At 65.4% G+C, this 101,317-nt stretch carries 95 protein-coding genes and 3 pseudogenes; 33 read left to right on the top strand and 65 right to left on the bottom strand.

Features of this window, described 5'->3' with window-relative positions; genetic code table 11:
- Positions 1 to 305: 305 nt before the first annotated feature.
- The 3 genes from coxB to VFZ97_16270 are packed head-to-tail and all read left to right on the top strand — an operon-like array spanning position 306 to position 3,193.
- The gene (gene coxB, locus VFZ97_16280) at positions 306 to 1,034 is read left to right on the top strand and encodes a cytochrome c oxidase subunit II (GenBank protein HEX6394991.1); all 729 of its coding nucleotides are present in this window, start codon (positions 306 to 308) and stop codon (positions 1,032 to 1,034) included.
- A gap of 3 nt (positions 1,035 to 1,037) precedes the next feature.
- Positions 1,038 to 2,717: a cytochrome c oxidase subunit I gene (ctaD, locus tag VFZ97_16275; GenBank protein HEX6394990.1), complete on the top strand. Its 1,680-nt coding sequence runs from the start codon at positions 1,038 to 1,040 to the stop codon at positions 2,715 to 2,717.
- Entirely contained in the window at positions 2,717 to 3,193 is a 477-nt protein-coding gene (locus VFZ97_16270) for a cytochrome c oxidase subunit 4 (GenBank protein ID HEX6394989.1), read from the top strand. Before ctaD ends, VFZ97_16270 begins: the two co-directional genes overlap by 1 nt.
- Before the next feature lie 3 nt (positions 3,194 to 3,196).
- Here the strand turns inward: VFZ97_16270 and VFZ97_16265 are convergent, their stop codons facing one another.
- Entirely contained in the window at positions 3,197 to 3,523 is a 327-nt protein-coding gene (locus VFZ97_16265) for a hypothetical protein (GenBank protein HEX6394988.1), read from the bottom strand.
- 99 nt (positions 3,524 to 3,622) lie between these two features.
- On the opposite strand from VFZ97_16265, the gene VFZ97_16260 reads away from it, so the two are divergent.
- Positions 3,623 to 4,213, top strand: coding sequence for an RNA polymerase sigma factor (locus VFZ97_16260; protein ID HEX6394987.1), 591 nt, complete (start codon positions 3,623 to 3,625; stop codon positions 4,211 to 4,213).
- Positions 4,210 to 4,848, top strand: a complete 639-nt coding sequence (locus VFZ97_16255; protein ID HEX6394986.1) for a hypothetical protein — start codon at positions 4,210 to 4,212, stop codon at positions 4,846 to 4,848. Before VFZ97_16260 ends, VFZ97_16255 begins: the two co-directional genes overlap by 4 nt.
- Before the next feature lie 46 nt (positions 4,849 to 4,894).
- Here VFZ97_16255 and VFZ97_16250 read toward each other — a convergent pair whose 3' ends face one another.
- A complete protein-coding gene (locus VFZ97_16250; GenBank protein HEX6394985.1) occupies positions 4,895 to 5,791 on the bottom strand; it encodes an oxidoreductase in 897 nt (298 codons plus the stop codon).
- Between the two features lie 150 nt (positions 5,792 to 5,941).
- Here VFZ97_16250 and VFZ97_16245 point away from each other — a divergent pair, with 150 nt between their 5' ends.
- Positions 5,942 to 7,036: a YbhN family protein gene (locus VFZ97_16245; protein ID HEX6394984.1), complete on the top strand. Its 1,095-nt coding sequence runs from the start codon at positions 5,942 to 5,944 to the stop codon at positions 7,034 to 7,036.
- 50 nt (positions 7,037 to 7,086) lie between these two features.
- Positions 7,087 to 7,623, top strand: a complete 537-nt coding sequence (locus VFZ97_16240; protein ID HEX6394983.1) for a hypothetical protein — start codon at positions 7,087 to 7,089, stop codon at positions 7,621 to 7,623.
- Between the two features lie 44 nt (positions 7,624 to 7,667).
- Here the strand turns inward: VFZ97_16240 and VFZ97_16235 are convergent, their stop codons facing one another.
- Genes VFZ97_16235 through VFZ97_16220 form a run of 4 tightly spaced genes read right to left on the bottom strand, consistent with a single transcriptional unit; the run spans position 7,668 to position 11,636 of the window.
- On the bottom strand, positions 7,668 to 9,185 hold the full coding sequence (locus tag VFZ97_16235) for a cytochrome bc complex cytochrome b subunit (GenBank protein ID HEX6394982.1): 1,518 nt from the start codon (positions 9,183 to 9,185) through the stop codon (positions 7,668 to 7,670).
- Positions 9,185 to 10,186: a Rieske 2Fe-2S domain-containing protein gene (locus tag VFZ97_16230; protein HEX6394981.1), complete on the bottom strand. Its 1,002-nt coding sequence runs from the start codon at positions 10,184 to 10,186 to the stop codon at positions 9,185 to 9,187. Before VFZ97_16230 ends, VFZ97_16235 begins: the two co-directional genes overlap by 1 nt.
- Positions 10,183 to 11,013: a c-type cytochrome gene (locus VFZ97_16225; GenBank protein HEX6394980.1), complete on the bottom strand. Its 831-nt coding sequence runs from the start codon at positions 11,011 to 11,013 to the stop codon at positions 10,183 to 10,185. Before VFZ97_16225 ends, VFZ97_16230 begins: the two co-directional genes overlap by 4 nt.
- Positions 11,013 to 11,636 carry a heme-copper oxidase subunit III gene (locus VFZ97_16220; GenBank protein HEX6394979.1) on the bottom strand — a complete coding sequence of 208 codons (624 nt, stop codon included), beginning with the start codon at positions 11,634 to 11,636 and terminating at the stop codon, positions 11,013 to 11,015. Before VFZ97_16220 ends, VFZ97_16225 begins: the two co-directional genes overlap by 1 nt.
- A 67-nt stretch (positions 11,637 to 11,703) precedes the next feature.
- Between VFZ97_16220 and VFZ97_16215 the strand changes: the two genes are divergently transcribed.
- Positions 11,704 to 12,567: a cytochrome c oxidase assembly protein gene (locus VFZ97_16215; protein ID HEX6394978.1), complete on the top strand. Its 864-nt coding sequence runs from the start codon at positions 11,704 to 11,706 to the stop codon at positions 12,565 to 12,567.
- Positions 12,568 to 12,572: 5 nt separating this feature from the next.
- Positions 12,573 to 13,790, top strand: a complete 1,218-nt coding sequence (ilvA, locus tag VFZ97_16210) for a threonine ammonia-lyase (GenBank protein ID HEX6394977.1) — start codon at positions 12,573 to 12,575, stop codon at positions 13,788 to 13,790.
- Here the strand turns inward: ilvA and truA are convergent.
- From truA to rplC, 30 genes and pseudogenes are all read right to left on the bottom strand, one after another.
- Positions 13,763 to 14,539, bottom strand: a complete 777-nt coding sequence (gene truA, locus VFZ97_16205) for a tRNA pseudouridine(38-40) synthase TruA (protein ID HEX6394976.1) — start codon at positions 14,537 to 14,539, stop codon at positions 13,763 to 13,765. The two genes, ilvA and truA, sit on opposite strands and share 28 nt — an antisense overlap.
- A gap of 93 nt (positions 14,540 to 14,632) precedes the next feature.
- Complete coding sequence (rplQ, locus tag VFZ97_16200) at positions 14,633 to 15,016, bottom strand: 50S ribosomal protein L17 (GenBank protein ID HEX6394975.1); 384 nt, start codon at positions 15,014 to 15,016, stop codon at positions 14,633 to 14,635.
- A 1-nt stretch (position 15,017) separates the two neighbouring features.
- Entirely contained in the window at positions 15,018 to 15,959 is a 942-nt protein-coding gene (locus VFZ97_16195; GenBank protein ID HEX6394974.1) for a DNA-directed RNA polymerase subunit alpha, read from the bottom strand.
- 31 nt (positions 15,960 to 15,990) lie between these two features.
- Positions 15,991 to 16,617: a 30S ribosomal protein S4 gene (gene rpsD / locus VFZ97_16190; GenBank protein ID HEX6394973.1), complete on the bottom strand. Its 627-nt coding sequence runs from the start codon at positions 16,615 to 16,617 to the stop codon at positions 15,991 to 15,993.
- Positions 16,618 to 16,632: 15 nt separating this feature from the next.
- The gene (gene rpsK / locus VFZ97_16185) at positions 16,633 to 17,031 is read right to left on the bottom strand and encodes a 30S ribosomal protein S11 (GenBank protein ID HEX6394972.1); all 399 of its coding nucleotides are present in this window, start codon (positions 17,029 to 17,031) and stop codon (positions 16,633 to 16,635) included.
- Positions 17,032 to 17,121: 90 nt separating this feature from the next.
- A complete protein-coding gene (gene rpsM / locus VFZ97_16180) occupies positions 17,122 to 17,502 on the bottom strand; it encodes a 30S ribosomal protein S13 (protein ID HEX6394971.1) in 381 nt (126 codons plus the stop codon).
- Positions 17,503 to 17,516: 14 nt separating this feature from the next.
- A complete protein-coding gene (gene rpmJ, locus VFZ97_16175) occupies positions 17,517 to 17,630 on the bottom strand; it encodes a 50S ribosomal protein L36 (GenBank protein ID HEX6394970.1) in 114 nt (37 codons plus the stop codon).
- A gap of 281 nt (positions 17,631 to 17,911) precedes the next feature.
- A complete protein-coding gene (gene map / locus VFZ97_16170) occupies positions 17,912 to 18,655 on the bottom strand; it encodes a type I methionyl aminopeptidase (GenBank protein ID HEX6394969.1) in 744 nt (247 codons plus the stop codon).
- Positions 18,656 to 18,713: 58 nt separating this feature from the next.
- Positions 18,714 to 19,400, bottom strand: a complete 687-nt coding sequence (locus tag VFZ97_16165; GenBank protein ID HEX6394968.1) for an adenylate kinase — start codon at positions 19,398 to 19,400, stop codon at positions 18,714 to 18,716.
- 28 nt (positions 19,401 to 19,428) lie between these two features.
- Positions 19,429 to 20,748: a preprotein translocase subunit SecY gene (secY, locus tag VFZ97_16160; GenBank protein HEX6394967.1), complete on the bottom strand. Its 1,320-nt coding sequence runs from the start codon at positions 20,746 to 20,748 to the stop codon at positions 19,429 to 19,431.
- A gap of 118 nt (positions 20,749 to 20,866) precedes the next feature.
- The gene (gene rplO, locus VFZ97_16155) at positions 20,867 to 21,355 is read right to left on the bottom strand and encodes a 50S ribosomal protein L15 (GenBank protein ID HEX6394966.1); all 489 of its coding nucleotides are present in this window, start codon (positions 21,353 to 21,355) and stop codon (positions 20,867 to 20,869) included.
- A 134-nt stretch (positions 21,356 to 21,489) separates the two neighbouring features.
- Positions 21,490 to 21,696 (bottom strand): annotated as a pseudogene (gene rpmD / locus VFZ97_16150) (50S ribosomal protein L30).
- The gene (gene rpsE, locus VFZ97_16145) at positions 21,696 to 22,247 is read right to left on the bottom strand and encodes a 30S ribosomal protein S5 (GenBank protein HEX6394965.1); all 552 of its coding nucleotides are present in this window, start codon (positions 22,245 to 22,247) and stop codon (positions 21,696 to 21,698) included. Before rpsE ends, rpmD begins: the two are co-directional and overlap by 1 nt.
- A complete protein-coding gene (gene rplR, locus VFZ97_16140; GenBank protein HEX6394964.1) occupies positions 22,248 to 22,616 on the bottom strand; it encodes a 50S ribosomal protein L18 in 369 nt (122 codons plus the stop codon).
- Between the two features lie 103 nt (positions 22,617 to 22,719).
- Entirely contained in the window at positions 22,720 to 23,259 is a 540-nt protein-coding gene (gene rplF, locus VFZ97_16135) for a 50S ribosomal protein L6 (GenBank protein ID HEX6394963.1), read from the bottom strand.
- Between the two features lie 13 nt (positions 23,260 to 23,272).
- Positions 23,273 to 23,677 carry a 30S ribosomal protein S8 gene (gene rpsH / locus VFZ97_16130; GenBank protein HEX6394962.1) on the bottom strand — a complete coding sequence of 135 codons (405 nt, stop codon included), beginning with the start codon at positions 23,675 to 23,677 and terminating at the stop codon, positions 23,273 to 23,275.
- A 12-nt stretch (positions 23,678 to 23,689) separates the two neighbouring features.
- Positions 23,690 to 23,875, bottom strand: coding sequence for a type Z 30S ribosomal protein S14 (locus tag VFZ97_16125; GenBank protein ID HEX6394961.1), 186 nt, complete (start codon positions 23,873 to 23,875; stop codon positions 23,690 to 23,692).
- Positions 23,876 to 23,895: 20 nt separating this feature from the next.
- Positions 23,896 to 24,468, bottom strand: coding sequence for a 50S ribosomal protein L5 (rplE, locus tag VFZ97_16120; protein HEX6394960.1), 573 nt, complete (start codon positions 24,466 to 24,468; stop codon positions 23,896 to 23,898).
- On the bottom strand, positions 24,468 to 24,773 hold the full coding sequence (gene rplX / locus VFZ97_16115; GenBank protein ID HEX6394959.1) for a 50S ribosomal protein L24: 306 nt from the start codon (positions 24,771 to 24,773) through the stop codon (positions 24,468 to 24,470). The genes rplE and rplX overlap by 1 nt, the downstream gene beginning before the upstream one ends.
- Entirely contained in the window at positions 24,773 to 25,141 is a 369-nt protein-coding gene (rplN, locus tag VFZ97_16110; GenBank protein HEX6394958.1) for a 50S ribosomal protein L14, read from the bottom strand. Before rplN ends, rplX begins: the two co-directional genes overlap by 1 nt.
- Positions 25,138 to 25,452 carry a 30S ribosomal protein S17 gene (rpsQ, locus tag VFZ97_16105; protein HEX6394957.1) on the bottom strand — a complete coding sequence of 105 codons (315 nt, stop codon included), beginning with the start codon at positions 25,450 to 25,452 and terminating at the stop codon, positions 25,138 to 25,140. The genes rplN and rpsQ overlap by 4 nt, the downstream gene beginning before the upstream one ends.
- Positions 25,449 to 25,694 (bottom strand): 50S ribosomal protein L29, encoded by a 246-nt coding sequence (rpmC, locus tag VFZ97_16100; protein HEX6394956.1) that lies wholly within the window; start codon positions 25,692 to 25,694, stop codon positions 25,449 to 25,451. Before rpmC ends, rpsQ begins: the two co-directional genes overlap by 4 nt.
- The gene (rplP, locus tag VFZ97_16095; GenBank protein HEX6394955.1) at positions 25,691 to 26,122 is read right to left on the bottom strand and encodes a 50S ribosomal protein L16; all 432 of its coding nucleotides are present in this window, start codon (positions 26,120 to 26,122) and stop codon (positions 25,691 to 25,693) included. The genes rpmC and rplP overlap by 4 nt, the downstream gene beginning before the upstream one ends.
- A 300-nt stretch (positions 26,123 to 26,422) precedes the next feature.
- Positions 26,423 to 27,067: pseudogene (rpsC, locus tag VFZ97_16090) on the bottom strand (30S ribosomal protein S3).
- A gap of 450 nt (positions 27,068 to 27,517) precedes the next feature.
- Positions 27,518 to 27,868: pseudogene (gene rplV, locus VFZ97_16085) on the bottom strand (50S ribosomal protein L22).
- Positions 27,868 to 28,146: a 30S ribosomal protein S19 gene (rpsS, locus tag VFZ97_16080; GenBank protein ID HEX6394954.1), complete on the bottom strand. Its 279-nt coding sequence runs from the start codon at positions 28,144 to 28,146 to the stop codon at positions 27,868 to 27,870. The pseudogene rplV and the gene rpsS overlap by 1 nt, the downstream one beginning before the upstream one ends.
- Positions 28,147 to 28,152: 6 nt before the next feature.
- Positions 28,153 to 28,989, bottom strand: a complete 837-nt coding sequence (gene rplB, locus VFZ97_16075; GenBank protein ID HEX6394953.1) for a 50S ribosomal protein L2 — start codon at positions 28,987 to 28,989, stop codon at positions 28,153 to 28,155.
- Between the two features lie 2 nt (positions 28,990 to 28,991).
- Positions 28,992 to 29,285 carry a 50S ribosomal protein L23 gene (gene rplW, locus VFZ97_16070; protein HEX6394952.1) on the bottom strand — a complete coding sequence of 98 codons (294 nt, stop codon included), beginning with the start codon at positions 29,283 to 29,285 and terminating at the stop codon, positions 28,992 to 28,994.
- The gene (gene rplD / locus VFZ97_16065) at positions 29,278 to 30,063 is read right to left on the bottom strand and encodes a 50S ribosomal protein L4 (GenBank protein HEX6394951.1); all 786 of its coding nucleotides are present in this window, start codon (positions 30,061 to 30,063) and stop codon (positions 29,278 to 29,280) included. The genes rplW and rplD overlap by 8 nt, the downstream gene beginning before the upstream one ends.
- Positions 30,063 to 30,695 carry a 50S ribosomal protein L3 gene (gene rplC / locus VFZ97_16060; GenBank protein ID HEX6394950.1) on the bottom strand — a complete coding sequence of 211 codons (633 nt, stop codon included), beginning with the start codon at positions 30,693 to 30,695 and terminating at the stop codon, positions 30,063 to 30,065. The genes rplD and rplC overlap by 1 nt, the downstream gene beginning before the upstream one ends.
- A gap of 299 nt (positions 30,696 to 30,994) precedes the next feature.
- Here rplC and VFZ97_16055 point away from each other — a divergent pair, with 299 nt between their 5' ends.
- A complete protein-coding gene (locus tag VFZ97_16055) occupies positions 30,995 to 32,287 on the top strand; it encodes a hypothetical protein (protein ID HEX6394949.1) in 1,293 nt (430 codons plus the stop codon).
- 258 nt (positions 32,288 to 32,545) lie between these two features.
- Here the strand turns inward: VFZ97_16055 and rpsJ are convergent, their stop codons facing one another.
- The 6 genes from rpsJ to VFZ97_16025 form a co-directional block, all read right to left on the bottom strand.
- On the bottom strand, positions 32,546 to 32,872 hold the full coding sequence (gene rpsJ / locus VFZ97_16050; GenBank protein ID HEX6394948.1) for a 30S ribosomal protein S10: 327 nt from the start codon (positions 32,870 to 32,872) through the stop codon (positions 32,546 to 32,548).
- Positions 32,873 to 32,986: 114 nt separating this feature from the next.
- Positions 32,987 to 34,177 carry an elongation factor Tu gene (gene tuf, locus VFZ97_16045; protein HEX6394947.1) on the bottom strand — a complete coding sequence of 397 codons (1,191 nt, stop codon included), beginning with the start codon at positions 34,175 to 34,177 and terminating at the stop codon, positions 32,987 to 32,989.
- A gap of 97 nt (positions 34,178 to 34,274) precedes the next feature.
- Complete coding sequence (gene fusA / locus VFZ97_16040; GenBank protein HEX6394946.1) at positions 34,275 to 36,377, bottom strand: elongation factor G; 2,103 nt, start codon at positions 36,375 to 36,377, stop codon at positions 34,275 to 34,277.
- A 27-nt stretch (positions 36,378 to 36,404) separates the two neighbouring features.
- Positions 36,405 to 36,875: a 30S ribosomal protein S7 gene (rpsG, locus tag VFZ97_16035; protein ID HEX6394945.1), complete on the bottom strand. Its 471-nt coding sequence runs from the start codon at positions 36,873 to 36,875 to the stop codon at positions 36,405 to 36,407.
- A 5-nt stretch (positions 36,876 to 36,880) separates the two neighbouring features.
- Entirely contained in the window at positions 36,881 to 37,249 is a 369-nt protein-coding gene (rpsL, locus tag VFZ97_16030) for a 30S ribosomal protein S12 (GenBank protein ID HEX6394944.1), read from the bottom strand.
- Between the two features lie 167 nt (positions 37,250 to 37,416).
- On the bottom strand, positions 37,417 to 38,103 hold the full coding sequence (locus VFZ97_16025) for a YceI family protein (protein HEX6394943.1): 687 nt from the start codon (positions 38,101 to 38,103) through the stop codon (positions 37,417 to 37,419).
- A gap of 83 nt (positions 38,104 to 38,186) precedes the next feature.
- Between VFZ97_16025 and VFZ97_16020 the strand changes: the two genes are divergently transcribed.
- The gene (locus tag VFZ97_16020; protein ID HEX6394942.1) at positions 38,187 to 38,855 is read left to right on the top strand and encodes an O-methyltransferase; all 669 of its coding nucleotides are present in this window, start codon (positions 38,187 to 38,189) and stop codon (positions 38,853 to 38,855) included.
- Here VFZ97_16020 and VFZ97_16015 read toward each other — a convergent pair.
- A complete protein-coding gene (locus VFZ97_16015; GenBank protein HEX6394941.1) occupies positions 38,852 to 39,997 on the bottom strand; it encodes a ferritin-like domain-containing protein in 1,146 nt (381 codons plus the stop codon). The genes VFZ97_16020 and VFZ97_16015 overlap by 4 nt on opposite strands.
- A 156-nt stretch (positions 39,998 to 40,153) precedes the next feature.
- Here VFZ97_16015 and VFZ97_16010 point away from each other — a divergent pair, with 156 nt between their 5' ends.
- On the top strand, positions 40,154 to 40,762 hold the full coding sequence (locus tag VFZ97_16010; protein ID HEX6394940.1) for a TetR/AcrR family transcriptional regulator: 609 nt from the start codon (positions 40,154 to 40,156) through the stop codon (positions 40,760 to 40,762).
- 59 nt (positions 40,763 to 40,821) lie between these two features.
- Positions 40,822 to 42,237, top strand: a complete 1,416-nt coding sequence (locus VFZ97_16005; GenBank protein ID HEX6394939.1) for a DHA2 family efflux MFS transporter permease subunit — start codon at positions 40,822 to 40,824, stop codon at positions 42,235 to 42,237.
- 189 nt (positions 42,238 to 42,426) lie between these two features.
- On the opposite strand, the gene VFZ97_16000 is transcribed toward VFZ97_16005, so the two are convergent.
- A complete protein-coding gene (locus VFZ97_16000) occupies positions 42,427 to 44,037 on the bottom strand; it encodes a peptide chain release factor 3 (protein HEX6394938.1) in 1,611 nt (536 codons plus the stop codon).
- Positions 44,038 to 44,134: 97 nt separating this feature from the next.
- Between VFZ97_16000 and VFZ97_15995 the strand changes: the two genes are divergently transcribed.
- On the top strand, positions 44,135 to 44,809 hold the full coding sequence (locus tag VFZ97_15995) for a response regulator transcription factor (protein ID HEX6394937.1): 675 nt from the start codon (positions 44,135 to 44,137) through the stop codon (positions 44,807 to 44,809).
- Positions 44,806 to 46,197: a HAMP domain-containing sensor histidine kinase gene (locus tag VFZ97_15990; protein ID HEX6394936.1), complete on the top strand. Its 1,392-nt coding sequence runs from the start codon at positions 44,806 to 44,808 to the stop codon at positions 46,195 to 46,197. The genes VFZ97_15995 and VFZ97_15990 overlap by 4 nt, the downstream gene beginning before the upstream one ends.
- A 25-nt stretch (positions 46,198 to 46,222) precedes the next feature.
- Here VFZ97_15990 and VFZ97_15985 read toward each other — a convergent pair whose 3' ends face one another.
- Positions 46,223 to 47,401: a phosphodiester glycosidase family protein gene (locus tag VFZ97_15985; protein HEX6394935.1), complete on the bottom strand. Its 1,179-nt coding sequence runs from the start codon at positions 47,399 to 47,401 to the stop codon at positions 46,223 to 46,225.
- Between the two features lie 115 nt (positions 47,402 to 47,516).
- On the opposite strand from VFZ97_15985, the gene VFZ97_15980 reads away from it, so the two are divergent.
- On the top strand, positions 47,517 to 48,218 hold the full coding sequence (locus VFZ97_15980; GenBank protein ID HEX6394934.1) for a hypothetical protein: 702 nt from the start codon (positions 47,517 to 47,519) through the stop codon (positions 48,216 to 48,218).
- Positions 48,219 to 48,235: 17 nt separating this feature from the next.
- Here the strand turns inward: VFZ97_15980 and VFZ97_15975 are convergent, their stop codons facing one another.
- Positions 48,236 to 48,559: a hypothetical protein gene (locus tag VFZ97_15975; protein ID HEX6394933.1), complete on the bottom strand. Its 324-nt coding sequence runs from the start codon at positions 48,557 to 48,559 to the stop codon at positions 48,236 to 48,238.
- Between VFZ97_15975 and VFZ97_15970 the strand changes: the two genes are divergently transcribed.
- The 5 genes from VFZ97_15970 (at position 48,549) to VFZ97_15950 (ending at position 53,571) form a co-directional block, all read left to right on the top strand.
- The gene (locus VFZ97_15970) at positions 48,549 to 49,526 is read left to right on the top strand and encodes an FAD:protein FMN transferase (protein HEX6394932.1); all 978 of its coding nucleotides are present in this window, start codon (positions 48,549 to 48,551) and stop codon (positions 49,524 to 49,526) included. The genes VFZ97_15975 and VFZ97_15970 overlap by 11 nt on opposite strands.
- On the top strand, positions 49,520 to 50,623 hold the full coding sequence (locus VFZ97_15965; GenBank protein HEX6394931.1) for a ferric reductase-like transmembrane domain-containing protein: 1,104 nt from the start codon (positions 49,520 to 49,522) through the stop codon (positions 50,621 to 50,623). The genes VFZ97_15970 and VFZ97_15965 overlap by 7 nt, the downstream gene beginning before the upstream one ends.
- 68 nt (positions 50,624 to 50,691) lie before the next feature.
- A complete protein-coding gene (locus VFZ97_15960; protein HEX6394930.1) occupies positions 50,692 to 51,942 on the top strand; it encodes an NADH-ubiquinone oxidoreductase-F iron-sulfur binding region domain-containing protein in 1,251 nt (416 codons plus the stop codon).
- Positions 51,939 to 52,184 (top strand): ferredoxin, encoded by a 246-nt coding sequence (locus VFZ97_15955; protein ID HEX6394929.1) that lies wholly within the window; start codon positions 51,939 to 51,941, stop codon positions 52,182 to 52,184. Before VFZ97_15960 ends, VFZ97_15955 begins: the two co-directional genes overlap by 4 nt.
- A 115-nt stretch (positions 52,185 to 52,299) precedes the next feature.
- Complete coding sequence (locus VFZ97_15950) at positions 52,300 to 53,571, top strand: polysaccharide deacetylase family protein (GenBank protein ID HEX6394928.1); 1,272 nt, start codon at positions 52,300 to 52,302, stop codon at positions 53,569 to 53,571.
- A 96-nt stretch (positions 53,572 to 53,667) separates the two neighbouring features.
- Here the strand turns inward: VFZ97_15950 and VFZ97_15945 are convergent, their stop codons facing one another.
- The 3 genes from VFZ97_15945 to VFZ97_15935 form a co-directional block, all read right to left on the bottom strand.
- A complete protein-coding gene (locus VFZ97_15945; protein ID HEX6394927.1) occupies positions 53,668 to 57,699 on the bottom strand; it encodes a DNA-directed RNA polymerase subunit beta' in 4,032 nt (1,343 codons plus the stop codon).
- A complete protein-coding gene (locus VFZ97_15940) occupies positions 57,700 to 61,275 on the bottom strand; it encodes a DNA-directed RNA polymerase subunit beta (GenBank protein HEX6394926.1) in 3,576 nt (1,191 codons plus the stop codon). It lies immediately after the preceding gene.
- A gap of 271 nt (positions 61,276 to 61,546) precedes the next feature.
- Positions 61,547 to 63,277: an EAL domain-containing protein gene (locus tag VFZ97_15935; GenBank protein ID HEX6394925.1), complete on the bottom strand. Its 1,731-nt coding sequence runs from the start codon at positions 63,275 to 63,277 to the stop codon at positions 61,547 to 61,549.
- Between the two features lie 158 nt (positions 63,278 to 63,435).
- Between VFZ97_15935 and VFZ97_15930 the strand changes: the two genes are divergently transcribed.
- The 3 genes from VFZ97_15930 to VFZ97_15920 all read left to right on the top strand — a co-directional run bounded on the left by VFZ97_15930 (position 63,436) and on the right by VFZ97_15920 (position 67,362).
- Positions 63,436 to 63,993, top strand: coding sequence for a YceI family protein (locus VFZ97_15930; GenBank protein HEX6394924.1), 558 nt, complete (start codon positions 63,436 to 63,438; stop codon positions 63,991 to 63,993).
- A 136-nt stretch (positions 63,994 to 64,129) separates the two neighbouring features.
- Complete coding sequence (locus tag VFZ97_15925; protein ID HEX6394923.1) at positions 64,130 to 66,760, top strand: alpha/beta hydrolase fold domain-containing protein; 2,631 nt, start codon at positions 64,130 to 64,132, stop codon at positions 66,758 to 66,760.
- Between the two features lie 71 nt (positions 66,761 to 66,831).
- Positions 66,832 to 67,362 (top strand): hypothetical protein, encoded by a 531-nt coding sequence (locus VFZ97_15920; protein ID HEX6394922.1) that lies wholly within the window; start codon positions 66,832 to 66,834, stop codon positions 67,360 to 67,362.
- Here VFZ97_15920 and VFZ97_15915 read toward each other — a convergent pair whose 3' ends face one another.
- From VFZ97_15915 to VFZ97_15900, 4 genes are all read right to left on the bottom strand, one after another.
- Positions 67,363 to 69,267 (bottom strand): cellulase family glycosylhydrolase, encoded by a 1,905-nt coding sequence (locus VFZ97_15915; GenBank protein HEX6394921.1) that lies wholly within the window; start codon positions 69,265 to 69,267, stop codon positions 67,363 to 67,365.
- 279 nt (positions 69,268 to 69,546) lie between these two features.
- Positions 69,547 to 73,485, bottom strand: a complete 3,939-nt coding sequence (locus tag VFZ97_15910) for an EAL domain-containing protein (protein ID HEX6394920.1) — start codon at positions 73,483 to 73,485, stop codon at positions 69,547 to 69,549.
- A 158-nt stretch (positions 73,486 to 73,643) separates the two neighbouring features.
- Entirely contained in the window at positions 73,644 to 74,105 is a 462-nt protein-coding gene (locus VFZ97_15905) for a hypothetical protein (GenBank protein ID HEX6394919.1), read from the bottom strand.
- Positions 74,106 to 74,195: 90 nt separating this feature from the next.
- Complete coding sequence (locus VFZ97_15900) at positions 74,196 to 75,272, bottom strand: mechanosensitive ion channel domain-containing protein (GenBank protein ID HEX6394918.1); 1,077 nt, start codon at positions 75,270 to 75,272, stop codon at positions 74,196 to 74,198.
- A 218-nt stretch (positions 75,273 to 75,490) separates the two neighbouring features.
- Between VFZ97_15900 and VFZ97_15895 the strand changes: the two genes are divergently transcribed.
- Both VFZ97_15895 and VFZ97_15890 read left to right on the top strand, forming a co-directional pair.
- Positions 75,491 to 75,811: a YbjQ family protein gene (locus VFZ97_15895; protein HEX6394917.1), complete on the top strand. Its 321-nt coding sequence runs from the start codon at positions 75,491 to 75,493 to the stop codon at positions 75,809 to 75,811.
- 5 nt (positions 75,812 to 75,816) lie between these two features.
- Positions 75,817 to 76,662, top strand: coding sequence for an enoyl-CoA hydratase-related protein (locus tag VFZ97_15890; protein HEX6394916.1), 846 nt, complete (start codon positions 75,817 to 75,819; stop codon positions 76,660 to 76,662).
- Here the strand turns inward: VFZ97_15890 and VFZ97_15885 are convergent.
- Positions 76,659 to 77,204, bottom strand: a complete 546-nt coding sequence (locus tag VFZ97_15885; GenBank protein ID HEX6394915.1) for a carboxymuconolactone decarboxylase family protein — start codon at positions 77,202 to 77,204, stop codon at positions 76,659 to 76,661. The genes VFZ97_15890 and VFZ97_15885 overlap by 4 nt on opposite strands.
- Before the next feature lie 48 nt (positions 77,205 to 77,252).
- Between VFZ97_15885 and VFZ97_15880 the strand changes: the two genes are divergently transcribed.
- The gene (locus VFZ97_15880; GenBank protein HEX6394914.1) at positions 77,253 to 78,356 is read left to right on the top strand and encodes a medium chain dehydrogenase/reductase family protein; all 1,104 of its coding nucleotides are present in this window, start codon (positions 77,253 to 77,255) and stop codon (positions 78,354 to 78,356) included.
- An 11-nt stretch (positions 78,357 to 78,367) separates the two neighbouring features.
- On the opposite strand, the gene VFZ97_15875 is transcribed toward VFZ97_15880, so the two are convergent.
- Positions 78,368 to 78,793: a hypothetical protein gene (locus VFZ97_15875; protein HEX6394913.1), complete on the bottom strand. Its 426-nt coding sequence runs from the start codon at positions 78,791 to 78,793 to the stop codon at positions 78,368 to 78,370.
- Positions 78,794 to 78,841: 48 nt separating this feature from the next.
- Here VFZ97_15875 and VFZ97_15870 point away from each other — a divergent pair, with 48 nt between their 5' ends.
- Positions 78,842 to 79,468, top strand: a complete 627-nt coding sequence (locus tag VFZ97_15870) for a sulfotransferase (protein ID HEX6394912.1) — start codon at positions 78,842 to 78,844, stop codon at positions 79,466 to 79,468.
- 24 nt (positions 79,469 to 79,492) lie between these two features.
- Here VFZ97_15870 and VFZ97_15865 read toward each other — a convergent pair whose 3' ends face one another.
- Both VFZ97_15865 and VFZ97_15860 read right to left on the bottom strand, forming a co-directional pair.
- Positions 79,493 to 82,186: an EAL domain-containing protein gene (locus tag VFZ97_15865; GenBank protein ID HEX6394911.1), complete on the bottom strand. Its 2,694-nt coding sequence runs from the start codon at positions 82,184 to 82,186 to the stop codon at positions 79,493 to 79,495.
- A gap of 64 nt (positions 82,187 to 82,250) precedes the next feature.
- The gene (locus tag VFZ97_15860) at positions 82,251 to 84,215 is read right to left on the bottom strand and encodes a S8 family peptidase (GenBank protein HEX6394910.1); all 1,965 of its coding nucleotides are present in this window, start codon (positions 84,213 to 84,215) and stop codon (positions 82,251 to 82,253) included.
- A 259-nt stretch (positions 84,216 to 84,474) separates the two neighbouring features.
- On the opposite strand from VFZ97_15860, the gene VFZ97_15855 reads away from it, so the two are divergent.
- Entirely contained in the window at positions 84,475 to 85,698 is a 1,224-nt protein-coding gene (locus VFZ97_15855) for a DUF4115 domain-containing protein (GenBank protein HEX6394909.1), read from the top strand.
- 13 nt (positions 85,699 to 85,711) lie between these two features.
- On the opposite strand, the gene VFZ97_15850 is transcribed toward VFZ97_15855, so the two are convergent.
- From VFZ97_15850 to VFZ97_15840, 3 genes are all read right to left on the bottom strand, one after another.
- Positions 85,712 to 88,345: a S53 family peptidase gene (locus VFZ97_15850; GenBank protein ID HEX6394908.1), complete on the bottom strand. Its 2,634-nt coding sequence runs from the start codon at positions 88,343 to 88,345 to the stop codon at positions 85,712 to 85,714.
- Positions 88,346 to 88,439: 94 nt separating this feature from the next.
- On the bottom strand, positions 88,440 to 89,957 hold the full coding sequence (locus VFZ97_15845) for a sialidase family protein (GenBank protein HEX6394907.1): 1,518 nt from the start codon (positions 89,955 to 89,957) through the stop codon (positions 88,440 to 88,442).
- A gap of 54 nt (positions 89,958 to 90,011) precedes the next feature.
- Positions 90,012 to 91,829 carry an EAL domain-containing protein gene (locus VFZ97_15840; GenBank protein ID HEX6394906.1) on the bottom strand — a complete coding sequence of 606 codons (1,818 nt, stop codon included), beginning with the start codon at positions 91,827 to 91,829 and terminating at the stop codon, positions 90,012 to 90,014.
- A gap of 90 nt (positions 91,830 to 91,919) precedes the next feature.
- Here VFZ97_15840 and VFZ97_15835 point away from each other — a divergent pair, with 90 nt between their 5' ends.
- Entirely contained in the window at positions 91,920 to 92,219 is a 300-nt protein-coding gene (locus tag VFZ97_15835) for a hypothetical protein (protein HEX6394905.1), read from the top strand.
- 93 nt (positions 92,220 to 92,312) lie between these two features.
- Here VFZ97_15835 and VFZ97_15830 read toward each other — a convergent pair whose 3' ends face one another.
- A complete protein-coding gene (locus VFZ97_15830; GenBank protein ID HEX6394904.1) occupies positions 92,313 to 93,878 on the bottom strand; it encodes a long-chain-fatty-acid--CoA ligase in 1,566 nt (521 codons plus the stop codon).
- 163 nt (positions 93,879 to 94,041) lie between these two features.
- Between VFZ97_15830 and VFZ97_15825 the strand changes: the two genes are divergently transcribed.
- Entirely contained in the window at positions 94,042 to 95,133 is a 1,092-nt protein-coding gene (locus VFZ97_15825) for a PilT/PilU family type 4a pilus ATPase (GenBank protein HEX6394903.1), read from the top strand.
- Between the two features lie 18 nt (positions 95,134 to 95,151).
- Here the strand turns inward: VFZ97_15825 and VFZ97_15820 are convergent, their stop codons facing one another.
- Positions 95,152 to 95,418, bottom strand: coding sequence for an iron-sulfur cluster biosynthesis family protein (locus VFZ97_15820; protein HEX6394902.1), 267 nt, complete (start codon positions 95,416 to 95,418; stop codon positions 95,152 to 95,154).
- Between the two features lie 169 nt (positions 95,419 to 95,587).
- Between VFZ97_15820 and VFZ97_15815 the strand changes: the two genes are divergently transcribed.
- Positions 95,588 to 97,021: a PQQ-binding-like beta-propeller repeat protein gene (locus VFZ97_15815; GenBank protein ID HEX6394901.1), complete on the top strand. Its 1,434-nt coding sequence runs from the start codon at positions 95,588 to 95,590 to the stop codon at positions 97,019 to 97,021.
- Positions 97,022 to 97,135: 114 nt separating this feature from the next.
- Positions 97,136 to 98,029, top strand: coding sequence for a DivIVA domain-containing protein (locus VFZ97_15810; protein HEX6394900.1), 894 nt, complete (start codon positions 97,136 to 97,138; stop codon positions 98,027 to 98,029).
- 6 nt (positions 98,030 to 98,035) lie between these two features.
- Here the strand turns inward: VFZ97_15810 and VFZ97_15805 are convergent, their stop codons facing one another.
- The 3 genes from VFZ97_15805 to rplJ form a co-directional block, all read right to left on the bottom strand.
- On the bottom strand, positions 98,036 to 99,562 hold the full coding sequence (locus VFZ97_15805; GenBank protein HEX6394899.1) for a hypothetical protein: 1,527 nt from the start codon (positions 99,560 to 99,562) through the stop codon (positions 98,036 to 98,038).
- 415 nt (positions 99,563 to 99,977) lie between these two features.
- A complete protein-coding gene (gene rplL, locus VFZ97_15800) occupies positions 99,978 to 100,370 on the bottom strand; it encodes a 50S ribosomal protein L7/L12 (protein ID HEX6394898.1) in 393 nt (130 codons plus the stop codon).
- A gap of 53 nt (positions 100,371 to 100,423) precedes the next feature.
- Positions 100,424 to 101,071 (bottom strand): 50S ribosomal protein L10, encoded by a 648-nt coding sequence (gene rplJ, locus VFZ97_15795; GenBank protein HEX6394897.1) that lies wholly within the window; start codon positions 101,069 to 101,071, stop codon positions 100,424 to 100,426.
- Between the last annotated feature and the right edge of the window lie 246 nt (positions 101,072 to 101,317).

Genomic DNA, 101,317 nt, shown 5'->3' with positions numbered 1-101,317 from the left:
GATGTCGGCGGGCTTCGGAGAGAATGTGCGCACGGGGCTCTGGGTCCTCACTAAATACGGAAAAAGGGCGGAACAGCTCGCGCAGGGGCGCGACGGGCCGACTCACCAGGATAGAGGCTCGGGAAGGCGACTGGCAATCGGGGTCCGGGCTGCGACATTGGCCCGGACGGGGCCCCATAACACCCATCCGGCCCCGTCCTCTGCGCAACGTGGGGACCCCAACCCCACGGCGGCCGTGCGCCCTTGATAACCATGTTCTCTCGGGTTGGTGCCGTCTGCCTGACCTGCTTATTGTTGCACCGGATATGGATCTAGCGACCCGTCTAGTCGGAAGCGACTTCGGCTCCCCTCACGGCGTGACCGACCAGAACCACTGGATGCGCCAGCTTTGGCACGTCAGCTTCTGGTTCGCCCTTCCGATCGCCCTGATCGTGGGGGGCGGGATCATCTGGTGCGTACTCCGCTACCGCGCCAAGCCCGACGACGAGCGACGGCCGTCGCAGTTCCAGTACCACATCCCCATCGAGGCGGCGTACACGATCGTCCCGTTGATCATCGTCGCGGTCATCTTCGGGTTCGCCTACAACGCCGAAAACAAAGTCGATGCCGTCAACAAGCAACCGGCCGTGAAGATCACCGTCGAGGGCTTCCAGTGGGGGTGGAGGTTCATCTACCCGAACGGGCACCAGGAGGTCGGCTCCGTCTCCAACGCTCTGGACATCAACTCGGAGGGCAACCTTCCGGTCCTGTACATGCCCGAGAACGAGACGGTCCAGGTGCACCTGGTGAGCGATGATGTGGTGCACACGTTCTATGTGAAGGAGTTCCTCTTCAACCGTGACCTCATCCCAGGGATCAACAACACAGTGGACTTCAACGTGAACCGCACCGGAACATTCGAGGGGCAGTGCAACAACATCTGCGGTCAGTACCACGCGTACATGCGATTCCTGGTCAAGGTGATGACGCCTGCGGACTATGAAGCGTGGTACGCACAACAGGTTCCGAACTCGATCACCACGGCAGGTGCGTAGAACGTGACGCTGTTAGAAGAACGCCCGCACGGAAGGCCGGTACCGGAAGAACCGGTGCTGATGGAGATCGTCCCTGGGCCCAGACCCCACGGGTTGGTCAAGTACATCACCAGCACCGATCACAAGCAGATCGGGCTCAACTACCTGGTGACGTCGTTCATCGGGTTCCTCTTCGCCGGGGGGCTGGCTCTCGGCATCCGGACCCAGCTGATCGTCCCGAACAACCATTTCGTGACCGAGAACGTGTTTAACCAGCTGTTCACGATGCACGGCACGATCATGCTGTTCGTCTTCCTGGGCCCGTTCGCGTTCGCCGGCCTCGGTAACTACTTCATCCCGTTGATGATCGGGGCGCCGGACATGGCGTTCCCGAGGTTCAACAACCTCTCCTACTGGCTGTACCTCGGCGGCTTCATCATGCTGGGTGCCGGGTTCCTGACCAACAACGGGGCGGCCAACTTCGGGTGGTTCGGCTACGCGCCAATAACCGAGGCGATCCACTCGCCGGGTCCCGGCGCCGATATGTGGATCGTCGGGGTTGCGTTGACCGGCTTCTCGGGGATCTTCACCGCTGTCAACATCATCACCACCATCTTCACCTTGCGCGCCCCAGGGATGGTCATGTTCCGCATGCCCATCTTCGTGTGGAACCAGATGGTGACCATGTTCCTCATCCTGCTCGCGTTCCCTGTTCTGACGGCCGCCTTCGCTCTTCTGTGGCTCGACCGGCACCTCGATACGCACTTCTACGATCCCAGGTTCGGGGGGCAGCCGATCCTCTGGCAGAACCTCTTCTGGTTCTTCGGCCACCCCGAGGTGTACATCCTCGCCCTCCCGTACTTCGGGATCGTCACCGAAGTTCTCGCGACCTTCTCGAAGAAACCCGTGTTCGGGTACAAGGGCATGATCGGCGCGACCCTGTCCATCGGCGCGCTCTCGATGGGCGTGTGGGCGCACCACATGTACACGACGGGTGCGGTCCTGCTGCCCTTCTTTGCGGCGCTCTCACTGCTCATCGCGGTTCCGACCGGGATCAAGTTCTTCAACTGGATCGGCACCATGTGGCGAGGAACCCTCACCATCAACACGGCGGTGCTGTTCGCCCTCGGGTTTCTCACCATGTTCCTGTTCGGCGGGATCACCGGGGTGATCCTCGCTCAGCCAGTCCTCGACTTCCAGCTCCACAACACTTACTTCATCGTGGCCCACTTCCACTACGTGATGTTCGGCGGCTCGGCGTTCGCCGGGTTCGCAGGCATCTACTACTGGTATCCGAAGATGACCGGGCGCAAGCTGGACGAACGCTGGGGCGTGGCCAGCTTCGTGCTGCTCTACATCGGCTTCAACCTCGCCTTCTTCCCACAGCACACCCTCGGACTTCGGGGCATGCCCCGCCGGATCGAGACCTACGACGGCCACCTCGGCTGGAACTTCCTGAACATGCTGTCCAGCATCGGCGCGTACATCGCCGGCCTGGGCGTGGCGGTGAGTGTCGTGAACTTCTTCGTCTCGTACCGCAAGGGCGAGATCGCCGGCGACAACCCGTGGGACGGGCAGACGCTCGAATGGGCGTGCTCGTCTCCGCCGCCCGACCACAACTTCGAGGCACTGCCGCCGATCCGCTCCGAGCGCCCGGTGTGGGACGCAAACCATCCCGACATGCTCACCAAGGTCGGTCACTGATGAAAGTCGAATCGAGGATCATCCTCGGTGCTGCGATCTTCCTCGGCGGCACCGGGGCGATCTACTGGGCGACGAAGAACAACCCGACCGAATCGTCGGGGGTCACCATGCTCATATTTGGCTTCGCCGCCTATTTCATGGTTTTCGGCTACCTGCTGCTGCAGTACATCCGCCGGCACCGGATCCCCCGGCCGGAGGATCGCTTCGACGCGAGTTACGCCGACCCTGATGCCGAGGGAGAGATCTCTTACTTCCCGTCCGCGTCGATCTGGCCCGCCGGAATGGGGCTCGGAGCTGTCATCGGGGCCATAGCGTTGATCTGGGGCCTGTGGTACCTCTTCGTTGGAGCGGTGATCTTCTTCGGAGCAGTCATCGGCTTCATGGTCGAATCGGACCACGAGGCCGACGCCGTCGAGCGCGCCGAGGAGCGGGTCCGGGAGATGGCCGCCGGCCACGAGGTAGCCCGCCCCGAGTAGGGGTCAGATCGTAACCCGCCCGCGTAACTGATTGCCGGTGGTCGGCCTTGGCCTCGGGCGTTGCATTGGCGCACGCGCCCGTTCCCGGAGGTCGACCACCGCCAATTTGCCCGGCAATTTGTCAGGCAATTTTTCGGGCAATCTTCGAGGGCCGATCTTGAGGAACCGAACAGGTTCGTGCTGCAGCTTGAAGCGATCCCACCGCGGTAGGCGTTCCGCGACCTCGATGACGACCGAGGCGGCGGTGAGGGCAAATCCCAGGCGCAATCTCTCGCACAGGGAAAGCGGGTGGTATTCCTCGTCGACTATCGCCAAGTGCCGAGTCTCCATGTCTCCTGTCCTCTCGTCAGATCTCTGACATGGGATACGGATCGGGTTACGACCCTCGGAAACCAATGTTGTAACCCCGGTGCGTATCAAGGTTCGACTATGGGATCTACATGTGCGTCCATTCCCGAGCCTGGAGCAGAATCTGAGCGCCCCAGAGGGAGAGCGCACCTGCACGTGCTTGACGAGGACATGTATGCCAATTGGGAATCGGTCTATCGAGACAATGTGGCACGCCTCTACAGGCTCATGTACGCCCGGGTCGGCAACCGCCAAGACGCTGAGGACCTGACCGCGGAGGCCTTTCGCGCCGCGCTCAAACCGTTGCGCTTGTCTGCCTCCAAGGGAGAGGTCCGCGCCTATCTGCTGCTTACCGCCCGGACCGTGTTGGCATCCCATTGGCGGCGAACCCTGGGCCAGCCGATGACCGTGGTCGATCTCGACTCTGACATCGTCTGGCTCTCGGATCCGTCGCCTGAATCCGGGCCGACGACCGACGCCGCGGAGCGGGCTCGGAAAATACTCTCAGCCCTGCCGGACCGTTACCGGCAGATCCTCGAGTTGAGATTTATTCAGGCATCCTCGATCAAGGAGGCGGCCGGCATCATGAACGTTTCTGTGAGCAACGCCAAGGTTCTTCAGCACAGGGCTCTTCAGATGGCAACAATCGTGGCGACGGAGATGGATTCATGACTTCGCGAGATCAACGCAAATATATCGATTCGTTGCTCGAGGGCCGCCAGCCATCCGGCTTTCGCGCCGACGCGGACGAAGCGCGGATCATCCGTACCGTGATCACCTTGCGTGGCGCTCGCGAGGACTCGGCTGAGCCACGTGAGGAATTCATGTCCGGGCTCTTTGATGAACTCGCCGCCGGTCGTCAGCACCCTGACGCGTCCGTCGTGCCGATCCGGCGGCCGAGACGAGCCGCGATCCTCTCCGCTGCGGCGGCGGTTCTCGTCGCGGGGACCTTCGGTGTTAGCGAGGCGGTAGATCAGAGCAGGTCGGCACCCGCTGCCGTATCGGTCAACGGGGGCGTCCATAGCTCGGCTCTTCTGGACGCCAGCCGTCGGGTGGTTGGTCAGATAAACCTTTACGGTGGCAGTCCTTCCTGGGTCTTCATGAACCTGCACGAGCCGGGAAGTGACGGAACCGCGGTTTGCCAGCTCAGGGGTGCCAACGGGGGCATTGAGTTGACCGGCTCGTTCCAAGTCACGGGCGGCGAGGGGCAGTGGGCTCGAACGATCAACGACAACCTCAGTCGGATAAGGTCCGCGCAGATCGTCACCTCGACCGGCACCACCCTCGCTACCGCCACGTTCTCCTAAACCGATAAAAGCAGGACCGGAGTCGGTCCGCCGTATCGATCTGTCGTCAGACAAGTGAGAGGCGGCGAACGGCTTCCGAGTCAAGGTGGATTTCCGAAACTGCGAGATTTTGGCGCAAGTGGCCCAACGACGACGTTCCGGGGATGAGCAGGACGTTCGGAGAGGCCTGCAGCGTCCACGCGAGTGCGACTTGAGCGGGCGTGATGCGCAACCGTGCAGCTTGACGGACCACCTCGCGCTGACCGAGGACGGACCCGAGACCCGAGCCGTCAGAACCGAGCGGCGAGGACGGAACGAACGCGATCTTTCGTCGGGTGCACTCCTCCAGCTGCGGCTGGGAGTGGCGGTTTCCCAGGTGGAATGCGTTCTGAACGCAGGCGACGTCGGTGAACCGCAGGGCGTGGAGCAACCGTGCGAGGGTTACGTTGCTCAGACCGAACGATTTCACCAAACCGTCGTCACGGGCTGTGACCATCGCCTCGAGCTGATCGTCGAAGAAGCAGTCTGGCTCACCTGCCCGCATGATCCTGAGATTGACGATTGGGAGCGTGCCCACGCCGAGTGCTCGTAGGTTCTCTTCGATGCTGCAACGCAACTGCTTCGGTTGATCATCGATGAGGAATCCACCATGGCGGTCCCGCCGCGCACCGACCTTGCTCACAAGAACCAGGTCGTCAGGGTAAGGGTAGAGGGCATCGCGAATTAGCTCGTTCACTATCTCCGGGCCGTAGAACTGGGCGGTGTCGATGTGATCAACCCCGCTGTATACAGCCTCGCGAAGTACGGCGAGCGCCCGTACGCGATCGCCGGGTTGCCCGAACGCGTTCGGCCCCGCCAGCCGCATCGCACCGAAGCCGACAGGTGCAACCGAGAACGGGCCCAAGGCGCGCCTGGCTCCAGCGACGTTCGACTGGTCGGTCAATGCCGGCCGAGACTTACTCACGCTGTTCTCATCGTCGGGCGCTCCTCGATCGATTGACTGTGAGGGAATACCGCGCCGAGTTACGGGACCGGTGATCGACCCTCGGTCACGACCGGTCGCGGAATCGTGAGGGCGGCGGGCCGCGTATCCCACGCTCGTATCAACCAGTCGTTGACGGCAACCATCGAAGAATCGGTACATGCGGCTCCCGTCCTCGAGGCACCCGACAAGGAAGGCAGTCCGGCAAAACGCCGCACTCGGGATAGTCTCGGTCGACGAAGGCGTATTCGGACGGGATTGCTCCTCGCGACCGCCCTGCCTCCTGTCGTCCTGGTGATCAACCAGCGCGCGGCGCTCGAAATGGCGTTAGGTGTCCTTGGACGTCTCGACTGGGTTTGGATCCCATTGGGCCTGACGTTCGAGGCGATCTCGTTCATGATGGTCGCTCGAGGGCAACGCCGGCTGTTCGGCAGGCACGCGACCGGTTGGAGACTTGGCCCCTTCGTCCGGACCGCACTCGTGTCGAATGCGTTATCGACCTCGATACCTCTCGCGGGACCACAGGCGGGAGCGGTTTACAGCTTCAGACGCTTTAGAGGGCTGGGTGCCGAGCCGATGGCCGCGGGTTGGGCGCTCACGGCCGGCGGCACGATCTCCTCGCTCGCGGCGGCGCTTCTACTGTTGCTCGGAGCGCTGCTCAGCGGGAGCTCGGCCGCAGCGGTAGGGGCGGTATTCGGTGGTGCCGCGTCGGCAGTCGTACTGGTCTTGGCGTTAGCGGCGCGAGGACACGCCGGTCGGGACAGGTTGAGCCGTATCGCGGTCGCCGTGCTGACGGCGACCCGAAGGTTGAGCGGACGTCCCACGACGGACCCGTCGATATTGGCGCGCCGGCACATTTGCGCCCTCGAGGCGATGAAGCTGTCGACAAACGACTGGGTACTCGCCTCTGCGGCAGCGTTGCTCAATTGGCTCGCCGACATAGCGGTCTTCGCGGTCAGCATCGCTGCGGTGGGTGCGTCGATCCCGTGGCGGGGGCTGCTCCTCGCCTATGGCTTAGGCGAGGCAGTGGGGATCGTCGGCTTCACCCCAGGCGGGGTTGGAATCGTAGAAGCGGCGATGGCCGGATCGCTGATGGCGGCGGGGGTTCATCACCCCGCCGCCCTGGCGTCTGTTCTGCTCTACCGGTTGATCAGCCTCTGGTTGGTCACGTCCGCGGGATGGCTTACGTACGTCCACGAACTGCGCGCCCGGGCCAAGGCGCTTTGACGTAACCCGGCGTCGTATCGGTCTAGCGAGAAGAAAGCTCGGAGGTAATCGTGAGAAATCCCAAGCTGCTTATTGCCGGTGTGATCGGACTCGCCGCTGCCGGTGGCGGAATAGCCGCCGCGTCGAGCGGTTCGGCGTCACCCGCGCGCACGTCCCCAGCGGCTCAGGCAGCACCCCCTCAGGTGACACCAGCGCCAGGTTCGTCGACGGTCAACGTCGCCACGGAATCGGTCAACGGCAAGACGGAGCCCATTCTCGTCACCGCTCAGGGCCTTCCGCTCTACACCTACCCAGGGGACACATCGACCCGGTCAGCAGTAACGGGAGGGCTCGCCGCAGTGTGGCCGCCGCTGATTTCCACCGCGCCGACCGAAAGCGGAGCGACGGGACTGGTGAAGGCAGTCGTGACGTCGAACGGATCACAAGTCCAGTACAACGGACACTTCCTGTACACGTTCGTGTCAGACTCCCCCGGACACGTGACCGGCCAGGGTGTCCAGAACTTCTTCGTCGCGACGCCTTCGGGCACGTCAGCCCCTGCATCTGTCCCGCCCAAGGCTGCTCCTAGCTACTCGTATGGATACTGAGACGTCGACGCGTGACCCCGCGGGATCCGAACGCGGCGTGAGCGTTAAGACCCGGCGACCGTCTCTTCGGCTGGAGCCGGAGCTTCCTCCTTGTGCCCGTTGCCGTGTCCATTGCCTGCCCCGTCTTCGTGCCCGTCGTGGGCTATATGGATATCGCCGAGCGTGTGGTAGGCGCCGGTGGCGTCACGGGTGATGATCCCGCCGACCGGTTTCTGGATCGGGTGCGCGTCGGTCCGCTGGAGGGCCTGACACGCCTTGTAGGCGATCGCGAACCCCGCGATCGGGCCGAGGATTGCTCCGTACTGGAGGATCTCGATCAGCCGCTCGAACGCTATGTGGGTATTGTTGGCGATCAGGTCGGTGGCTGTGGCAAGAGTGAGATCCAGGAAGAATATGATCGCTGCAACGCCGACACCGGTCCGGAACGGTTTGTCGCGCGGCCGGTCGAGAAGGTTGTGCGGACCGTAGTCGTTGTAGATCTTCTTGTCGATCCACGGCCACACGTACATCAACGTGAACACGATTCCCGGTATGAGAAGCCCGGGGAACACCGGGTTGGCGATCTCGTGCCCGAACGAGCGGAACTCCCAGTGCGGCCAGAGCCGCACCGATCCGTCGAGCCATCCCACGTACCAGTCAGGCTGGGACCCCGCCGTGACCGTGTAGGGGGTGTAGGGGCCGTAGAGCCAGATCGGGTTGATCTGGACCAGGCCCGCAAGCAGGAAGGTGACCCCGGCAACCATCGTCGCCAGACCCGTGGCCTTCATCGTGTACTGCGGCCAGATCCGGCTCCCCTTGATGTTCGTCTCGGTCTTGCCCGGACCGGGGAAATCGCTGTGCTTCTGTCTCCAGAGGATCATCAGGTGGGCGGTCAGGAGCCCGACTATGAGCGCGGGGAAGAGGAACTCATGCACGATGAACAGCCTCGTGATGAAGATGTCGCCCGGGTAGCGGCCGTTCCAGAAGAGGTAGGCCAGCCACGTGCCGATGAACGGGATCCCCTCGATGATCGAGTAGATAACCCGGATTCCAGTTCCCGAGAGCAGGTCGTCGGGAAGGGAGTACCCGGTGAAACCCTCGAGCATGACGGTCAGCCACAGAGTGAGCCCGATTACCCAGTTGATCTCACGCGGCTTGCGGAAGGCACCGGTAAAGAAGACCCTGCACAAGTGGAACACGACGGCGGCCAGGAAGATGAGAGCCGCCCAGTGATGGGCCTGTCGGATCACCAGGCCGAAGCGCACGTTGAACGAGATGTTCAGCACCGACTGGTAGGCCTCGCTCATGTGCTGGCCGACGAGAGGGTGGTAGGTGCCGGCGTACACGACGTCCTTCTGTGAGGGGACGAAGAAGAAGGTGAGGTAAACGCCTGTCGCGATCAAGACGATCAGCGAATCCATCGCGACCTCGCCGACCATGAACGACCAGTGATCCGGGAAGATCTTGTCGAGGACGCTCGTCAGAAAACGTGACGAGCCGAACCTCTCATCGACGGTGTCGAAGCCGGACTTCCCGAGGGAAAAGCGCTTTTGCGCCGCTGCACGTTCCTGGGTGGTGCTCATTACTTGCGGGTCCAGAAGCCGGGTCCGACCGGCTCGTGGTAGTCGCTCTGGGATACAAGGTAGCCGTCGCTGTCGACCGCGAGCGGCAGTTGCGGGAGAGACCGTGACGCCGGGCCGAACACGGGGTTGCAGTCGGAGAGGACGTCGAAGGTTGACTGGTGGCAGGGGCAGACGAGCTGGCGGGTCTCGGTGTTGTAGAGGCTCGCCGGGCAGCCAGCGTGGGTGCAGATCTTCGAGAAAGCGACCAGGCCACCGATGTTCCAACCCACTCGCTCGGGCGGAACCTTGAACGGCGCGTTACCGATGTTGATGAGGAGCGTCGGGCTGAGCGCGTCGTCGATGTTGCCGTTCGGGAAGACGGTCATGATCCCGTTCACGGGCAGCTGATCCGGCCGGACGGGCATGCCGTCTTCAGAGGTGAGCCGCACGCCGGGTCCCCACTTGGTGTGTAGCAAGTCGTCCTTGGGCCTGGGGCCCAGCGAGAGGAGCGGGGAGAGGGCGGCAATGCCCAACGCACCTCCCACAGCGCCGAGCATCTTGAAGAGGAACGGGCGGCGGGCGATCGGCTCGATGCCCCGGGACAACGACTCTGCCACCGCCACCCGATCGCCCTCCGGCGACACGTGGTGGTGTCCTCGGCTGGCGATAACCTCCCGGTTGGGCAGGAGGTCCCGTCCCCAGAGGACGAAACCGACGCCGAGGCCGAGGAAGGCCGTCGCCCACAGGACGCCCTCTGCCTGGGCCTGCCCGCCGACGGCGTACACCCACGCCAGGCCGACGGACGCGAGGAGGGTGAGGGTCCAGCAGAACGCGATTTTCCGCTCGGCGCGGCGAGCGGCGCGCGGGTCGTCCTCGAAGCGCCAGTGGCTGTCGTCCTGCCCCCTCGGGACGTCCTCTGGCCACGGGTCGCCCGGGTCGATCCCGAAGTGCCGCGGGTCGTCCTGCACCGGGGGGTCGGCGTCGCGGCCTGCAGAGGCCGAGTGCTCTTCAGTCGTGGTCATCCTCTGGTCCCGATCATGCGCACGGCGAACAGTAGAACGAAAAATCCGAACAGGATGCCCACGAACCCCTCGGCAACAGGCCCGAAGTGGGTGATGCCAAGGCCACCGGGATTCGAAGGTTGGTGCAGGTACTGGACGTACTGGGCTATCGCCGAAACCTGGTGGTCCGAGAGTTCGTTGGGTCCGATCACGGGCATCGGCGGTGGCCCGATCCGCATTGCCTCCGCAGCCTGAACCTTGTTGGCGTTGTGCAGGCTGGGGATGACGTTGCCCTTGGACAGCATCCCGCCCGAGCCGGCCGCCTGGTGGCACTGCGCGCAGTTGATGGCGAAAAGCTGTTGCCCCTCTGTCAGAGTGACGCACCCGGGTGCGGGCGTCGCCGTGGGGCAGCGAGGCAGGACGGTCGGGATGTCGGGCCCCGCTGGAGGCTGGTCGGTTATGACCGGGAGAGCGGCTATATAGGCGTTGAGCTGTCCTATCTGCGTCGGGTTGAAGAATGGGTGGTGTCGCAGCGGTTCGTTGCCGGGATCGTTGAGCGGCATGCGACCCGTGGTCAGATAGAAGTCTGCCGCGGCCGCACCGACGTTGACCAGAACCGGCGCGCCCGGCACACCGCCTTCGCCTTGGGGGCCGTGGCAACTCTGGCAATGCTGAACGTAGAGGACCTGTCCGGCGGCGATGTCGGCGGGGTTGGTGCTCACCTGCATCGGCTGGCCGTGCGCGGACCCACCACTCACGAACAGCAAGGAGCAAGCCAGCATCCCGAGCCCTACGAGGGCGAGCGGTACGGCCAGACGGCGGCGAGTTTCGTGGTTCAGGTTCGGCATCACTTGAGAACGAAGATCACTAGGAACAGGGCGATCCACACCACGTCGACGAAGTGCCAGTAGTAGGACAGGAACTCGATTGGCGGGAGGGTTCTGTGGCCGAAACGGCTGGTCTTCAGCACTCTGAATCCCATCAAGATCATGCCGATGAGGCCACCCGCGACGTGGAGGAAGTGGAAACCGGTGAGGGTGTAGAAGGCGGAGCTGTACGCGTCGTGACTGATCGCGAACGGGCGGCCGAGGTAGTCGGAGATCTGCATCCCCTCGAACAGGCCGCCGAGAACGAAGGTGAGCACGAGCCAACCAAGAAAACCCCAGCGCGAACCCTGAATTGCTCGGTGCACGCCGTACTGCATCGTGAACGACGAGAGCACCAGCAGGATGGTGGCGACCAGAACGGGGGGGACGTCCAGGGTGTCGCCCGTCGGAGGCCACGGGTGGGTGTCCGACCGCAGGCTGAAGTAGGCCGCAAACAGCCCGGAGAAGAACATCAACTCCGAGGCCAGCCACACCATCACACCGACGTTGAGAAGGGCTGGCCGGTAGCTGGCTGGATCAACAGGTCTGATCGCCGGCGACGGGGCGATGGTCGCGGCGCCGCCTGTGGTCGAGATCGCAGTCACTGGGCCATATTTCTACACAACGCCGCCGCCGGTAGCCCAATCCAGCGCAGAGGTATCGTGGGGGCGCATGACGCCGCTGCAGGTCCTGACCCAGGCGAGCTTCGAGCCCATTCCGACGGCTCTCATATGCCTCTCGGTCGCCTGGTACGTGTGGTCGGTCAGGCGGCTGGCGCAGAGGGGCAGGAAGTGGCCTGTGGGCCGCACAGCGGCGTTCGTGTCAGGTGAGTTCCTCCTGGCGCTTGCCCTGGTGTCCGGGATCAGCGCCCACGACGAGAACTTCACGGTTCACACCATCCAGCACATCGCCATCGGGATGCTCGCGCCGGTGTTCCTCGCCCTCTCCGCCCCGATAACGCTCGCCCTCCAGGCCAGCCCGCGTCCGGTCCAAACCAGCATCATCAAGGTGCTCCACAGCCCGGTTGGGCGGCTGATCTCCAACCCGGTGTTCGCGTGGGCGTTCTACGGGGTGTCGCTCTTCGGGCTGTATTTCACGAGTCTCTACGCGATCACGCTCCGTAACGGCACAGTCCACAACCTCGTTCACCTGCATCTCCTGGTGGCGGGGTCCATCTTCTGGTGGCCGGCCGTGGCGGTCGACCCGCTCCCCAAACGGATGAGCTACGGCGTGCGCATCGGATACCTCCTCCTCGCCCTCCCGTTCCACACCATCCTCGGCATGGCGCTCGACAGTCAGACGACGCCGATCACGCCTACGACGCCGCTGTCCCAGTTGCACATGGGCGGTGGGCTGATGTGGGTCTCAGGCGAGATGCTCGGGCTGGTCGGCACGCTGGCGGTTCTGGTGCAGTGGTTCCGAGCCGACGAGAGGGCCGCCAAGCGCATCGACCGCGCATCCGAGGAAACAGCGGCGAAGCAGCTGGCCTACTGGAGGGCCACACGCGAGGCGGCGGCGAAGGCCGTCTCCAACTAAAGGTCTTGATCGGCCTCGACGACCTCCTCGCAGCCCGGGACCGGGTGAAGAAGGTGATCCGACCGACGCCGGTCGACAGGCCGGAGTCCTTGTCGAAGCTCGCGGGACGACCGGTGCTACTCAAACCGGAGCACCAGCAACGCACCGGCTCGTTCAAGATCCGTGGCGCGTACAACCGGATAGCCCAACTCCCCCTGGGCGTCCCGGTAGTTACCGCCTCCGCGGGAAACCACGCCCAGGGTGTCGCCCTTGCAGCGTCGCTCACCGGCCGCAAGGCGACGATCTTCATGCCGCGGAACGCGGCTTTACCGAAGGTCACCGCCACCCGCGACTACGGCGCGAACGTGAGGCTCGAAGGAGAGGTCGTCGATGATTGCATCGCTCTCGCCAAGTCCTTCGCCGGCGAGACCGGAGCCGTCTACGTCCCACCCTTCGACGATCCCGATGTCATCGCCGGGCAGGGAACCGTCGGGCTCGAGGTGCTCGAAGAGGCTCCCGAAGCCGAGGTGGTCGTGGTCCCAGTCGGCGGCGGCGGTCTGATCGGAGGGATCGGCGCGGCTGTCGCGTTGAGCCCACCCCCGGCTGGTTCCTCGCGCCCGCCGCGGGTCGTGGGCGTCGAGGCCGCCGGTGCGCCGACCCTCACCGAAGCACTCGCGGCGGGCCGCCCGGTGACCCTCGATCGCCTGGCGACCATGGCCGATGGGATCTCGGTGGCCTGTTGCAGCGATCTGACCCTGTCGCTTTCCGAACGGTTCGTCGACGAGATCGTCACCGTCGACGAGGAGGAGATAAGCCAAGCGATGCTGCTGCTCGTCGAGCGCGCCAAGGCGGTCGTAGAACCGTCGGGCGCGGCGTCTCTCGCAGCGATAATGAACGGCCACGTGCGTGGCTCCGGTCCAGCTGTCGCGATTCTTTCCGGCGGAAACGTCGATCCTCTGCTTTTGACCAAGCTCATCGAACATGGTCTCGCCTCCGCCGGGCGATACCTCACGTTGAGGGTCGTGATGGCCGACCGCGTCGGAGCTCTGGCTGCGTTCACCACGCAGCTGGCCGCGCTGGGTCTGAACGTTCTGGACGTCGAGCATCACCGGAGCGGAAGGGCACTGGCGGTGTCAGAGGTCGAAGTCCAAGTAACCGTGGAAACAAGGGACTTCGCCCACCACGCCGAAGTGGTCGCGGCGCTGACCGCCTCCGGCTACCGGGTAGTCGAACCGGTGGACTGAACCAAGCCGTTCTGGGCGGCCGCGTTGTAAGTGACGTCTCGGAGGCACAGCCCGTGCGGCGGGGCAATCTGCCCGGCGGTCTGCCTCGAGTGGGACCGAAGGATGAAGGTCATGTCGCCCGCCCTCTTTTTCCCAAGCCCAACATCGACGAGGGTGCCGACGAGGCTGCGCACCATCTGATGACAGAACGCGGAGGCCTCGATCTCGAAACGCAACATCGAGTCCCCGAGGTCGACCCAACGCGCATCGCGAACCCGCCTGATCAGCGATGGGTCCTGCACTGGCGGCCGCCGGCAGAACGAGGAGAAGTCGTGCTCGCCGATGAGCGGATCGCAGGCGAGCCGCATCGCCGCCAGATCCAGGCGATCGGGCACGTGCCACGCAGTCCGCGCCGAAAACGGATCCGCCACCGCGTCATTCCGCACCGTGTACCAGTAAGTGCGTCCGGTTGCCCACCGCCGTGCGTCGAAGCCCTCCGGCGCGACCGAGACTTCTCGGATCACGATCGCGGGTCGGAGCGCCCGGTTGAGCGAACGCTGCAGCGCTGCCGGATCTGCATCGGCGCGCGCCTCGAAGCTGACGACCTGCCCCCACGCGTGCACCCCGGCGTCGGTACGTCCCGCACAGGTCAGCTCGACAGTGTGGCGCAAGGTGCGTTCCAACGCGCCGCAGATCGCGCCGGCGATGGTCGGCACGCCCGGCTGCAGCGCGAAGCCGCGGAAATCGCCCCCGTCGTAGGCGAGGACCATCCGCAGGCGAACCGTCGGAGCCTCGCTAACAGACGTTGCGGCTGCCGGTCCGGCGTCGTCGGAAAAAAGGGTCAGGGCGGCGCCCCCGCCGTCCTACTGGACGAACTCGATGCGCGCCATGGGAGCGTTGTCCCCGTGACGCGGGCCCAGCTTGAGTATCCGCGTGTACCCGCCGGCGCGGTCGGCGTAACGGGGGCCGATCTCGCTGAACAGCTTGTGGGCCATGTCCTTGTCGCGGATGAACGCGACAACTTGCCGTTGAAGGTGCACCGCGCGATCCGAGTCGGCGTTGGCTTTTTTCGCTTTGGTGACGCACTTCTCCACTACTGGCCGCAGGGCCTTCGCCTTCGCCTCCGTGGTGACGATCGCCTCGGCCGCGATGAGCGACGCGACCAGGTTTCCCATCATCGCCTTCTGGTGCTCGGAGTCGCCGCCGAAGCGCGGTCCCTTGCGCGGACGACCGGGGAGCGTCGCCATGTCAGGCGCCCTTGGTGCGCAGGGACAGGCCCCGCTCATCCAGCTTCTGGATCACCTCGTCCAGCGACTTCTGACCGAAGTTGGTGATGGCCAGCAGGTCCTCTTCGGTCTTCTGCACCAACTCGCCGACCGTGTTGATCTGAGCGCGCTTCAAGCAGTTGCGCGGACGCTCGGAAAGGTCGAGCTCCTCGATCAGCAGGTCGAGGTCCGGTGAGCCGCTGGTGACCGAGCCGACATCGCCTAGCTCGAGGCCTTGAGGGCTGTCGCTCATCTCCGCGACGAGTGCAACGAGTGAACGAAGCGTGTCGCCGGCGGAGGCAAGCGCCTCGCGCGGGGAGATCGATCCGTCGGTGGTGATGTCGAGCACGAGCCGGTCGTAGTTGGTCGACTGCTCGACCCTGGTCGGCTCCACCGAAAACGCAGCCACCCTGATCGGCGAGAAGATCGAGTCGACGGGGATGACGCCGATGGTCGACGACTTCTTGTTCCGATCGGCCGAGACGTAACCCCTTCCGCGCTCGACGGTGATGTCAGCGGCGAGCCGTCCCTTCGAGTTGACGGTGGCGATCACTAGGTCCGGGTTGAGGACTTCGACGTCGGCGGTCGTGATGATGTCGCCGGCGGTGACGGTCGCCGGACCGCGCACGTCGAGGCGGAGGGTTACCGACTCGTCGGTCTCGACCCGCAGGACCACGTCCTTCAGGTTGAGGATGATATCGGTGACGTCCTCCTTCACACCCGGCAGGGTGGTGAACTCGTGGAGCGCCTCGTCGAAACGAACCTGGGTCACCGCCGCGCCGGGAATCGAGGACAGCAGGGTGCGGCGAAGTGCGACACCGAGGGTGTGTCCGAAGCCCGGCTCGAGCGGTCCGATCGAGAACCGCTGGCGGTTCCCCTCCTGCTCGCCTAGAGCTTCTACGTTGGGGCGTTGGATGATCAGCATGTTGTCCTGTGCTTCCTGCTTGTTTGCTGGACTACTTGGAGTAGAGCTCGACGATCAGCGACTCGCGCACCGGAACGTCGATGTGCTCCCGCAGAGGGTTGTCTAGGACCGTCACCTGCATCCCGTTTTCCCCGGTCTCCAGCCAGGGCGGAACGGTCCGGTCGAGGGTGTCGAGGTTGTGGCGGACGATGATCATCGAGCGCGCCTTGTCCTTGAGCGAAACGACATCGCCCTTGCGCAACCGGTAGCTCGGGATGGTGACCCGCTTGCCGTTCACAAGCACGTGCCCGTGGCGGACCAGCTGGCGCGCCTGCGAACGGCTTGCGCCCCACCCTGCGCGGAAGGAGACGTTGTCCAGGCGCATCTCGAGCATCCGGAGCAGGTTCTCGCCGGTGATTCCCTGCTGACGGTTGGCTTCCTCGTAGAGGTTCTTGAATTGCTTTTCCAGGAGCCCGTAGATCCGCCGGGCCTTCTGCTTTTCCCGGAGCTGGGTCAGGTACTCCGACCCTTGCCGCATGCGGTCCCGCCCGTGCTCTCCCGGCGGGTACGGCCGGCGCTCGATCGGGCACTTCATCGAGTCGCACTTGGGCCCCTTGAGGAAGAGCTTCATCTTCTCCCGCCGGCAAAGGCGGCAAACCGGTCCCGTGTACCGAGCCATCAGACGCTCGCCTCCCTAGACACGGCGGCGCTTCTTGGGGCGGGTGCCGTTGTGGGGAATCGGGGTGATGTCCTTGATGCCGGCGACCTCGATACCGGTGTTCATGAGGGACCGGATGGCGGTCTCACGGCCCGAGCCGGGACCCTTGACCAGGACCTCGACCTTTCGGACTCCATGCTCCATTGCCCGCCTGGCGCAAGCCTCGGCCGCAAGCTGGGCCGCGAAAGGAGTGGACTTGCGGGAACCCTTGTAGCCGACGTTGCCGGCGGACGCCCAGGCGAGGACGTTGCCTTCGGGGTCGCTGATCGAGACGATGGTGTTGTTGAACGAGCTCTTGATGTGCGCCACCCCGTAGGTGACGTTCTTACGCTCTCGGCGTCGGGGGCGGCGCCCGCCCGGCTTCGGCTTTGCCATTTTCTCCTAGGGCTGTTCTTTCATCTGGCTTTCGGGGGAAACCCCGCCGGGGCGCCGGCTCGAAAGTCGGCGACGCCTCCAAGGCCGGGCTCAGTGCTTACGGACCTTCTTCTTGCCGGCGACAGTCTTCTTCGGTCCCTTGCGGGTCCGGGCGTTGGTGTGGGTGCGCTGGCCGTGAACCGGGAGACCGCGGCGGTGGCGGACCCCCTGGTAGGAGCCGATCTCCATCTTGCGCTTGATGTCCTGGGAGACGTCCCGGCGCAGATCGCCTTCCACCTTCAGGTTGGCGTCGATCCAGTTGCGCAGCCGGGTTACTTCTTCGTCAGTCAGGTCACGGACCCGGGTGTTCGGGTCGATACCGGTGGCTTCGGCCACCTTCTCCGCCTGGGTGTCGCCGATCCCGTAGATGTAAGTGAGAGAGGTCCCGAGCTTCTTCTCCCGGGGGATGTCAACTCCAGCGATACGTGCCACGACCGAACTCTTCCTCAGCCCTGGCGCTGCTTGTGGCGCGGGTTCGTGCAGATGACCATCACTCGACCGTGACGGCGGATCACCTTGCAGTGCTCACAGATCGGTTTTACGCTCGGACGAACTTTCACGACGCTTTCCTTTGGTCCTTCGGACCTCTAGATCGGACCGGGATGGCTGGGACCCCGCCCGCGGCAAAGCACCGCGGGCCGGCGAAACATCCTACTACGCGCGGCGGTTTACCGTCCATCGGGGCTGGCTGAGAGGCCTATCCGGGGCCTTCGCCGGCCGCCTGGGCCCTCGAGAGTGCGTTTGGGTGTGGAATTCGACGCCGAAGGGTCAAATCCCACGCCCGGACACCGAAACCACTCCCAAACGCCTTCAGCCGCCTTTGCGCCCCCCCCGGCGCCCCTTACTCCGGCAGGGTCAGAACCTCCGGCCCCCCGTCGGTCACCGCGATGCTGTGCTCAAAGTGCGCCGAGAGCCCCCCGTCGGCGGTCACGACGCTCCACCCGTCCTCCAGCAGACGGGTTCCGGGGCCGCCGGTGTTGACCATCGGCTCGACCGCGAAGACCATGCCGGCCTTCATCACCGGGCCGGGGCGTCCGGGCCAGTAGTTCGGGACCTGGGGCTCCTCGTGCATGGCGGTGCCGATGGCGTGACCGACGTACTCCCGGACGACCGAGAAACCCGCGTTCTCGACGACCTCCTGGATCGCCCGCCCGGCTTCGTGCAGCCGGTTCCCGTCCTTCATCACCGCGATGCCCGCCCACAGGCTGTCCTCGGTCACCCGGATCAGCATCTCCGCCCGCGGGCTGATCTTCCCTACCCCCGTGGTGAACGCGGCATCCCCGTGATAGCCCTCAACGATCGCCCCGCAGTCGATCGAGATGATGTCGCCCTCTTCGAGGCGGCGGGGGCCCGGTATGCCGTGCACGATCATGTTGTTGGGCGAAGCACAGATCACCGCCGGGAAGCCGTGGTAGTTCAAGAAGTTGGACTTCGCCCCGCGCCGGTCCAGCACTTCCCGGGCGACCCGGTCGAGTTCGGCCGTGGTCACCCCAGGCTTCACCGCACCCCTCGTGGCTTCGTGCATCTCAGCTACGACCTTGCCGGCCTTGCGCATCTTGGCGATTTCCTCGGGGGTGCGGCGCACCCGACCATTGAAACACCGCAGCGCCTGCTTCAGGCGAGCGAGGCGGTATACGGCCGGTCTAGCTGCCGTCCACGACGTTCGCGAAGTCCCGCCGCCGGTCGATCTCGTCGATCACCCGTCCGGTGACCTGGTCGGGACTGCCGCTTCCGTCCACGACCGCCAGGAGGCCCCTCGACTTGTACCAGTGGACGAGCGGTGCCGTCTCCCTCTCGTACAGCTCCAACCGCCGGCGGATGGCCGCCTCGGTGTCGTCGTCGCGCTGAACCACCTCGCCGCCGCAGACGTCGCAGATTTCGTTCACCCTTGGGGGGTTGTCGACGACGCTGTAGTTGGCGCCGCAGTCCGAGCAAACCCTCCGGCCGGCTAGACGGGTGAGCACCTGCTCCGTGTCGACCTCCAGGTCGATGACCAGGTCGAGCTGCCTGGGTTCGAGCAGCTCCGAGAGCGCCTCAGCCTGATGGACCGTGCGTGGAAATCCGTCGAGGATGAATCCCCGGTTGGTGGTGTCGCCGCGCGTGAGGCGTTCCCTGACCATGCCGATGACGATCTCGTCGGGCACCAGTTCGCCGGCGTCGAGATACTGCCGTGCTTTTTCCCCGAACTCCGAGCCGGACCGCACGGCTGCCCTGAACGTGTCACCGGTGGACACGTGCGGGACCACGTAATGCCGCGACAGCCGCACCGCCTGCGTGCCCTTGCCCGCCCCCTGCTTACCGAGGACGACCAACCGGGCACCGGGGTTCAACTTCCCGGCCTCCTCGGTATGGACGGCACTACTTCAGAAAGCCCTCGTAGTTGCGCAGCATGAGCTGGCTGTCGACCTGCTTCATGGTTTCGAGTGCGACCCCGACGGCGATGAGGATCGTCGTCCCGGCGAAGGGGTAATTCTGGATGCTCCAGATCGCCAGCATGATCGACGGCAGCAGGGCGATCGCCGCGAGCCAGAGGGATCCGGGCAGGGTGATCCGGTTCAGGATCCCCTGCAGGTGCCGCTCTGTCGGGGGCCCCGGTCGGATGCCCGGGATGTAGCCGCCCTGCTTGCGGATCACCTCCGCCTGCTGGTGCGGGTCAAAGGTTATTGCCGCGTAGAAGTAGGCGAACCCGAGGATCAGCACCCCGTAGAAGAGGATGTACCAGACGTCGTTGGGGCGGGCCAGGTGAACGCTGATCCACGTCTGGACGTGTTTCCAGAAACCGTGGCTCGGCAACACGTTCGAGATCAGGATCGGGAAGTACAGCACCGAGCTGGCGAAGATGATCGGAACGACACCGCCGGTGTTGACCTTCATCGGTATGTACGTGCTCTGGCCGCCGTACATCCGCCTGCCCACGACCCGTTTGGCGAACGTGACGGGGATCCTTCGTTGCCCCTGCTCGATGAAGACGATCGCGACAAGGAGAGCCAGCGAGATCGCAACGATGACCCCGAACTTGACCCAGCCGGCTTCGACTCGCACCGATGCGCCGCCCGACGGGAGCGTCGCGACCACGTTGGTGAAGATGAGCACCGACATCCCCTGCCCGACACCGCGTTGGGTGATCAGCTCGCCGAGCCACATGACGACCACGGTGCCGGCGGTCATCGTCAGGACGATGAGCAGCACGCGGGGGACGGTGAACTTGGGAATCAGGTCGATGTTCAGGCTCTGGCCGCCGAACAGACCGCCGCCGCCGTTGTGGAATACGTAAGCGAGACCGGTCGACTGCATGACGGCCAGGGCGATGGTGAGATAGCGGGTGACCTGGGTGAGCTTCTTCTGCCCGACCGCCCCCTCTTCACGCCATTGCTCGAACTTCGGGATCACCACGATCAGCAACTGAATGATGATCGACGCGGTGATGTACGGCATGATCCCGAGCCCGAACACGGCGAACTTGGTCAGCGCGCCGCCGGAGAACAGGTTCAGGAAGCTCACCACGCCGGCGTGCTGCGCCGACGAGGCAAGCGATTGGACCGCATGGAAGTCGATGCCCGGACACGGGATGTTGGCACCGAAGCGGTAGACAATGATGACAAACAGGGTGAAAAGGACCTTGTTGCGAAGGTCCGGAACCCTGAACATGTTGGCCAGATTGCTGAGGGTGCTTCTCATCGGGTCTGGTCTTCTCCGGGACGGGCACTCACGACGGGCAGGCTAATCCCCTTGGCTCGCCGCCGCTGATCGGCGCAATGGGTTTTAAAGACTATGTGCTGGCCACCGGCAATGACTGTTAACGGTTGGTGAGAGCGTTCCCCTTGGCTGGCGGCCTGCCGTGGCCGAACGGCGGCGGGAGGACCTGCGTGCTGCCACCTGCGCGCTCGATCGCCGCGACGGCTGACCGCGAAAACGCATGAGCCGACACCTGCATCCGCCTGTTCAGCTCACCCCGACCGAGGACTTTGACCAGGCCGTGCTTGTGGACCAAACCGACCGCCCGGAGGGTTTCAGGCGTGACAGTGTCACCCTGGAACTCCTGAAGGGTGTCGAGGTTGATCACGTTGTATTCCACCCGGAAGGGGTTCTTGAATCCCTTCAGCTTCGGGATCCGCTGCGTCAGAGGGAGCTGGCCGCCTTCGAACCCGGGCTTGACGTTGTCGCGCGCGCCCTGGCCCTTGGTGCCACGGCCGGCGGTCTTGCCGCCCTTGCCGGCGATGCCGCGCCCGACGCGCCGGCGCTGGCGGGTTGACCCGGGAGCGGGAGCGAGGTCGTGGACCTTCATGGGGCCTCCTCCGTTGACTCGGTTGAATCGGTCGACTCAGTCGACGCCTTCTTGGCCGTCGCGCGTGTGGCCGGCTTCCCAGCCTTCGCCGCTTTCGCAGGCGCAGCGGGTCCAGCCGGTGCGGCCGGCGTGGCATCGGCGACCGCCACGAGGTGCGGAACCCGCGCGATCATGCCCCGGATCTCGGGCCGATCGGGAAGAGTGTTGCTCGTCCCGATGCCGTGAAGGCCAAGGGCGCGCAGGGTCCCGCGATGCTTGGGCTTGGTGCCGATCCCCGACCGGGTCTGGATGACGGTAATCAAGGAGCCGGCGCCAGTCGCGGCAACACTCGAAGACGGCATCAGGCGACCTCCTCGGGCACATGCGGACCGCGCTGGGTCTCCTTGTAGGCCCGCCACAGGCCGGACGGGGTGATCTCCTCGGGTGATTTGCCGCGCAGCTTGGCTACCTCGTCCGGCCGCTTCAACGCTCGGAGGCCCGCGACCGTCGCCTGGGCGACGTTGATGCTGTTGGACGAACCGAGCGACTTGGCCAGGATGTCGTGGATGCCGGCCATCTCCAGGATCGCCCGCGCCGCACCGCCGGCAATCACGCCGGTACCGGGAGCAGCGGGCTTCAGGAGCACTCGACCCGCGCCGGCCTCACCTAGAACCGGGTGGGTGATGGTGCCGCCGGCGAGCGGAACGGAGAAGAGGTTCTTCTTCGCCTCCTCGATGCCTTTCTGCACCGCGAGCCCTGCTTCCTTCGCCTTGCCGTAACCGAGGCCGACCGTGCCGTTGCCGTCGCCGATCACCATCAGCGCGGCGAACGAGAACCGCCGGCCACCCTTGACGACCTTGGCGACGCGGTTGACCTTGATGGTGCGGTCTTCGAACTGCTGATCTGCTGCCATCTAAAACTCCAGTCCGGCCTCGCGGGCCGCGTCTGCGACGGCGGCCACCCGGCCGTGATACAAGAAACCCCCTCGATCGAAAACTACCTGCGACACCCCGGCGGCCTTGGCGCGCTCGGCCACCAAACGGCCGACGGTCGTGGCCGCGGCCTTGTTACCGGTTCCGCCGGAACCCTTGAGGTCCTTCTCCACGGTCGACGCCGCCGCAATCGTGCGACCAGAGCGGTCGTCGATCACCTGCGCCGAGATGTGCTTGTTCGAACGGAAAACCGCCAGCCGCGGACGCTCCGGAGTCCCGCTCACCTTCCGTCGCACACGGTGGTGACGCCGGGACCTGGCGACCTGCTTGTCCTTCGTTGAGTAACTCATTGTTGTTCCTTCCCGGCCGGGCACCCCGCATCCGGAGCCTCCGCTGCCACACCCACTTCAGGAGGGCGGGGACCCCAGCCCCGCTGGTGGCCGTGGGTCGCTATCACTTGGCTGCCTTGCCGGCCTTGCGAATAACTCGTTCGCCGGCGTAACGGACACCCTTGCCTTTGTAGGGCTCGGGCTTGCGGATCTTCCTGATGTTGGCGGCGACCTGACCGACGAGCTCCTTGTCGATCCCCTTCACCGAGATGCGCGTGGGTTGTGGCACCTCGAAGGAGATGCCATCGGGAGCGTCCACGACGACGGGATGGCTGAACCCGAGGGCTAGCTCGAGCTGGTTCGGTCCCTTGGGGGTGGCGCGGTAACCGACGCCGACGATCTCCAGGTCCTTGTTGAAGCCGTCGGTTACCCCGACGACCATGTTGTTGACCAGGCTGCGGGTGAGCCCGTGCAGTGCGCGGTTGTGCCGCTCGTCGTCGGGCCGCTCGACAAGCAGTGTGGAATCCTCTTGGCGAACGGTGATGTCGCCCGGGATGGACCGTGCGAGGACGCCCTTCGGGCCCTTGACGGTGACGTTGCTCCCGGCGATGGTCACCTCAACTCCGGAGGGAACCTTGATGGGTGCGCGTCCGATTCGGGACATGAGTATCGCTCCTCTACCAGACGTAACAGAGGACTTCGCCGCCGACGCGACGCTGGCGCGCCTCGCGGTCGGTCATCAGTCCCTGGCTTGTCGAAAGAACCGCAACCCCGAGTCCCCCCAGGACGCGGGGAAGCTTGTCCGCGCCTGTGTAGACCCGCAGGCCTGGCTTGGAGACTCGCCGCACTCCGGAGATCGTCCGGGCGCGCTCCTTGGTGTACTTCATCCTGATCTCGAGAATCCGACCGGGTCGCTCCTGCCCCTCATTCACCATGAAGCCTTCGATGTAGCCCTCTTTGACGAGCACGTCGGCAAGGGCCTCTTTGAGCTTCGACGAGGGCATCCGCACGGTGTCGTGCATGGCAACGTTCGCGTTGCGTATCCGCGTGAGCATGTCGGCGATCGGATCTGTCATCGTCATACCGGCGGCCTCCTACCAGCTCGCCTTCGTAACGCCGGGAACCTCGCCGGCATGAACGAGCTCGCGCAGGCAGATCCTGCACAGGCCGAACTTGCGGAACACCGAGTGGGGGCGTCCGCAGCGTCCGCAGCGCGTGTACGCGCGCACCTTGAACTTGGGCTTGCGCTGGGCCTTGATTATGAGAGCCTTTTTGGCCATAGGTGTCTGACTGCCTTCTGCTAGTTGCCGTCTCTGCGGAACGGAAAACCGAATGCGTCCAGGAGCGCTCTGCCCTCTGCGTCGGTCCTGGCGGTGGTCACGATCGTGATGTCCATGCCCCTGGGGGCGTCGATCTTGTCGTAATCGATTTCGGGGAAGATCAGTTGTTCGGTAACGCCGAACGTGTAGTTGCCTCTGCCGTCGAAACCCTTGGGAGAAAGACCACGGAAGTCGCGAATCCGGGGTATCGCAAGGCTCACCAGCCGGTCGAAGAACTCCCACATGCGGTCCCCGCGAAGCGTGACCTTGCAACCGATCGCATTGCCTTCCCTGAGCTTGAAGCCCGCGATCGACTTCTTCGCCCGGGTCACGAGCGGCTTCTGGCCGCTGATCACTGTTAGGTCGCGAACTGCGCCTTCCAATAGTGACGCCTGCTGGGTTGCGCGGCCGACGCCCATGTTGATGACGATCTTCTCCATGCGCGGGACCATCATCACGTTCGCCAGGTTGAGCTCCTGCTGCAAACGAGAACGGGTCTCGCTGTCGTAGCGTGTCTTGAGGCGCGGGCGCTCGGACGTCGCGGGCGCCGCCATTACAGCTCCCTCCCGCACCGCTTGCAGACGCGCACCTTGGTGCCGTCGTCCTTGATTTCGTAGCCGACCCGAACCGCTCCGTCCTTTGGGCAGACCAATGCGACCGATGACACGCTGATCGGCATGTCCTTGTCGATGATGCCGCCCTTCACACGAACCTGCGTCTGGCGTTGATGCTTCTTCGCACGATTGATGCCGTCGACTATGACCGTTCCGTCTTTCGGCAGAACCTTCATGACCGTCCCGCGCTTGGTGCGGTCCTTGCCGGTCAACACCTCGACCTCATCGCCCTTACGGATACGCATTACAAAACCTCCGGCGCCAAAGAGATGATCCTCATGAACCTCTTGTCGCGCAATTCCCTTCCAACCGGACCGAAGATCCGGGTGCCGCGTGGCTGTTGCTGATCGTTGATGAGAACGGCTGCGTTCTCGTCGAAACGGATGTAGCTGCCGTCGGGGCGGCGCTTTTCCTTCTTCGTCCGGACGACGACGCACTTGACGACGTCGCCCTTCTTCACGTTCGCGCCTGGGATCGCGTCCTTTACGGCAGCGACGAAGATGTCCCCGATCGACGCGTACCGGCGCCTCGAACCGCCGAGCACCTTGATGCAGAGGACCTCCTTCGCACCGGAGTTGTCGGCAACACGAAGCCTGCTCTCCTGCTGGATCATTTCGCCCTCTCTAGGACTTCTACTACCCGCCAGCGCTTCAGCTTCGACAACGGCCGCGTCTCCGACACCCGCACCCGGTCCCCGACGCGAAGGTCGTTGGTCTCGTCGTGGGCGTAGAGCCGCTTGGTCCGCTGCACGGTCTTTGCGTACCGGGGATGACGAACCCGCTCGATCACGCCGATGACTGCGGTCTTGTCCATCTTCACGGATACGACCAGGCCCTCGCGGATCTTGCGGCGGTTGACACGCTTGTCCTCGCCGGCTGCGTCGGAACCTTGCCCCGGCGTTTGACCGGAAGTGTTATCGCTCATCGAGCCCTCACCTCATTCGCGGCGGCAGCCGCCTCAGCCGCCTCGGCGGCCTCTATCTCCCGTTCCCGCAGCATCGTGGCGATACGGGCCACTTCGCGCCTGACTTGACCGAGGCGCGCGGAGTTGTCCTGCTTGCCCGTCGCCAGCTGGAAGCGAAGGTTGAACAACTCGTGCTTCGACTCAATGAGCTTCTGCTCCAGGTCGGCTTCGCTGAGCTCACGCAGCTCCTTGGCCTTCGTCATCCGACCTCGACCTCCTCCTGATGCGAGCGGACGACGAATCGTGCCTTGATCGGCAGCTTCTGGATCGCCCTCTCCATCGCGGCGCGGCCGAGCGTCTCGTTGACCCCTCCGAGCTCGAACAGGATTCGCCCGGGCTTGACTACGGCGACCCAGTACTCCGGGTTTCCCTTGCCAGAACCCATGCGCGTTTCGGCCGGCTTCTGGGTGATCGGCTTGTCGGGGAACACCCGGATCCACACCTTCCCACCACGGCGAACGTGGCGGGTCATCGCGATACGGGCCGCCTCGATCTGGCGCGCGGAGATCCATCCCGGCTCGAGCGCCTGAATCCCGTAGTCGCCGAAGATGACCGTGGTACCGCCTTTCGCCTGCCCGGTGAGCCTTCCTCTTTGGACCTTGCGGTGCTTGACCTTGCGCGGCATCAACATGGGTTAAGCGTCCTTCGGGAAGTGAGGGGTCTCGTGGTGCTCGCCCCGGGTCCGGCGCTCAATGTCCTCTTCCTCGGCGAGAAGGCGTTCGAGCTCGGGATCGACCTCGACGATCGGGCGGTTCTCGTCCTCCACGTCCGCCTGATCGCCGACCTGCTCGGCTGCGGGCACCCCGACTCCGGAGCCAGGCTCACCGAGATCGGGCCGGCGCCGGCCACCGCCGGCGCTGATGACCCGGCGGGGACGACCCTGGCCGGACGTCTCGCCGACCGCCATCGCCGCCTCGCGGGCGATCTTCTCCTCGGCGGACGTCTTGTAGGGGAGGATGTCGCCCTTGTAGATCCAGACCTTCACGCCGATCCGTCCGTAGGTCGTCCGCGCCTCACGGAAGCCGTAGTCGATGTCGGCGCGGAGGGTGTGCAACGGCACGCGGCCTTCGCGATAGAACTCCCTGCGCGACATTTCCGAGCCGCCAAGACGTCCGGCGCATTGAACCCGGATACCGAGGGCGCCGGCTTTCTGCACGGTCTGGACGGTCCGCTTCATCGCACGCCTGAAGCTGACCCGGCCCGCGAGCTGGTCGGCGATCCCCTGGGCCATGAGCGCGGCGTCTAGCTCGGGCTGCTTGATCTCCTGGATGTTCAGCTGCACCTTCGGGTTCTTGGTGATCTCGGCAAGCTTCGCCCGCAGCCGGTCGGCCTCGGCGCCGCGACGTCCGATGACGATCCCCGGGCGTGCCGTGTGGAGGTCGATGCGAAGACGGTCACGGGTCCGCTCGATTTCGATCCGGCTCACAGCAGCGCGCTCGAGTTGGCTCATCAGGTAGTCCCGGATCTTCCAATCCTCGAGCAGGTAGTCCTTGTAGTCCCGGTCGTTGAACCACCTCGACTTCCAATCGGTGGTCACGCCGAGGCGGAACCCGTACGGGTTGACCTTCTGGCCCATCTACTTGTCGTCTCTCTCTGAGTCTTCCTCGGTGTCTTCGCTCTTCACTTCGTCTTCGCTCTTCACTTCGTCTTCGCTCTTCGCTTCGGGCTCGGCCACAGCCTCTTCCGCTGCGGGCTCCCCGGCGGCAGGCTCTTCGACTGCCAACTCCTCGGCCACTGCTTCTTCCGTCTCGGCAGCCGAAGGGGTGGACGTTTCGGAGTCGAGATCGGTGTCCGCCTCGGCCACCGCCGTTCCGCCCTCTGCGGGACCGGTGGCAGTGGTGTCACCGGTCTCCGGCTCGATAGCTTCCTCTTCGGGCTCTGCGAGAGCCACACCGGCGCGGCGTTCCGCGCGCGTCCGGGTGTCCCCCTCTGCGCGCCGAGCTCCGGCGACCCGGCGGGCGCGCTGCGCGAGCTGTTCTGCACGACGCCTCGCTTGCAGGCGCTGCAACTGATCTTCGGGCAGGCGGCTGACAATGATCGTGATGTGGCTGGTGCGCTTGCGGATCCGAGTCGCCCTTCCCCTCGCCCGAGGCCGCCACCGCTTGATCGTCGTGCCTTCGTCGGCGAAGCATGCCGAGACGTAAAGCTCCTCGGGGTCAAGTTCGTCGTTGTTCTCGGCGTTGGCAACCGCCGAATGCAACAGCTTCCCGACCGTGAACGCCGCGTCGCGCTCAGAGAACCGGAGTATGTCCTCGGCCTCGTGGACCGGCCTGCCGCGCACCAGGTCCAGAACCTCGCGCACCTTGTACGGCGAGATACGCGCATGCCGGAGCACCGCGCGCGTTCCCGCTCGCTCGTTCGTTTTCAGGCCTGGCATCAACGCCTCCCCTGGCGTTCTTGGCCGGCGTGGTAGCGGAACGTCCGGGTCGGTGCGAACTCACCGAGCTTGTGGCCGACCATGGACTCGGTGATGTAGACGGGGACGTGCTTGCGCCCGTCGTGAACCGCGACGGTGTGGCCCACCATGTCGGGGATGATCGTCGACCGCCTCGACCAGGTCTTGATGACCCGCTTCTCGTTGCGTGAGTTGAGGTCGTCGACCTTCTTGAGCAGATGGTCGTCGACGAACGGTCCCTTTTTCAGGCTGCGCGGCATGTGCAACTACCTCCGGGCGCCGCGCGTGCGCCGGCGGCGAACGATGAGCTTCTCTGATGGCTTGGTGCGATCGCGGGTGCGGCCCTCGGGCTTGCCCCACGGCGAAACCGGGTGCCGGCCGCCGGAGCTCTTGCCCTCGCCGCCCCCAAGCGGATGGTCGACCGGGTTCATCGCGACGCCGCGGGTCTGCGGGCGGATCCCCTTCCAACGGTTACGCCCCGCCTTGCCGACGCTGACCAACTCGGCCTCGGCGTTGCCAACCTCGCCGATGGTCGCGCGACAGTCGATCGGAACTCTGCGCATTTCGGTGGAAGGGAGACGCAGCGTGGCGTAGTCGCCTTCCTTGGCTACCAGCTGAACGCTCATCCCCGCCCCGCGAGCGATCTTGCCGCCCCCTCCGGGCTTCAGCTCGACGTTGTGCACGACCGAGCCGACCGGGATGTACCGCATCGGGAGGGCGTTCCCCGGGCGGATGTCCGAACCTTGCCCGCTCTGGAGGATGTCCCCGACAGCGACCCGATTCGGGGCGAGGATGTAGCGCTTCTCTCCGTCGTGATAGTGGAGCAGGGCGATCCGGGCGTTCCGATTCGGGTCGTACTCGATCGCCGCGACCGTCGCCGGGACGCCGTCCTTGGTCCGCTTGAAGTCGATGATCCGGTACTGCTGCTTGTGACCGCCGCCGCGATGACGAGCAGTCTTGCGGCCGTAGGAGTTACGGCCGCCTGTGCCCGGTTTCGGAGCGACGAGGCCTTTTTCCGGACGTTTCTTGGTGATCTCGCCGAAGTCGGACACCGTCTGAAAACGACGTCCCGCGCTCGTCGGCTTCCTTTTGCGCAGAGCCACTGTCAGTTCCCCTCGAAGATCGGGATCGACTGCCCTGAGGCCAGGGTCACGATCGCCCGTTTGGTGTCGGGCCGCTTGCCAAAGGTCTGCTTACGACGGTTCCGCTTGCGCTTGCCGGGCCGGTTCAGCGTGTTCACCTTCACGACGTTGACGCCGAAGATGCTCTCGACCGCGTAGCGGATCTCTGTCTTGTTGGCATCCGGTCGCACCATGAACGTGTAAACGCCTTGGTCAAGGAGGGCATACGACTTCTCGGATACGACCGGCCGGATGATCACGTCCCGTGGGTCACTCATCACTGGTCTCCTCGCGACCTTCAGTCTCCTCGGCAACTTCGGTGTCCACGGCCGCTGCGGGTGCCTCGGTCTTCTCCGTCGTCCCGGCATCCCCTGCCGTCTCGGGCTTCACCGGCGCCGCGGCTTTCGCCGGCGCTGTCCTGGCCTCTACCACCGTCTCGACATCGCTGGCACCGGGCAGCGTTTCGGGAGTGAAAACGATCCAGTCGTTGCACAAAACGTCGTACGCGTTCAGTTCCGACGCGAGGATTATCTGGATGTGAGGCAGGTTCCTGAAGGATTTGTAAGCCTCTTCCTCGGTACGGGACATCACGATCAAGACCTTGCCCTCGAGCCCCAGAGCCTCGAGAGCCGCCTTGGCGTCCTTCGTGCTCGGGGTTTCCCAAGGCCATGAGGCGACGACCGCGACCTTGCCATCCGCTGCCCGGTCCGAAAGCGCCGACCTCAACGCGAGCTGGATCATCTTCCTCGGGGTGCGCTGCTTGTAGCTCCGCGGCTTGGGTCCGAGTGCGACGCCACCACCCGCGAAGTGAGGCGCCCGCTCGGACCCCTGGCGAGCCCGGCCGGTGCCCTTCTGCCGGAAGGGCTTCTTGCCTCCACCGGCTACCTCGGCCCGGGTCTTGGTGCTCTGTGTTCCCGCGCGACCTGCGGCCAGCTGGGCGGTCACCACTTGGTGCAATACCGGGACGTTCGGCTGGATACCGAAGATCGCCTCATCCAGCTCGACCGATCCGCTGGAGGTGCCGGAGACGTCGCGAACATCGACGGTTATCGCCATCACTTGCCTCCCTTGACCGCTCCGCGGATCAGAACCATGCCGCCCCGCGGTCCCGGCACCGAGCCCTTGATGAGCAGCAGATTGCGTTCCGAGTCGGCCTGCACCACCTCGAGGTTGAGCGTGGTTACTTTGGCCGAGCCGTGCTGGCCCGCCATGCGGGTGCCCTTGAACACCCTCGCCGGCGTTGCGCAGGCGCCGACCGAGCCGGGTGCCCGGTGATGCTTGTGGTTGCCGTGGCTGGCGCCCTGCCCTTTGAAGTTGTGTCGCTTCATGCCGCCGGCGAAGCCCTTGCCTTTGCTGACCGCGGTGACGTCGACCTTGTCCCCTGCGGCGAGCACGTCGACGGTCAGTTCTTGGCCGATGCTGTACTCCCCGGCGTCGGCGATCCTGAGCTCCACGAGGGCCTTGCCGGGGTCTACCCCGTTGCCCGCCTTGTCGAAGTGGCCGGCCTCCGGCTTGTTGAGCGCGTGGGCCTTGCGGGTTCCGTAAGTCACCTGAACGGCTGCGTACCCGTCGCGGTCAGGTGTCTTCAGCTGCACTACTCGCACAGGCGTGACCCGGACGACCGTGACCGCGACCGCGCGGTTCTGGTCATCCCACACCTGGGTCATGCCGACTTTCTCGCCGACTATCGCTTTGGATGGCACAGCAGGGCTCTCTCTCGGGGATCGTGGCGGAGGGGGACGGCTACTGCCGACCGCCTCACACGCGGACGCTCCGCCCGGCAAAACCGAGCGGAGCGCTCGTTGGTTGTCTGCCACGGGGTCTCCGGGAAGGCGTTCCTCAAGAGGAAGGCCGGTCCGGACACCCGCGGACGTCGGTCTAACGGACGGCTTGGCAGTATAGCGAACCTGGAGTTCGCCGCTCGCCGGCCGTCCGCGGTTCGGATGCCAGACCCTGGACAGTCGCGGATCGGCCAGACTAGACGGCCGTGGCCCAGCTGCTCGCCCCGAATCCGGCCGTCGTCGACGGGCGTCGCGTCGTTTCGCCGGACGTGGAGCGGATCGATGCGGTGCTTCGGTTCGACGTCCGGGAGCGGTCGGCGTCCGGCGAGGCGTCGGTCGATTTCCTCGCTGGCGATCTGGCGGGCCATCCGGTCCTGGACCTGCGCCAGGAAATCGAGTGGATCAGGCTGGACGGGAAGGATCTGGGCCCGGACGCCTTCCCGAAAATGGACCTGGGCGGGGGTCCCGGGGCGGAGTTGCGGGTTCTCGATTCGAGTCTCGAGGCGGGCACCCATCACCGGCTGGAGATCGGGTATCGCGTCGAAACCCCTGACGCCGTCGACGCTCAGCCGCTCGACTGGACGGACTCGGGTCTCCGGTTCGACTTCTGGATGTCGGACCTTGCCCCGGGGCGCTACCTCGAGTCCTGGGTGCCGGCACCGCTCGTCCACGACCGCTTCGCGCTGAATCTCGAGATCGAGATCTCCTCGGCCGAGCGGGCGCACTCCCTCCTCGCGAACACTGCCGGTGTCGACGCGGTTTCGGCCGGTTCCAAGTGGCGGATCTGCTACCCGGCCCACTTCACCGCACTGTCGCCGATGCTCGTCATCGGGCCAACCGACCAACTGGAGATCAAGCGCACGGCCGTTTCGCTGCCTGGTCGTGAGCGGTCCCTGGGCCTCGTTTGCGGTCGCTACCTCGACGTCGACGCCGACATTTCCGCATGCGAAGACGACATCGCCGCGTGGTTGGCGTACATGGTGGCGAGGTACGGACCCTGGGTTCACGGCGACACTTTCTGGGCGTTTCTCTGGGAACCGGGCCGGGGCATGGAGTACGACGGCGCAACGACCGCCTCGGTGCTCGCGCTCGAGCACGAGGTGTTCCATAGCTGGTTCGGCCGCGGGGTCAAGCCTGCGCGCGCCTCGGACGGTTGGATCGACGAGGCGTGGACGAGCTGGGCTACATCATCGAACCCGGAGCGGCCCCGTTTCGTGGCGACCGAGCTCGGCCTCGACGATCCTCCGGTCGAGCTGTACCCCAGGCACCCGTGGGCCCGCCACACACCGCGCGAGTCCTACACCGAGGGCTACCGCCTGTTTGCCGGCCTGGCTCACCTTTTCGGGGGGGCCGACCGGCTTCGCCAGGCGATGTCAGAGTGGTATCGGGTCAACGCCGGCAAGTCGGCTACGACGGACGGACTCGCCGCCCACCTGACCGCCTGGTCAGGGATCGACATCAGTCCGTGGTGGGCGCGCTACGTGCACGGGCGGGGCTAGGGCCCGACTTCGTTCGGTCGGTCACAACTGATCCTGCCGCCGGTTGCCGCAGTCATATCCGCCGGCGGGTCAAATCGACAGCCAACGCCCCCACGGCAACCGGCGGGGGTGCGGGCGCCGGACCCTCGAGAAACCGGCGCCCCACCCTCAGGCGGGAGTCCCCTTCTCTCGCTCCAATCTGGATCGGACGGCCGACACGCTTCATTGAGATACGCGACCCAACAGAGCTCGATTTCGGAAAAGCCGGACGCCGCGTAGTTAGTTGGTCTGTATCTTGATCTCGATGTCGACGCCGGCGGGCAGCTCGATCCTTTGCAAGGAATCGACCGTCTTCGGCGTGTGCTCGACGATGTCCAGCAACCTCTTGTGAACCCGCATCTCGAAGTGCTCGCGGCTGTCCTTGTACTTGTGGGGTGACCGGATGACCGTGTACCGGTTGCGCTCGGTCGGCAGCGGGACCGGGCCGCGAACCTTCGCCTGGGTACGAAGGACCGTCTCGACGATCTTCTTCGTCGACTGGTCGAGGATCTCGTGGTCGTAGGCCTTCAGCCGGATACGTATGCGCTGCCTGTTGCCGTCAGCCACGGCCCTCTCCTGTTCGAGTCTTCGAGTTGCGGGTTGTCAAGTTTCTGGAAAGCCCGGCAGCCACCAGGGAAGCCGGGGATGAGGGGTTGTCTGGGGGCGGAGCCCCCCGACTGCTTACTTGATGATCTTGGTGACGCTGCCGGCGCCGACGGTCCGCCCACCCTCACGGATGGCGAAGCGGAGACCTTCGTCCATGGCGATCGGCTTCTGCAGCTCGACGGTCATGGTCGTGTTGTCGCCGGGCATGACCATCTCGGTGCCCTCCGCGAGGGTGATCGAGCCGGTCACGTCGGTCGTACGGAAGTAGAACTGAGGCCGGTAGTTGTTGAAGAACGGCTTGTGCCGTCCACCCTCTTCCCTTGTCAGGACGTACACCTGAGCCTCGAACTGGGTGTGCGGCGTGATCGATCCGGGCTTGCAGAGAACCTGCCCCCGCTCGACCTCCTCCTTCTTGATGCCGCGGAGGAGGGCGCCGATGTTGTCGCCGGCCTGTCCCTCGTCGAGGAGCTTGTTGAACATCTCGACGCCGGTGCAGACCGTCTTCTGAGTGGGGCGGAGACCGACGATCTCGATCTCCTCGCCGACCTTGACGACGCCCTGCTCGACCTTCCCGGTGACGACGGTGCCGCGCCCGGAGATGGTGAATACGTCCTCGATCGGCATGAGGAACGGGCGGTCGATCGCGCGCTCGGGCTCGGGGACGAAGCTGTCCACCGCGTCCATCAGCTCGACGATCTTCTCCTCCCAGTCCTTGTCGCCCTCGAGAGCCTTGAGCGCAGAGACCCGCACGACGGGCGTGTCGTCGCCGGGGAACTCGTACTCGTTGAGCAACTCACGCACCTCGAGCTCGACGAGGTCGAGAAGCTCCTCGTCGTCGACCATGTCGGCCTTGTTGAGCGCCACCACGATCGACGGCACACCTACCTGACGGGCGAGGAGCACGTGCTCACGGGTCTGCGGCATCGGGCCGTCGGCCGCCGACACAACCAGGATGGCACCATCTACCTGGGCGGCGCCGGTGATCATGTTCTTGATGTAGTCGGCGTGGCCAGGCATGTCCACGTGCGCGTAGTGGCGGTTGGGCGTCTGGTACTCGACGTGCGCGATGTTGATCGTGATGCCCCGCTGCTTCTCCTCGGGGGCCTTGTCGATCTCGTCGAACGCCTTGAACTTGGTCCCGCTCGGATCGCGTTCCGAGAGGACCTTGGTAATCGCCGCGGTCAGAGTGGTCTTACCGTGGTCGATGTGACCCATGGTCCCGATGTTCAGGTGGGGCTTCGTGCGCTCGAACTTCTGCTTTGCCATTGGAAGGATCGCTCCTCATGCGATTCCGGCCGGTGCCGGGTTTAAAACGCGGTCGTAAACGATAGTGGTAAATGGGCGGCCCGCGCTCCGGGCTGCCCTACTCGCCCCGGACTCGGGCCACGATCTCCTTGGAGACCGACTCCGGAACTTCCTGGTACGAGTGAAACTGCATGCTGTAGGTCGCCCGCCCCTGGGTGCGCGACCGCAGGTCTGTAGCGTACCCGAACATCTCCGCGAGAGGGACCTGAGCACGGACCACCTGCGAGTTGCCCCGCTGCTCCATGCCCTCGACCTTCCCCCGCCTGGCGGAGAGGTTCCCGATCACGTCGCCCATGTAGTCCTCGGGCGTGACGACCTCGACCGACATGATCGGTTCGAGGAGAACCGGGTGGGCCTGGCGGCAGGCCTTCTTGAAGCACATCGAACCGGCGATCTTGAACGCCATCTCCGAGCTGTCGACGTCGTGGTACGAGCCGAAAACAAGCGTCGCCCGGATGTCGACCTGCGGGTAGCCGGCGAGAACGCCGGACTGCATGGCGTCCTGGATGCCGGCATCGACCGACGGTATGTACTCCTTGGGGATGATCCCGCCGGTGATCTTGTCGATGAACTCGTAGCCGCCTCCGGGGCCGGTCGGCTCGAGGTCGAGCACGACGTGGCCGTACTGGCCCCGGCCACCGGTCTGGCGGACGTAGCGCTCCTCGACCTTCTGGACGGCCTGCTTGATGGTCTCGCGGTAGGCGACCTGGGGCTTGCCGACGTTGGCGTCCACCTTGAACTCGCGGAGCATCCGGTCGACGAGCACCTCGAGGTGCAGCTCGCCCATGCCGCCGATGACGGTCTGGCCGGTCTCCTCATCGGAGTGCACCTGGAAGGTGGGGTCTTCCTCGGACAGCGCCTGCAGGGCACGCGACAGCTTGTCCTGGTCGTTCTTGGTCTTCGGCTCGACCGCGACGTGGATGACCGGCTCGGGAAAGTCGAGCGACTCGAGCACGATCGGTGCGTTCGGGTCGCACAGCGTGTCGCCGGTGGTGGTCTGCTTCATGCCGACCAGGGCGACTATGTCGCCCGCGAAGCATGCCTCGCGGTCCTCGCGATGGTTGGCATGCATCTGCAGGATCCGGCCGACCCGCTCCTTGCGGTCCTTGGTCGAGTTGATGACACCGGAGCCCGCCTTGAGGGTTCCTGAGTAGACCCGGGCGTAGGTGAGCTTGCCGAGGTGGGGGTCGGTCATGATCTTGAACGCAAGCGCGGCGAACGGCTCGCTGTCGTCGGCCTTGCGCTCCAGCTCCTCGACGCCCTTGACGTCCATGCCCCGGGTCGGAGGTATGTCCACCGGTGAGGGCAGGTAGGCGACGACCGCGTCGAGCATCGGCTGAACGCCCTTGTTCTTGAACGCCGAACCGCACAGCACCGGCACTACTTGGCCGGCGATGGTTGCGGCGCGCAGCGCCCGCTCGAGGTCGGCGGCGGTGATCTCCTCCTCGCCGAGGTACTTCTCGGTGATGCTGTCGTCGAAGTTGGAAAGGGTGTCGATGAGGTCGTGGCGGTAGCGCTCGGCTTCCTCACGAAGGTTCTCGGGAACGTCGACCAGGTCGAACCTCTCGCCCTTGGCGGCTTCGTCGGTCCAGACCATCGCCTTCATGCCGAGAAGGTCGACCACACCCTTGAACTCGCTCTCCGCGCCGATGGGTAACTGGACGACGGCAACCGTCGCGTCCAGGCGATCCTTGATCATCTCCACGCACCGGTAGAAGTCGGCGCCGATCCGGTCCATCTTGTTGACGAAGCACATGCGGGGCACGCCGTACTTGTCGGCCTGCCGCCACACAGTCTCGGTTTGCGGCTCCACCCCGGCGACGGCGTCGAAGACGGCAACAGCCCCGTCGAGCACGCGCAGCGACCGTTCCACCTCGACGGTGAAGTCGACGTGGCCGGGCGTGTCGATGATGTTGATCCGCGTGCCGTTCCATTCGGTGGTGGTGGCGGCGGAGGTGATGGTGATTCCGCGTTCCTGCTCCTGCGGCATCCAGTCCATCGTCGCGGCGCCCTCGTGCACCTCTCCGATCTTGTAGTTGATGCCGGTGTAGAAGAGGATCCGCTCGGTCGTGGTGGTTTTGCCCGCGTCGATGTGGGCCATGATCCCTATGTTGCGGATCTGGGCCAGGGGCTTCGTACGTGTTGCAATCGGTTCAGGCATGGGTTGCTTCTTGGGGGGAGAGTTGGACTACCAGCGGTAGTGGGCGAAGGCCTTGTTCGACTCGGCCATCTTGTGCATGTCTTCTCGACGCTTGACCGCCGCACCGACGCCGTTGGCGGCGTCGAGCAGTTCGGCGGCGAGCTTCTGGGCCATGGTCTTCTCTCGGCGCTGCTGGGAATAGCCGACCAGCCAACGGATCGACAGGGTGGCCGCCCGCCGGGGGCGCACCTCGACCGGCACCTGGTAGGTGGCACCACCCACCCGGCGGCTTTTGACCTCGAGCTGCGGCTTGGTGTTCTCGACCGCTCGCTTGACCACGCCAAGGGCGTCGCCGTCGGAGCGGTCCTTGATGATGTCCAGGGCGTCGTAGACGATCCGCTCGGCGAGCGTGCGCTTGCCGCGCTCGAGGATCTTGTTGACGATTTGGGTGACCAGCACCGACCGGTAGATGGGGTCCGGCAGGAGGTCGCGTCGGGGCGCTGGGCCTTTGCGGGGCATCCCGATCAGCCCCTCTTGGCGCCGTAGCGGCTACGGGCCTGCTTGCGGTCGCGGACTCCCGAGGTGTCGAGAGTTCCGCGAATGATCTTGTAGCGCACACCCGGCAGGTCCTTCACCCGGCCTCCGCGGACCAGCACGATCGAGTGCTCCTGGAGGTTGTGGCCCACGCCGGGGATGTAGGCGGTCACCTCTACGCCGCTCGTCAGGCGGACCCGGGCGACCTTGCGGAGTGCCGAGTTCGGCTTCTTCGGGGTGGTCGTGTAAACGCGCGTGCAAACACCCCGCCTCTGGGGTGCGCCCTTCAAGGCGGGCGTCTTGGTCTTTGACGTCTTCTGTTCGCGGCCCTTCCGGACCAGTTGCGCGATTGTGGGCAAGCTAACCTCTCGATGCTCGAACTCTCCGCCGATCGCATCGGGCGCAAACTGCGCGCGGGGACCGGCCGACGGCCGTCCTCCATGGTAGCGCGTTCGACGACCCTCCCGGTCGGCGCACGGCCGAGCGTACGGCTGGGGTCCCCAGGCTCCCGGCCAGGGTGATTATTTCAGCTGCGTAGCAGGTGGAGCAGGACCTCGACGGTCCCACTGTCGCCGACCTTGGCCACCACGAAGCTCGGGTTGGGGATCCGCCATCTGGAAAAAGTCACCGGAATCTGCGCATTCACGTCGATCCCGTCCCCCACCCGCTCGGCGGTGAGCGAGAAGGTCACCGGCTGGGTCACCCCCCTCAAGGTCAGGTCGCCCGTCGCGGCGACGTGGACGGTCTGGCCGGCGCCGGGAATCGTCCCGACCTGGATGGGCTTGGTGAGCCGGAGGCTCGCGTACCGGTAACGGTAGGTCTCCATGATGTACCCGTTGAACTGCACATCCCGCGATCGCTGGTCTGAGCTGATGGCCCTCAGATCCACCGTGAAAGCGCCGGCGGCGACCTCGTTTCCGGAAATGACGATGGCGCCGGTGACCTTCTGGGTCCGACCGACGGCGGCATGGGCCTGCCCGAAAAGGATCTCGTCAACCCGGTACCCGGCTACAGAGCCAGGCCCGACCTTCCAGGTGCCGCTTACCGGTCCGGGAGCGACGGGGCCCGAGGAGGGCGGAAGGGCCAGCTTCGGTGCCGAGCCGCCTTCGACCAGATGGAAGAACACCAGCGGTCCCACAACGACGAGAAAGGCGAGGCCGGCGCCGAACGCTGCGACGCGCGCGGCGCGCCGGCGGGAAACCGGGTTCTGCACGACATTTCCAGTATCGGGCCTACCGTTGAGACGTGACCAGTGGAAGCGGGCGTTAGGAGGCAAGTCGTGAGGAGGCAGGCCAGATGAGCGAGGAGCTATGGGCGAAGGTCGACGACTACCTGAATAGGACCGTGGTCCAGCCTGACGACGCCCTCGAAGCCGCCCTCCGCTCGACTGCGGCCGCGGGCATGCCGCCGATCGCCGTGTCCGCGCCCCAGGGCAAGCTCCTCGCGCTCATGGCGACGATGGTCGGCGCAACCAGGATCCTCGAGATCGGCACCCTGGGCGCGTACAGCACGATCTGGATGGCCCGGGCGCTGCCGCCCTCGGGGAGGTTGATATCGCTCGAGCTGGATCCTCGTCACGCGGAGGTCGCCCGCAAGAACATCGCCGCCGCGGGCCTGGATCATGTCGCGGAGGTTCGGATCGGGGCAGCTCTCGACACGCTCCCGAAACTCGAAGAAGAAGGAGCCGCACCCTTCGACCTGTCGTTCGTGGACGCCGACAAGGTGAACATCCCGGCCTACTTCGACTGGTGCGTCCGCTTGTCGAGGCCCGGAGCGGTGATCGTCGTCGACAACGTGATCCGCAACGGGGCGGTTGCAAATTCGGGTTCCGAGGATCCAGCGGTGCGCGGGGTCAGGTCACTGAATGAGCTGCTGTCCCGCGACGCGAGGGTGTCGGCGACGACGATCCAGACCGTCGGGTCCAAGGGCTACGACGGGTTCACTGTCGCGCTGGTGCGCGGCTAGCCCAGAGCGTTGAGGCCCGACCCCTTCGCCGCGGCGGCCACGGCGTCGAGGGAGTCGTACTCCTCAGAGGTGTCGACGTTGTTCTCGAACTGGATGATGCCGAGTTCGGTGAAACGGTCCCTCAGCCAACCGTCGCCCGCGTCCAGGAGCCCGAGCTTCTTTACGTTCGGCACGATCTTGGAGAAGAGCATCGTCTGGAACATCTCCTCCATCGGATCTGGATGGGTCTGCAGGAATCGCACTACTTCCTTTGGATCGACGCCCATCCTCTCCCAAACGTCCTGCGCGAAGAACCTGTTGCGCAGCCGGACGGCGGTCTCGTAGGCGAACTCCTGGCGCTCCTTGATCTCACTGGCGCCGAGCTGTGAGTAGAGCTCCTGCAGGGAGATGACGCCGAACGCCACGTGCCTGGCCTCGTCACTCATCACGTAACGGAGGAGCTTCTTCAGAAGTGGCTCGTTGGTCAGCATGTGCATGAACCCGAAGGCAGCGAGAGCCAAACCCTCGACCATGATCTGCATTCCGAGGTAGGTGATGTCCCAGCGGCTGTCGGTGATGATGTCGTCGAGGATTTTCTTCAACTGGGGGTTGACCGGGTAAGCACCGCCCATCTTCTCTTCGGTGTAGCGGCCGAACACCTCGACGTGCCGGGCCTCGTCCATCACCTGAGTCGCCGCGTAGTACTTGGCGTCGATCCACGGGACGGTCGCCGTGATCAATCCTGTGCAGATCAGCGCGCCCTGCTCGCCGTGCAGGAACTGCGAAAGCGTCCACGTCTGGTTCTCGATCGCGAACTGCTGCCATTCCTTGTCGCCCCAAGAGGCGGTTGGTGAGTCGCTCACGTCGTGGAGGACATCGAATCGGGCGATGGTCTGCATGAACTCGGCGGCGAGCTTCTCGTTGTCGATCTCGGTGTCCCACTCGAGGTCGGTGGTCGCGTTCCACTGCGACTTCTTCGCCTTCTCGTAGAGCTTCACCAGCGCCGGCCGAGACCGGTCGTAGTCCCACGTGAAGAGCACGTCGCTTTCCTGGTGGATCGTGTGCACCACCTCGTCGACGTCACTGCGCTCGATCACGATCGAATCGACGTCGTTCGCATCGATCCCCGATCCGGCGTTGCGAGCGGCTTCGGTCGTCGACATATCAACCTCCGGGTAGGTGAGCGGCTTTCCTCTGGGTGAACGGCTTTCCTCCGTCGATAATAACCGCTATTTTGGAGTCGTGGCAAGGCCTGGACAGAGCACCGAACGGTGCATCCACACACGTAGCACCCGGCCACCCGCAACTAGCATCGAGCTGTGAGCGTGCCGGTCGACCAGCAGCCAGCGGTTGATTCGACGACCCGGGGCCGCTTGCTCGACGCCGCGGCGGAGGTCTTCTGCGAGCGTGGCTACGACGGCACGACAGTCGCGGAGGTTGCCCGTCGGGCGGGCCTCACCACCGGAGCGATCTACGCCAACTTCCGCGACAAGGCCGAGCTGCTCCTGAAGACGATCGAGAGGAGCTCATCCCACGTCGTTGTCGACATGGAGGCGGCCCGCGAGGCCGGCGTGTCCGCTGCCGATCGGCTCCTGCTCATGGCGCGAAGGATGGTGTCCGAGCCTGACAGCACCGAGAGGCTCCTTTTCGTGGAGATGTTCTCGGCTGCCCGGCGCCACCCCGACGTCGGCACGCGCGTGGCAGAGGCTTTGAAGGCCATGGAGGGCGAACTAACCCGGTTGATGGAGCGAGCCCGCAACGACGGTGATCTCGCCCCCGAATGGGATGCCGCAGTGCTGGCACGGTTCTCCCTCGCTCTCGGAGTCGGTTTCACTCACCTTGCTGTCGCAGGGCTTCCCGATCCCGATCCATCGGAGTGGGTCGCTCTGATCTCACGCCTGATTTCGTCGGTTCGGCCACCCGGGTAGCTGGCGCCGGCCCCCTCAGCTCCGAAGCCGCCCCGTTGACGCTTTCTACGTGGCACAGATTGCTGGTCGAGCCTCGGCGGCCCGGGGTGGTTCGCAACTCGCCGTTCGCGCCCTGGCTGGTCGTGGGAGCGGTTTCTGTCGGTGCGTTCATGGGCCAGCTCGACGCCTCGATCGTCACGCTCGCGTTCCCGACGCTTCGCCAGGCCTTCCACGCGTCCCTAGGGTCGGTTCAGTGGGTCGCCCAGGCATACCTGCTGGTGCTCGTCGGCACTCTGGCCGCGGTCGGGCGGTTCGCGGACATGGCGGGGCGGAAGCTGCTCTACATATACGGCTTTGTCGTATTCGTGGCCGGATCCGCGCTTTGTGGTGCGGCTCCCAACCTGCAACTTCTGATCGTCTTCCGGGTTATCCAGGGTTTCGGGGCGGCGATGCTCCAGGCGAACAGCGTCGCGATCATCGCCAGCGCGACCCCGAAGCACCAGCTCGGCCGCGCCCTCGGCGTCCAGGGCGCGGCGCAGGCGCTGGGGCTGGCTCTCGGCCCGGCGATCGGGGGGCTCCTCATAGCTCTGGCCGGTTGGAGGTTGGTCTTCCTGGTCAACGTCCCGGTGGGCTTGGCAGCGACCTTGCTCGCTTGGCTATTCGTCCCGCGCAGTCGCGACCTCGCCTCCAGGGCACGTTTCGATTGGGTCGGCCTCGGCCTGTTCGTACCGGGAATATGCGCGCTGCTCCTGTCCATCTCGTTCGGAGACCGCTACGGCTGGTCGTCAGGAATCATCGTGTCGGGGTTCTTGGCAGCAATGGTTCTCCTGGCGGGCTTCGGAGCGAGGGAGCGACATACGCAGAGCCCGATGCTCGACCTGTCCCTGTTACGAAAACCCGCCTTTGGCGCCGGCATCGCCAGCGGGCTTTTGTCATACCTGGTCCTGTTCGGCACCCTCACTGTTGCGCCGTTCCTGCTGGAGGTCGGTCACCGTCAGACGACGGGTCACGCGGGGATCGAATTGTTCCTCCTCCCTCTCGGGGTGGGCGTCGCCGCGCCGCTTGCCGGACGCTTGTCGGACGAGGTAGGAGCCCGCCCGCTCACCGTCGCCGGGATGCTCGTCGCGTCAGCCGCCCTGGCCGGGACCGCCCTCTCCTACGGGTCGCTCGCGCTGATGCTGCCGCTCTTCGCCATCGCCGGGCTCGGGATCGGTTCTTTCACTCCCCCGAACAACGCGGCGATCATGGGGGCTGTGCCCAAGGACCAGCGCGGCGTCGCGTCGGGTGTTCTGAACATGACGCGAGGCCTCGGCACATCCCTCGGACTTGCCCTCGCGAGCCTTGCCTATACCGCCGGCGCGGGATCAGGAGCCGCTTCTGAGGCAGCCGCCCGGGACGGCTACAGGAATGCGGCGTGGTTGCTCGCCGGCGCCGCACTTCTCGCGGCCATGATCGCAGCGGTGCGGAAACGCCCTCGCGTGGAACTAAGCGGCTAAGCGCTCCTCGCCCTAAGGAGCGCGGGCTTGCAGCGATTCCTTCACTGGACTTTTGTGGGACATGTCGTTTTTGAGGTGGTGCAAATTTGAAGCCTGAGGTCGCAATTGCACCGGCGATCCCGGATGTACCGGAAAAATGGCGAACGCCACCGGGGCGCACCGGAATAAGCCGGGACTAACGGCCGGACCTTACGTGGTGAAGATCTGCTCCAGGACCCAGTCGGGATGGTCCGACTGCACCCGCGCAAGCCAATAGGGGCTTTCGAACACGGCCAGCAGAACACCGTCTCGGCGATGCAGGACCTCGACTCCCGGAAGCGGGCGCAGGTTGGAGGCGGTCACCTGATCGGTCCTCCGTACCGTCCTCTCGTAAGGACCGGACAGCTCGATCGACGCTCCGAACTCGTGCTCCATCCGGTGGGCCAGCACCTCGAACTGCATCGCGCCGACCGCCGCGAGTACGGGGGTGGGATCGTCGGGCGAGCGCCGCAGGATCTGAACCACGCCTTCCTGCTCGAGCTGCTCCAATCCCCTCTTGAACTGCTTCGATCGCGAAAGGTCGCGCGGGTGCGCGCTTGCGATCAACTCGGGCGGGAAGGCGGGGATCGGCGGGAAAACGACCGGTCCGCCGAAACCGTTCTCGCTCGCGTACAAGGAGTCGCCGACCCTCAGCCCCGACGCGTTGACCAATCCGATCACATCTCCGGGCCAGGCCTGATCGATCGTGTCTCGATCCGATCCGAACACGGATGTCGCGTACTTGGTGGCGAACGGCCGACCGGTCGGGCCGTGAACAAGAGTCATTCCGCGCTCGAAATGACCGGAGCAGACGCGTACGAATGCGACGTGGTCTCGGTGGGCTGGGTTCATGTTTGCCTGAACCTTGAACACGAAACCGGCGAACGGGCGATCCAGTTCGAGTTCCTCGCCGTCGGCGTCGAGCGCCGGTGATGGTGACGGCGCAAGGTCGATGAGCGCGTCGAGTAGGTGTCGCACTCCAAAGTTGGTCAACGCCGAACCGACGAACAGAGGACTGCTGAGCCCGGCCAGAAACGATTCGCGGTCCATCACCGCGCCGACCTCGTCGAGGAGGCTGCATTCCTCCGCCGCTCTCTCCCATTCGGAGCCGTAAGCCGCCTCGGCTTCATCCGCGGCAAGCTCGAACTCGCCGGCGATCTCCGCCCCGCCGCGCGCCTTGGAGAAACCCACGAACGACCCGGTCCGTCGGTCGACCACGCCGTGGAAGACCCCCGGATCTCCTACCGGCCATGTCACCGGGGTGGCGATCAGTCCTATCTGTTGCTCGATCTCATCGAGCAGTTCGAGTGGAGCCCGACCGGGGCGGTCGCACTTGTTGATGAATGTCAGTACGGGCAATCGCCTCGCGTGGCACACCTCGAACAGCTTGAGCGTCTGCGGCTCGATCCCCTTCGCGACGTCGAGGACCATGACGGCTGCGTCAGCCGCGGTAAGGACCCGGTAGGTGTCCTCGGAGAAGTCACGGTGGCCCGGAGTGTCGAGCAGGTTCACCGTGCAATCGCGGTAGGGGAATTGAAGGACCGTGGAGCTGATCGATATTCCCCGCTCCTTTTCCATAGCCATCCAATCGGATGTCGCGCGGCGGCGTCCTGCTCTCGCCCGGACCGCCCCGGCCTCTTGGACCGCACCGGCGTACAGAAGGAACTTCTCGGTGAGCGTGGTCTTGCCCGCGTCGGGGTGGCTGATGATCGCGAAGGTCCGCCGGCGCGCCGCCTCAACGGACGGCGCGAGATATTCGGCGGGGATGGCGGGAACGGTCATATCGGGGGGAACGCAGCCCGGTCGTCGTCGAACGGGTTGACGGGTTGATCGGGGCTGGCGACAACAGGTTACCGGGGAACAGATGCATCCTTGAGAGGTGCGCATCCTGGTTGCCGAGGACGATGACGGGATAGCCGAGCCTCTAGTCGCGGGTCTCACCAGGGAAGGGTTCGTCACCGAGTGGGTATCGACCGGCGCAGCCGCACTCTCGGCTGCGACCCCTGACCTCGTCGTTCTCGATCTCGGGCTGCCGGACATCGACGGTTACTCGGTGTGCCAGCAGCTCAGAGCGCGCTCGTCGGTTCCGATCATCGTGGTTACTGCGCGGGGCGCCGAGGTGGACCGTGTAGTAGGCCTCGAACTAGGGGCGGATGACTACATCGTCAAGCCGTTCGGCTTTCGAGAATTGGTAGCGCGAATCCGGGCGGTGATGCGCCGCATAGGCGAGCTGCCTTCGACCGAACAGGTGCAGGTGCTCGGCGAGCTCAAGGTCGATCGGAGAACCCGTCGAGTGTTTGTGTCGGGGGACGAGGTGATCCTCACGCCGAAGGAGTTCGATCTGCTCGCCCTTCTGGCCGAGGACCCGGGAGCTGTGGTCAACCGGCAGACCATCCTCGAAGAGGTGTGGGACCCGCACTGGTACGGCCCAACCAAGACCGTCGATGTGCACGTTGCATCCCTGCGGAAGAAGCTCGGCCACCCCGAGTGGGTAGAGACCGTGCGCCGCGTGGGGCTCCGTCTTGGCGACACGATGTCGAATGGAAGCAAGTGACCAGGCGCCTCCTGCTTTCATACCTAGGGCTGGCGATTCTCATTCTCGTCGTGCTCGAAGTACCCCTCGGGTTACTGGCCCAGCGTCACGAGAGAGGAATAAGCGCCAGCCAAGCCTCGAGGGAAGCGGCCGGCCTGGCGGGGCTGGCTACAGAGGGGCTCGAGCATACCGAGGCCGCCCAGCTGTCGAACCTTGCAACCACCTACAAGTCCAGCACGGGGGGCGAGGTGGAGATCATCGGCCCCGCGGGCAACATATTGGCAAGTTCGAGTTCAGATAAGGACAACGACGTCGTCACCGACTTTCACCAACTGGTAGTGACAGCTCTGTACGGGGTCTCGGCAAGCGCGTTCACCGAAGACGAGGGGAAACCATGGGCCGCTGCTGTGACGCCGGTGCTCCTCGACCGGCGTCCCGCGGGCGTTGTCCTGTTGGCTATTCCAGCGTCCGTCACAGAGCAGCGGATTCACGACATCTGGATTGCTCTCGGCGGATTCGCCGCGGCTGTGCTCGTATTGACTGCCGTCGTCGGCGTGGTTCTTGCCAGATCTCTGTCCCGCCCCCTCAGCCGCTTGGAATCGGTAGTTGCCGGGCTCGGGGGAGGGGATTTGAATGCCCGTGCACGCGAGAACGATGGACCGCCGCAGATCCGCTCCCTAGCCCAACAGTTCAATCACATGGCGTCGCGACTCACGGAGCTGGTCGAAAGTCAGGCTCGGTTTGTGGCAGACGCATCCCATCAGCTGCGCTCCCCGCTGACAGCTCTGCGCCTGAGACTCGAGAATCTCGAGGCAAGTGCCACATCAGGTACTACGGATGAGATCGCGGCTGCCGGACGTGAGGTCCAAAGGCTCTCCCGGATCGTCGACGGCCTTTTGACCATCAGCAGAGCTGGCCAGGACGAGCCGCCACGTGAAGTCGTCGACATACAGGCGGTCATCGCCGAGCGTTGCGACGCATGGGGTGCCCTTGCGGCCGAGAAGCACGTGGCTCTCGACCACAACGGTCCGGGGCCGCTTTTCGCAACGCTTGTACCGGGGGACCTCGAGCAGATACTCGACAATCTGCTAGCCAACGCGCTCGACGCAAGCCCGCAGGGTTCTCGGATCGTCGTTTCGGTGGACTCGGATCGCTCGCGATCTCTTCGCGTTCATGTCACGGACGAGGGACGTGGCATGACTCTGGATGAGCGGAACCGTGCTTTTGATCGCTTCTGGCAGGGACCCACTTCAAATGGAGGTCACAGCGGATTGGGTTTGGCGATCGTGCGGCAACTGGCCAACTGCAACGGCGCGTCGGTCGAACTTCGCCAGGCGTACCCGACGGGACTCGACGTTGCGTTGTCCGTAGTCGCAGCCCAAACTGAGCCAGCAGTCGCTCGTAGATAAATCGCCCGGAACTGAGAAATCCGGCCTACGGCGCGTAGACCATGAAGAAGTCACGCGACTCGCGGGTCGGACCGAGATAGCGGGTGGCAGGACGCTGCATACTCGGATACAGCTTCGATGCGTAGACGAGTGGGCTGCCGACGCCGTTCGGATGGCTGTAGAAGTTGAGGGTGACCCACTCCGGGTTGATGTCGAGCGTCATGGCCCGAACGGCGCCGGCCCGCTGCAGCGATTCGGCCAGGCTCTTCGCAGTCAGCGCCGGGCCGGCGACATAGATCAAAGCTCCGGTGGCGCTGACACCGATGCCCGAACGTGCGACGACTGTGTTGGCACCGAGAGTCGATCCCCAGACCCTGTTGTCGCTGTAGGTCGCATTCGATGCGAGTCGACCGCGGTCGACCATGAGCGCAAGGTTTTGAAGGACTGCGACCACATTCTGCGACATGGAAACCTCGTTGCCCCAGGTACCGATGTCGATGTGACCGTCCGAGTAGATCACCATCGACGCGGCGCCCATTCGAAGCGGGACCTCAGTGGTTCCGTTGAGGTAGAACCCACCGCGCGCATCTTGGACACGGAACCCTCCGTTGAATGCCGCCAACGCGTACGGAAGCTGGGCCGAGTTGATGTACGGGGTTTGGGCCCATGTCCCGCCCGGCTCGTAGGCCCCGGGAACGAGTGCGACGCGGAGCAGGCTCGTATCTATCCACACTGCGGAGGTGATCTGGCTCGTGTAAACGTCGTCGGCCCTGAATTGGGCCTCGTACATAGACGGCACTCCGCCGATGTCAGGGCCCGCGGGGCGCCAGCTGCCCTCCCCAGGAAGCGCGGGTGAGACGACCAAAGGCACCGGCGAAGGCGCAGCGAGGTGGGAGCGCACAACGATCGTCGGCGGCGAGTGAGATGGGTCGGATGCAGCGTCGGCCGATGCCGGCAACGGGTTCAGCCCTCGAGGAACACCGCCGCGCGACGGCGCGTTGTGGCTGTAGTAGTACGACTCGAGGTGGTTTGCGATAAAGGCGGCGTCATGGCTCCTCAACCAATCCGCCCACTTGGCCTGGAAGTTTTGATTACCTGGGGTGGTCAGCGCCCCGATGAGCGACGCGGCGAAGAAGAGCACCACCACGATCACAGCGGCGAGGGGTACTAGCAGTAACCGTCGCAACCGACGGCGCCGGCCCCGGAGTTGAGTAGGCGTAGACAAGGGCCTCAGTCTCAGCCTGAAGGTTCAAACGACCGTCAAGACTCACGTTAAGGAAAGGCAAAACTACCTGGAGTCGAGGTGAAAGCGCCACGCGGGGAACCTAAGTTCGAAGACGGTGCGAGTCGTTCCAACCAGTGGGCTACGCGAATCCCCGGAGGAAGTCGGCGTCGAATCGAACGCACGCTTGACCAGCGGAACTGCCGCTCTGCTTCTGGTTCTATTGGCGGCGGAGGGCGCGACCCTGATGAGCGTTCGGAGCCTGCTGACACCTCACGTGTTCATCGGCATGCTTCTCGCGCCGCCCGTGACCCTCAAAATCGGCTCGACTGGCTGGCGGTCCGTTCGCTACTACCGCGGCTCCCTGCCGTACCGGCGCAAGGGTCCCCCGCCGCTGGTCCTGCGGATTCTGGGACCGGTCGTGGTCGTGCTGACGGTCGTGCTGTTCGCCTCTGGTATCGCGCTGATGTTCGCTCCGGCATCGGCACGCAGCAAGCTGCTGACCGTCCACAAAGCGAGCTTCGTTCTGTGGTTCGGAGTCATGACAATCCATGTCCTTGGGCACCTGATGGAGACCGCTCGGCTGGCGCCGGCGGATTGGCTCCGAAGCACGAGGCGCGACGTCCGCGGAGCAGGAGTACGTCAGTGGACCCTCGCGGCGAGTCTGGTGGCCGGATGCATTTTGGGGTTTCTGATGCTCGGCCCGACGGGGAAATACCACGTCGAACGGCAGTTGCACGAAGGGAGCAACCGGGTTTCCCAGCTGGGACACAGGACTTCTTATCCGAAACTTAGCCAGGCTCTCAGCGGAGCCTCATAGCCGGACTTCATACTCGATCACATGCCTTCTAGCGCGTCTCGGGACCTCGGATTGGAGCGGATCAGCCGCAGCACCCGGTATCTGGCCGCCGGATCGTTGCTAGCAGGCGGCATCCTCTCGGCAGCCGTCGCCAACGCGCTGCCCGGCCACTCATCACACACATCGCATTCGTCGAGCTCGACAGGCGGTAGTTCGGAGGCCGGCTCGCAGTCGACGAACTCGGGGTCACGGTCATCATCTTCTGAATCAAGCTCCGGACTGAGCAGCCCAACGCACCGTCCGTCACGGTCGAGCTCCTCCCCCGTGGCCTCCTCAGGAGGATCGTGAAGGGTGACGGACACTTCATTGGCGGTGCACTCGTTCCCTGCGCTCGGCACCACGGCTTCCATTGCGGTCACCGAACCGTCCGCCGCAGATAAGGCGACGAGCGTCCTGCGCCTCGAGCTGGAAGCGATCGATCTGGCAGCAAGCCGCTTCCGGCCGGAGAGCGAGCTCAGCAAGCTGAACGCGAGTACCGGCCGGCCGGTCGTCGTGTCTGCATTGCTGTTCGAGGCGATAGACGCGGCCCTTCGTGCTGCACGGCTTACCGACGGACTGGTCGACCCGACGGTCGGAAGTGCTCTCGAGCTGATCGGTTACGACCGGGACTTCGCGGACGTTGACCCTGAAGGCGCCGCGCTAAACCTGACTGCGCGCGCAGTAGCCGGTTGGAAGACGGTGCGCACGGACTCCGCGCACCGCACGGTTCAGTTGCCGTCCGGAGTGTCGATCGACCTTGGGGCCACCGCAAAGGCGCTCTGCGCCGATCGTGCTGCCGAGCTGGCAGCTGCCTGCACCGGTGCGGGAGTTCTGGTGAATCTCGGAGGAGACATCGCGGTTCGAGGCCCGGCGCCGGTGGGAGGCTGGAGCATGCGGATCACGCACAACCACGCGGATCCACCCACCACATCGGACGGGCCGGTCGTTTCGATCCGCGAGGGCGGTCTGTCCACGTCCAGCACGTCGGTACGACGCTGGATTCGTGGTGGGGTTTCCCTGCACCACATCATCGACCCGGCGACCGGTCTGCCCGCTCGAGAGCACTGGCGAACGGTCAGCGTTGCCGCGGGCACTTGCCTCGACGCGAACATCGCGTCCACCGCCGCGATCCTTCTCGGTGATCGGGCTCCGCAATGGCTCGAAGAGCGACGCCTTCCGGCCCGTCTCGTGTCTCCTTCTGCTCGCGTCACCACCTCCGCAGGTTGGCCCATCGACTCAGTCGGGCCGGCATCAAACGAGTCGATGGCTCCGGAGCAGGTCCGGTGCTGACAACAGCAGCGGTAACCGCAGCCTTGGGTACCAATGCCAAGGCGCTGTGGTACATGACCCGAGGCTTCGGGTTGGTCGACCTGGTGCTGCTGACCGCGACTGTCGTCATGGGCATTACCCAAGTAGTCCGATACGCGCGGCCCGGCCTGCCGAGGTTCGTGATATCCGCTCTGCACAAGAACATCTCGCTTCTCGCTGTCCTGTTCTTGGTGATCCACGTGGTGACCGCGGTGCTCGACACGTATGTATCGATCTCCGTTGCGGACGTCTTCATTCCTTTCGTCGGCACGTACCGCCCCCTCTGGCTGGGGCTCGGAGCCCTGTCCTTGGACCTCCTCGTCGCCTTGGTCATCACATCACTCGTACGCGAAAGGCTCGGGCCTCGGCTCTGGAGACTCCTTCATTGGGCTGCCTACCTCTGCTGGCCAGTTGCGGCGCTTCACGGGCTCGGAACCGGCACCGACACCAGACTCGGTTGGGTTATCGCGCTCAACGCCGTGTGCGTTGCCGCGGTCATCGGCGCCGTGTGGTGGCGCCTCGCAGAGGGGTGGTCGCCTTCGAACGCCGGCAGGCGCGCGGTAGCAGCGTTAGGATCCTTCGCACTGCCGCTCGCAATAGGGGTTTGGACGGTGACCGGGCCTCTCAAGCCCGGCTGGGCAAAGAAGGCGGGCACGCCTACTGCGCTGCTCGGCGCGATCGCCGCGTCGTCCTCGTCGACCGGGTCGTCCGGCCAGACCTCTCCTTCTGCGCTGTCGATTCCGTTCTCGTCGGACTTCCAGGGCAGCCAGAACGAGTCCGGCAGTCAGAGCGGAGGTCCCGTGACGCTAGTCCTGTCGGGACAGTTCAGCGGAGGAGCGTTCGATGTCACCCTCGACGGGTCCCCGGTGGACGGCGGCGGGGTCCGGCTCACGTCCGGCCGGGTCACTCTCGGACCGCAAGGGGCTCAGAACGAGTACACCGGCCGGGTTACCAACCTGAGCGGCGACACGATCGTCGCCACCGTTTCCGGACGGACCAATCAGACCTTCACGGTCACGATCCAGATCACCAGCATGCGCGGTCGAGCGCTCGCCGGCCACATTCAGGGGTCGGCGTGATCACTCCACAATCCCGCCACGAATCTGGCTCAGCCTCACGGTCACGCACCAAAGCAGACATCCCCCCGATGCACTCCGACCCGCTGGTAACGCCGCGCCTTCTGGCCACGAAGGAGGATCCCAGCTTCCACGGTCATTTCCGAACGTGGGGACAGATGCCCGCCGGAGGCCCACTGTTGGTCGCCGAAGCCGAGCAAGCCGGGCTGAGAGGGCGAGGTGGGGCGTGGTTTTCCACCGCACGGAAGCTGGCAACCGTCTCTGCGGGTCGGCGTCCCGTCGTCGTCGCCAACGGAACCGAAGGCGAACCCGTCAGCCGGAAGGACAAGACACTTATGGCCAGCGCCCCTCATCTGGTGCTGGATGGTGTCAGCGTCGCTGCCGACACGCTCGGCGCCGCAGAGGCGATCGTCTGTGTCGACCGCTGCGACACACAATCGATCAAAGTTTTGACCCGCGCACTCTCCGAACGAGGCTCGATCAAGGCCGACGATGTGAGCATCCGGCTCGAGACCGCGCCAACAAAGTACGTGACGGGTGAGGAATCGGCTCTGGTGCACTGGCTCAACGGAGGCGATGCAAAACCGACGTTCGTCCCGCCGAGACCCTTCGAACGTGGTGTCGGCGGCCGTCCGACGTTGGTGAACAACGTGGAAACGCTCGCCAACCTGGCTCTGGTTGCGAGATTCGGGTCGGCATGGTTTCGTGCGCTGGGCACGCCTGACGACCCCGGCACCGCGCTGATAACGGTGGTCGGCGACGTCACCCGCGATGGCGTTTACGAGGTGCCCTTCGGAACCTCGGTCGAAGCAATCCTCAGCTCAGCTGGTGCCGCGTCCTCCGTCCACGCAATCCTCGCCGGCGGGTTCGCCGGGACGTGGGTACCCGCCGGGACGGCCGCCGACCTCACGTTCGACCGAGCATCGTTCGCATCGGTGGGAGCGGCGATCGGTTGCTCATCGATGGTGGTGCTCGCCGAGGGATCCTGTGGCCTCGCGGCTACCGCCCAGATCGCGCGGTGGCTCGCCGCCCAGAGCGCCGGGCAATGCGGACCCTGCATCAACGGGCTTCCGGCCATCGCGGGCGCCCTCGAGGGGCTGGTGGCCGGGGATCGGCGCCGGAGATGGCAACAGCAGCTCACGCAGTGGCTCGACATGGTCGAGGGAAGGGGCGCTTGTCGCCACCCCGACGGCACCGCGCGCATGGTCCGCTCCGCGCTGGCCACGTTCGCCGAGGAGATCGAGAACCACCGTAGGTACGGTGCCTGCCGCGCCGAAGCACCTTCGGTCCCGGTGCCTCGGATGGATGGACCCTGGATATGACCCCACGTCCACCCACGAGAATCCTCGACGGCGAGCGGCCAAAGAGAATCGTCGTCAACCCGATCAGCTGCAAGGGTCACGGGCTGTGCGCGGAGCTGCTCCCCGAGATGATCCGCCTCGACGACTGGGGTTACCCGATCATCGACCCTTCACCGGTGCCGCCCCACCTGGAGGCGCACTTGAAGCGGGCGATCGCAGCGTGCCCGACCCTTGCGCTCCTCGTGGCCGACGCCACGGAATAGCTCCTCACTTTCGGCCCGCTGTGGGACGATAAGGGCACACGGACGCCCGATCTCTCGGCGTCGACGCAGCCGGAACCGGGTAGGCAGGGGGTCGAATAGTGGGGCAGCCAAAACGTTGAAGCGTCAGCGAGCGTCGTTGTTATCCGCGACCGTCGTGTCGGCGATCTTCAGCACGGTCGCGTTTCTTCCGATCAGTTCGGCCGCCTTCGGAAGCGAAACGGTCGGCGCGGCCTCCGTATCCCCAAGCCCCGCCTTCTACACCTTCCAGGCGCCCGGAGAACAGAACACGGCCGGCCGCAGGGTGATCGCCCTGACCTTCGACGATGGTCCCGGGCCTTATACCCCTGAGGTTCTCTCTGTGCTTCAGCGCTATCGGGTTCCCGCGACCTTCTTCGAGATAGGCGTCAACACGCTCGGCTACCCGCAGTACACCAGGCAACTGGCCGCGGCCGGGTATCCGGTCGAGAACCACACGTGGAATCACGTTGACTTGGCGACGCTGCCGGTGAGCGGTTATCCGACCCAGATCGACCAGACCCAGAATCGGATTCGTCTCCTGACAGGCGTCACGCCAACTTGCGTGCGCCCTCCCTACAACAGCTGGAACGGGACCTCGCTCGAACAGACGGCTCAGCGAGGGCTGACCACGATGAGCTACTCCATCGACCCTCGGGACTGGACCATGCCGGGCACCCAGGCGATCGTCGACCGGGTTGTAGGCGCTGCGTTCCCTGGCGGGGTGGTGGACCTGCACGACGGGGGCGGGAACCGCCAGGAGACGGTCGACGCTCTCCCACAGATCATCGCCTCGCTTCGCGCCCGTGGTTACTCGTTCGTGCCCATCTGCGAGCGGAACCCGTGGGCCGGTCCGGTGATAAGCGACCTGTACGCGTTCGGCTCAGCGCTTCCGGCGACGACGCCGATTCTTTCGAACCTCCCGTTCGTGGGGGCTGCGCTCGACCCAAGCGCACCCGGTTACTGGCTCACCGCCTCCGACGGTGGGGTTTTCGCGACCGGTGCCTCGCCGTACTACGGATCTATGGGCGGGACGCGGCTCAACCAGCCCGTCGTCGCGATGGCACCCACCCCAGACGGCCACGGCTACTGGCTCGCCGCCGCCGACGGAGGCATCTTCACCTTCGGAGACGCCGGCTACTACGGATCCACCGGCGCCACACGACTCAACCAGCCCGTCGTCGCGATGGCACCCACCCCAGACGGCCACGGCTACTGGCTCGCCGCCGCCGACGGAGGCATCTTCACCTTCGGAGACGCCGGCTACTACGGATCCCGCGGCGGCTCGGGCGGAACGAACCGCTATTTCGGCCTGGTTCCGGCGCCTGGAGGCACCGGGTACCTGATCGCCGGGGAGCATCCTGCCGCTTAGCAGGAATGGGCGTGACGCCGGCGTGCACGATCACACGCCGGCGCCAACGAACTGAGGCGACCCGAAACAGCGCCGCCGAATGCTGGAAAACCAGCGCTAGGAGGCGCTTTCCTCCCCGGAGTCCCCGAAGGCGCCGTCGTACCCGACTGAAGCCGCTCCGTCACCGTTGCCGCCCCACTCGTCCGTTCCGTCGGTCCCCTCGGAGCCGATCGACGCGAGCCACGCCGCGAGATCCTCGGTCCCGGCCTCGTCGTCCCCTGAGGTCCAGAATGTCATCCGTTCCGCCTCGGGTGCGTCGACGACGAGGTTCCGGTACCGCGTCATGCCGGTCCCGGCGGGGATCAGCTTGCCGATGATGATGTTCTCCTTCAGCCCGAACAGCTGATCCGACTTGCCTTCGATGGCGGCTTCGGTCAGAACCCTGGTCGTCTCTTGGAAGGAGGCCGCCGATAGCCAGCTGTCGGTGGCGAGGGAGGCCTTGGTGATCCCCATCAGCTCGGGCCGGCCCTCCGCAGGACGCTTGCCCTCGGTGACCAGACGACGGTTCACTTCCGCATAGGTGCGCGAATCGACCCGCTCGCCGGGGAGGAAGGGGCTGTCGCCCTGCTCGGCGACGAGGACCCGCCGCAGCATCTGGCGCACGATCAGCTCGATGTGCTTGTCGTGGATCGCCACGCCCTGGTCGCGATACACCTGCTGCACCTCGCTGACCAGGTACTGCTGCGTCTCGCGGATGCCCTTGATCTCGAGGAGCTGCTTGGGGTCCTTGGGGCCGTCGACGATCGGGTCGCCGGCGGTTATCTCGACACCGTCGTGAACACCGTCGGCCAGCTTCGACCGGACGCTGATGCTGTAAGCCTCCTCGGTACCGTCGTCGCCGACGATGATCACCCGCCGGGCGTTGTCCTCCTCCACCACACGCACCACGCCTGAGGTGCGGGCGAGGATGGCGGCGCCCTTCGGGGTGCGGGCCTCGAAAAGCTCGACGACACGGGGCAGACCGTGGGTGATGTCCTCACCGGCGATACCACCGGTGTGGAAGGTACGCATGGTCAGCTGGGTGCCGGGCTCGCCGATCGACTGGGCGGCGATGACCCCGACGGCCTCGCCGAGCTCGATGTGCTTGCCGGTCGCCAGCGAACGGCCGTAGCAGGCGGCGCACACACCGTGCTCCGCCTCGCAGGTCAGCACCGACCGGACGGTCACGTCAGTCACCGCCGGGTCGTCTCGCAGCGTGTTGCTCAGCTCGGGGGTGATCTCGGTGCCCGCCGGCAGGACGGTTCCGTCCGAAAGGGTCACCTCCCGGGAGAGCAGGCGGCCGTCGAGCCGGGTTTCGAGGTAGGCGCGCACCTTCTCGTCGTCGGGTTGGACGTGATCGATGCGAATTCCGCGGGTGCTCCCGCAGTCCTCCTGGCGAATGATCAGCTCCTGGGCGACGTCGACCAGACGCCGGGTGAGATATCCGGAGTCGGCGGTTCGCAGAGCGGTGTCTGCGAGACCCTTGCGGGCGCCGTGGGTGGAGATGAAGTACTCCAGAACCGAGAGACCCTCACGGAACGACGACAGGATGGGCCGGGGGATCATCTCGCCCCGGGGGTTCGAGACCAGACCCTTCATGCCGGCGATCTGGCGCACCTGCTGTGGGTTACCGCGAGCACCGGAGTCGACCATCATGTCGAGCGGGTTGAACTGGATCGACCGCAGGGTTTCCTCCATCGCCTTTCCGATATCGGAGTTGGCGGTGGTCCAGATCTCGATCTCCTTCTGGCGCCGCTCGTCGTCGGTGATGATTCCCCGCTTGAACTGGGTCTCGGCCTTCTGAGCCTCGGCTTCGAACTTGCGAATGATCTCGGCCTTCGACTCGGGCGTCTTGACGTCGTCGATCGAGATGGTCAGACCCGAACGCGCCGCGTAGCGGAAGCACAGGTCCTTGATCCGGTCGAGGCTCTCGGCCACCTCGGCGAGGTGGTAGTTGTCGGCCAGCTCCTGAACGATCGTCCCGATCGAATGCGCCTTCTTCCCGACGACATCGTTGACGAAGTCGAAGCTCGCCGGGAGAGCGGAGTTGAAGATGATCCGTCCGGGCGTCGTCTCGATTTCCTCGAACGCAGACCCGTTGGATTCGGCGTCTTGGACGACGTCGTCGGCCTCACCGTCGGCCGACCCGTTGGTCGGCACCACCGAAGCCGCGCGACGCCACTTGATCTGCGAGTGCAGGTCCACGTCGCCGGCGTCGAGAGCGCGCTCGACCTCGTGAACGTGACGGAACACCCGGCCCTCGCCCTTGCCACCTTCTTTCGACAAGGTCAGGTAGTAGGCACCGAAAACCATGTCCTGGGTCGGGGTGACGATCGGCCGGCCGGTCGCCGGCGAGAGAATGTTGTTCGCCGACAGCATCAGGATGCGCGCCTCGGCCTGAGCCTCGGCGGAGAGCGGCAGGTGGACTGCCATCTGGTCCCCGTCGAAGTCGGCGTTGAAGGCGGTGCAGACCAGAGGGTGGATCTGAATGGCCTTGCCCTCGACCAGGACGGGCTCGAAGGCCTGTATGCCGAGTCGGTGAAGTGTAGGGGCACGGTTCAGCAGGACCGGATGCTCCTTGATCACTTCTTCCAGCACGTCCCACACCTGCGAGCGGCGACGCTCGACCATCCGTTTCGCGGACTTGATGTTCTGTGCCAGCTCCAGGTCGACCAGCCGCTTCATGACGAACGGCTTGAACAGCTCCAGCGCCATCTGCTTGGGAAGGCCGCACTGGTGCAGCTTCAAGGTCGGGCCGACCACGATGACCGAACGGCCGGAGTAGTCGACGCGCTTGCCGAGCAGGTTCTGGCGGAACCGGCCCTGCTTGCCCTTCAGCATGTCCGACAACGACTTCAGCGGCCGGTTGCCCGGGCCGGTAACAGGACGGCCACGCCGCCCGTTGTCGAACAGGGCGTCGACGGCCTCCTGCAGCATCCGCTTCTCGTTGTTGACGATGATCTCGGGCGCGCCCAGATCGAGCAGCCTCTTCAACCGGTTGTTCCGGTTGATCACCCGGCGGTACAGGTCGTTCAGGTCGGACGTGGCGAAGCGGCCGCCGTCGAGCTGGACCATGGGCCGCAGCTCGGGCGGGATCACCGGCACAGCGTCGAGGATCATGGCGCGCGGGTCGTTGACCCGCCGGCCGTGCTCGTCGCGGCGGTTGAACGCCGAGACGATCTTCAGCCGCTTGATGGCCTTCTGCCGGCGCTGCACCGACAGAGGACGGCGGCCGTCCGATGCGTCGATCGCGTCGCGGAGCTTGATCTCCTCCTCGTCGAAGTCGATCTCGCCGATCAGCGATGCAATCGCCTCCGCACCCATGCCTCCACGGAAGTAGTCGCCGTAACGGTCCTTCAGCTCACGCCAGAGGATCTCGTCTTCGATGATCTTGCGCGAGTGAAGGTTGCGGAACTCGTCGAATGCCCGCTTGACCAGATCGAGTTCCTGGTCTGCGCGCTCGCGAATCGACCCGAGCTCCTTGTCCACCTGGCGCTGGCGAGCCTTGAGCTCGGAGTCCTTCGCACCTTCGGTTTCCATCTGGGCGAGTTCTTCCTCGAGCGCCTTGAACCGGCGGTCGAGGTCAAGATCACGTGCGCGCTCGATCTCGGCGAGCTCCTCGGCGAGCTCGGCCTCCAAGTTCGGGAGGTCCTCGTGACGCTTCGCCTCGTCGACCCAGGTGACCAGGTTCGCCGCGAAGTAGATGACCTTCTCGAGCTGCTTGGCCTTCAGCTCCTCACGGGCCTCAGTGCCCATGAGCAGGTACGCCAGCCACGAGCGGGTTCCCCGCAGGTACCAGATGTGCACCACCGGCGCGGCGAGCTCGATGTGACCCATCCGCTCGCGCCGGACCTTGGAACGGGTTACCTCGACGCCGCAGCGCTCGCAGATGATCCCGCGGAAGCGGACCCGCTTGTACTTACCGCAGTAGCACTCCCAGTCCTTGGTAGGACCGAAGATCTTCTCGCAGAAAAGCCCGTCCTTCTCCGGGCGGAGTGTCCGGTAGTTGATGGTCTCCGGCTTCTTGACCTCGCCGTTCGACCACGTGCGGATGGCATCGGCTGTCGCCAAGCCTATCCGCAACTGCTCGAAATCATTTACATCCAGCACTTAGAAACCCCTCTCGCTGGCTCGTCGTGCGTCCTCTTCGTCTGAGCCCCGCTCCGGCCGGCTGATGTCGATGCCCAGCTCCTCCGCCGTGCGGAACACGTCCTCGTCCAGCTCTCGCATCTCGATCTCCTCGCCGGTGTTGGAGAGGACCTCGACGTTCAAGCACAGTGATTGCATTTCCTTGATGAGCACCTTGAAGCTCTCGGGGATCCCGGGCTCGGGGATGTTCTCGCCCTTGACGATCGCCTCGTAGACCTTGACCCGGCCGAGCACGTCGTCGGACTTGATGGTGAGCAGCTCCTGCAGCGCGTAGGCGGCGCCGTACGCCTCGAGGGCCCACACCTCCATCTCGCCGAAACGCTGGCCACCGAACTGGGCTTTTCCGCCGAGGGGCTGCTGCGTGATCATCGAGTACGGACCCGTCGAGCGGGCGTGGATCTTGTCGTCGACAAGGTGCGCCAGCTTCAGGATGTACACGTAGCCGACGCTGATCGGGTTGTCGTAGCGCTCGCCGGTGCGCCCGTTGTAGAGGGTCGCTTTTCCGTCGGCGCCGATCAGCCGGCCTTCCACGCCGTAGGCGCTGCCCGGGGCCTCCGGCGTCAAGGTCTCGAAGATCCGCTTGATCGTCGGATGCCGGCCTGCGTCCTCCGCCTCGTCCCAGTGCGCACCGTCGAAAACAGGAGTCGCCACATGGACGGCGGGCTGCGTCACCGGGCGGGTCTTTTGTTCGATTCCCGTTACCGGAGAGTCGGCCTGGTCGTTGCCCTCCCAGCCCCAGCGGGCGGCCCAACCGAGGTGGGACTCGAGGACCTGACCCACGTTCATCCGCGAGGGAACGCCGAGCGGGTTGAGAATAATGTCGACCGGAGTTCCGTCCTCCAGGAACGGCATGTCCTCGACCGGGAGGATCTTCGAGATGACGCCCTTGTTGCCGTGGCGGCCGGCGAGCTTGTCGCCCTCGGAGATCTTCCGCTTCTGGGCGACGTACACCCGGACCAGCTGGTTGACGCCAGGCGGAAGCTCGTGGGCGTCCTCCCGGGAAAACACCCGCACGTCGATGACCTTGCCGGACTCCCCGTGAGGCACCTTCAGCGAGGTGTCACGAACTTCGCGGGCCTTCTCACCGAAGATCGCGCGGAGCAGGCGCTCTTCAGGGGTGAGCTCGGTTTCTCCCTTGGGGGTCACCTTGCCGACCAGAACATCGCCGGGTCCGACTTCGGCACCGATCCGGATGATCCCGCGCTCGTCGAGGTCCTTCAGGATCTCCTCCGACAGGTTGGGGATGTCCCGGGTGATCTCCTCGGCACCGAGCTTGGTGTCGCGGGCGTCGACCTCGTGCTCCTCGATGTGGATCGAGGTGAGCACGTCGTCGCGCACGAGACGCTCGGAGAGGATGATGGCGTCCTCGTAGTTGTAGCCCTCCCACGGCATGAAGGCCACGAGCAGGTTCTTGCCGAGAGCGAGCTCTCCCATCTCGGTCGACGGACCGTCGGCGAGCACGTCGCCCTTGGAGACCTTCTTGCCTTCCTCGGAGATGATCCTCTGGTTGAGGCAGGTGTTCTGGTTGGACCGGCGGAACTTCGCCAGCCGGTACACCTTGCGTCCGAGAGCGTTACCGGCCCAGTCGGACTGGCCCGGGTTGTATTCCACGGTGACGTGATCGCCGGACACCTCGGTGATGACCCCGTTGCCTTCCGCGACCAGGACGTCGCCTGCGTCGCGCGCCGCGCGGGCCTCGACGCCAGTGCCGATGAACGGAGCCTCGGGGCGCACCAGCGGCACGGCCTGCTTCTGCATGTTGGCGCCCATCAGCGCGCGGTTGGCGTCGTCGTGCTCGATGAACGGGATCAGCGCGGTCGAAATCGACACGATCTGCTTCGGCGAGACGTCCATGAGATCGACTTCCGCCGGCGGCACGAAGTCGACCTCGCTGGTGGTGCCGTAGCTGGTCCCACCGGCGCCGACGCGAACGCCGGGGCCCTGGGGTGCGCGGCGCACCAGGATCCGCTCCTCCACCAAGGTGCCGTCGTCGGCCAGCTTGGCGTTGGCCTGCGCGATGACGTACTCCTCCTCCTCGTCGGCGGCGAGGTAGACGATCTCGTCGGTGACCCGGCCGTCAGCGACACGCCGGTAAGGCGTCTCGATGAACCCGTACGAGTTGATACGCCCGTACGACGCGAGGTGGCCGATCAGGCCGATGTTCGGGCCTTCCGGCGTCTCGATCGGGCACATCCGGCCGTAGTGGGACGTGTGCACGTCGCGAACCTCGAACCCGGCGCGCTCACGGGAAAGCCCGCCGGGGCCCATCGCCGAAAGGCGCCGCTTGTGGGTCAGCCCCGACAACGGGTTGGTCTGGTCCATGAACTGCGACAGCTGCGAAGTCCCGAAGAACTCCTTGATCGCAGCGACGACCGGCCTGATGTTGATCAGGGTCTGCGGGGTGATCGCCTCGACGTCCTGAGTCGTCATGCGTTCACGCACGACCCGCTCCATGCGGGAAAGGCCGACCCGCACCTGGTTCTGGATCAGCTCACCCACCGAGCGGATGCGCCGGTTGGCGAAGTGGTCCTGATCGTCGGGCCGGTAACCGGGCTCGCTGTTGGCCAGGTGGAGCATGTACGAGCACGCGGCGAGAATCTCCGACCGGCTGAGCACGCTCTGCCCCGGCTCGGGCTTTTCGAGATCGATGCCGAACAACTCCTCGGCCTTGGCGATCTCAGGTCCCAGCTTCCTGTCGAGCTTGTACCGCCCGACCCTGGTCAGGTCGTACCGCTTCGGGTTGAAGAAGGCGTTCTCGAAATAAGCGCGGGCGGACTCGGTCGAAGGCGGCTCGCCGGGACGGGCGCGCTTGTAGATCTCGAGCAGCGCCTCCTCCTGGGTCGGCGCGAGGTCGCGCTCCTTGTCCCACTGCGCCTCGAGGAAATCGAAGTGGCGGACGAACCGCTCGAGGAATCCCTCGTCGGTGTAACCGAGGGCCCGGAGCAGAACGAACAATGAGAGGCGGCGCTTGCGAGCGACACGCGAGCCGGCGCTGATGTCCTTGCCAGGCTTGGCCTCGACGTCGAACTCGATCCACTCACCCCGGTACGGGTGAATGGTGCCGGTGACGTAGGTCTTGGCGTCGCGGCCGGGCTGGAAGATGACGCCCGGCGAGCGCACCAGCTGGGACACGACGACCCGCTCGGTGCCGTTGATGATGAAGGTGCCTTTGTCCGTCATCATCGGGAAGTCCCCCATGAAGACGGTCTGCTCCTTTATCTCGCCTGTGTTGGCGTTCTGGAACTGGGCGCGCACGAAGATCGGCGCGGCATAGGTCATGTCCTTTTCCTTGCACTCCTCCACCGAGAACTTCGGGGGCGGGCGCAGATCCATGTCGGTCGGATCGAACTCGAGGATCAGCTTCAGCGAGCCGGAGAAGTCCTCGATGGGGCTGATGTCACGGAAAGTGTCCGCGAGCCCCTGTTCTAGGAACCATTTGAAAGAGTCACGCTGGATGGAGATGAGGTCCGGCAACGGCAGGACTTCATCGAGGTTGGCGAACGAGAAACGCTCCCGGGACGCGGAACGAGTCGGCAAGACCTACTCCTGGGGGAGAACGGGCTGATAGACCGCCGTGCGGGCCTCTGGAGCACTGCGGGCGCGCCGAAGCCGCGTCAAAGCGGCGGGAGGCGCAAACCAGGGGACCACGGCAACACACCATCTTAGGGCGGTGCCGGCGCTAAAGGCAAGAGATAGCGCGCGCGAATGCAGCTGGTTTTCGTAGAAGGGTACGGCAACGGGGAGTGGCGGTCAAGGTTTTCCCCGGAAAAAGAACCCCCGCCGGCCCGCGGGCCCTCCCCCCGAGGGATCAGGCGTTCCGGCTGCCAGCGAGAGCAGCGCTGAACTCCTCGGCAGGCATCGGCCTCCCGAGGTAGTACCCCTGAGCGAGGTCTACTCCCAGGTCGGTGAGGCGGCGGAGCTGGTCGTCCGTCTCCACTCCCTCTGCGACGACGACCATCCCGAGCCCGTGCGCCAGGCGCACCATTCCGGCGACGATCGACTGCTGACGGCGGTCGCTGCTGAGTCTCGATATGAAGCTGCGGTCAATTTTCAGGGCGTCGAACGGGGTCCGCTCGAGCTCCGCCAACGTCGAGTACCCGGTGCCGAAATCGTCGAGCGCGATCCGGACGTTCAGCAAACGGAAGGCGGAAAGCACCTCGTGCATGCGGTCGGGGTCGCTGACCGCAGCGGTTTCGGTGATCTCGACCACCACGTCCCTCGGGTCTACCGACCTCTCCTCTATGCAGGCGAGGAAGTCGTCGACCGTCGAGGGATCGGAGAACTGTCGGACCGAAAGGTTCAGAGACACCGACATTCGCGGCCCTGCGCTCTCCTGCCACCCGGTGAGCCGGCCGAGCGACTCGCTGACCATCCACCTCCAGATGTCGGTTATCAGGCCGGTCTCCTCGGCGACGCCTATGAAATCGCCCGGTGGCACAAGTCCCTGTCCCGGACGATCCCAACGCACCAGCGCTTCCGCCCCGACGATGCGGCCGTCGCCGATCGAGATCACCGGCTGGTAGTGCGCGACCAGCTCGCCGTCGGCGATCCCGTCGCGAAGGTCGACTTCGATGTCCGACGACATCACGGCCTCTGCGGCGGTGGCGATGCCGCCGCGCCGGTGCACCTTCGCCCAACGGGTGGCCATGGTGGCGTCCCGAGTCAACGATTCACCCGACGCGTCGCCAACCGACGCAGTCGCGACGCCGCAGGTCAGGGTGACGGGCAGGTCCCTCGCTAGCCGGTCCTTGGCCGACAGCATCACCCGGGCAGCCAGCGAAGGAACCTCGGACGGATCGGCCAGCACCGCGGCCGTCGCCAGTTCTCCACCGCTCACCCGGCCCACCGCGAAGGCGCCGTTTCGCGTCTCTGAGAGCGCGTCTCCGATCCTGCGCAGTACCCGGTCACCGGATTCGTAACCGAACCGGCTGTTGAGCGCGGTCAGGTCGTCGGGGTCGATGTGGACCAGGCAGACGACATCGCGTCCCGACATGTCGCTGTTCTGAGCGATCCAGCGGTCGACCTCGCCGAGAAATGCGCCGCGGTTTGGAAGCCCGCTCACCGGATCGCTCATCTCGAGTTGGCGGATCCGGGCTTGCAGGCGGTTCCGCTCGGTGACGTCGTCCGCCATCACCAGCGCCGCCGGGCGGTCCCCGAACAGAAGCTCATGGGAGGTGATCTCCACCTCGATCGTCGAGCCGTCGGCGAGAAGATGGGTCCAAGGTCCCGACCGTTCGAGCGGCTGTCTCGCGTCGGTGACGTCGGCCGCGAGCCGAACCCGTTCCTGCGCCGGCCGGATGTCGTGGATCGTCATGGCGAGGAACAGCTCGCGGCTGTACCCATATGTCGACACGGCGGCGGCGTTCACCTCCAGGAACCGCAACGTCTCGAGGTCGTATATCCACATCGGCCTCGGGTTCCTGGCGAAGAGCACGCCGAGTGGACCGTCCTCGTCGATGACGCTCATCGGGCCGAGCAGCTGAGTCCGGCCACGGCGGCTGGAAGAGGCACCACTTTCCGTGCTCTCATGTGCGCCCACTGCGTTCAATGGTAAGCCCTATCGCCGGAAGAGTCACCATCCCCGGTCCATCGCGGAAAAACAGGTAAGGCCCCGGGTCAGCCGCCGGAATAGTTGACAGATCAACTGCGTTGCAGAGTCTGAAGTTGAGATGTCAACTAAGCCAAGGAGGCGCAAGAATGGCAACGACGACAGCCCCGGAGACCTTGACCGGTACCTACAGGATCGACCCGGCCCACAGCCGGATCGGGTTCTCGGCCCGCCACGCGATGGTGACGAAGGTACGGGGGGCGTTCAACGAGTACGACGGGACTGGCTATTTCGATGCCGAGAATCCGTCGCAGTCCCGATTCGACATCACGATCAAGGCGGAGAGCATCGACACACGCAACGCGGACCGTGACGCCCACCTGAAGGGCAACGACTTCTTCGACATGGAGAACTTCCCCGAGATCAGGTTCCGCAGCACCTCGGTCGAGCCGGCCGGGGACAGCAACTACCGGGTAACCGGCGACCTGACCATCAAGGGTGTGACCCTCCCCGTCAGGTTCGATCTCGAGCTGACGGGCAGCGCCGTCGACCCGTTCGGGAACCACCGGATCGGGCTCGAGGGAAAGACCACCGTCAACCGGAAGGACTGGGGGGTCAACTTCAACGTGGCCCTCGAGGCCGGCGGTGTCCTCGTCAGCGAGAAGGTCGACCTCGAGTTCGAGGTCTCGGCCGTGAAGGTCGGCTAGAGCCAGCAGGCAAACAAGAACAACAAGCAGCTATGCCTCCGCCGGCGCCGCATGAGCGGCGCCGGCGTTTTGCATAACACCGACTCGCCAGGCTCTGCGCGCCGGTGAAAGACTGGACGCGGCCACACGAGCGCCAATGACGATCGGGGGACGGATGGCCGTGTCGGGTAACGGATCGGCGACGACGCCACCAAACTTCGGGCCAAAGAAGGTTGACGTGGTCGTCGTCGGAGCGGGTTTCGCGGGGCTGTACATGCTCCACCGTCTGCGGAACCTGGGATTTTCGACCGTCGTCGTGGATCAGGCAAGCGACGTCGGCGGCACGTGGTACTGGAACCGCTACCCGGGCGCACGCTGCGACATCCCGACCACGGACTACTCCTACAGCTTCGACCCCGAGCTCGAGAAGGAATGGACGTGGTCGGAGAAGTACGCGACCCAGCCGGAGATCCTCTCCTACCTGGGCCACGTCGCCGACCGCTTTGATCTCCGCAAGGACATGAGGTTCAACACGAGAATCTCCTCGGCGACGTGGGACGAGGATGCGCGCCGGTGGCTGCTCAAGACCGACGCGGGCGACGGAATTGAATGCCGGCACTACGTCATGGCGACGGGCTGCTTATCGGTACCGAAGGATCCGGATATCGAGGGCGTGAGCCGCTTCGGCGGCGAAGTTTTTTTCACTGGCCGGTGGCCGCACGAGAAGATCGACTTCACCGGGAAGAGGGTCGCCGTCATCGGGACCGGGTCGTCCGGTATCCAGTCGATCCCGCTGATCGCCAAGGAAGCGTCGCAGCTGGTCGTGTTCCAGCGGACCCCGAACTTCTCGTTCCCGGCGCGCAACGGTCCGGCGTCCCCCGAACGGCTCGCCTCTCTCGCCAGGAACCGAGAGGGCTACCGGGAAGCGGCCCGGAACTCCCGGGCGGGCATGCCGTACGAGATGCCGGAGCTGTCGGGTCTCACCGCCACGGAGGAGCAACGGCGCGGGCGTTTCGAGGCTGCGTGGGAGCGGGGTGAGCTGCTCGCGATCACGGGCATATTCATCGATCAGCTGTCGAACCCGGTGGTCAACGAAATGGTGGCGGATCTGTTCCGTGAGAAGGTCCGCCAGACCGTCAAAGACCCCGAGACCGCTGAGGCGCTCTGCCCCAGCGGATTTCCGATCGGTACGAAGCGGGCGTGTCTCGACACCGATTACTACGAGACCTTCAACCTTCCCCACGTGCGGCTGGTCGACTTGCGAAAGACGCCGCTCGAGGCGATCACCGAGACCGGGATAGACACCAGCACCGAGTCGTTCGAGTTCGACGCCATCGTTTTCGCGACGGGTTTCGACGCGATGACTGGGCCTCTCGTCTCGGTGGACATCACCGGCGTGGGCGGGCTCACCTTGAAGCAAAAGTGGGCGGACGGGCCCACCACCTACCTCGGCCTCATGACCACGGGCTTCCCAAACTTCTTCACCATCACCGGTCCGCAGAGCCCGTCGGTCCTTTCCAACATGGTCGTGTCCATCGAGCAGCACGTGGACTGGGTCGCCGACCGTCTCGATTACATGCGGGCCGAGGGCTTCGATCGGATCGAGCCGACACCCCTTGCCGAGGCCGGCTGGGTGCAGCACAACCACGACTGCGCAGACATCACCCTGTTCCCGCGGGCGAACTCGTGGTATATGGGGGCGAATGTGCCTGGGAAGCCACGGGTTTTCCTGCCGTACGTAGGCGGGTTCGACAGCTACCGAAAGACCTGCAACGAGATCGTCGAGCGGGGGCACCTCGGTTTCAGGCTGGACGGTCCCGCCCGATCTCTGCACAACGACGGGATCATCCGGACCATGCAGCCCGACGTCGCCATCGTGCTCGAGATGATGGAATCGCTGAACCTGCCTCCCATCGAGACGATGAGCCCGCAGGAGGCGCGCGATTTCATGGAGGCGACGAACGCCGCCCGGCCGCCCGGACCCGAGGTCGGCGAGATCGTCGACGGCAAGTTGCCAGGTGCCGCCGGCGACCTCGAGTTCCGCCTGTACCGACCCCCCACGCCGGGTCCACACCCGGTCATGGCGTATTTCCACGGCGGGGGGTGGGTGCTCGGCAGCAAGGACTCCGACGAGCCTTTGTGCCGCGACATCTGCGCACGGACCGGAATGCTGATCGTGTCGGTGAACTACCGCCACGCACCCGAGGAGCGTTTTCCCGCGGCGGCCGATGACGCCTTCGCCGCGGTGCAGTGGCTGGCAGCCAACGCCGCAGAGCTTGGCGGCATCCCCGGGCATCTGGCAGTCGGAGGGTGGAGCGCCGGCGGGAATGTCGCCGCTGTCGCCACCCAGCGGGCCAGAGACGCCGGAGGGCCGGCCATCGCCGCCCAACTCCTGCTGATGCCGGTTACCGACTGGAATCCGGACCGGCCATCGCTGCGTGAGAACGGCGAGGGCTACATGCTTACCGCGTCGCTGATGCGGTGGTTCTGGGACAATTACGCCGACGAGCGAGACCGCACGAATCCGGCCGCTTCACCGCTCAGAGGGAACCTGGCGGGGCTGCCCCCTGCCGTCGTCGTCACCGCCGACTTCGACCCCTTGCGTGACGAAGGCATCGCCTACTCCGAAGCCCTCGCCGCCGCCGGCGTCCCGGTCACGCACGTCCGGGCTCGAGGGCACGTTCACACTTCCGTCCCCATGGTTGGTGTCGTCATCTCGGGCGCACCCGTGCGAGCAGAGATGTGCGAGGCGCTGAAAAACCTGCTCCCGGAGCCGATCACCAGCTGATCGCATCGGTCCTCAACTCGGACCGACCGGGAAGCGTTACTCTCCTCATTGGGACGACTCGGGGAGGTGGCGTGTCTCCACCGGTAGAGCACCAGGTGGTCATCCAGCGGCGTGGCCGGTCCCACCGCGCCTGGTGCCGATGCGGGTGGAAGGGCCACGCCTGGAACGAGCTGCGCCCGGCGGAGGCGGACGCCTGGCACCACGTTTTCGGCGACACGAGCATCGTTGACGTGACGTCGGTGCGCGATCCGGGAGACCCGTTTTCCGAGCCGATCACCGCGCTCGCAGAGACCGCCTCGCCGAGGGACCGGGCACTCGAGTCGGCTCGACGCTCCAGAGTTGTGGATGAGCTGGTCGGCCACGCCCGCTCGTTCGCCGACAGCCCCTCTCCCTACAGAAGGCAGGCAATCGGCGAGTTGCGGCGGGTCGCGGGGGACGACCGGACGAATCTCGTTTCGGCGGTGTCGGAGATCGACGAGCTTCTGCGACGGCACAGCCGGATCAGCGCCCACACGGCCGACAGCGAATGGCTGCAGCTGATCACCGCCAAGCGGCTTCTGCAGCACACCCTCGAGCAGGAGGACCTCGCCGGTCTCAAGTGATCATGAAGTCACGAGGATCGCACGGCCGACCGCGCCGGACGGGATGTTCGCCGTGCCGGCTGACGGCGCGGCCGAGCCGCTGACCGCGAACGTTGCAACCTGGCCCGAGGTGGTATCGACGTATCCGACCGTCCCTGCGCTGTTGAGCGCGACGCCGCGCGCCACGTCCTGGTAAGGCCAGTAGCCGCTGCTGTTCACTGCCGGCGGCATCGGGCTGGAGCCGGTCGCGAAGGGATGAACCCCTCCCCATCCGTCAACCACGTACCCGCCGCTGCCCGACGGCAGCAAAGTCAATGAGCGGGCGATGTCCCAACCAGACCACGAGGCCGAAGTCACGGCCGCCGCGGGCATCGGGTTCGACCCGACCGCGAACGGATGAACTCCGCCGTAGCCGTCAAGCACATAGCCGCCGGTTCCGGAAGGGAGGACGACGATCGAGCGGGCGATGTCCTTCTCCGGCCAGTACGCCGAAGCGCTCGCAGCGGGAGGCATCGGGTTCGACCCGATGGCGAACGGGTGCACACCACCCCATCCGTCCAAGACGTACCCGCCCTGTCCCGACGGAAGGAGCGCTACCGACCTTGCGATGTCCCACTCAGGCCAATAGTCCGACGTGGTTGCGGCGGGAGGCATGGGATTCGAGCCGATCGCAAACGGATGAACACCGCCCCAACCGTCCAGCGTGTATCCGCCGGTGTCGTCAGGAAGGCCGGCGGCTCCTCGTGCGATGTTCCAACCCGACCAAGTGTCGGACGTGGCGACCCGTGCAGGCCCGCCAGGGTTCGTCTCGGGGTCGAGATTGCCGTAACCGTCCAGAACGTAGACACCTCCACCCGACGGTTGGGAGGCGATGGCGGCGAGGTGTGATTGGTAGCCAGCACCGAACGCGGTAGGGGTGCCGTTGTACGAGGTGATGAGAGCCGGCCCCGAGCCGCACGAGGCCGTGTTCCAGCTCCAACCGAGATACGACAGGCCGTGCGCGTCCGCCCAGGCCATGTAGGAGTCAATGAACCCGCGCGCGCAGTCGGTCTCACCTAGTTCACCCGTAACCACCGGCGCTTGCGCGGCCACCGGAGCGATCGTCGAGTCCCAGCAGCCCGGCGTGTTGCACTGGCTGTAGTTGTAGATGTGAGCGGATGCTGCGAGTTGATTGGAAGGATCGTTGGGCTCGTTTTGAAGCCAGCCCGAAAGGTCACCCGCCCAGTTGAGCCCGGCCACCATCACCGGCTGGGTGGCACCGGTCGATCGCACCGAGTTCAGCAGGCTTTGCATCCCGGCGGCCCGCCAGCCAGCCGAAGTGACGCAGCCGTTCAACCAGCAGGACCAGGATATGTCGTGCGGTTCGTTGTACAGATCGAAGGCGACGCCTCGATCCGCCTTGAACGCACTCGCGACGGAAGTCCAGAACGCCGGCGAGTGATCCGAGTCCGCCATCATTTGCTGACCCAACGCAAGTTGGCCCCCCGGTGCCGACCAATGCAGATCGAGGATTGCCATCATGCCTGCCGCGTGCAGTTGCGACACGTAGTTCTCGATCGCGGTCTGGTAGTTGGCGCCGGAGTACGACGGGTTCACGCCGTTGATGCCCAGCCAGCAATCCTCGTTCAAAGGCACCCGCACAGCGTTCACATGCCACGAGCTGATCGCCTGGATCGACCCTTGGTCTGATGGACCGTCGAAGATCCCCCACCCCTGGGCACACGCGTACTCGGTCCCGGAGCGGTCGACGCCAACCAGCCGAATTGGATTACCGGAACCATCGACGAGCTGGTTGCCTTGCACTTGCACGCTGGCCGGTGGGGTTGCAGCGGCCCTGTATGAAGTACCAACCGCTAGACCGCCTACGCCGACCAAACCGATAGCCACCGCCATTGCGCACGCGCGCCGAAACACCTTGGAGAACATCTTTCCGCCCTTTCAACGTGTCGCCTGCGCGCCAAACTACCGACTCAGCCCGGTCGAGGGAACACCACTGGCTCGCGGCCAGGGTTTGCGCCTGCAGGTGGGCCCCTGGGGGCACGGGTGGCGGGTGGTGGCGGGTCAGCCCCCCGATTGCGCAACTTCGTAACAGTGCTAGCGCCTGCGCCGGCAAGAGTGCTACGAAGTTGCTGAATAGCAGCAGGTTTGCAACAAAGTCGCGTGGTTGCCGAAGTTGAGTGTTACGAAACGCAGGCGCGGAGGGTTTCAGCCGAGGCCCTTGCCCTTGCCGCTGTCGGTTCCTTGGCCCTGACCGTTCAGGTTGCCGTTGCCCTGCCCGGTTCCCTGGGTCTGGGAGGACTGCACACCGTTGCCCTCGCCCTGACCGTTCCCCGTGCCCGAGCCTGATCCCTGATGACCGGTCCCTTGGCCCTGACCACTGGTCCCCGGGGTCTGGCCTTGGGCACTCGCGGAGCTCTGTGTTTGGCCGCCGCCGGCTGCCTGTCCCTGACCGGAGCCGTTGCCGTTCCCGGTGGAACCTCCCTGGCCTTGCCCAGAGCCCTGGCCAGCGCCGTTGCCGCTGCCGTTGCCCTGGCCCGCCCCCTGGCCACCGCCCGAACCTTGACCCTGAGCACCGCCTGCGCCCTGGCCACCGCCTGCGCCCTGGCCCTGACCGGCACCCTGGCCCTGGCCCTGCCCCGACCCCTGCCCCGCGCCACCGCCAGCGCCGTTGCCATTGCCGCTGCCCTGCTGGCCGCCCGAACCCTGCTGGCCGCCCGAACCCTTGCCGTTGGCGTTTCCGTTCGCAGTGCCATTGCCTTGCCCGCCGCCAGAGCCCTGGCCCTGGCCCTGACCGGTTCCTTGGCCGCCCTGCACCGAACCACCAGAGGCTCCACCGCTCGTGCCCTGACCGTTTCCCTGGCTCGAGCCGTTCGCGTTGCCATTGCCCTGCCCGCCACTCGAGCCCTGACCTTGACCCTGACCTCCGCCTGAGCCCTGCCCCTGACCACCACCCTGACCGGTGCCACCGCCGGAACCTTGACCCTGGCCGCCACCGGAACCGTGACCCTGACCTCCGCCTGAGCCCTGACCCTGACCACCACCCTGACCAGTGCCACCGCCGGAACCTTGACCTCCGCCCTGGCCGCCACCCGAGCCGTGACCCTGGCCTGCGCCCTGGCCGCCACCCGAGCCGTGACCCTGGCCTCCGCCCTGGCCGCCACCGGCGCCTTGGCCCTGGCCGCCACCTGAGCCCTGGCCCTGGCCGCCACCCGAGCCTTGACCATGGCCTGCCCCATTGCCGCTCCCTTGGCCGGCGCCCTGGCCGCCGCTGAAGCCCTGCGTCCCTCCACCGGCGGGAGCAGTCCCTGATCCCGAAGCCGACCCGCCTGCGCCCGACGACGACCCGCCGGCGCCCGGCACGTCGCCCGAACCGGAGTTCACCGCCAGCCCGGGGGTCGCGCCGAGCGTGGGAGCTTGCGTGTCCGCACCCGGCATCGCGGTGTCTCCACCAGCCACGCCACCGTGTACTCCGAGACCAGTGCGGCTGGGGAAACCACCCCATACCGACGCTGAACGAGTGTGGCCGCCTCCGCTGCTCGGGTCCGCCAGTAGCCGGCCCGACGTGTTCGGAATCGGACCGCCGCCGGCCGGGAGGCTGATGCCGGTCGCCTGCTGCAGGATGTCGCCCGCAAGCTGGCGAACCGAGGGAATGCTTCCCGCGACGCTCAGGCCTCCGGTGAGCGAGGCCAAGCCGGCGAGCGTGCCCAGGGCCATACGGGCCGGAACCCGACGGAAACCCCTGGGACCGGCGATCGTGATCAAGTCGTCCGATTGCAGAGCAGACAGGATCGCCACGAGATCCTCGCGGTCGGGCTGATTGGCCCAAATGCCGTTCTGGCTCAGCCCGGTCAGGATCCCGGCCAGTTTGGCGGGAGGAAGGACGAGCGACGTGGAGGCTGCGCCAGGACGCGATGCGATGAGTTCTGCACCTGCGAAGATCGCATCCTTGTCGCGCAGGAACTCCTCGATCTTCTCTGGCGGCACCGGCGGGCTGAACAAATACCCCTGGACTTGATCGCACGCGTGGTCCGACAGGAACTCGAGTTGTGCCGCGGTTTCTACGCCCTCAGCGACGACCTGAAGCTCGAGGCTGTGCGCAAGATCGATGACCGCACCGACGATGGGGGCCGCCCCGGTCGTCGCATCGATGCGGCGGACGAAGGACGGATCGATCTTGATGGCGTCAACCGGCATGTCGGTCAGGTATGTGAGCGCGCTGTATCCGGTTCCGAAGTCGTCGATCGAGCAACGCACACCCATCGATCGAAGTTCTTCGAGGCTCTTCGACGTGTCGTGCATGTGCTCGACGAGAACGCTCTCGGTTACTTCCAACTCGAGGAGCCGGGGGTCGAGCCCGGTGCGATCGAGGACGTCGGCGACCAGCCGAACGACAGACTGACGAACGAACTGGCGGGGCGACACGTTTACCGACACCGAAACCCTCGGGAGACCTTGCGCCTGCCACGACCGCGCTTGGAGGCACGCGGTTTCAAGCACCCACTCCCCGAGACTCGCGATCAGGCTGGTTTCCTCCGCCAGAGGGATGAAGGCCGCGGGCGGGATGAACCCGAGGCGGGGATGCTGCCAGCGGGCGAGGGCCTCGACGCCCACGATCCCGCCCGTGATCGTCGACAGCTTCGGCTGGTAGTGGACAGCCAGCCGATCGCGCTCGAGTGCGCTTCGCAGGCTGGTCTCGAGCGCGAAACGCAACTCGGCCCTCGCGCTCATAGCCGTGTCGTAGATGGCGTAGGTGTTCCTACCGGCCGCCTTCGCCTGGTACATCGCAGTATCCGCGTTCTTGAAAAGAGCCTCGCTCTCGTCACCGTCGTCAGGCGAAACGGCGATACCAATGCTCGCCTGCACGGGTAGGAGCTTCCCGCCGATGTGGAATGGCTCCGAAAACGCCCCGAGGATCCTTTCCGCGACGTTCGCGCTCACGGCTTTCCCGTCGAGGTCGGGCACGAGGATCGTGAACTCGTCACCTCCCATACGAGCAAGCGTGTCGCGAGGCCTCAACCGATTCTGCAGTCGCGCGACCACCGCTTGAAGCAGTTGGTTCCCGACTGCGTGACCAAGACTGTCGTTGATGCTCTTGAACCGATCAAGGTCCAAGAAGATGACCGCGACACCGTGGCCTGTGCGCCGCGAATTCGCGAGTGCCGCTTCCAATCGGTCGTTGAAGAGAACTCGGTTGCACACGCCGGTCAAGGGATCGTGCTGAGCCCGGTACTCGGCCGCCGACCGCGTGTAGACCTGATAGGTCAAGTAGACAACGATCAGCAGGGGAAGGATTCCAGATCCAGCCGCGAACAAGGCGACGCTGTTATGAATCTTCAGCAATGCTTTGGCGGAGAGCACTGCCGGCGGGACCAAAGCCCCGACGACCATGAGCCCGATGTAGATCCATCCGGGGCGGGTCGAACGGAAAGGCACGGGATCCAGGGCATGCCGCTGAGAGGGATGCAGGACGGAGCAGCTCCACAGGCACAGCCCCCACAGCAGAACCGCACTGAGAGGAACCGGGGATGAGTTGAAGCCACCCAACAGCGAGGCTGCCACCGCGGAGTGGGCAACGAAAACGCAGAGGAACCCGCCGAGCAGGTAGCGATATGCGACGGGATGGCGCTTCGTGAGCGACAGGATCGACACGCACATCCACAGCGTCACGATGTCCATAAGAGGAGGCGCGATGGCTGTCAGCTCACGACCGGGGTGCCACCCCAGCGAAGGCACGATGACGAGGGCGAGCAACGGAAAGGCGAGGGCTCCGCTTGACACAACCGCGGCCGAGAGCGACTCGACCAGACGAGTTGGAAGGCGTTGGTGCAACAACGACCCCAGGCCGGCGACAGCGAACGCCCCACCTATCAGGGTCAACGTCAGAGGAACGGTGCCCTCGGGGACGATCCTGATGCCGTGCCACCCCTGGACGATGACGGCCACGACGTTGGTTACCAGCCCGGCAGCGATGAGAAACCACGAGACGAGCCAGCCCGCCCAATGCGAGCGTCGGTTGGACCACAAGCCGTAGCCGGCTGCTGCAACAGCCAGGACCCCGACGACGATCGCTGTCGCCCCGGGGTCGAGCGCGGTCGCGAGGCGGATCACGGCTGCGATCCCAGCTATGACGATTAGTGCTTTCACTGCCCCTAGACCCCTTGTCGGCTCGCTGAACTAGCACCGATCGTGGCCGGGCAACCTCACTTAGTCGTCAACGGAGTAACAACGACGCCTTTGGTGCGTTCTTTTCTCTACTGCGCACCTCGCGCCTTTGCTTCCCCTCTATCCCGAGTCGGCGGTGGTCAAGTGACGACCGTTCCGGTCGGGCTCGCCGCGGCCACCCGGTAAGGAAGTGTTCTGGCGACTTCTCCGTCGACCTTGATCACGAACTCGTACTTCCCGAAGACCGGAAGCGGCAGCCCGGGAAAGTTCGCCGCGAGGCACACGTGCTGGTCGTCGCCGATCGTCAGGGTGGGAGGGCGCCCCACATTGAACGATGACTGAACTTTCAGGGGCCCGAAGATCCCGGGGCCGGTCGGTACGTCGACGGCAATGCCGTCCTCGGTCAGCAGCTCGATGTCGATCTGATGCTGCTCGTTGGTCTGGGCCCACCCCACTGTCAGGACCATGCCGATGCCCAAGGTGACAACGAGCGGCGGAATCGCGCCGGCCGGCGCCTGGGCCAGCTCGATCCCGCCACCGGAGATGTACAGCTGATTGTTCACCGCTTCGGCGTGATTGCAAAGAATCGCGTCTACCTGCATTTCCGGCCGGTCTCCTCTCGACGTTCTCACAAGGGATACCAGACCGGCGGAGCCTCGATCACCTGCGCGTCCCTACGATTGCTACAGCCGCTAATGACGCCCCAGGAACGCCGCCTCGAAGTCCCTAGCCGAAATGGGATGACCTTCCGTGTTAACCAGCTCGGACCTCGTCCGGGGGAGCGCGCCAGGATGTTCGCTACGCAGGTAAGCGATCAGCTGCTCCCGCACCGCGCACTGGAGGTCAAATGACCTCGCGCTGTCGGGTGAGCTCATCAGGGCGCGGAGCTGCATCGTGTTCTCCCCAGAGTCGGTGACCTGCATGATCCCCACCTTGCCGTCCCAGTCGGGTGAACGCCGCAGGATCTCCTCGAACCGGGCCCGGATCTGATCGACCGGCGCCGAGAAGTCCACTTGGAGGAAGACATAGCCGAGGATGTCTGCGGTGGAGCGGGTCCAGTTCTCGAACGGGTTCTGGATGAAGTACGAGATAGGCAGGACCAGGCGGCGAAGGTCCCACAGCCGGACCACCACATAGGTGAGCGCGATCTGCTCCACCCTTCCCCAATGGTCCTCGACGACGACCACGTCATCGACGCGAATCGGCTGGCTGATGGCAAGCTGCAGTCCGGCGACCAGGTTGGTGGCCGTCGGTCGGGCGGCGACGCCGGCCACGAGGCCCAGCACGCCGGCTGACGCGAGCAGGCCTGCCCCGGCGGCACGCACCCGGGGGATGCTCAACAGAACAATCGCGATCGAGACGATCGACACCACGACCACCGTCACCCGTCTGAGCACCTGGATCTGGGTGTGGATGCGACGTGCCTTCAGATTGTCGGTCACGTCGAGCTGGTACCGGGCGAGGATGACGTCGTCGAAGACGTACGTCAGCCTCACGACCAGGAAGCCGATGGCGAAGACGAGCGCTATTCCAACGGCGCGGAGGAGGTCGTCGCGCAGGCGGGCGCCGAGCTTCACGCCGGCGAGCGCGATTTCGACCGCCGCCAGGGGGATGATCAGCCGCGAAGGCCACCTGACGTTGCGAATCAGCGACTCCTGCAGGGACTTACCTCGGCCGTCTACAGCACGCCTCAGGAAAAAGAAGCCCAGGGTGTGCGCGGTCACCGCCAGTAGCAGGACTCCGATCAGGATTGGCAGAGCGGCAGGCACGAATCCTCCTCGGTCGTTCAACGGATGTTCAACGAGCAACGTGGTGTCGCGGGCGGACGAGCCTCACGACATTCGCTGTGAGGCCCGACGCAACGTCCTTCATTCACCGCCACGAAACGAAGGCGATGGCCAGTTTAGAGATACATGCCGGCCAGGTTGTGCACCCGACATCGACCACACAGTGCCGGTGACACCTGTCACGGCTACCCTGAGATCCCGTGCTGATCTCCACGATGAATGACCTGCCCGGCTACGAGATAACCGAGGTACTCGGCGAGGTTTTCGGGCTCACGGTGCGAAGTCGCAACATCGGATCCCAGATCGGAGCGGGGTTCAAGGCCCTGGCGGGAGGGGAGTTGAAAGGGATGACCAAGAACTTGGTCGCCAGCCGGCAGGAGGTGATCGAGCGAATGGTGGCGGAGGCTCAGATGAAGGGAGCGGACGCGATTCTCGCGATGAGATTCGACACATCCGAGATGGGCGGCAACTGGACCGAGATCTGCGCCTACGGCACCGCCGTCAAGGTCCGGAGGGCTTAGCAGCGGTGTACGACGAGATCCTCTACGCGGTCGACGATCCTGTCGCCACGATCACTCTCAACCGCCCCAAGTCCCTCAACGCCTGGACTCAACGAATGGCGGCGGAGGTCCGCCACGCCGTGGCCCGAGCCGAATCGGACGCCGCGGTCGTCGGGATCATCATCACCGGAGCCGGCCGAGCGTTCTGCGCTGGCGCAGACATGAACAACCTGAGCAGCCTTTCCGAGGGTGGGCGCCTCGAGACGGACTTCGCCTCTCTCGAGGTCCACAGAGCGGAGCCGCTCCCGGATGACTTCTCCGGCGAGTACACCTATCTCCTTGCCGTTCGGAAGCCGATCGTGGCCGCGATCAACGGTCCTATCGCCGGCATGGCGGTTCCGATCGCGCTTTGCTGCGACATCCGGTTCATGGCGGCGGACGCCCCGCTCCTGACCGCGTTCGCCGAGCGTGGCCTCGTCGCCGAGTGGGGGATCAGCTGGCTGCTGCCGCGGGTGGTCGGAACCGGCCGCGCGCTCGATCTGCTGTTCTCGTCGAGACGGGTTACAGGAACCGAAGCGGCCGGCATTGGCCTGGTGAACGAAGCGGTCCCCGCGGATGAGGTTGTTCCTCGCAGCCGCCGGTACATCGAGGACCTGGCGTCCCGATGCTCCCCGGAGTCGTTCGCGATCATGAAGCGCCAGGTCTACGAAGACCTCACCACGAGATTGGGCCCGGCCGAACGTGAAGCCCAGCGGCTGATGATCGAGAGCTTCGGTCGCCCCGACTTCAAGGAAGGGGTCCGATCCTTCCTCGAGAAGCGACCGCCCAAGTTCGGGCGGGTCGGCGCCGAACCCCCTCCCGGAGCGCCCTAGCCCGCCGAGCCCGGTTCGCGACCCTCCGGCCATCCCGGGACGCCAGGGTCGAGTTCGACGCGCACGCTGTTCAAGAAACCCGACACCAGCCGGTAGAAGCCGGCGAGAAGCAACAGCTCGATCATCTGCTCCTCCGACCATCGACCCGCGACTCTCTCCCAGGCCTGGTCCGAGACCGTATTGGTGGCACAGAGCTCGTCGACGAATGCCATCAAGTCCCGATCGCCCGTGGCCCACCCCTCGAGCGACTCGGTCGCGGCGCGAGCGATCTCGTCCTCGGTGACCCCGGCCGGTTGCGACATGAGAGTGTGCTGGCCGAACTCGTACACCGACCCGCAGCGCCACCCCACCCTGAGGATCACCAGCTCACGTTCGCGGGCGGGGATCAAGCCTTTGAGCAGGAGGTAACCGCCAAACCGGTTGAATCTGTCGGCAAGCCCCCGATGTTTCGACATGGTCCGGAAGATGTTGAGCGGCAGGAGCCCCTCCGGATCTCCCTCGGCGGGAGCAATGCGAGGCTTGGGTGACGGCGCCGGAGTCATCGAGTCCGACACGCTACTGCGGGCGCCCAGTCGTGACACCATGACGGTGTGGCCGCAACCGCGCTGGTTCTCGAAAGCCCACTCCGGCTGGTGGCAAGCTCGATCGAGCTTCCGCGAATACGCAGTGACGACGGCCTTCTGCGCGTGGAGGCCTGTGGGTTGTGCGGCACCGACCACGAGCAGTTCACCGGCGTGATGAACCCGGGTTACGCCTTCATACCGGGTCATGAGACGGTAGGCGTGATCGAAGCCATCGGCGAGGAGGCCGCCCAGCGTTGGGGCGTGACTGTTGGGGACCGTGTCGCGGTCGAGGTCTTCCAATCGTGCGGAACCTGCGCCCAGTGCGCTACAGGCCACCGGCGCCTCTGCGTCAGGCACGGGATCAGGGACATGTACGGGTTCATCCCCGTCGCCAAGCCCCCGGGGCTCTGGGGAGGGTACGCCGACATTCACTATCTGGGTCCCGACTCCATGCTGCTCCCGGTCCCGGAAGGGTTGGACCCGGTGACTGCTACCTTGTTCAACCCGCTGGGAGCGGGCATCCGCTGGGGCGCGACCCTCCCAGGCACGAAGAAAGATGACATCGTGGCCGTGCTCGGGCCCGGCATCCGAGGGCTGTCCGCTGTCGCCGCCGCCAAGACAGCCGGTGCCGGATTCGTGATGATCACGGGATCCGGCCACCGAGACAGCGACCGTCTCGCCTTGTCGCGTCGGTTCGGTTCCGACCTGGCGGTCGACGTCACCGAACGCGATCCGGTGGCAGCGCTGAAGGAAGCCACGGGTCGGCTCGCGGACGTCGTGGTCGACGTCACCGCGAAGGCGCCTGCGGCGTTCGCTCAGGCGATGAACCTGGCCAGACCGGGAGGCACGGTCGTCGTCGCCGGCACCCGCGGCACGCCCGAGACGCCGGGATTCTCCCCCGACCTGGTGGTCTTCAAGGAATTGAGGATCCTCGGCGCGCTGGGAGTCGACGTGTCAGAGCACGAAGAAGCGCTCAGGCTCCTCGCGTCAGGCGCCTATCCGTTCGACGAGATTCCTCGCAGCTGCGCCGGCTTCGGAGAGGTCGCCGGCCTTCTCACCAAGATGGCCGGCGAGTCCTCTCAGGAAGAGTTCGAGCAGCGGCCCGTCCACGGGGTGTTCGTGCCGCGCTAGCACACGACGTCTCAGAAGTAGCCGGGGTCCCAAACGACTGCACCCGCGGAGTGGTCCGGGCTCAGCCGGACCTCGACCTTTTCTCCCGGACGGAACATGTAGACCACCGAACGCGGAAAGGATTGGACGACCTCCAACTCGAAGGGATTCTCTCCGCCGGGTGCCGAGACGTTGAGGACCAGTCGAACCATCGGTCGCAAGTCGACGATCGTCCCGAGGTTCTTCACCGAAAGGATTTCCCCCTCGGCCCGCTCGCCGGTTGCGAGGATCTCGGAGGTGAGCATCGGCGGCTTGGGCCACTTGCGCGTCTTCCAGGCGACGAACGGGATGACGATCGCAGCCAAGGCAAAGGGAAGGAGCACGAACAGAACCACCAGAGCCTGGTTCGTCGACAGTCCGAACAATGAGGCGAGGGGTGTGACCGCGATGCCGGGCAAGGCTAGGACCTTGGCCGGGCCAACACGAGCCGTGCTACGTTCCGAGCCATGGGGCTGAAAATCGTCGGGGCTGGGCTTGGCAGAACGGGCACCCATTCGCTGAAGCTGGCGCTGGAGCGCCTGCTCGGCGAGCCCTGCTACCACATGATCGAGCTGTTCCCGAGACCGAACCACGTAGCCATGTGGCACGCCGCCATGCGTGGTCAGGAACCGGACTGGGAGGGGATTCTGGACGGGTTCGGCGCCGCGGTCGACTGGCCGGCGGCGGCACTGTGGAACGAACTGCATTCCGCCTTCCCCGAGTCGATCGTGCTCCTGTCCGCACGTGACAGTCCGGAACAGTGGTGGAACAGCTTTTCCGAAACGATCCTGCAGGTAATGCGACGCCAACCGCCTCCCGAAATGGCTGACTGGTACGCGATGAGCGAGGACATGCTCGGCCGGCTTACGCCCGACTACGAGGATCGCGAAACCGCGATCGCGGCGTACGAGTCGCACAATCAGGCAGTGCGCGACACGGTCGCGCCTGATCGACTGATCGAGTGGCGTCCCGGCGACGGCTGGGGTCCGATCTGCGACCGGCTTGGGCTCCCCGAGCCCGAGGAGGCCTTCCCGCACGTGAACACCACCGATGAATTCCGGGTGATGGCGGGACTGCTGGATCCGTCAGCCTGAATCCTCCTCGGTGGGCGCCGACCTCTAGTGCCGGGAGCGTCCCGCCGCCAACGGTGAACCCGGCGAGCAGGCGGCCGCGGCACTCCCCAACAGTCCCTCGAACTCCGGTGCCGGGAGAGGGCGGGAGAAGTAGTAGCCCTGCGCCACGTTGCAGCCCAACGTGCGTAAGGACTCCAGTTGCTCGGCAGTTTCAACTCCCTCGGCTACGGCGATGATGTTCATAGCTGACGCCAGTTCGATGACGGCGCGGACGATCGCGGAGTCCACCGGATCGTCGGCGACACCCTCGACGAACACACGGTCGACCTTCACTTCCTGCACCGGGAAACGTTTGAGGTAACTAAGGGACGAATGCCCGGTACCGAAATCGTCGATGGCGAGGCGGACGCCCAGGCTGTTGAGCTTCTTCATCACCTCTTGAGCCCTCGCAAGGTCGTTCATGACCATGCTCTCGGTGATCTCGAAGGTCACCTTCTCGGGTGCCAGGTCGAAGGCTTCGAGCGCGTTCGTCACATCCGCAAGTAGGCCGCTGTGCTGGAACTGACGGGGAGACAGATTGATGCTGATGGGGATCTCCATCCAGAGACGCTCTCTGATGGACACCGCCTCACGGCACGCGTGCTCGAGTACATATCGGCCGAGGGGAAGGATCAATCCGGTTTCCTCCGCCATCGGGATGAACCGCGCCGGTTCGATCAGCCCATGGGTCGGGTGCCACCAGCGGACCAGCGCCTCGGCGCCGACTATGCGCTGGTCATGGATTGAGTAGAAGGGCTGGTAGTACACCTCCAGTTCGCCCCGCTCCATCCCCTTGCGGAGGGCTCCCTCCAGGTCGAGGCGCTCGGCAGACCTTGTTCCCATCGCGGCCGTGTCGAATACCTCGTAGGTGCCACCCTGTCCCTTGACCTTCGCCTCGTACATCGCGACATCTGCGTTTCGGAGCATGTCGTCGGCCGTGCGGCCCGGCTCGGTGAGAGCGATCCCGATCGAGAGGCTGACCACGACCTCGTATCCCTCCGAAAGCACCAGCGGTTTCTCGACCGCCGCGCAAAGACGCCGGGCGGCGGCCACCACCTGGTCGACACCGGTCACGTCCTCGAGCAGCAGGACGAACTCGTCTCCGCCGAACCGGGCAAGCAGGTCGTAACCACGCACCGCGTCCTTCATCCGAGCGCCGATAGCGACGAGGAGATCGTCACCGATCCCGTGTCCGAGGCTGTCGTTGATGCTCTTGAATCGATCGACGTCAACGAAGATGAGGGCGTGGATCTTGCCGTCGCGCTGTGACCTGAGAAGCGCGCGCTCCAGCCTCTCGACGAGTAGGCGACGGTTCGCAAGGCCCGTGAGGCTGTCGTAGAAGGCATGACGGGCCATCTCGTCTTCGTACGCCTTCCGCTCGGTGATGTCGCGCAGTGCGATGACCGCTCCGACCGCGCGTCCGTTGTCCAGGATCGGGGACGCGGTATACGCAACCGGGACGGTGCCCCCTCCCGGCGCGGGGAGCATGACTTCGTCCTCTCGAACGACCCGACCTCTTCGGATCGCTGCCCGTGCAGGTCCGAGGAGGAAATCCGGGGCCTCCTGAGAGTTCTCGACTATCACCCCGTTGCCGTCGCCTGTGCAGCCGGGAATATCGACGATCTCTAGCGCAGCGGGGTTCACGAAGGTGACGTATCCCTCCAAGTCGACCGCGCAGACACCTTCGCCGATGCTCAGAGCGATCGAGCCGAGCCGCTCGCGTTCGAAACGGATCTGCCGGTACAGCTCGGCATTGGTCAGCGCGCCAGAACCGACGGCGGCGATCGCGTCGAGAAGAGTCTGGTCGGCTTCGTCGAACGGCTCCTCGCGGCGCCGTCCCGCAACGACGAGCCATCGATCGGAGCCGCTGGTTTGTACCTGAGCAGCCATCGCCGAGGGCGATGGGGGGTTGGCTTCGAGACGGGCTTCACCACATCTAAGGAGGTCGCGAGCCGAGGTAACGATCGTCTCCTCGATCGAATCCGCATGCAAGCCTCGGTTCGCTTCAAGCGTGACGTCGAACAGACCTTGAAGCCGCTCGCGGTCGTGGTACGCGTGGAACTGGGCCGCGACGACCAACCGGAAGGTGATGAGCACAGGCGCCGCCACCGCGAGCCCCCACGGCACCGCCCAGGTGGTTATAGCGAACACGCATCCCACCAGCATCCCTGACACCAGGAGCGCGAGCTGCACCCGGAGGTCCTCGAGGAGACAGGTGCGCCATGTCGAGCCGAGGGAGACGAGTACCATCGCAACCGACCCGTGGCTTACGACGAAATAGACGATCCCTCCAAGTACTGCTCCCCCTAGCGTACGAGGACTGATCGAACCGTAGGCTCCCCCGACCAGGTTCCGGACACCCAAACCCAACCCCGCCGATACGAGAACCTGACCAAAGTTGAAGGCTGATTTGAGCAGCGGCCGTCGCCTGACGAGCTGGGAAACGAGCGTCGCGATAGCGAACGTCGCGATCGTCGCCGGCAGGGGCACCAGTAGGGCCAGGACGACGAAGAATCCTTCGTCGAGGTGGAACGCCTCGGACTGGTCGTCTCGGTAGAGAACGAGAGGACGAACCCAGCTCGCTATCGCGAGCGCGCACAGCACGCCCGTGACGACCCACTGGTGGCCGGGCATGACAGTGAGCGGGCCTTGGTCGGACGCCGCGTATCCGAGAACGAGAAAGCCCCCGACCACGGACACGGTCAAGATCAGCCGTGTCGGCCAGGGAAGGGTCAGGTTTGACCGCCGAGACTCGGTCGGACGCCTAGCTCCAACTGGAAGCGTTCCAGGCCGCACCGTTCCAAGCCGCCCCATTCCAAGCCGCACCGTTCCAAGCCGCACCGTTCCAAGCCGCACCGTTCCAGGCCGCACCGTTCCAGGCCGCACCGTTCCAGGCCGCGCCGTTCCAGGCCGCACCGTTCCACGCCGCGCCGTTCCACGCCGCACCGTTCCACGCAGCACCGTTCCACGCAGCGCCGTTCCAAGCAGCGCCGTTCCAAGCAGCGCCGTTCCAAGCGGCACCGCTCAGTGCGCTTGCGTTCCAAGCTGCTCCTGTCCAGGAGCTGCCGTTCCACGCCGCACCATTCCAGGCAGCACCGTTCCACGCGGCACCGTTCCAAGCGGCGCCGTTCCACGCAGCACCGTTCCAAGCAGCGCCCGACAAGGTGAAGCCGTTCCAAGCGGCGCCGTTCCACGCCGCGCCGTTCCACGCAGCACCGTTCCAAGCAGCACCATTCCAGGCGGCGCCCGACCAGATCGCCGGATTCCAGGTGTCGACCGAGCCGGTCGGAACCAACGAGACGGTGCTGCCCGGTCGGGTCGGCCGCAACCCATCGGTCGATTGGTGGAGGTCCATAGGCGCGGAGGTGGCGGCTGTATATGCGTTGAGTGCGCCGTGCCCATCCACGAACGGGTTTCCGACCGGGCCGGGTCCTGCGTTGCCCAGCAACCGGGCCTTCAGCTGATTCGGAGTGATGCCCGGATTGTCTGCAAGGACCAGGGCCGCCGCGCCGCTGGTTATGGCTGCGCTGAACGAGGTTCCTGACCCCTTGAAGTTCCCCGAGCCGATGCGTGCCGAGGGAAACAGGTCGTAGACGGTCGAGCCCGGCGCAGCGACGCTGATAACCGAGCGTCCGGACGTGACCAGATCGGGCTTGACCCAGCCGTCCGCTGCTGTCGGCCCGACGCTGCTGAAATCGGTCATCGTGTCGTCGGAGACCGATGGCGTCGCCATGTCGTCGAGCGCCCCGACCGTGATGACCAGAGGGTCGTCACCGGGCGACAGGATCGTCCCGTTGAAAGGCCCGGCGTTGCCGGCTGACGCGACAACCGCGATTCCAGCGTTCCACGCCGCCTCTACCGCCCTGTCGAGAGGGTTGCGGAGGGTCGACGTGAACGACTGGAACCCGACCGACATGTTGAGGACCTTTATGCCGTACTGGTCCTTGTGGTCTATGGCCCACTCGACGCCGGCGATGACCCTGCTCAAGGTGGTGGTCCCGGTCACCCCGGCGACCTTCACCGATACGAGGTTCGCGGCGGGCGCCTCTCCGTGATACTGACCGCCCGACGAGGCGCCGTTACCAGCCACCAGACCCGCCACGAAGGTTCCGTGACCGAAACCGTCGAAGAACGGGTTGCCTTCGCCGGTGAGGTCAACGCCCCCGACCAATCGGCCGGAGAAATCAGGAAGGTTGGCGATACCCGTGTCGAGGACTGCGATGGCGACGCCCTGACCGGTGTCGCCCGACTGAGCGAGTTGGTCGGCGCCGGTCTCCTGCGAGAACACCGCTGAGGGGACATGTGGCGAGGTGGAAGCTACGGGGCCGCCCTGCAACGAGATCGGAACGTCCGGGATGGTTGTGACGTCGGGAGAGCTCGCGAGGGTGGCCAACCCGGCGCCGCTGACCGATACCTCAGCCGCACCGAGATCCGGAAAACTTCGAAGCACGGAGGCACCGACGGCCTGCGCCGCGCCCGCTGCGTCGGAGGTTCCGTTCGTAAGGACGATCACGGGCTGCGTCGACTCGGCGGCTGAAGCGCCGCCGGTTCCTACCAAGAGTGACGACAGAAACGCGGCCGAAGTGGCGACGACGGCCGCTGCACAGCGTCCCCAGCAGGACTTTCCGCCAAGGCGATCCCAAACCGAACGGTCCGAGACAGTTGCCCGCCGCGCCCGCGGAGCTTCGGCGTCACGCCGATCCTCCCGTTCGCGCTTCCCCCGGAACATTGTCCTCGTTTCGTCGGCTTGGGATGGGCGCTTTAGTAAGAGGCGCGCAACCTGAGTGCGTTTTCACCATCAGACACGTAGCGGTGGACATGGGGCATTTGACCGGTAAAGGCCCCGGTGCCGGCGACACCTCTTCAACATCGGCTCTTCACCGGGTGTTTGGATTGAGATCACCGGCGAATTTCGGTTCCCGAATTTTCCTAGCGGGTAAGGACAAATCCGAGTACCAATTGCACCAAGCTCGCCGTACGATCCGCTCGTGGGCACTGGGGTGCTCTTCGGACTGGCGATATTGGCGTTTGGAGGTGCGGCGATGAGAGTTCGCGTACGGCGTACTTCCTGGCACACCGTGCAGGCGCAGCATCGCGCCCTCGCCACCATCGGCAAGCTGGCTGCGGAACACGCCGGACCCGAACGATCGCAGCCGGAGCGCTCGTCCCGGAGCGCCGTTCGCGTGGTCCGGGACGCGGAATCCGAGCACGCCCCTGGCACCCCACCCGTTCTCCGTTCCCGTCCGCGGCACGCGTTGTCCACCGACACCAAAGACCCGGAACATTCGGCGACCTCAGCCGCAAGGGTTCCGATCGCAAACGGGCTTCCCGCCGCGGCGTTTCTGCCGGGGCCGAGCGTGAAGCTGGTCCGGCAGCAGAATCTAGAACCGCTGGCGGCCGCCGAACCGCACACGCCGGCGATTCCGCGACCGGTCCTGCCGACCATACCGGCAAAAAAGCCTGCCGATTCGACCGATCAGATGCTCCGGTTCGACGCTCTCGCCGAATCGGGCCCGCGGAAGGCGGACGAAAACCCGCGGTCGCGACGCCCTCAACGGGCGTCTCGAATCCATCTCGACATGCGCCGTGGTCTCGAACGCTTCGGCGCGGTGTCGACCCGAACCAGCCAGGTCGGCGAAGCCCTCTTGACCGGGTTTCGGACTCGAGCCCTCAAGCGGTGGTCCGGGGCGCTCCACGACGGGCGTACACCGTTCGTCGAGGTGGGCCGGCGGCCGCGCGCAGCAATCGGAGCGGCCGCCGCCGCCCTGGTGTTCGTCGCCCTCATCGGACTCGCCGTAGCCGGAACCGGGGGTGGCGCCCCCCACCACCAAACGGCCAGCGGGGGGCGGTCAGCTATCAGTCCGGCGCCTGGTTCACCATCCCTCTCGCAGGGGGCCGGCACCGAACAGGCACCGCAGGCCTCGGCGTCACTACTCGAGATGACCTCGTCGACTTCGGCGGTGTACCAGGTGAGCGGCCCGATCTCGGTGGTTCTCCACGCGACTGCGCCCTGCTGGATTGAGGCGCGCAGGTCAGGACCCAAAGGCGGGCTTCTGTTCCAGGGAACCCTGGTGCCCGGCCAAGCCTGGACGGTCGCCGGGCCGACGTGGCTCAGGCTCGGCAACCCGACCGCGGTAAGCCTGGCCATCAACGGACAACAGGTGAGCCCCCCTGCGGCGCAAGGAATCCCGTTCGACCTTCAGATCGGCTGAGACACTTCGACGCCTACTCGGGCAAGGTGCAGCCGCTGGTCCCGGTCGTCGTCCCGATCGAGTAGTTGTTGCCCGGTCCACCTGCGTCGACCTTCTGCAGCGATGCGACACCGAGGCCCAAGGGGTTGGGCGGAACGCCGATCTCGATATAGGTCTCGCCGGTCGGTTGAGTGAGGACGGCGCCCGCCGGCGGGTTGCCGACGTGCGCCAGCGGAACGACGATTTCGACGACTCCGTCTTTGCCGGTGACGAAGGTACCGGTGTCGGTGTTCGCCGATTGGAACTGCTGGCTGGATCCCACCGACGCGACGGTTCCGTCAGAGAAGACGGGCGCGGAACCGGGGAGAACTCCGAGTTGGGCTTGGGCGAAGTACACGGTCCCCTTGTAGGTCCATGTCATGTACCAGTCCGCGGCGGTCGCGCCGACCGGCACGGTCTCGGTGAGGTTCTGGACCGTCATCCGCACGATCAACGACTTGCCATTGGGACCGGGAGCCATGTTCCCCTGCAAAAGGGTCAGCTGCGGATCGCTGTTCATGAAGGTGTCGGACGCGGTGTGAGCAGGATTGGCCCACAAGGCGTCGCAGTTGCTCGACGAGGAAGTCGGAGGCACCGGAAGGATGTTGTTGACAGGCGTGGTTCTGCCGTCGAGGGTCTGCATCAGATTGGAGACATCGGGCACACCCCATCCAGATACGTAGTCCCACCCGGTGGTCGCGTGATAGAGCCCGTTGTCGCCCAGGGTCACGTCGAAGAAATCCTTCGCATAGGCCGTGCTCTCGGCGACGCGGTAGATGGCGAAGTCTGCGAACCCGAGACCCGGATATTTGACGGTCGTCGACGCGTGCCGGCGGGGCGGACCGGTGGCGGGGGCACTGGACGTGAAGAGCGGGGGCGCCGCGGCCTGGATCCGGGTCCACATTCCGACCCATAGCGGGGAGCTGAGACTCGTTCCAGCGCCACCGCCGGGCGTCAGCGATCCGTTCTCGACGATGTTGTAGCCGTTGTCGGCGATGTCTCCTGACATCGCAGCGACGTCCGGCGCCCCGCGACAGGTTGTCCCCCGCGCGTAGGGGTTCCCGTCCTGATCGAGAAGGCACGGCACGTTGATCGCGCTCACCCGCTTCTGGAAGGGTGGCTCGGCCTGGAACAACGCGGCTCCGCCCCCGGTGAATTCCCAAGCTCGCTCGATCGCCCGTTGCGGGAGGCTGCCCCCATCGGACCACAGGACCGTACCGCCGACGCAAACGGCGTAGTCGCTGGCGCACGGGTACTCCTGGAGCGGGACGACCTGGTTGACGACCCCATTTCCTGCGCCAACCGCGGGGAGGACGACCGCCGGGCACGACGACCCGGTGTCACCAGCGGAGGTGAAGAGCGTCCGTCCTTGCATTGCCGCCTGCAACAGGGTTTGCTCGGCGACAGGCTCCAGATCGTCGCCGAGCGCCACCCCGTAAGGCATCTGGGCCAGGGGCCCGGTGACGGGGTTGGTCGGGTTGGTCTCGCACTCCCCGAACGAGGCGTTCGCCTGGCTGGGCCCGTTCGGATCTCCGACCCACCTGGTGAACAGGCTCTCGACCTGGGCGTCGAATAGCGAATCGGCGAAGTAGAGATCCACTCCCAATGCGTCGGGTGCCATGCCGGTGCTCGCCTGGGTGTCGAGGTCCCACTCACCCTGCCCCGAATCGTCGCCGAACGACCCTGTCCCGACCCGGGTGACCTTGACCGGGATGGTCGGGAGCTTGTACTGCTGCTCGAAGTCTCGAAGGTTGGAGATCACGTCGTCGGTGCGCCCCTCACCGAAGATTGCGATTGACTGGCCCTGCCCGAGGTTCGACGAGGGCACGTCGTAAAGGGACCACATGTCCTGAGGCCCGTACGTGCACGACGGAAGGCAGGCTGGAAACTTCGGCGTCTGCGCGGGCGGCGAGAGGATTGCCGACCGGCTCTTCGAGGGGACCTTTGGAGTGCTGAACTTCTGGAGGGTGTTGAGTCCGACGACCGAGATGATCGAATCCCCTGCGGGCACCAAGGGTGGGGTGGCGTTGGCCACGAACGACACGCCCTTCACCAGGTAACTGTTGATGGTTGTCTGGAACAGCCGTTGCAGCTGCGCGACCGTGCCCGTTGCCGCCACCCAGTCGCCGGCACGCGTGGTCTCGGTGATCTGGAGCCCTCCCGACTTCAGCCAGGAAACCACCCGGCCGTAGGTCTGCGCGGAAACCCCGAATCGGGACGCGAACTCCTGGGGCGTGAGGAACTGGCGGTAGTTCGGACTGGAGGGGTCGTACTCGGATTGGTAGAAGGCCTGAAGCGCCGGCTGGTTGGGCAGGGCCAGGCCGACACCGATTTCGAGGATCTCGGTGGACGGAGCAGGAGCAGCGGCTGCGACGAGGTTGAGACCCGGGAGAACGTCATGGGCGAGGCGGGTGAGATGGCTTGCTGCGGCGGCTCCGGCGGCGGTCGCCGCGCCCGAGGCTCCGATGACGCTGGTGCTCGAGCTGGCCGACGTGACCGCCGTGGTACCCGGCACCTGGCCCGCTTTGGAAGCGGGGCCGGAAGAGGCGAGCGCCGGGATGGTGAGGGACGCGGCAAGCCCGAGCGCCAATGTCCCCGCCAAGGCCGCACCGGCTCGCCTCAACCGCATGTTCCCCAGAACCTCCAAGTTGCCGCCAATGTCCAGACCGACCGTCGGGGGAAGGTTTTCGGTTCGGCTCGACGGAATTCCTGCCGGCTGCGGTTCATCCCGACCAGGTGAGACGCCCGGCGACCGCCTCGTTCGCCTGGGAGTTGGAGCCCTGGCCGGCGCACGCGGTGGCGTTAGCCGGCCCCACCGGACCCGGGCATGAGCCAGCAAACGCCGCCCAAGGGGTGCCGGACGGGGTGATATCGACTCCGATGTAGTCGTCGCGCGCCTGCGGGGGGGCGCTGGTACGCATCGGGTCGGAGAGGGGGTTGAGGGAGGCGCCCCAGAAAGTCGGGTCGGCGTCCCGCGCGTCCAGCGTGAAGCTGAGATAACCGTCGTACAGGGACTGGCTCCCTCTTTGTACCAAGTAGGAGGCCGCCACCTCGCCGGCGCCCCTTTCCGCAAACGCCCACTGCACGATCGTTCCGACTCCTGGCGGGGTCATGTCCACCGGGCTGCTCCAGGTCCGCCCGCCGTCCCTGGAAACCCGAAGGTCGACGGCCGACCCCTTCTGGTCGGCGAGGTACAGGTCGCCGTGGGTGCCGACCCGGAGCTCACCGTTGACGGGAAGCGTGACCGGCTTTCCGTCCTGGCGGTCGACAAGCGGCCAGGTCTGCCCCTCGTCGAAGCTGCGGGCTAGGAACGTCGTCGAGCCGCACTGGACCTCGGCGTAGACCGACCCGTCCGGGGCGCCTTGGGGGTAGTTGGGGTCCATGTCGGAGAATGTCTCTTGACTGGTGCCACACTGGCCGTGCTGCGGCGCCGGAGCGCTTCCGAGCAACGACACCTGTCTCCACGTGAATCCCCCGTCGAGCGTGCGGTAACACGCCCGGAAGCCGGGCAGAGGGAGCCCGAGGTTGACGGCATTGTTGCCGCACCAGTACACGACGTCCGGGTAGCCAGACGGCGAAGGCTGGCCGGGCCGCGGCGGCGCAGAGGTGAACCGCGGGTTCTCCGACTCGACGAACCCGGGGAGGCTGACCTCGTTCCAGGTCTTCCCCCCGTCTGGGCTCATCATCAGATGCGCCTCGCCGGCGGGGATCTGATCCTGGGGCGGGACTACCCCACCTTGAGGAACCGGATTTGCGGCTAGGGCGTAATAGAACAACCGGGCGGTCTCACGGTCGACGTAAAGGGCGTCGTCCTGGGGGACCCAAGTCGCACCGGCGGGCTCGTTGAAGGACCAGGTCGCTCCGTTGTCGTTGGATACCGCCAACCCGCCGGGACTGAACATGGTGCTTAGTCGAGGACCAGGTGCGCCCGGCAGGAACCCGGTGCCGGCCAGTCCAGGGGTGATGATCGCCGGTTCGTAGACCAGCCCGCCGTTCTTCAGGGCCACGACCTGCGGCTCGGAACCGCCGAAACCGGTCGCGACGAGACACGGAACCGGAGCCGACCTGGGTTGGGGTTCGACCAGGACACCACCGGATTTGTAGGCCACCGCCTGACGGTCGAGCTGGCACCCCGCGAGCCGATCACCGTTGGCGGCCCGGACCGGCTGGACCAGTCCCACGATGGCAGCACATGCCGCCACGCACGCGCCGAGCAGGAAACGTCCGCGGCGCCTGCGCATGGTTTGAATGGTTCGCCACCGGCGGGCTGATTCCTCGCCCGCCGGCAGGATCGGTCAGAGGGGCCCGGGCCTTCCCAGCAGGTAACCCTGGGCCTCGTCGCATCCGGCGCGCTTCACCATTTCGAGCTCTGCAGCCGTCTCAACACCCTCGGCCACGACCGCCAACCGAAGGCTCCGAGCAAGCTCGACCATGGCGTTGACGATCGCAGCGTCGTTGCCCGCGTCGCCGAGGCCGGACACGAAGCTCCGGTCGACCTTGAGAACGTCGATCGGGAGCCGCCGCAGGTACGCCAGCGAGGAGTACCCGGTCCCGAAGTCGTCGATGGCCAGGCGGACGCCGATCTCCTTGAGCGCGTCCAAGGCTCGCTGAGTGGCCGCCTCCGAGGTGACGATCACGCTCTCGGTTATTTCGAGGGTGAGCAGCTTGGGGTCGAGACCGGTGTCTCCGATGACACCGGCGACGAAATCTGGAAGCCCGTCGTCGGTGAACTGCCGCCCGGAGACGTTTACGGCAACGCCGACGCCCGCGCGGCCCGAGCTCGTCCACCGGGCGCAGTCGGCGACGGCATGTTCGATCACCCATCGGCCCAGCGGGAGTATGACCCCGCTCTCTTCGGCGAGAGGTATGAACTCGTCGGGTCCGACGCGCCCGAATCTGGGGTGGTCCCAACGGGCGAGAGCCTCCAGCCATACGATCCGGTCGCTCGACAGGTCGACAACCGGCTGGTAGTGAACCGAGATCTCCCCCCTCCCGGCGGCGCCGTGGAGGTCGTTGAGCAGCTCGGGTCGCCGGCGGAGGCTCCGGTCGACCGACTCGTCGTAGATCTGGAAGCCGCTGCCCCCACGGTTCTTGGCCGCGTACATGGCAGCGTCGGCGCGCAGCAGTAGCGATTCGGCGTCATCGCCCGCACCAGCTATCCCGACGCCGACGCTGGCGGACACGTAGAACTCCTGCGCCGGATCGCCGAGCCTGAAAGGTTGGGAAACGACAGCCGTTACCCGTTCGGCGACTGCTGCCGCCTCGCTTTCCGGATCGGAGAGATCCGGACAGAGGATGACGAACTCGTCGCCCCCCAGCCGAGCAAGCGTGTCGCCGGTGCGGATGACGCCGCGAAGCCGAGCCGCCACGGAGATGAGGAGAGCATCTCCTGCGCTGTGGCCGGCGAGGTCGTTGACCGACTTGAAGCGGTCGATATCGATGAACAGCACGGCGAAACCCTGTCGGTTCCTGGACGGCTTGGCGGTCAGCTGCTCCAGGCGATCCACCAGCAGCGTGCGGTTCGGCAATCCGGTGAGGCCGTCGTGCAGCGCGTTGTGCGCCAGCCGCTGCTGTTCCTCCGACAGCTCCCGGCGAAGCTTGTGGAACTCCGATTCGAATTCGCGGACGACGTTCACGATCGAACTGTCGGAGCCGATCCGCGCGAAGTCCTTCGCCGAGGCGATGGCCTTATCGCTGATGCAGAGTTCGTGCCCCCACCGCCCGAGCCTCTCATATGTCGTGTCGCGCCAGACCAGGTAGAGCTTGGTGAGCTCCCCGATCGAGATGGTGTCATGGAGGGGCGCCTTGCCCGGGGCGGATATGGTGTCGCGCTCCTCGGCGGAAGGAAGCGTGCGGGTTACCAGGAACCGGCCGAGCGTGGCGGCGCCCAGCTCGGTCGTCCTGACAATGTCTTCGCGGATCTGTAGGTCGGTAGCCCTCGACGATTCCGGATGCCGGTTGTCCCACCACTGAAGGACCGCGGCCGCGATCTCGCCGGCTCGTGCCTGAACTTCGTGGCCGAGCAGTTCCAGCTGGGCGTCGAGATCCAACTCGGCGCCGGATCGCGCAGACCCGTTCACATTCACACTCGGGTCGACCTGCTCCTCGTTCAAGCGTTCCTCCTTAAGGTCCGCCACGACGATTTATCGGCGCAGAAACGGAAGGGCTGTACAGGTCCTTGGGCTACGGCCGATCCTCTCTCTGTGCGAGCGCGGCTGATGCTCAAGGTGGTGACTGTCCTCGTTCTCCTCATCTGCACGGTCATCGGAGCTCGATCGTGCAACTCGTCGAGCCCTGGGTCGAACCTCAACCCGTCGAAGGTCGTCGGGAACGGGATCGCCGGAGTCTGCGCCAACCAGGCCGCGGTGGACTCCTCCGGCGGTCAGGCGGACTCATCCGAGGTCGTATCGCCCTCGGCCCAGAACCAGCTCGACTCGGCATTGGGGCTGGTCGGGGCAAAAGCCCCGTCGTTGTCCTGTTCTACGACGACGTCGCAGCCGTAACACCTGCCCGGTTGGGGCCCCAACCCCAACCTCCTTCAGAGCGTGGGGCCCCTACCCCACGCCTGACCGTGACACCTGCCCGGTTGGGGCCTGCTATTCGACTGCCCGCTCGCGCCCTTCCCAGTAAGGGGCTCGCAGCTCACGCTTGAGCACCTTCATCGCCCCGGACAGCGGTAGCGGCTCGGCCCGGAACTCGACCCTCTTCGGGACCTTGTAGCCGGCGATCCGCTCTCGAGCCCAGTGCTGGATGTCTTCGACCGTCGGCTGCGCGCCCTCCTTCAGCACGATGATTGCGAGCACCTCCTCGCCCCACCGGTCAGAGGGCACCCCGATCACAGCGACCTGCGCCACGCCGGGGTGGCTGGCGATCGCGTTCTCCACCTCAGCCGAGTACACGTTCTCCCCGCCGGTGACGATCATGTCCTTCACCCGGTCGATGAGGTACACGTAACCCGCCGAATCGACGTAGCCGGCGTCGCCGGTGTGGTACCAGCCTCCCCTGAAGGCGGCCTCCGTCTCTTCGGGACGGTTCCAGTACTCGCGCATGTAATTGCCCGCCTGCGCGCACACCTCGCCGGTCTCCCCGGGTTTCAGAATGTTTCCTGCCTCGTCCTGGATCGATACCACCGAGCCGGGCATCGGCCGCCCTGCCGACCGCAGCAAGTCACCGCCTGCACGGTGCTCTTCCGGCCCCAGGCAGGTGAGCAGCCCGCAGTTCTCGGTCATCCCGTACCCCTGGTAGATGGACATGTCCGGGAAGGTGTCGAGGACTCGCTGGAGCAGCGCGGTCGACATGGGGGAAGCGCCGTAGACCAGGCTGTGCAGCGACGACAGGCGCTCCGGCTTGAAGTCGGGATGGTCGAGCAGCATCGAGATCATGGTCGGGACCATCACGGTCATGTTCACGTGGTGCTGTTCCACGGCTTCAAGCACCTTCGCCGGATCGAACAAAGCGACATAGGCGGTGAGTCCGCCGACCGCCGGAATGGCGAGGATGGCACCTAGCGAAGCGGCGTGGAACATCGGCGTCTGGTGCAGGTACACGAAGTCCTGATCCATCCCGAATCGCGTCGCCACCTTGTAGAGATCGAGCATGAGTGCCCGCTGATCGATCACCACGCCTTTCGGCAATCCGGTCGTCCCGCCCGTGTACATGAGGATCGAGATGTCGTCCTCGTCGGGCTCGGCGGGAAGCACGTTGTCGCCGGCCGCGACGACGTCTTCGTAAGACGCGTCGTGCGCCACATCGCCGCCAAAGGTGTCGCCCACCAGAACCAGCTTCTCCAGGCCGGCTTCTTCACGGATCTTCTCGATGTGTGAAGCGAAGAAGGCGTCGGCGAAGCACACCTTGGATCCCGAGTCCTTCAAGATGAACGACAGCTCCATCGGGGCAAGCCTGAGGTTCAGCGGGTTGATGATGCTCCCGGAGAGCAAGGACGCGTGGTACAGCTCGAGATAGTGGTGTCCGTTGAGGGTCATCACCGCGTAGCGGTCGCCCTTTTCTACGCCAAGCTCGGTGCGCATGCCGTCGGCCAGGCGGTTGACCCGCTCGAGGTGCTGCTCGTAGCTGGCGACGAACTCGCCGTCGACCGACGCCGGCTCGGACGTCAGCCGCTCGACGGTCGGGAGCAGGTAGCGGTGGTAAACGAGCTCTTTCATTGGTGACCTCCGGGCCGGATGTTACGCTCACCGCCCGCTTTAGGCCGACGGCGGTGGCCTGACCGGCGAACCGGCACGTCGCCCTGATCGGCATTGCGACCGGCGAGCGCCGGAATAAATAGCCAAACTCAGGAAAACGGGCCTTCCTGCCGATAACTCCCGGGTGGTTGACCTCACAGAAATCCTTGCCCATCTGATCGAACAAGGCGGTTCGGATCTTCACCTAGGGGCCAACAGCCCGCCCAGGGTGCGGGTCAACGCCGACCTCCGGCCGGCGCCGTTCCCGGCGCTCAACGCCACCGCCTTGCAGGCGGTGCTCGCCAAGGTTCTGCCCGCCGACCGTTACGAGGAGTACGAGCGCACCGGCGAGGCGGACTTCTCTTTGTCGGTTCCCGGCATCGGGCGGTTCCGCGGGAACGCGTGCCGCCAGCGGGGCAGCGCGGCCATCGTCCTTCGGCGGGTGCTGCCGAACGCGGTGACCGCCGAGGCGCTCGGGTTGCCGCCGATCGTCACCAGGCTGTCCACCGAGCACCGGGGCATGATCCTGGTCACGGGACCGACGGGTTCGGGTAAGACCACCACGCTCGCGGCGATGATCGACCACATCAACAGCACCCGGGCCTGCAAGATCGTCACCATCGAAGATCCGATCGAGGTAATCCACACCGACAAGCGATCGGTCATCTGGCAACGGGAGATCGGCACCGACACGAACGACTACGCCCAGGCGATGCGGCGAGTGCTTCGCCAGGACCCCGACGTGATCTTCATCGGCGAGATGCGCGACACCGAGACCGTGAACGCGGCTCTCAGTGCGGCCGAAACCGGCCACCTGGTCCTCTCCACCCTCCACACCGCGAACGCCACGGACACGGTGAACCGGATCGTCGACTTCTTCCCTTCCTACCAGCAGAAGCAGGTCCGCCTGACTCTCGCCGGCGTGTTGAAGGGGGTCCTGAGCCAGCGCCTTGTTCCGCTCGCCAGCGGCGAGGGACGGGCGGCAGCGATCGAAGCGATGGTCGTCACCGGGCGGATCGCCGACAAGATCGTCGACCCTTCGAGCGGCGGCGACACCATCGAGAAACAGATCGAGGACGGCGAGTACCTCGGCATGCAGACGTTCGACCAGAGCCTGTTCCGCCTGGTGCAAAGCGGCGAGATATCTCTGCGCTCCGCGATGGCCGCGTCAACCAACCCTCACGATTTGCGCGTCGCCCTGGAGACCGCCGGGGTACTCGCGGTCGGAGCGGTCTAGCGGTCTAGCTCCAGCTGCTCAGGGGAGCAGCGTGAAGCGCAGCTCCTCCTCGCCGGTCAAGCGGGCGTCGAGGGTTCGTCCGTCGAGAAGGGGCGCCACCGCGTCCTCCACGAATACTCTGCACCCCTCCTGCTCGATCACTTGATCGCTGGGTCCGGGCTGTTCGGTGAGAGCAAGGCCGAGCTCGACCTGGTTACCGTCGTTGCCCCTCGAGGAGATCCGCAGTCCTGCGCCGGGGTGGTCCGATACCAGATCCTGGATGGCATCGGCGGCTTCGGCAGTCACGGTGAGCAATGTCGTCCTCCAATCGTTCCGAGGTTCGCGAACGCGAGTCCCTGCAATACCCAATCCCAGCCGGTCTAATCAGCCGACCTCCGCACGGGCTTCCGCCACCAGCATGAACGCCGCTGCCATGCGCCCCCCGCACTGCCGACCGCGTGGGATCCTCTTCCGAATGAGCGGGACGAGAGGGCCATCATCATTGCGGACGGTTCTTCTCGCCGGAACGGTTCCTGTTGCTGCCATGCTCGTTTCGTGCTCCAGCGGGTCGAACCCTGGGTCCGCGCCGACCAAGACAGCCGGGTTGCGGACGGTCACAACTTCGGTGCCGCCTTTCGCTACATCGACGACAACGGTGCAGAGCCGGACGCCTGCCGACACCTGGGGCACCTACGACCGTGACGTCGCTAGAACCGGAAATGATCCCAGCTCGCCTCGTGTTTCCAACCCCCGTCCCGAGTGGACGAGTGTCGACCTGGACGGTTCCGTGTACGCGCAGCCGCTCGTCATCGGATCAACTGTCATCGCCGCGACGGAGAACAACACCGTCTACTCGCTGGACGTGCGCTCGGGAAGAGTGAACTGGTCGCACCACCTGGCAAGCCCCGTCTCCGGAAGTTCGCTCCGGTGCGGCAACATCGACCCGTCCGGGATCACGGGAACCCCGGTGGCGGACGCAGCGACCCACGCCTTGTGGGTCGTGACCTTTTCGTCGCCGTTTGCCCACACTCTCTGGGAAATTGACCTCGGCAGCGGCCGCGTTCTCGGGGCCCGACCTGCAGACCCACCCGGATCAGACCCGTCGACCGAGCAGCAACGCGGAGCGCTTACTTTGTCCTCCGGGCGGGTGTACATCCCGTACGGGGGCCTGTACGGCGACTGCGGCAAGTACCACGGTTGGCTCGTCGGGCTCAGCGCTACGTCTCCGGCGAACCGGACGATGGTCACCTATGAAACTCCCGCGACCGGGGCCGGCATTTGGGCTCCCGGCGGCCCGGTCGTCGACGGCGCCGGCGACATTTTTGTCGCGACCGGCAACGGCGTTCCCGTCGACGTACCGGGTGACGCAAACAGCGTGATCAAGCTCGACCCGTCCCTAAACGTTCTCGGCCGGTTCACCGCGCCCGACTTCCAGAATCTGTCAGCGACCGACACCGACCTCGGTTCGGTGTCGCCGATCATCACGGCGGGCGGGGATGTGCTGCAGGTCGGCAAGGAGGGCACCGGTTACCTGCTCGGACCGAACCTGGGTTCGCCGCTGCAAACCTTGCACGTCTGTTCCGGCGGGTTCGGTGCGGCGGCCACCACCGCGGACAACATCTACCTCTCCTGCTTCGACGGCCTCTACGCACTCGACAACCGGGACGCCGGGCACCTGTCTCCCACCTGGGCGGCTACCGGCATCAAGCCGGGGCCTCCGATCGTGTCGGGTGGAGCCGTCTGGACCGTCGACCGCAGCGGTGCCCTCGACGGCTTCAGCGAAACGACCGGAAAGATGGTGTACACATATCCCGTCACTGTGGCGGGGTCTTTTCCCACGCTCTGCGCCGATGCGGGAAAACTGCTCGTCTCCGACGGCAACCGAATCATCGCCTTCGGGGGTGTCTGAAGCAGGGTCCTTGCTTTCGCGGCCGCGATCAGGGAGTATTTCACCCCGGGGAAGGCTCCTTGGCGGGAGACGTGGGCGGTTCTGCATCTTTTAGCGCGCACACGAGGGAGTCCCATGGAGACCAAGAACCACAATCCTTCGTTCACCGTCAGCCTCCGCGGCTACGACCGGGAGGAGGTCGACGACTACCTCGACTCGCTCGCTGAAGCGCTCGAGCAGGTGGACGCGGCGGAGGAACACACTCGTCAGTTGCAAGCTCACATCAACCGGCTCAACGCCCGAATCAAGGAGCTCGAGGACCGGATGTCCTCAGAGAGCCCGAAGTCCGGGATGCTACTTGGCGAGCGGATCGGCATCCTGCTCCGTCAGGCCGAGGAGACAGCCGAGGAGACCATGACCCGCGCCGAGGCGCAGGCCGCCAAGATCGTCAGTGTCGCCGAGCAGCGCGCGGAGGAGGCCGAGCAGGTCGTGCGTTCCGCAACCGCGAGAGGCGAAGAACAGGCGCGGCGCATCGAGTCGGCCGCGCGGACCGACGCGACCGAGATAATCGCCGAAGCGGAGGCTCGGGCGACGGCTCGTACCCGCCAGATCGAGCAGTGGGCCGAGCAGGTCATCTCCCACACGCGCGCCGAGGAGGCCCGGATGCTGGGAGATCAAAAGGTTGCTCGCGAGCGTTTCGCCGTTGAAATGGCCGATCTCGAATCGAAACGGGTAGCCGCCCAGCAGACGCTGTCAGAGCTGCGCGATGCGCTTGGCAACGCGATCGGGATCGTGACGATCGAGCCGGAAAAAGAGACCCCCGTCTCCGATGCCATCCCCTCGACTCAGGCAGAGCGCGACGAGGCTGACGAGCCGGAGGCTTTGGCGCCGGCACACGCCGTCAACGACGAGGACATCACAGATGCGGATGGCGACGAGGACGACGACGAGCAGTTCGAGCAGAAGCTCGAGGCGTGGGTCAACTGGACCGGCGACGCCGACGGGCCAAGGCTCCGCGACCAAAGATAGTTGCGACTACCGGTAGTTCACGACGAAGAGCTGGGTCAGGTTGAGGGTGCCGTTGTCGTTGTACAACCCACCGCCGGACTCACCGCCGCCCTGGATGAGAACGTTGTGGCGGTGACCCCAGCAACCCGGATCGCCGGCTGACTGGCAGTCGACGTTCGGGCTGTTAGCCCCGTCGTCGTACATCCACACATAGTCCGCCGACAGCGCGGTCGGATATCCCATGGCCAGGTTCGATCCCCACGTGTATCCGGCCGGGCCGGTCGGGTCGGTGTTGTTGCGCGCACCGTTGTAAGCCATCGAATCCAGATTCGAGTTCTCGGGCATCTGGGGGAGCCCGCGCACTGCTCGTTCTGCATTCGCGACCGCGACAAGCTGAGCGATCGTCGAGAGGCTGCCGTAGTTGGAAGGTAGAGAGAGCGGCCCGTAACCCTCGCCTGACAGTGCGGAGTCGATGTTGGACAGAGCAGACTTGTCGCAAGCCGACGCGCTGTACGAGTTGCTGAAGCAGGCGGAGTAGAAGTCCCCCGATGGCGGCATCGACCGAGCCGGATCCTGGTTGGGAGGAAGCTGGCTCGAACCCGGAGGCCCCGATCCGGTCGAGGACGCTGTCAGGGGAGCGTCCATGGATGCAACGCTGCCGGTGTCGGTTGCGAGCCAGTAGCCGCCGTTGCCGGCGCTGGTGATTCCGACCGCATGCTGCCCGTTAGCAGGGAAATTGTTGGCGGCGGAACCGTGGAACTGTGCGTCACCGAACGTGAAGACGCCGCCGTCCCTTGCCACCAGCCAGTAGCCGTGGCTGTCGGGCGTCGTGGCCATTCCCGACACGGGTTGGTTCAACCTCTGGGCTCCCGTCGAACCGTAGAAACCTGCGTCACCAAATGTGAAGATCCCACCGTCACTCGCCACCAACCAATAACCACGACCGTCAGGAGTGGAAGCCATCCCCACGACCGGCTGGTTCAACCTCTCTGCTCCCGTCGAACCGAAGAAACCCGCATCACCAAACGTGAAGACTCCTCCGTCGCTTGCCACCAACCAATAACCACGACCGTCAGGAGTGGAAGCCATCCCCACGACCGGCTGGTTCAACCTCTCTGCTCCCGTCGAACCGAAGAAACCCGCATCACCAAACGTGAAAACTCCTCCGTCGCTTGCCACCAGCCAATAACCGTTGCTGCTCGGAGTGAGGGCAGAGCCGACGATTGGACGGGTCAACTGTGTCCCGGTCATATCGCCGAGGACGGGGGCCGGCGAGTCGGCTACCACGGTCCCGTTCGGATAGGCGGCCCAGAAACCGTTGCCCCCGGTGCGGATGCCCTCACCGACCGATCTGGCCCCGCTGTAACGAACCGTTGGGGAGCCCGCCGGCATATGGCTTAGAGCCAGGCGGGTCGAGAGCATGTCCGGTGATTGCGCCAGATTCGTCTGGTGAGCCGTCCCGTGCATGCTCGCGCCGTGAGCGCTTCGTTGGACCGGGTCGATAACCGTACGAGTCAACGCCGCGCCAATGCTCAGAGTCAGAAGGGTGGCCACCGATGCAGCCGCCGCGCCCGTTCTTGTGCATACCCGCCCACGAGTGGTCATGACTGCCTATCGGGCAGTGATCACTTCGAGCGGACTTCTTCCGGATTATCCCGCCTGAACTAACTAGTTCCGTCACCGACGTGCTGGAAGAAGAACATGACGCGTACGGAAAACTCCGCAATGCTGGCTCTGCCCGGCAAACCGGAAAACTGGAACATTTCGCGAAACACATCCCGGTCTCTCATGCACCGGCTATTGACAGGACGGCCCGGGCTGGGGCTTTAGTGCTAAAGCGGTGGGTCGTCCTCCAGCGGGGCCGGTCGCATGGGGTCATCGAGCCGGAAAATCCAGAAGGCGGGCCCGGCAGGGCCCGCCTTCCTCGGTCGGAGTTTCGATTCCGATCGCCCTCTCCCGAGGGCTCTTGCTACTTGAGCTCGACGGTGGCGCCGGCGCCTTCGAGTTGCGCCTTGGCCTTCTCGGCGTCTTCTTTGCTCACCTTCTCGAGGACCGGCTTGGGAGCCGCGTCCACCAGGTCCTTCGCCTCCTTGAGGCCGAGGCTCGTGAGTGCACGGACCTCCTTGATCACCTGGATCTTCTTGTCCCCCGCAGCGGAGAGGATGACGTCGAACTCGTCCTGCTCTTCCTCTGCCGGCGCCTCACCACCGCCGCCGGCGGCGCCTGCTGCCGGCGCTGCTGCGACAGCTACTGGCGCGGCTGCGGTTACGCCGAAGCGCTCCTCGAAGTCCTTGATGAGCTCGGATAGCTCGAGGACTGAGAGCGAGGCGATGCTGTCGAGAATCTCTTCCTTGGTTGCCATTTCTTGGTTACTCCTACTCCTGGGTTCGGTCTGGGTTGCTGGGCCGGGTGGGCCTATTCGGCTGATGTTTCGTTATCGGCGCCGGCTTCGGCTTCGGCTTCAACCGGTGCGGCCTCTGCTGTCGGCGCCGCAGCTTCTGCTGCCGGCGCCGCAGCTTCGGCGGGACCTTCCGGCTCGCCGCCGGCCCGCTGGTCTCGAAGAGCGACCAGCCCGTAGGCGAGATTCCGCGGAAGCGCCTGCATGAGGCTGGCGAACTGCTGAAGCGGGGCTGCCATCAACCCGGCGAGGCGGGCGAGCAGCTGTTCGCGCGACGGCAGGTCGGCAAGCGCGGCGGTCTCTCTAGGTCCGATCACCTTGTCGCCTAGCACGCCGCCCTTGATGACGAGCAGCGGGTTGGTTCGCGAGTAGTCCCGCAGCGACTTGGCTACCGCAGCAGCGTCGCCGCTGACGAAGGCGATCGCCGTCGGGCCGGTCAGCAGCTCGTCGAGCGCCTCGAGCCCTGACTGCTTGGCAGCCAGCCTCACGAGGGTGTTCTTGAAGATCTTGTACTCGCCGCCGTTCGTGCGCAGGCTCCTGCGCAGGCCGGCAAGGTCCTTGACCGTGAGCCCGCGGTACTCGGTGAGAATCACCGCATCCGCGTCGTCCAAGTGCTGGCGCACTTCGTCGACGACGGCAACCTTCTCGGCTCTCGGGTTGTCCAACTGGTCACCTCCTCCTTCACGTGTTTCGCCTGTCGCGCGCGGCGGGCACACCCCGGGAGGGGAAGATGCCTCACTCGCCTCGTCAGGCCGGGTGCAAGACCCACTTAGGCGCCCGAGGGCGCACCGGATGTCTTCGGCTTGGAAAGCTCAGCCATGATAGCCGCCCGCCGCAGGGGCTGATCGCGTGTTGAACCATGGACCGGGCATGGAACAAGCCTTTATTCACGATTTGGCACCTCACAGGTG

It is taken from the genome of Acidimicrobiales bacterium, from assembly GCA_036378675.1.
GTDB lineage: Bacteria > Actinomycetota > Acidimicrobiia > Acidimicrobiales > Palsa-688 > DASUWA01.
This window is presented reverse-complemented; position numbering and strand designations above follow the sequence as displayed.

Excerpts from the sequence above, each read along its gene's own strand:
- rplW (HEX6394952.1), bottom strand. The coding sequence starts at position 29,285 with ATGAGTGACCCACGGGACGTGATCATCCGGCCGGTCGTATCCGAGAAG.
- rplF (HEX6394963.1), bottom strand. The coding sequence starts at position 23,259 with ATGTCCCGAATCGGACGCGCACCCATCAAGGTTCCCTCCGGAGTTGAG.
- rpsD (HEX6394973.1), bottom strand. The coding sequence starts at position 16,617 with ATGGCTCGGTACACGGGACCGGTTTGCCGCCTTTGCCGGCGGGAGAAG.
- fusA (HEX6394946.1), bottom strand. The coding sequence starts at position 36,377 with ATGCCTGAACCGATTGCAACACGTACGAAGCCCCTGGCCCAGATCCGC.
- VFZ97_16270 (HEX6394989.1), top strand. The coding sequence starts at position 2,717 with ATGAAAGTCGAATCGAGGATCATCCTCGGTGCTGCGATCTTCCTCGGC.
- secY (HEX6394967.1), bottom strand. The coding sequence starts at position 20,748 with ATGAGAAGCACCCTCAGCAATCTGGCCAACATGTTCAGGGTTCCGGAC.
- VFZ97_16260 (HEX6394987.1), top strand. The coding sequence starts at position 3,623 with ATGGGATCTACATGTGCGTCCATTCCCGAGCCTGGAGCAGAATCTGAG.
- rplQ (HEX6394975.1), bottom strand. The coding sequence starts at position 15,016 with ATGGCGACGCTCCCCGGTCGTCCGCGCAAGGGACCGCGCTTCGGCGGC.
- VFZ97_15810 (HEX6394900.1), top strand. The coding sequence starts at position 97,136 with ATGGAGACCAAGAACCACAATCCTTCGTTCACCGTCAGCCTCCGCGGC.
- VFZ97_15870 (HEX6394912.1), top strand. The coding sequence starts at position 78,842 with ATGGGGCTGAAAATCGTCGGGGCTGGGCTTGGCAGAACGGGCACCCAT.
- rplN (HEX6394958.1), bottom strand. The coding sequence starts at position 25,141 with ATGATCCAGCAGGAGAGCAGGCTTCGTGTTGCCGACAACTCCGGTGCG.
- rplD (HEX6394951.1), bottom strand. The coding sequence starts at position 30,063 with ATGGCGATAACCGTCGATGTTCGCGACGTCTCCGGCACCTCCAGCGGA.
- VFZ97_15845 (HEX6394907.1), bottom strand. The coding sequence starts at position 89,957 with ATGCGCAGGCGCCGCGGACGTTTCCTGCTCGGCGCGTGCGTGGCGGCA.
- VFZ97_15830 (HEX6394904.1), bottom strand. The coding sequence starts at position 93,878 with ATGAAAGAGCTCGTTTACCACCGCTACCTGCTCCCGACCGTCGAGCGG.
- VFZ97_15925 (HEX6394923.1), top strand. The coding sequence starts at position 64,130 with ATGACGATCGGGGGACGGATGGCCGTGTCGGGTAACGGATCGGCGACG.
- VFZ97_15905 (HEX6394919.1), bottom strand. The coding sequence starts at position 74,105 with ATGCAGGTAGACGCGATTCTTTGCAATCACGCCGAAGCGGTGAACAAT.
- VFZ97_15960 (HEX6394930.1), top strand. The coding sequence starts at position 50,692 with ATGCACTCCGACCCGCTGGTAACGCCGCGCCTTCTGGCCACGAAGGAG.
- VFZ97_15860 (HEX6394910.1), bottom strand. The coding sequence starts at position 84,215 with ATGTTCCGGGGGAAGCGCGAACGGGAGGATCGGCGTGACGCCGAAGCT.
- rpsH (HEX6394962.1), bottom strand. The coding sequence starts at position 23,677 with ATGACGATGACAGATCCGATCGCCGACATGCTCACGCGGATACGCAAC.
- VFZ97_16000 (HEX6394938.1), bottom strand. The coding sequence starts at position 44,037 with ATGACCGTTCCCGCCATCCCCGCCGAATATCTCGCGCCGTCCGTTGAG.
- VFZ97_15815 (HEX6394901.1), top strand. The coding sequence starts at position 95,588 with ATGAGCGGGACGAGAGGGCCATCATCATTGCGGACGGTTCTTCTCGCC.
- rpsQ (HEX6394957.1), bottom strand. The coding sequence starts at position 25,452 with ATGAGCGATAACACTTCCGGTCAAACGCCGGGGCAAGGTTCCGACGCA.
- rpsK (HEX6394972.1), bottom strand. The coding sequence starts at position 17,031 with ATGGCAAAGCCGAAGCCGGGCGGGCGCCGCCCCCGACGCCGAGAGCGT.
- VFZ97_16225 (HEX6394980.1), bottom strand. The coding sequence starts at position 11,013 with ATGCCGAACCTGAACCACGAAACTCGCCGCCGTCTGGCCGTACCGCTC.
- rpmC (HEX6394956.1), bottom strand. The coding sequence starts at position 25,694 with ATGACGAAGGCCAAGGAGCTGCGTGAGCTCAGCGAAGCCGACCTGGAG.
- coxB (HEX6394991.1), top strand. The coding sequence starts at position 306 with ATGGATCTAGCGACCCGTCTAGTCGGAAGCGACTTCGGCTCCCCTCAC.
- VFZ97_15930 (HEX6394924.1), top strand. The coding sequence starts at position 63,436 with ATGGCAACGACGACAGCCCCGGAGACCTTGACCGGTACCTACAGGATC.
- VFZ97_16215 (HEX6394978.1), top strand. The coding sequence starts at position 11,704 with ATGACGCCGCTGCAGGTCCTGACCCAGGCGAGCTTCGAGCCCATTCCG.
- tuf (HEX6394947.1), bottom strand. The coding sequence starts at position 34,177 with ATGGCAAAGCAGAAGTTCGAGCGCACGAAGCCCCACCTGAACATCGGG.
- VFZ97_16235 (HEX6394982.1), bottom strand. The coding sequence starts at position 9,185 with ATGAGCACCACCCAGGAACGTGCAGCGGCGCAAAAGCGCTTTTCCCTC.
- VFZ97_16195 (HEX6394974.1), bottom strand. The coding sequence starts at position 15,959 with ATGCTGATCATCCAACGCCCCAACGTAGAAGCTCTAGGCGAGCAGGAG.
- rplX (HEX6394959.1), bottom strand. The coding sequence starts at position 24,773 with ATGCGTATCCGTAAGGGCGATGAGGTCGAGGTGTTGACCGGCAAGGAC.
- VFZ97_15850 (HEX6394908.1), bottom strand. The coding sequence starts at position 88,345 with ATGCGGTTGAGGCGAGCCGGTGCGGCCTTGGCGGGGACATTGGCGCTC.
- rpsE (HEX6394965.1), bottom strand. The coding sequence starts at position 22,247 with ATGGCAGCAGATCAGCAGTTCGAAGACCGCACCATCAAGGTCAACCGC.
- VFZ97_15915 (HEX6394921.1), bottom strand. The coding sequence starts at position 69,267 with ATGTTCTCCAAGGTGTTTCGGCGCGCGTGCGCAATGGCGGTGGCTATC.
- rplR (HEX6394964.1), bottom strand. The coding sequence starts at position 22,616 with ATGAGTTACTCAACGAAGGACAAGCAGGTCGCCAGGTCCCGGCGTCAC.
- rplE (HEX6394960.1), bottom strand. The coding sequence starts at position 24,468 with ATGGCGGCGCCCGCGACGTCCGAGCGCCCGCGCCTCAAGACACGCTAC.
- VFZ97_16125 (HEX6394961.1), bottom strand. The coding sequence starts at position 23,875 with ATGGCCAAAAAGGCTCTCATAATCAAGGCCCAGCGCAAGCCCAAGTTC.
- VFZ97_16230 (HEX6394981.1), bottom strand. The coding sequence starts at position 10,186 with ATGACCACGACTGAAGAGCACTCGGCCTCTGCAGGCCGCGACGCCGAC.
- VFZ97_16015 (HEX6394941.1), bottom strand. The coding sequence starts at position 39,997 with ATGTCGACGACCGAAGCCGCTCGCAACGCCGGATCGGGGATCGATGCG.
- VFZ97_16265 (HEX6394988.1), bottom strand. The coding sequence starts at position 3,523 with ATGGAGACTCGGCACTTGGCGATAGTCGACGAGGAATACCACCCGCTT.
- VFZ97_15885 (HEX6394915.1), bottom strand. The coding sequence starts at position 77,204 with ATGACTCCGGCGCCGTCACCCAAGCCTCGCATTGCTCCCGCCGAGGGA.
- truA (HEX6394976.1), bottom strand. The coding sequence starts at position 14,539 with ATGGTCCTCGCCTACGACGGGGGCGATTTCCGCGGCTTCGCGCTGCAG.
- VFZ97_15955 (HEX6394929.1), top strand. The coding sequence starts at position 51,939 with ATGACCCCACGTCCACCCACGAGAATCCTCGACGGCGAGCGGCCAAAG.
- rpsS (HEX6394954.1), bottom strand. The coding sequence starts at position 28,146 with ATGCCGCGCAGCCTGAAAAAGGGACCGTTCGTCGACGACCATCTGCTC.
- rplO (HEX6394966.1), bottom strand. The coding sequence starts at position 21,355 with ATGAAGGTCCACGACCTCGCTCCCGCTCCCGGGTCAACCCGCCAGCGC.
- VFZ97_16255 (HEX6394986.1), top strand. The coding sequence starts at position 4,210 with ATGACTTCGCGAGATCAACGCAAATATATCGATTCGTTGCTCGAGGGC.
- rpsG (HEX6394945.1), bottom strand. The coding sequence starts at position 36,875 with ATGCCCCGCAAAGGCCCAGCGCCCCGACGCGACCTCCTGCCGGACCCC.
- rplP (HEX6394955.1), bottom strand. The coding sequence starts at position 26,122 with ATGTTGATGCCGCGCAAGGTCAAGCACCGCAAGGTCCAAAGAGGAAGG.
- rplL (HEX6394898.1), bottom strand. The coding sequence starts at position 100,370 with ATGGCAACCAAGGAAGAGATTCTCGACAGCATCGCCTCGCTCTCAGTC.
- VFZ97_16020 (HEX6394942.1), top strand. The coding sequence starts at position 38,187 with ATGAGCGAGGAGCTATGGGCGAAGGTCGACGACTACCTGAATAGGACC.